We start from the raw sequence: 113,160 nt of genomic DNA, 5'->3' as shown, positions 1-113,160 counted from the left end.
GCGCGCCCAGTACCAGTTGACGGGCTTCGTCCCAGGCATTGTCGGTGCCATGGCCGAAAAACAGATCCTCCCCATGGAAGCGGCTGACGGCCCAACGGATATGGTCACGCAGGGTGCGAAGGCGGGAAGTGATCACGACGGCAAACTCCAGAAAAATCGACGGGCGATTCTACCAGTCAAACGGCCCCACGACGACGCAGGAAAACGACCGACTCAAATGTAGGAGTTATCCGTTTTTTCGCCAGTCTATTGAACAAAACGTGACTATTGACAAGGCTAGAGGCCAGCAACCACGGCACCTACGATCGTAGCGATTCACAGAACCGCTCAGCCAGAGGACAATGGCGCAAAAGCCCCACTCCAAGGAGCCCCAGAATGTCCGTTCCAAAAACGATGTTTCAACTCAGCGGTCGCGGTTATCCGGCAGCCAAACTGAGTCATGCGACCCTTATCATCATCGATGCCCAGAAAGAGTATCTGAGCGGGCCGCTGGCCCTCAGCGGCATGGATGAGGCCGTCGCGAACATCAAGCAGTTACTCGCCGCGGCCCGTGCCGCCGGCCGGCCGATCGTGCATGTGCGCCACCTCGGCACGCTCGGTGGAATGTTCAACCCGCAAGGCGTCGGTGGTGAATTCATTCCGGGTCTTGAGCCACAGAGCGACGAAACCATCATCGGCAAATTGCTGCCGAGCGCGTTCCACGGGACCGAACTGGCCAAACGCCTGGAGGACCTCGGCGCCCTCGACCTGATCGTCTGCGGCTTCATGAGTCACTCGAGCGTCAGCACCACGGTGCGCGCCGCGAAGAACCTGGGCTTCCGCTGCACGCTTATCGAAGACGCCTGCGCCACACGCGACCTGCCCTACAAGGGCGGTGTCCTGAGCGCCATGCACGTTCATCAGACCGAAATGGCGATCATGGGCGACAACTTCGCCACCCTCGCGCTGACCTGTGAACTGATCTGATCGACGCTCAATGAGCGGCCTGGAACGCCGCTCATCCGCAAAAACCTCTCATTTGCCGTAATTGTCTTAGCCTCAGGAACATCCCGGTCAACTCCCGGTCGAAGGGCCGATACCCATTGAGGAAGGTCGGAATGAAGTTATCCGATGGTTTTGACGCTCGCCGCTTGCGGCCCAAAGGCCAACGCAACTGGCGTTTTCGAATCGGCGCGACGTTCGCGGCACTGCTGGCGATGTGCGGCGTGTTGCTGGCCATGGCCGGTGCCGCCGGCCTGCTCGGCCACGCACCCGCCCTGGGTGAATTGAACACCAGCCGCACCGGCGCTGCCGTGATCCTGGCCATCGGCCTGTTCGTGCTGTACCTCGGTGTCTGGCTGTGGCGCCGTTGCCGCCGTCGCTCCCGGCAGTCGCGGGAACTGGCCATGTCCCCGCACCTGATGAAAAAACACGACTGAGCCAAGCGCCGCGCGCGTTTTTGTCGCGCCCGATTCGCTTCGAGTTGGGTAAACTGGCCGCCCTTCGCGGAGGCTGACATGCAAGACGACGATTTTTCCCTGTTCAAAAGCGCGATCCAAGGCGTCAAGCCGATCAAGCACGATCGCGCCGAAACCGGCAAACCCAAGGCTGACCGTGCGCAGATTGCCAAACTGCGTCAAGCGGCCACCGTGCGTACCGAATCCACCACCGTTGACGGTCTGTCCGATCAGTTCGTCATCGACGTCGGCCCTGAAGACGAGCTGATGTGGGCGCGTGACGGCGTGCAGGAAAGCCAGATGCGCAAGCTCAAGATCGGTCAGATTCCGTTCGAAGGCAGCCTCGACCTGCACGGCATGAGCGTGGAAAAGGCCCGGGAAACCCTCTGGGCGTTCCTCGCCGAAGCAACCAGATTCGAAATCCGCTGCGTGCGCGTCACCCATGGCAAGGCAGTACGCCTGGACGGCAAGCGGCCGATGATCAAAAGCCACGTCAACACCTGGCTGCGCCAGCATCCACAAGTGCTCGGCTTCACCTCGTGCCAGGCGAAACACGGCGGTGCCGGGGCGGTCTATGTGATGCTCAAACGCACCATGATGGAAGGCCGCGACGAGTAAAGCTGATGCGCCACGCTTGCAGCGTCGTGTCCGTCACCGTACCCTTGCCCTTTGCGTAAAATCCCACAGGTAGTTTCATGTCCCTGGAACAGAATTACACGGCGATCCTCGGCCAGCTCGGCGAGGACGTTTCCCGCGAAGGCCTGCTCGACACGCCAAAACGTGCCGCCAAAGCCATGCAGTACCTCTGCCGCGGCTATGAACAGACACTGGAAGAGGTCACCAACGGTGCCCTGTTCAGCTCCGACAACAGCGAAATGGTGCTGGTCAAGGACATCGAGTTGTACTCGTTGTGCGAACACCACCTGCTGCCGTTCATCGGCAAGGCGCACGTTGCCTACATCCCGAGCGGCAAGGTCCTGGGCCTGTCGAAGGTGGCGCGGATCGTCGACATGTACGCCCGCCGCCTGCAGATCCAGGAAAACCTCAGCCGCCAGATCGCCGATGCGGTCCAGCAAGTCACCGGCGCCCTGGGCGTTGCGGTGGTGATCGAGGCCAAGCACATGTGCATGATGATGCGCGGTGTGGAGAAGCAGAATTCGACGATGATCACCTCGGTGATGCTCGGTGAGTTCCGTGAGAACGCCGCCACCCGCAGCGAATTCCTCAGCCTCATCAAGTAATTCGCGGCACGAAGAAAACCGGCATTCATCGCCGGTTTTTTTTCGTCCGCAAAAAATCAGGTAAGCTGCGCGCCCTTCTTCATTTGCACCGTGAGGCTTTCAACGTGTTCGTAAAAGCGCTTCGTGTCGGCCTTGGCCAACTGATCATCTTCATCGACTTCCTGACTCGCCCAAGCAAAAAGCAGCGCCCTGCCGCCGCCCAGGCCCAGGTTGAATCCGCCGCCAAGGGGCTGACCCTGTATCAATTCCACGCCTGCCCGTTCTGCGTGAAGACTCGCCGCACCCTGCGCCGCCTGAACGTGCCGGTGGCCCTTCGCGATGCGAAGAACAACGAACAGGATCGCCAGGCCTTGCTCGAGCAAGGCGGCAAGATCAAGGTGCCGTGCCTGCGTATCGAAGAGAATGGCCAGACCACCTGGATGTATGAGTCCAAAGTGATCATTGATTATCTGGACAAGCGTTTCGCGGCAGCCTGATTTGCTTGTAGTGTTCTGACTGACGCCTTCGCGAGCAGGCTCGCTCCCACAGTTGACCGCATTTCCCTGTGGGAGCGAGCCTGCTCGCGAAGAGGCCGGCACAGGCACCGCAAACTTCAGACAAAAATAAACCGGCCCTTGCGCCGGTTTATTTGTTTTCAGGCCGCTTGCGCCGCCTGCGCCTGTCGCACCACCGTCGCCAGCCGCTTGAGCCCCTCCTCCAGCCGCGCCGGGTCAATGTGGCTGAAGTTCAACCGCAAATACCCGTGATGCTTGTCCGGTTCGGGGAAGAACGGCTCGCCCGGCATGAACGCCACATCGTTGGCCAACGCCGCATTGAGCAAGGTTCGAGTGTCCAGCGGCTGCTTGAGTTTCAACCAGAAAAACAGCCCGCCCTGTGGTTCATTCCAGTCCGCCAGATCAGAGAAGTGAGTTTGCAGCGCCAGCTGGAACGCATCCCGGCGCACCCGGTAAAAATCCCGTAGTTCACTGCGATGCTGCTGATACTTCTCGGTTCCGATCCATTGCAGTGCCTGCCACTGGCCGACCCGATTGGTGTGCAGGTCCGCCGACTGCTTGAGTTTCAACAGATGGGGAAACAGGTCCGGACTGGCGATCAGATAGCCCACGCGCAAACCTGGCAACAGGGTTTTCGACACGGTCCCGGTATAGATCCAGCTGGCCTTCTTCAAGCGACCGGCAATCGGCGTGGCGCTGCCGCCATCGAAGGTCAGTTCGCGATAAGGCTCGTCTTCGATCAGGGTGACGCCGAACTCGTCGAGCAGCGCTGCCACCGCGTCGCGCTTGGCTTCGCTGTAACGCACCGCCGAAGGATTCTGGAAGGTCGGAATCAGGTAGATGAAGGCCGGGCGGTGTTGCTCCAGGCGAGCGCGCAGCTCTGCCAGGTTCGGCCCGTCAGCCTCCAGCGGCACGGTCAGGCAATCGGCGCCGAACAGCTGGAAAATCTGCAATGCCGCCAGATAAGTCGGCGCTTCGAGCAGGATTTCGGTGCCCTTGTCGATGTAGAGCTTGGCGGCCAGATCCAGAGTTTGCTGTGAACCACTGACCACCAGTACCTGACTTGCCTCACATGCCACGCCCAACGCTCGCGCCTCGGCGGCCAGCGCCTCACGCAGCGCCGGTTCGCCCTCGCTCATGCCATATTGGCCCATGGAAAGCGGCATCTCGGCCCAGTCGACCTTCGGCAGCATGGCTTCCGCCGGCAGACCTCCGGCAAACGACATCACCTGCGGGCGCTGGGCCGCAGCAAGGATTTCACGGATCAAAGAACTTTTAAGGCGTGAGACACGTTCGGAAAAAGCCATGGGGATCACCGGTAGCGAGGCATGAGGAAAATGAGTCAAACTTGTTGACCGAAATTACGCTTCTTCGAATGGATACGTCAACATGCTTGACCTTAAAAACCCGCTTTCCCAGCAGCAAGCCATGGAAGCGTTTTTCTTCGGCTACCAGGCTTTCACCGCCAAGGCCGATGAAATGCTCGAACGCCGCGGCCTGAGCCGGGTGCATCAACGCATCGTGTTTTTCATCGCCCGCTATCCGAACCTGAGCGTCAAGGAACTGCTGGCCTTGCTCGGCGTGAGCAAGCAGGCGCTGAACATGCCGTTGCGGCAATTGTTGGAGATGCATCTGGTCGAGAGCGTCGCGTCCGAGACGGACAAGCGTAAACGTCTGCTGGAGTTGACAGCGGAAGGCGCGCGGTTTGAGCAGGCATTGAGGCGTGAGCAGGTGAAATTGCTGGAGCGGGTGTTTGCCGAGGCTGGGGAGACGGCGGTGAATGGGTGGTTGGCGGTGAATCTGGCGCTGGGGCAAACCCGGTTGTCGGCAGACTGAGTATTCAATCTGCTGGATTTGTAGTGGCTGATCCGGCCTCTTCGCGAGCAAGCCCGCTCCCACAGTGATGGATGGTGTCCACAAATCTTGTGCCTGACCGGGTTTCCTGTGGGAGCGGGCTTGCCCGCGAAGGGGCCGGAACAGGCGATATATCCCTAAAGCCAAACTTTTCGTCGACAAAACCAAAAACATTATTTGCATTATTTGTATACAAAAGCATAATCCACTTCGTGCGAGTTCCTGACCAAGCGGTCAACAAATTCGCAAGTGCCTCAAAGGGCCGCTGCCACCCTCATGGGTCCGGCCCTGGAAATAACAATAAAACTCTTGAGGAGTACTCGCTGTGGAAAGCCGCAAATCCGAAGCATCGACGCTGGATCTCTCGCCGCCATTACGCAATGGGCTGCTGGAACGTCTGTTCAAACTCAGCTTGCACGGCACCACGGTGAAGACCGAGCTGATTGCCGGTCTGACAACCTTCATCACGATGGCTTACATCATTTTCGTCAACCCCAACATCATGGCCGACGCCGGGATCGATCACGGTGCGGCATTCGTCGCCACCTGTATCGCTGCAGCACTCGGCTGCCTGTTGATGGGCCTGTACGCCAACTGGCCGGTCGGCCTGGCGCCAGGCATGGGGCTCAACGCCTTCTTCACCTACACCGTGGTCGGCACCATGGGCTACAACTGGGAAACCGCCCTCGGCGCGGTGTTTGTGTCCGGTGTGTTGTTCATGATCCTGACCTTCTCGCGGATCCGCGAATGGCTGCTCAACAGCATCCCGGTCAGCCTGCGCTTCGCCATGGGCGCCGGCGTGGGTCTGTTCCTGGGGCTGATCGGCCTGAAAACCGCGGGTATCGTCGTCGACAGCCCGGCCACGCTGATCAAGCTCGGCTCCCTGCGCGAACCCGGCCCGCTGCTCGCCGCCGTATGCTTCCTGATGATCGCCATCCTCAGCTATCACAAGGTGTTCGGCGCGATCCTCATCAGCATCATCACCGTGACCCTCGCTGGCTGGGGTCTGGGCCTGGTGCACTACGAGGGCATCATGTCGGCCCCGCCAAGCCTGGCTCCGACCTGGATGGCCATGAACGTCGCTGGCGTGTTCAACGTCAGCATGATCAGCGTGGTCCTGGCGTTCCTCTTCGTACACATGTTCGACACCGCCGGTACCTTGATGGGGGTTGCCCAGCGCGCCAACCTGGTGGGCGCTGACGGTCGCATCGAAAACCTTTCCCGCGCCATGAAAGCCGACAGTGCTTCCAGCGTATTCGGTGCGGTAGTCGGCGTTCCGCCAGTGACCAGCTACGTGGAAAGTGCTGCCGGTGTCGCTGCGGGTGGTCGGACTGGTCTTACCGCAGTCACCGTGGGTGTGCTATTTATAGCGGCAATGTTTTTCGCACCACTGGCCGGCATGATTCCCGCCTATGCCACCGCTGGCGCACTGATTTATGTAGCAATGCTGATGATGGGCGGCATGGCCCACATCGAATGGGATGAAGCGACCGACAGCATCCCGGCGATCGTCACCGCAATCATGATGCCACTGACCTTCTCGGTCGCTGATGGCATCGCGCTGGGCTTCATCACCTACGTGGCGCTGAAGGCCGGTACCGGCAAGTACAAGGAAATCTCCGTCAGTCTGTGGGTGCTCTGCGCGATCTTCATCGCCAAGTTCATCTTCCTGTAAACCTTACGCGGGACCCGCTTCAAAACAGCCTCACCCCCTCGGGTGAGGCTTTTGTGCAAATGGAGGAAAGTGATGAGTCTGGAAACCTGGCTGCTGTTCAGCGGCGCTGCGCTGATAGTGATCCTGATCCCGGGACCCCTGTCGTTGCTGATGATCAGCAACAGTTTGAATTACGGCCTGCGCCGCTCTTACCCGGCCTTTCTCGGCGGCGTGTCCGCATCGATCTGCCTGCTGAGTGCTTCGGCGCTGGGCCTGGGTGCGTTGTTGCTGGCATCGGAACAGCTGTTCAGCGCCCTGAAGATTCTGGGTGCCCTTTACCTGTTCTACCTCGCCTGGCAGAGCTGGCAGCAATCGCGCCTGCCTTCCCATGGCGCCGAAGTGCCACAGGCCGCGCCGGTGCCACGCTTTCGCGCACTGTTCGGGCGTGCGTTCATGCTGGGCGCCAGCAATCCGAAAGACATCCTGTTCTTCGCCGCTTTCCTGCCGCAGTTCTTGAGTGCCGAACAGCCGTTCCTGCCGCAGCTGCTGGTGATGATTGCGACCTGGACCCTGCTCGACCTGCTGTGCAAATTAGCCTACGGCCTCGGCGCCCATGGTGCGGCGCGCTATCTGCGCAGCGGCAAGGGCCAGAGCTGGTTCAACCGGATCAGTGCGGGGTTGTTTGGTGGTGCGGGGGCTGCGTCTCTGCTGAGCCGCTAAACAGCAAGAGCAAAAGCTCGCAGCCTTCGGCAGCTCCTACATATCCCGCGTAGGAGCTGCCGAAGGCTGCGATCTTTTGATTTTTTCACAGACGAAAAAAAGCCCGCAGTGTGAGCGGGCGAAAGACCAAAGAAGCTATATGCGCAGTCGCTTCCAGGGTGCAGCAGCTGCTTGGGGGATCAGCTGCCGCGATAGGTGGAGTAGCTGTAAGGCGAAATCAACAACGGCACGTGGTAGTGATCCTGCTCGGCAGAGATGCCGAAACGCAGCACCACCACATCCAGGAAGGCCGGCTCCGGCAGCTTGACGCCGCGGGCGCGGTAGTAATCGCCGGCATGAAACTGAACCTGATAGACCCCGGTGCGGTAGTCATCGCCTTGCAGCAACGGTGCATCGACACGGCCATCGCTGTTGGTTATCGCGCTGGCGACCAATTCCAGGTGCGATCCTTCAACGCGGTACAACTCGACCTTGATCGAGCTGCCCGGGCAACCGTGTGCTGCGTCCAAAACGTGTGTAGTCAAACGTCCCATTGATTCTGCGCGCCTGCCTGCATGGAGCAGTCAGACTTCGCGCCTCCCGAAGTCAGTTGAAAAGGAGACCGCACCGATTCGGAGCACGAAAAGTTGCGGCGAGCGACTGATTAAGACACTTTTCAAAAAAATTGTACACAATAAAAACGACATTTTTCGCGCCATACCCGGCACCTGCACATTTGCCGCCGATTTCCCGCCGAACAGCACACTCCATGAACCCTTCATCAAATTACTGACCAGTCAGGCAGATTTCTTGCAGGCTCACGCCAATAGCAGTAAAAGATGACAGTCGGTTAAAAATGCGAAAATTCAGGCTTACAAAGTGAATATAAAGTTGTATACAATCAGCCCATCGCTGTGACGCCAGCCTGCCAACCAATCTTCAGCTGCGTCACACCAACCGTCATCATCGAACAAGAAGGAAGCCTGCAGTGAGCGCTGACTACCCACGCGACCTGGTCGGTTACGGCAGTAACCCTCCTCATCCACACTGGCCGGGCAATGCCCGCATAGCCCTGTCGTTCGTACTCAATTACGAAGAAGGCGGCGAGCGCAACATCCTGCACGGCGACAAAGAGTCCGAAGCCTTCCTCTCGGAAATGGTGTCTGCCCAGCCGCTGCAAGGCGCGCGCAACATGAGCATGGAATCCCTTTACGAGTATGGCAGCCGTGCCGGCGTGTGGCGGATCCTGAAACTGTTCAAGGAATTCGACATTCCGCTGACCATCTTCGCCGTGGCCATGGCCGCCCAGCGTCACCCGGACGTGATCCGCGCCATGGTCGATGCCGGCCACGAGATCTGCAGCCACGGCTACCGCTGGATCGACTACCAGTACATGGATGAAAACCAGGAACGCGAGCACATGCTCGAAGCGATCCGCATCCTCACCGAAATCACCGGTGAACGCCCACTGGGCTGGTACACCGGCCGCACCGGTCCGAACACCCGTCGCCTGGTGATGGAGGAAGGCGGTTTCCTCTACGACTGCGACACCTACGACGACGACCTGCCCTACTGGGAACCGAACAACCCGACCGGCAAGCCGCACCTGGTGATCCCGTACACCCTGGACACCAACGACATGCGCTTCACCCAGGTCCAGGGTTTCAACAAGGGCGACGACTTCTTCGAATACCTCAAGGATGCGTTCGACGTGCTCTACGCCGAAGGCGCCGAAGCACCGAAGATGCTGTCGATCGGCCTGCACTGCCGCCTGATCGGCCGTCCGGCGCGTCTGGCTTCGCTCAAGCGCTTTATCGAATACGCTAAAAGTCATGAACAGGTGTGGTTCAGCCGTCGCGTCGACATTGCACGCCACTGGCAGGAAACCCACCCGTACCAAGGGGCCGCGAAATGAGCGCCTTTCAAACATTGAAACCCTCGACATTGAGCCGCGACGCCTTCGTCAAAGCCTTCGCCGACATCTACGAACATTCGCCATGGGTGGCCGAAAAGGCCTTCGACCTGGGCCAGGATGCCTCGATCGACGAGATCGAAACCCTGCACCAGCGCATGAGCGACATCCTGTTGAGCGCCGATCACGCCAGCCAGTTGGCTCTGATCAACGCTCACCCGGACCTGGCCGGCAAAGCCGCCGTCCAGGGCCAGTTGACCGAAGCCAGCACCCATGAACAGGCTGGCGCCGGTATTCACCAATGCACGGCCGAAGAGTTCCAGCGCTTCACCGAGCTGAACGACGCCTATAAAGCCAAGTTCAAGTTTCCCTTCATCATGGCGGTAAAAGGCAGCAACCGGCATCAGATCCTCGCAGCGTTCGAAACGCGCATCCACAACCCGGTCGACACCGAGTTCAAGTGCGCGCTGGCGGAGATCAACAAGATCGCCCTGTTCCGATTACTGACCCTATAGCAAGCCTGGCCCAGCGATTTCATGAACGCCGAAACCGCCCAGGGCCTTGCAAGCATCCCAAGCCAACTTATTAAAGGCAGACAAGAAGAATGAAAGCTTACGCCGTACCTTTCGAGAAGTTCGTCAACCTGGCCGACGCCCGCCTGGGCACCAAAATCATCTCGGTCACCGATGACTGGTTCGCAGACGCCAACCGTCTGTTCCAACCGACCCCGGCCGTATGGAAGGAGGGCGTGTTCGATGACAACGGCAAGTGGATGGACGGCTGGGAATCGCGCCGCAAGCGCTTCGAAGGCTTCGACAGCGCCGTGATCCGCCTGGGCGTACCGGGTTCGATCAAGGGCGTCGACATCGACACTTCATTCTTCACCGGCAACTTCCCGCCATCGGCGTCCCTGGAAGCCTGCTTCCTGGCGTCCGGCGAGCCTGATGAAAACACCCAGTGGACCGAAGTGCTGTCCGCCGTCGAGCTTCAAGGCAACAGCCACCACTACCACGAAATCAGCAACGACCAGGCCTTCAGCCACCTGCGCTTCAACATCTACCCGGATGGCGGCGTGGCCCGTCTGCGTGTGTACGGCGTGCCGTTCCGCGACTGGTCGGCCATCGGCGACAACGAGCAAGTCGACCTGGCCGCCGCCCTCAACGGTGGCCGCGCCCTCGCCTGCTCCGATGAACACTTCGGCCGCATGAGCAACATCCTCAACCCGGGCCGTGGCATCAACATGGGCGACGGCTGGGAAACCGCGCGTCGCCGTACCCCGGGCAATGACTGGGTCATCGTCGCGCTGGGTCATGCCGGTGAAGTCGAGAAAGTCATCGTCGACACCCTGCACTTCAAGGGCAACTACCCGGACAGCTGCTCGATCCAGGGCGCCTTCGTGAAGGGCGGCACCGACAGCCAGATCGAAACCCAATCGCTGTTCTGGCGTGAACTGCTGCCAAGCCAGAAGCTGGAAATGCACGCCGAACACACCTTCGCCGAGCAGATCAAGGCACTGGGCCCGATCACCCACATCCGCCTGAACGTGTTCCCGGATGGTGGTGTGAGCCGCCTGCGCGTATTGGGCAAGGTCGCTAAATAAGCGGTGAGGCCAATCGCGAGCAAGCTCGCTCCCACAGGTTTTGTGAACGCCACAATCCAATGTGGGAGCGAGCTTGCTCGCGATGGCGATAGAACTAACAACACAGAATTCAAGGTAAGAAGACCAGCATGCGCACACTGACGATTGAACCGCTGACCAAAGAAGCCTTCGCCCCTTTCGGTGACGTGATCGAAACCGACGGCAGCGATCACTTCATGATCAACAACGGTTCGACCATGCGCTTCCATAAACTGGCGACGGTCGAAACCGCTACGCCAGAGGACAACGCGATCATCAGCATCTTCCGCGCCGACGCGCAGGACATGCCGTTGACCGTCAGCATGCTGGAGCGCCATCCGCTGGGCAGCCAGGCTTTCATTCCGCTGCTCGGCAACCCCTTTCTGATCGTGGTCGCGCCACTTGGCGATGAACCTGTATCAGGCTTGGTCCGCGCCTTCGTCACCAACGGCAGGCAGGGCATTAATTACCATCGCGGCGTCTGGCACCACCCGGTGCTGACGATCGAAAAGCGGGATGACTTCCTGGTGGTTGATCGCAGTGGCACAGGCAATAACTGCGATGAGCATTTTTTCAAAGAGGATGAGCGTTTGATCCTCGCCCCCCACCAATAAGAGAAGGTCCGATCACTCGACAACAAGAGTGACGGGCGAGAGGTAAAGACTGTGGAAGCACATCTGTTGGAATGGCTGAACCTGAGCGTGCGCTGGGTTCACATGATTACTGGCGTGGCCTGGATCGGTGCGTCGTTCTATTTCGTCTGGCTGGAAAACAACCTCAACCGGGTCAACCCGAGAACCGGCCTGGCCGGCGATTTGTGGGCGATCCACGGCGGCGGTATCTACCACCTGGAAAAATACAAGCTGGCCCCACCGACCATGCCGGACAACCTGCACTGGTTCAAATGGGAAGCCTACTTCACCTGGATGTCGGGGATCGCGCTGCTGTGCGTGGTGTTCTACTCCAACCCGACACTCTACCTGCTGGCTCCGGGCAGCACCCTGAGCGGTCCTGAAGGCGTGGCCATCGGTATCGGCTCGCTGTTCATCGGCTGGTTCGTCTACTCCTTCCTGTGCGACTCGGCCCTGGGCAAACGCCCTGCCCTGCTCGGCTTCATCCTGTTCGTGCTGATCATCGGCGCGGCCTACGGCTTCAGCAAAGTGTTCAGCGGTCGCGGTGCGTACCTGCACGTCGGCGCGATCATCGGCACCATCATGGTCGGCAACGTGTTCCGCATCATCATGCCGGCACAGCGTGCACTGGTGGCGGCGATCGCCGAGAACCGCACGCCGGATCCGGCCCTGCCGGCCAAAGGCCTGCTGCGTTCGCGTCACAACAACTACTTCACCTTGCCGGTGCTGTTCATCATGATCAGCAACCACTTCCCGAGCACCTACGGCAGCCAGTACAACTGGTTGATCCTGGCCGGGATCGCGGTACTGGCGGTGTTGGTGCGTCACTACTTCAACACCCGTCATGACAGCCACAAGTTTGCCTGGACGCTTCCAGTCGCAGCCGTCGGCATGATCAGTCTGGCTTACGTCACCGGCCCTGCGCCGCTGAACAGCCCGGAAGTGGCCAAGGCACCGGCGAAGATCGAATACCAGCCGCTGCCGGAAACCGCAGTGGGCGGTGGTTTGAAACCCGCTGAAGCCAAACCTGCAGAAACGCCAGCCGCCGCTCCAGCGCAAGCGTCCAACGCCGGCCCTGGCTTTGACAAAGTGCACAGCGTGATTCAGGAACGTTGCGCGGTTTGCCACTCGGCCAAGCCCACCAGCCCGCTGTTCAGTGCGGCCCCTGCCGGCGTGATGCTCGACACCCCCGAGCAGATCCGCCAGAACGCACCGCGGATCCAGGCGCAAGCCGTCACCAGCCAGATCATGCCACTGGGCAACATCACGCAGATGACCCAGCAGGAACGTGACCTGATCGGTGCCTGGATTGTGCAGGGAGCCCAGACCAATTAATCGTTAAAAGCATCGCGAGCAAGCTCGCTCCCACACAGGCAACACAGAACCTGTGGGAGCGGGCTTGCCCGCGAATGGCCGCAAAGCGGCCTACCTGATTCGAATACAGCTGCCGGCAACATTGCGGCTGTAAATCACAAGAATAAAAAAGATCCGAGGTGTTGCATGTCCGAGCTATCCGCAGCGCGCATCCCCGACGCACCCGCCATTCAGCGTTTGCCCCTCTTGCAACTGATCCTGGTCGGTTTGCAACATGTTCTGCTGATGTACGGTGGCGCCATCGCGGTGCCGCTGATCATCGGACAGGCCGCTGGCCTGAGTCGTGAAGAAATCGCCTTTTTGATCAACGCCGACCTGCTGGTGGCGGGTATTGCCACCATCGTCCAGTCCCTCGGCATCGGCCCCATGGGCATTCGCATGCCGGTGATGATGGGCGCCAGCTTCGCTGCCGTCGGCAGCATGGTCGCCATGGCCGGCATGCCCGGTATCGGCCTGCAGGGGATCTTCGGCGCGACCATCGCCGCCGGTTTCTTCGGCATGCTCATCGCGCCGTTCATGTCCAAGGTCGTGCGCTTCTTCCCCCCTCTGGTGACCGGCACGGTCATCACCTCGATCGGTTTGTCGCTGTTCCCCGTGGCCGTGAACTGGGCCGGCGGCGGTGCCAGCGCCGCTCAATTCGGCTCGCCGATCTACCTGGCCATCGCCGCTCTGGTGCTGGGCACCATCCTGTTGGTCCACCGTTTCATGCGCGGCTTCTGGGTCAATATTTCCGTGTTGATCGGCATGTGCCTGGGCTACGTGCTCTGCGGCCTGCTCGGCATGGTCGACCTCAGCGGCATGGCTCAGGCGCCATGGCTGCAATTCGTTACGCCGCTGCACTTCGGCATGCCGAAATTCGAACTCGCACCGATCCTGTCGATGTGCCTGGTGGTGGTGATCATTTTCGTCGAGTCCACCGGGATGTTTCTTGCGCTGGGCAAGATCACCGGCCAGGAAGTCTGCCCACGGATGCTGCGTCGCGGATTGCTGTGCGATGCCGGCGCCTCGTTCTTCGCCGGGTTCTTCAACACCTTCACCCACTCCTCCTTTGCCCAGAACATCGGCCTGGTGCAGATGACCGGTGTGCGCTGCCGCTCCGTGACCATCGTCGCCGGCGGTTTGCTGATCGTCCTGAGCCTGCTGCCCAAGGCCGCATTCCTGGTGGCCTCGATCCCGCCGGCAGTCTTGGGCGGCGCAGCGATTGCGATGTTCGGCATGGTCGCCGCCACCGGGATCAAGATTCTCCAGGAAGCCGACATCGGTGACCGTCGCAACCAGTTGCTGGTGGCGGTGAGCATCGGCATGGGCCTGATCCCGGTGGTGCGCCCGGAGTTTTTCGCCCACCTGCCCGTGTGGATGAGCCCGATCACCCACAGCGGCATCGCCATGGCCACCCTCAGCGCGCTGACGCTGAACCTGCTGTTCAACATCCTTGGCGGCGCCGAACGCGCGGCCATCAACGACTGCCACGCCCACTAAGACAGAAACGCACACCCCCTGTAGGAGCGAGCCTGCTCGCGATGAACCCGAGAACACCGCGTTTATCCAGATAACACGCGTAATCGTTGACGACCATCGCGAGCAAGCTCGCTCCTACAAGGGCAGGGGTTTCCTGTGCCTCAAAAATAAAAACAAGAGGGAGCAACAGATGATTCGGACACAAACCAACCTGCTGTTGGGTGCTGGCCTGCTGGCCGCGAGTCAGGCCATGGCCGGCGATTTACTGCTGTGGCAGACCAACAGCCTGAGCTATCTGTACGGCAAGGACTTCGCGGTCAACCCATCAATCCAGCAGACGATAACCTTCGAGCACGCCGACCGCTGGAAGTACGGCGACAACTTCATGTTCATCGACAGCACCTACTACAACGGCGAGAAAGACCGGAACAAAGGCGTCCACGCCTACTACGGCGAGTTCAGCCCGCGCCTCTCCCTGGGCAAGATCCTCGACCGTCGCTTCGAGTTCGGCCCGATCAAGGACGTGCTGCTGGCCATGACCTACGAGAACGGCGAAGACGACACCGAGGCCTACCTGATCGGCCCCGGATTCGACCTCGCGGTACCGGGCTTCAATTTTTTCACCTTGAATTTCTATTACCGCCAGACCGAAGGCTCGCGTCCCGGCGACGACGTCTGGCAGATCACGCCGGCCTGGTCCTTCACCCTGCCATTGGGCAACTCGAACCTGTTGATCGACGGCTACATGGACTGGGTCGTGGATAACGACCAGAACGCCCATGGCACCTATCACGCCAACCTGCACTTCAACCCGCAGATCAAGTACGACCTGGGCAAGGCCCTGGGCTGGCGGGAGAAACAGGTGTACGTCGGCGCCGAATACAGCTACTGGAAAGACAAGTACGGCATCGAAAACAGCGGCAAATTCGACACCAATGAAAACACCACCAGCCTGCTGGTGAAGGTGCATTTCTGATGCTGCCCCGCAACCGTGCGCCAAACCTGTCGTCGGTGCGCCGTTGCGGAGCACTTGAGACCTGGCCGAGGAGTCAGTATTCTCCGCGGCCGCCCGAATCCGGTTTAAAAAAAAGCCCGGATGTAAAACCTGACCAGAAAGCCAACTTATCCCGGCGCTGGCAGACACCAAGGCACTCCAAAACCCCTCTCAATCGACCGCTTTTGAGCCGTCGAGCGGGAGTTTTTTTGCTTTTTGAAAGCCTTGGCTCAGCTCTTGCTATCAGCACCAAAGCTGACCAACTGGATCATTTTTTACCGCTACGGAAACAGGCGCCACACCAGAGCGCCGACCTTAAAAAAATAACGTGGAACCACCTACTTTTTGGGAGCAACCGAATGAAACGTACGTGCACTAGCCTGATGCTGGCGGGATCGATGCTGGTCGGGGGCCAGGCCATGGCCGGCGATTTGCTGCAGTGGCAGACCAACAGCCTGACCTACCTGTATGGCAAGGACTTCCAGGTCAACCCGCGCATCCAGCAGACGGTGACCTTCGAACACGCCGATGGCTGGAAGTACGGCGACAACTTCTTCTTCATCGACAAGATCTTCTACAACGGCAAGGAAGACCACTTCGCGGGTGAAAACACCCACTATGGCGAGCTCAGCCCGCGCCTGTCGTTCAACAAGATCTTCGACCAGAAGTTCGAGTTAGGCCCGATCAAGGACGTCCTGCTGGCCATGACCTATGAGTTCGGCGAAGACGACACCGAGTCGTACCTGATCGGCCCTGGCTTCGACCTGGCCATCCCGGGCTTCGACTACTTCCAGTTGAACTTCTACAACCGTCACACCGAAGGCGACCGCCCGGGCGACAACATCTGGCAGGTCTCGCCGGTCTGGTCCTACACCATCCCGGTGGGTGACTCGGACGTGCTGATCGACGGTTTCATGGACTGGGTCGTCGACAACGATGTCAACAGCAAAGGCGAATACCACGCCAACCTGCACTTCAACCCACAGGTCAAATACGACCTGGGCAAAGCGCTGAACCTTGGCGAAAAGCAGCTGTACGTGGGTGTCGAGTATGACTACTGGAAAAACAAGTACGGGATTGAAGACAGCCAGGGCTTCAAGACGGATCAGAGCGTGACCAGCTTCCTGGTCAAGGTTCACTTCTGATCATTTAATTCTGTAGGCGTCTACATGGGCGCCTTCGCGAGCAAGCCCGCTCCCACATTTGATCTGCGCCGTACGCAATTATTGTGTTCGCTGAAAATCGAGTGTGGGAGCGGGCTTGCTCGCGAATGGCTGCACCGCCTATCTCAAGCCGAGACTGCAGGCTCCGCCAAGCCGAGAAACCGGCTCAACTCCCCACGCTTGGCCAACGCATCGCTCCGCCCCAGCTCAATCAACTCGCTGCAATACCCCGCCTCGAACAGCAGGTAACTCAACACCCCCGCCCCGCTGGTCTTGGTCGCACCCGGCCCGCGCAGGAACAGGCGCAATGCCGGCGGCAACTCCTGACGATGTCGCGCGGCAATCTCATCGATCGGCTGGCTCGGAGAAATCACCAGCACGTCCACCGGTGCCACGCCCAATGCGCGGGTCGGTGTGCCGTCAGGCATCAGGTGACTGAACTGGTTCAGGCGCTGCAACAGCTCGATGTCACTTTCCAGGCTGTCAATGAACGTACTGTTGAGCATGTGCCCGCCGATCTGCGCCAGGGTCGGCTGCTGCCCGGTGTAGCTGCGCTGCAAGGGTTGTTGCGGGTCGATACCGCGGGGGTTGCCGCTGACGCCCACCACCAGCACCCGACTGGCGCCCAGATGCAGCGCCGGGCTGATCGGCGCCGACTGACGCACCGCGCCATCACCGAAATACTCTTCGCCGATTTTCACCGGGGCGAACAGCAGCGGAATCGCCGAACTGGCGAGCAAGTGTTCAACCGACAGTCGGGTGGGAACACCGATGCGTCGGTGGCGCAACCAGGCATCGATCTTGCCGCCGCCCTGATAAAAGGTGACGGCCTGGCCAGACTCATAGCCGAACGCCGTGACCGCCACCGCCTGCAATTGCTTCTGTGCGATCGCTTCGGCGATACCGCCCATATGCAGCTTGTCGTTGAGCAGATCCCTCAGCGGCGAACTGTTGAGCAGCGCCACCGGAACCTGGGAACCGATGCCGAGCAAACTGTGGCTGACAAAGCGACTGGCCTGGCGAATGACCCCGGGCCAGTCGCTGCGCAATACCAGAGGGCTGCGAAAGCCCTGCCAGAAGGCCGTCAGGCGCTGGATGGCATGACGAAAGTCCATTGCCCCGCTGGCGAGGCTGACGGCGTTGATCGCACCCGCCGAGGTGCCGACGATCACCGGAAACGGATTGCTCGCCCCCGGCGGCAGCAATTCGGCAATCGCCGCCAGCACCCCGACCTGATAAGCCGCCCGAGCCCCGCCTCCGGAAAGAATCAGCCCTGTAACCGGTTCAGCTGGACTCATGCACAACTCTCCATGGTGCTTGATGGGATGACGTTGCCTTGTAGGAGCGAGCCTGCTCGCGATGGACGTCAACGATAACGCGGGTAACCTGACGCCCCGTGGCGCTCTCCAGTCCATCGCGAGCAGGCTCGCTCCTACAGGGGGTCGGGGTTCAACGGCGTTTGGCGTACAGCTTCGGCTCGCCCGGTGGGCGGCTCTTGAAGCGGCGGTGGGCCCACAGGTATTGCTCGGGATATTGGCGCAGGACGCCTTCGATCCATTGGTTGATGCGAATGCAGTCTTCTTCCTCGGTTTCTCCGGGGAAGCCTTCGAGCGGCGCATGGATCACCAGGCGATAACCGCTGCCGTCCGCCAGACGCTCCTGGGTGAACGGCACCACCAGTGCCTTGCCCAGCCGCGCAAACTTGCTCGTGGCGGTGACGGTCGCCGCCTGAATGCCGAACAGCGGCACGAAGATGCTTTGCTTGGCGCCGTAGTCCTGATCCGGCGCGTACCAGATCGCGCGGCCCGAGCGCAGCAATTTGAGCATGCCGCGCACGTCTTCACGCTCTATCGCCAGCGAATCGAGGTTGTGCCGCTCGCGGCCCTGGCGCTGGATGTAGTCGAACAGCGGATTCTTGTGCTCGCGGTACATGCCGTCGATGGTGTGCTGCTGACCGAGCAATGCCGCGCCGATTTCCAGCGTGGTGAAGTGCAGCGCCATCAGGATCACGCCCTTGCCTTCGCGCTGGGCCTGCTGCAGATACTCCAGCCCCTCAACGTGAGCGAGACTCGCCAGGCGCTTGCGCGACCACCACCAGCTCATCGCCATTTCAAAAAATGCGATACCGGTGGAGGCGAAGTTTTCCTTGAGCAGGCGTTTGCGTTCGGCGGCGGTTTTTTCCGGAAAACACAGTTCCAGATTGCGCTTGGCAATGCGCCGTCTGTCGCCGGCCACGCGATACATCAATGCGCCCAGTGCACGGCCGATCCACAGCAGTGCCGGATACGGCAACTGGACGATCAGCCACAACAGCCCCAGGCCACACCACAGCGGCCAGAAACGTGGAGATAGAAATGCTTTTCGAAAACGCGGGCGGTCCATTAATGCTTCCGGAATGACAATGGCCGCGCATTCTACATCGTTCGACCCGGCTTGCGGCCTGCGGGCGTTCTCGTTATAAGTCTCGGCACTTTTAGTGACAAGTCGTTGTATGCCGACCATGAGCCAAACCGAACCGCTAGACCAAGATCCCGTGTTCCAGTTGAAGGGCAGCATGCTGGCCATTACGGTGCTGGAACTGGCCCGTAACGACCTGGAAAGCCTTGATCGGCAACTGGCCGCCAAGGTCGCCCAGGCGCCCAACTTCTTCAGCAACGCGCCGCTGGTACTGGCCCTGGACAAACTCCCGGCCAACGAAGGCGCCGTCGATCTGCCCGGCCTGATGCGCGTGTGCCGCCAGCATGGCCTGCGTACCCTGGCGATCCGCGCCAGCCGCATCGAAGACATTGCCGCCGCCATTGCGGTCGACCTGCCGGTGCTGCCACCGTCCGGTGCCCGGGAGCGTCCATTGGACCTGACCGAAGGCGAACCGAAGAAAAAACCGGAAAAACCGCCTGAACCGACCATCAAGCCGACAAAAATCATCACCTCGCCGGTACGCGGTGGCCAGCAGATTTATGCCCAGGGCTGCGATCTGGTGGTGATCTCCTCGGTCAGCCCGGGGGCGGAACTTCTCGCCGATGGCAACATCCATGTATACGGCCCTATGCGTGGTCGCGTGTTGGCCGGCGTCAAGGGCGACACCAAGGCGCGGATTTTCTGTCAGCAAATGAGTGCTGAACTGATCTCCATCGCCGGGCATTACAAGGTTTCCGAAGATCTGCGCCGCGATCCTCTGTGGGGTTCGGGTGTGCAGGTCAGCCTGTCCGGCGACGTGTTGAACATCATTCGGCTTTAACGGATACTGCCGCATTTTCCAAGCATCTCTAAAACGTAGCGAAAACGGCTCAAACGAAGTAGGAAAAAGGCCGAAAGCAGTGTTTACCGGGGGTAAGCGCCGCTCAAACCGGATTCCAGCCAAGGCTGTCCGACTGCAGTAGTTTTTCAGGAGATGTTTTTCAGGGGCTGAAAAGTCCTTTTTCCTTAGGGGTGAAACACCTTGGCCAAGATTCTCGTGGTTACATCCGGCAAGGGTGGTGTGGGTAAGACCACCACCAGCGCCGCTATCGGTACCGGCCTCGCTCTGCGCGGCCACAAAACAGTGATCGTCGACTTCGACGTGGGCTTGCGTAACCTCGACCTGATCATGGGTTGCGAGCGCCGCGTGGTGTATGACTTCGTCAACGTGGTCAACGGCGAAGCCAACCTGCAACAGGCCCTGATCAAAGACAAGCGCCTGGAAAACCTCTACGTGCTGGCCGCCAGCCAGACCCGCGACAAAGACGCGCTGACCGTCGAAGGCGTGGAAAAAGTCCTGATGCAACTCAAGGAAGACTTTGAGTTCGTGGTCTGCGATTCCCCGGCGGGCATCGAGAAAGGCGCCCACCTGGCCATGTACTTCGCCGATGAAGCGATCGTCGTGACCAACCCGGAAGTTTCCTCGGTACGTGACTCCGACCGCATGCTCGGCCTGCTGGCCAGCAAGTCCCGTCGCGCCGAACGCGGCGAAGACCCGATCAAGGAACACCTGCTGATTACCCGTTATCACCCGGAGCGTGTGAGCAAAGGCGAAATGCTCGGCGTAGAAGACGTCAAGGAAATCCTTTCGGTGACCCTGCTCGGCGTGATCCCTGAATCCCAGGCGGTGCTCAAGGCATCCAACCAGGGCGTTCCGGTGATTCTCGACGACCAGAGCGATGCCGGCCAGGCCTACAGCGATACCGTTGACCGCCTGCTGGGCAAGACCGTGGATCATCGATTCCTTGATGTACAGAAGAAGGGATTCTTCGAGCGCCTGTTTGGAGGCAACTAAGCAATGAACCTTTTTGACTTCTTTCGTGCCAACAAAAAGCAAAGCACCGCGTCGGTAGCGAAAGAGCGTCTACAGATCATCGTGGCGCACGAACGCGGCCAACGCAGCACCCCGGACTACCTGCCGGCCTTGCAGAAGGAACTGGTCGAGGTGATCCGCAAGTACGTCAATATCGGGTCCGATGACGTGCATGTCGCACTGGAAAGCCAGGGCAGCTGCTCGATTCTGGAACTCAACATCACCCTGCCTGATCGCTGAGTCGATCCGCCAGGAGCCACGGCGGCTCAGGCCCCTCAGGCCTTTGTAGGAGCTGCCGCAGGCTGCGATCTTTTGATTTTGCTTTTCAAAAACAAGATCAAAAGATCGCAGCCTGCGGCAGCTCCTACAAGGAACGAGAGGCCTGAGCCGCCGTTGGCGTTTGTTACGAGGCTGTTTTAATGCCGTTGTCCAACATCCACATCATCCATCAGGACGCTGCCGTACTGGTGGTGAACAAACCGACCCTGTTGCTCTCCGTCCCTGGCCGGGCCGATGACAACAAGGACTGCCTGATTACCCGCCTGCAGGAAAACGGCTACCCGGAAGCGCGAATCGTCCATCGACTGGACTGGGAAACGTCCGGCATCATCCTGCTGGCCCGCGACCCGGATACCCATCGCGAGCTGTCCCGGCAATTTCACGACCGCGAAACCGAAAAGGCCTACACCGCCCTGTGCTGGGGTCAGCCGGAACTGGACAGCGGCAGCATCGACCTGCCCTTGCGCTACGACCCGCCAACCAAGCCACGGCATGTGGTCGATCATGAATTCGGCAAACATGCGCTGACCTTCTGGCGCGTGCTGGAGCGTTGCGGTGACTGGTGCCGCGTTGAGCTGACACCGATCACCGGCCGCTCCCACCAGTTGCGCGTACACATGCTTTCGATCGGTCATCCGCTGCTGGGTGACGGGCTCTATGCCCACGAGCAGGCGCTGGCAGCCTGGCCGCGCCTGTGCCTGCACGCGAGCATGCTGACCTTCACCCATCCCCAGACCGGCGAGCGCCTGCGCTTCGAGTGCCCGGCACCGTTCTGAACGCAACGCATTCCCCCTGTAGGAGCGAGCTTGCTCGCGATGATCCCAAGAACGCCGCGGGGCGCCAGGCTTCCCGCGTTATCGTTGACGACCATCGCGAGCAAGCTCGCTCCTACAGGGGGGGGGGGGGGCGCCACTCCACCCGCACACCACCGCCAATTCCCTGACCAATACGTTAAACTGGCGCCACTGCTGTCTGGAGCTACTTTATGCGCGAAGAGTTGAACCAAGGCCTGATCGATTTCCTCAAGGCCTCCCCTACCCCGTTCCATGCCACCGCCAGCCTTGTTCAGCGCCTGGAAGCGGCGGGCTATCAACGCCTCGACGAGCGCGAGCCGTGGAATACCGAAGCCAACGGTCGCTACTACGTCACCCGCAATGACTCTTCGATCGTCGCGATCAAAATGGGCCGCCATTCGCCGCTGCACGGCGGCATTCGCCTGGTCGGCGCCCACACCGACAGCCCGTGCCTGCGCGTCAAGCCGCAACCGGAGCTGCAGCGCCAGGGTTTCTGGCAGTTGGGTGTCGAAGTCTATGGCGGTGCACTGCTGGCACCGTGGTTCGACCGCGACCTGTCCCTGGCCGGCCGCGTGACCTTCCGGCGTGACGGCAAGGTCGAGAGCCAGTTGATCGACTTCAAGGCCCCGGTCGCGATCATTCCGAACCTGGCGATTCACCTCAACCGCGAAGCCAACATGGGCTGGGCCATCAACGCCCAGACCGAACTGCCGCCGATCCTCGCGCAATTTGCCGGTGACGAACGCGTGGACTTCCGCGCCGTGCTCACCGACCAGCTCGCCCGCGAACACGGCCTGAACGCTGATGTGGTGCTCGATTACGAGCTGAGTTTCTACGACACCCAAAGCGCTGCGGTCATTGGCCTGCATGGCGACTTCATCGCCGGTGCGCGCCTGGACAACCTGCTGTCGTGCTACGCCGGCTTGCAAGCGCTGCTGACGGCCGACACCGACGAAACCTGCGTGCTGGTCTGCAACGACCACGAAGAAGTCGGTTCCTGCTCGGCCTGCGGTGCCGACGGCCCGATGCTCGAGCAAACCCTGCGTCGCCTGCTGCCTGAAGGTGATGAATTCGTACGCACCATTCAGAAATCCCTGCTGGTTTCGGCTGATAACGCCCACGGCGTGCATCCGAACTACGCCGACAAGCACGATGCCAACCACGGCCCGAAACTCAACGCCGGCCCGGTGATCAAGGTCAACAGCAACCAGCGCTACGCCACCAACAGCGAAACTGCCGGGTTCTTCCGTCACCTGTGCATGGCCGAAGAAGTGCCGGTGCAAAGCTTCGTGGTGCGCAGCGACATGGGCTGTGGCTCGACCATCGGCCCGATCACCGCCAGTCACCTGGGCGTGCGCACCGTGGACATCGGTCTGCCGACGTTCGCCATGCACTCGATCCGCGAACTGTGCGGCAGCCACGACCTGGCGCACCTGGTCAAGGTACTGAGCGCGTTCTACGCCTGCCGCGAGTTGCCGTAACCCCTGTAGGAGCTGCCGCAGGCTGCGATCTTTTGATTTTGCTTTTTTAAAAACAAGATCAAAAGATCGCAGCCTGCGGCAGCTCCTACGCACACACATCATTCGGCTGCTTCAAAAGCCGCCTAGACTTCAAGTATCCCTTCGACAAGGCTGTCTCCATGATTTCGATGTCCACCTTTCACGCCATGCTGATCCCGATTCTTGCCGGGATGCTCCTGCTGGCCGTTGGCTTCAACTTTCGCGACAAAAATGCCGGTGTGTTCGCCATGTGGATCGGCATGCTGACCATCCTCGCGACCGTGGTGATCAAGATCCTCGCCAAACTCAACGAATAATTCATCGCCCTTGGCTCGCATTGATTTAGACGGGCTCGTACACTCGGTCGATCCGCTCCTTGCGAGGTTGACCGCCTAGTGTTCGCTCGTCTTTTTGCCCTTCCGTATTTTTTCCTTGTCTGCCTGTTGCTGCTGCCCGTTGCACCTGCCCAGGCGGCCGGCCTGCCAAGCCTGCTCGGCGGCCAGGCGAAAGCGCAGCCCGAAGCACAGGAACCGCTGGGGCAGTCCCTGGACGAAGTGATCAAGTCACTGGAAAACGATCAGCAGCGCACCAAGCTGCTGGCCGATCTGAAAAGGCTACGTGACACCACCAAACAGGCCCAGCCGACTACCGAAGAAGGCGTGCTGGGCCTGATTGGCGGAACCCTGGCCACGATCGAAAAGAAATTTTCCGGCGACGACAGTCCGCTCACGCGCTGGTCCAGCGAGTTCGACCAGGCCCAGGAAGAGTTGATGGCGCTGGCGCTGCCGGCCAATGAATGGCTGCCGATGCTCTTTGCGTTCGCCATGATCCTGATGGTCTGGAGCCTGCTGGCCGCCGCGCTGATCTGGATCAGCCACCGCGTGCGCATGCGTTTCGGCCTGACTGAAGAACTGCCGCAGCACCCCCGTGCCCTGGACATGTTGCGCTTTGCCTTGCGCAAGCTCGGGCCATGGCTGATCGCCCTGGTGATCACGATCTACATGAGCTACGCCCTGCCCTCGTCCCTGGGCAAAAGCCTGGCCATGGTGCTGGCCTATGCGTTGGTCGTCGGCACCTGCTTCTCGGCCATCTGCGTTATTGCCTTTTCCCTGCTCGACGGCCCACACCGCCACCGCGCCTTGTACATTCTGCGGCACCAGGCGTTTCGACCGCTGTGGCTGATCGGCAGCTTCGCCGCGTTTGGCGAAGCGCTGAGCGATCCAAAACTGGTCGACAGTCTCGGCAGCCATCTGGCCCATACGGCTGCCACGATTGCCAACGTCCTGGCAGCCTTGTCCACGGCCCGGTTCATCTTGCGTTTCCGCCGCCCGATCGCCCACCTGATCCGCAACCAGCCGCTGTCCCGACGCCTGACCCGCCGCGCCCTCAACGACACCCTGTCGATTCTCGGCACCTTCTGGTACGTGCCGGCGCTGGTGCTGGTGGCCATTTCCCTGTTCGCCACCTTCATTTCCGCCGGCGACACCAGCACGGCCCTGCGCCAGTCGCTGATCTGCACTGTGTTGCTGGTGTTGTGCATGGTCATCAACGGCCTGGTACGCCGCCACGCCCTCAAGCCCCAGCGTGGCATCCGGCGTTACGCCGTGTATTCGGAACGGCTGAAGAATTTCTTCTACACAATCCTCCACCTGTTGGTGTGGCTGGCCTTTATCGAGCTCGGCCTGCGGGTCTGGGGCATGTCCTTGATCCGCTTTACCGAAGGCGACGGCCACGAAGTCAGCGTCAAGCTGTTCAGCCTTGCCGGCACGCTGCTGTTCGCCTGGTTGATCTGGATTCTCAGCGACACCGCCGTGCACCACGCACTGACCCGCTCGCGCAAAGGCCTGGCCAATGCCCGCGCACAAACGATGATGCCGCTGATTCGCAACGTGCTGTTCGTGGCCATTTTCATTGTCGCGCTGATCGTTGCCCTGGCGAACATGGGCATGAACGTCACGCCCCTGCTGGCCGGTGCCGGTGTGATCGGTCTGGCGATCGGCTTTGGTGCGCAATCGCTGGTAGCCGACCTGATTACCGGGCTGTTCATCATCATCGAAGACTCACTGGCCATCGACGACTACGTGGATGTCGGCGGCCACCTCGGCACGGTCGAAGGCCTGACCATCCGCACCGTGCGCCTGCGGGACATCGACGGCATCGTCCACACCATTCCGTTCAGTGAAATCAAAAGCATCAAGAACTACTCCCGGGAGTTCGGCTACGCGATCTTCCGGGTCGCGGTGCCGGCCAACATGGACATCGACAACGCCATCAAACTGATGCGCGAAGTCGGCCAGAAAATGCGCACCGATCCGTTGCAGCGGCGCAATATCTGGTCGCCGCTGGAGTTCCAGGGGGTGGAAAGTTTCGAGTCGGGCAACGCGATCCTGCGCGCCCGCTTCAAGACCGCGCCGATCAAGCAGTGGGAAGTGTCGCGAGCGTTCAACCTGTCACTCAAGCGGCACATGGATGAAGCCGGACTGGACCTGGCGACACCGCGGATGAGCATTCAGGTCACCGCCGCCACCGGCTCCCCGGAACAACCCCTGTAGGAGCTGCCGCAGGCTGCGATCTTTTAAAGATCAAAAGATCGCAGCCTGCGGCAGCGCCTACAAAGTCAAACCACGTCTACGCCGACATGAATCGCATCATGCCGCCAGAACTCCAGGTCGCAGTCGATCAGGCGTTCATGCTGGTCATAGTTGACGCGGGCAATCCGTAAGCCCGGGCTACCCGCCGACACCTTCAATGCCGCCGCCGCATCCACCGACAACGCCGTGGGCACAATCTCGAAGCGCACCCGTCCATAGTGCAAATCGTAATGCCGTGCATACAACTCGGTGATCGACTGATTCAAGTCGAAATCGAGGATTCCCGGAAAGTATTGCGGGTTCAGATAGTGCTCCACATACAGCACCAGCCGCCCGTCGATCCGCCGTGAGCGGCAGATCTGGATCACGCTCGACAGCGCCGGCAATTGCAGCCAGGCACAAACAGCCGCCGACGCCGGTTGCAATCGCGCCGAAATCACCTCGGTGGACGGCACCCGCCCTTGGGCACTGACCATCGCGTGAAAGTGGCTGCGCTGCATCAGGTTGTACGCCAGGCGTGGCGGCGAGACGAACCAGCCGCGACGCTCCTCGCGATAAATCTGCCCCTGCGACTCCAACTGCAACAACGCCTCACGCAAAGTGATCCGCGTGGTGCCGAACAACTCACTGAGTTTGCGCTCGGCCGGCAATTTGCTGCCCGGAGCCAACAGGCCGTGGTCGATCTGCTCCTGAAGCACCTGGCCGATGGCTGTTACCGCTTTTGTTGCCTCGTCACGCATCAATGTTTCCTATCTGGACTAGACCAGCACCAATTCAGGGCAGAACCGCTGCGCAAACCGGCTCATTCAATAGTCTGCAAGCGTAGGCAGCGTAGATGACCGAGGTGTGACAAAGCTGCCCAACGGTCGCCGTTCTGCGAACTCGAAAACCTGCAATTCATCGGCCAAGTCCCTTGCCAGCCGAGGCCTTGACCATGGTCTACGCTTATCAGGCCAGTCGCGATACCGCTGAACAAAAAGTCCTCCAGGGCGACGAGCGACATCAAAGTGTCATCCAGCCCCCTTAAATTGGCTCAGGTATTGCTGACCTAGACCAACACAAACCGCAATCGCAGCGTTGAACACGACCCAAGGAGCTTCGGAATGAAAAAGCTTTTCCTGGCATCACTGTTAGGCTCGACCATCGCAATGTGCACCGCCGCCATGGCGGCCGATGATTTGAAAACCCTGGAAGCCGCTGCGAAAGCGGAAGGCGCCGTCAACAGCGTCGGCATGCCCGATGACTGGGCCAACTGGGCCGGCACCTGGAAAGACCTGAGCGACAAGTACGGCCTCAAGCACATCGACACCGACATGAGCTCGGCCCAGGAGATCGCCAAGTTCGCCGCGGAGAAAGACAACGCCAGCGCTGACATCGGCGACGTCGGTGCAGCCTTCGGCCCGATCGCGGTCAAGCAGGGCGTGGTCCAGCCCTACAAGCCTTCCACCTGGGATCAGGTACCAGCCTGGGCCAAGGACAAGGACGGCAACTGGGCCCTGGCCTACACCGGCACCATCGCTTTCATCGTCAACAAGAAGTTGCTGCACGGCTCCGAAGCCCCAACCAAATGGGCTGACCTCAAGAGCGGCAAATACAAGGTGTCCATCGGTGACGTGAGCACCGCAGCCCAGGCAGCCAACGGCGTACTGGCCGCGGCACTGGCCAACGGTGGCGACGAGAAAAACCTGCAGCCTGCCCTGCTGCTGTTCGCCGACATCGCCAAGCAAGGTCGCCTGTCGATGTCCAACCCGACGATCGCCACCATGGAAAAAGGCGAAATCGAAGTCGGCGTGGTCTGGGATTTCAACGGCCTGAGCTACAAGGCCAAGATGGCCAACCCGGATGACTACGTGGTGCTGATCCCGTCCGACGGCTCGGTGATTTCCGGCTACACCACCATCATCAACAAGTACGCGAAAAACCCGAACGCCGCCAAGCTGACCCGCGAGTACATCTTCAGCGACGCCGGCCAGATCAACCTGGCCAAGGGCAACGCCCGTCCGATCCGTGCCGAGCACATCACACTGCCGGCCGACGTGAAGGCCAAGCTGCTGCCTAACGAGCAGTACAAGAAAGTGACGCCGATCAAAGACGCGGATGCGTGGGAAAAGACCTCCAAGGCCCTTCCTCAGAAGTGGCAGGAAGAAGTCATCATCAATATGCAATAACCGGGAGGATCCCCATTTCGGGATCTGATGGCGATCCAAATGTGGGAGCGGGCTTGCTCGCGAAAGCGGACCGACATCCAGTATCGATGTCGACTGACACACCGCTTTCGCGAGCAAGCCCGCTCCCACAGTGGATCGAGTGAGCTTCGAATATCTGTAACACGGAGTTTTTGCCCCTATGAAGCACAACGTCATCCTTGTGGTGCTCGACGGCCTCAACTACGAGGTCGCCCGTCACGCCATGGGGCACCTGCAGGCGTACGTCGGAGCAGGACGTGCGGCACTCTACAAACTGGAGTGCGAGTTGCCGGCCCTGTCCCGCCCGCTGTACGAATGCATCCTGACCGGCGTTGCGCCCATCGACAGCGGTATCGTCCACAACAACGTTTCGCGCCTGTCCAACCAGCGCAGCATCTATCACTATGCCACCGACGCAGGCCTTGTCACCGCCGCGGCGGCCTATCACTGGGTCAGCGAACTGTACAACCGTTCGCCCTTCGTGGCGGCACGGGACCGCCACACCGATGACCCGCAACTGCCGATCCAGCATGGGCATTTCTACTGGAACGATCACTACCCCGATTCGCACCTGTTCGCCGACGCCGAAAACCTGCGCCAGCGCCATGCGCCGCACTTTTTACTGATCCACCCGATGAACATCGACGACGCCGGGCACAAGCACGGCCTCGACACCCCGCAGTACCGTAACAGCGCCCGCTCGGTCGACATCATCCTGGCCGACTACCTGCAAGGCTGGCTCGATGCCGGCTATCAGGTGCTGGTCACCGCCGACCACGGCATGAACAACGACCGCTCCCACAACGGCCTGCTGCCGGAAGAACGTGAGGTGCCGTTGTTCGTTCTCGGCGATGCATTCAGCTTCGACGCCGGCGCAGCGCCGAAACAGACCGAGATCTGCGGCACCGTCTGCGAGTTGCTGGGCGCGCCCCACGACAAACCGGTCTGCCGGGAGCTGCTCAAGTGAATGCCATGACCCGCAGTAAATGGCTGGCCGCCTTATGCCTGGTCCCGTTCGCACTGTTCTTCATCGTGTTCGAGATCGCACCGCTGACCTGGGTGATGATCAACAGCCTGCAATCGGAAGAATTCGGCTGGGGCCTGGCCAACTTCAGCAAGATCTTCAGTTCGAAGTTTTACCTGCAGGCGATCCAGTACAGCCTTGAGATCAGCTTCTGGTCCAGCGTGTTCGGGATCATCATCGCGATACTGGGCGCCTACTCCCTGCGCCGGGTCGATTCGAAACTGCGCAACTTCGTCAACGCCTTCGCCAACATGACCAGCAACTTCGCCGGCGTGCCCCTGGCCTTCGCGTTCATCATTTTGCTCGGCTTCAATGGCAGCTTCACCATCATGCTCAAGCAGGCCGGCATCATTCAGGATTTCAACCTGTACTCGAAAACCGGGCTGATCATTCTCTACACCTACTTCCAGATTCCCCTCGGCGTGCTGCTGTTGTACCCGGCCTTCGATGCGCTGCGCGAAGACTGGCGTGAGTCCGCTGCGCTACTGGGCGCCGACGGTTGGCAGTACTGGCGGCACATCGGATTGCCGGTGTTGACGCCGGCACTGCTGGGGACCTTCGTGATCCTGCTGGCCAACGCCCTCGGTGCCTACGCCACGGTGTACGCCCTGACCACCGGCAACTTCAACGTGCTGCCGATCCGCATCGCGGCGATGGTGTCCGGTGACATTTCCCTGGACCCGAACCTGGCCAGCGCCCTGGCCGTGGTGCTGGTGGCCTTGATGACCCTGGTGACCATCGTGCATCAGTTGCTGTTGAAGAGGAGCTACCATGTCTCGCGCTGAACTGGGGCCCGCCGGTGTCTACCACCGCGTCGTGGTTTACCTGTTGTTTGCCATCCTGCTGTTGCCGCTGGCCGGCACGCTGGTCTACTCGATCGCCAGCAGTTGGTCGGCAACCATTCTGCCCAGCGGCTTCACCCTCAAGTGGTACATCCAGCTGTGGAGCGATCCGCGCTTCCTGCATGCGTTCGGGCAATCGCTGCTGGTCTGCGTCGGTTCACTGGTTCTTTCCGTGGTGCTGATCCTGCCGTTGCTGTTCGTGGTGCATTACCACTTCCCGAAACTCGATGCGCTGATGAACATCCTGATCCTGTTGCCCTTCGCCGTGCCACCGGTGGTGTCGTCGGTAGGGCTGCTGCAGCTCTATGGTTCCGGGCCGTTCGCCATGGTCGGTACACCCTGGATCCTGATCGGTTGCTACTTCACCGTGGCGCTGCCGTTCATGTACCGGGCGATCACCAACAACCTGCAAGCGATCAACCTGCGCGACCTGATGGACGCCGCCCAGTTACTCGGCGCCAGCACCTGGCAAGCCGCCCTCCTGGTGGTGCTGCCGAACCTGCGCAAGGGCCTGATGGTGGCGCTGCTGCTGTCGTTCTCGTTCCTGTTCGGTGAGTTCGTGTTCGCCAACATCCTCGTCGGCACCCGCTACGAAACCCTGCAGGTCTACCTCAACAACATGCGCAACAGCAGCGGTCATTTCACCAGTGCGCTGGTGATTTCCTACTTCTTCTTTGTGCTGGTTCTGACCTGGATTGCCAATATCTTGAACAGGGACAAAAGCGAATGAGCTATGTCAGCGTCCAACATCTTCAGAAAAGCTTCGCCGGCACCACGGTGTTCAGCGACATCAATTGTGAAATCCAGAAAGGTGAGTTCGTCACCCTGCTCGGCCCGTCCGGCTGCGGCAAATCCACCCTGCTGCGCTGCATCGCCGGCCTGACTTCGGTGGATGGCGGCAAAATCCTGCTCGATGGTGCCGATATCGTGCCGGTGAGCCCGCAGAAACGCGGGATCGGCATGGTGTTCCAGAGCTATGCGCTGTTCCCCAACATGACCGTGGAGCAAAACGTCGCCTTTGGTCTGCGCATGCAAAAGGTCAATGCCGATGACAGCCAGAAACGCGTCGCCGAAGTACTGAAACTGGTGGAGCTGCAGGACTTCGCCGCACGCTATCCCCATCAGCTGTCCGGGGGCCAATGCCAGCGCGTCGCCCTCGCCCGCTCGCTGGTGACCCGGCCACGCCTGTTGCTGCTGGACGAACCGCTGTCGGCGCTGGATGCGCGCATTCGCAAGCACCTGCGCGAACAGATCCGTCAGATCCAGCGCGAACTGGGCCTGACCACGATTTTCGTCACACACGATCAGGAAGAAGCCCTGACCATGTCTGACCGGATTTTCCTGATGAATCAGGGAAAAATCGTACAAAGCGGCGACGCCGAAACCCTCTACACTGCGCCGGTGGATGTGTTCGCTGCCGGTTTCATCGGCAACTACAACCTGCTGGACGCCGACAGCGCCTCGAAGCTGCTGCAGCGGCCAATCAACAAGCGCATCGCCATTCGCCCGGAAGCCATCGAACTGAGCCTCAACGGTGAACTGGACGCGCAGGTGCGCAGCCACAGCCTGTTGGGCAACGTAATCCGCTACCGGGTCGAAGCCCGGGGCGTGGAACTGGTGGTGGATGTGCTGAACCGCTCGGCGGCCGACCTGCATCCCGATGGTCAGCGCCTGGCGCTTTCCATCGATCCGACGGCCCTGTGTGAGGTAGCTTGAAGGCAGCGGCAAGTTTCAAGCTGCAAGCTTCAAGTTGTAGACTGCTGACCACCTAACCCAATTCTTGCAGCTTGCAGCTTGAAGCTTGCAGCTGTTCTCAGAGAGAACCCGATGGCCCTGGCAATTTTTGATCTGGACGAAACCCTGATCCACGGCGACTGCGCCACCCTTTGGAGCGAGCAGATGGGTCGCCTGGGCTGGGTCGACCCCGAGTCGTTCATGCGACAGAACAACGAGCTGATGGATGCCTACAGCCACGGCAAATTGCGCATGGAAGACTACATGACCTTCAGCCTGGAGCCGATGATCGGCCGCACGCCACAAGAGGTCGAGCATCTGGTTGGCCCCTGGGTGGAAGACTACATCGAGCCGATCATTTTCAGTGACGCCACCAAGGCCATCGCGGCACACCGCAAGGCCGGCGACCGGATTCTGGTGATCTCGGCCTCGGGCACCCACCTGGTCGGCCCCATCGCCGAGCGCCTGGGCATCGACGAGATTCTGGGCATCGAACTGGAAGTGGCTCAGGGCGTTTACACCGGCCATACCGTGGGCACCCTGACCTACCGCGAAGGCAAGATCACCCGCTTGCTGGAGTGGCTGGATGCGGAAGAGGAAAACCTCGAAGGCGCGAGTTTCTATTCCGACTCGCGCAATGACCTGCCGCTGTTGCTGAAGGTGGATTTCCCCCACGTGGTCAACCCGGACCCGGTGTTACGTGAGCAGGCCGAACAGGCCGGGTGGCCGATCCACGACTGGAAATAACCCGCCCCCCCCTGTGGGAGCGAGCTTGCTCGCGATTAGCGGAGTGTCAGTTGATATTAATGCAACTGACTCGCCGCCATCGCGAGCAAGCTCGCTCCCACAGGTTTCTCGTTGTCAGTTCAGACTCTCGTCAATCACCAACACCACCTTCCCCGCCACGTTATTGCTCGCCAACTCGGCAAACGCTGCCTCGGCATCCTTGATCGGGAATGTCCTGGCCAGTTGTGCACTCAAGCGCCCCTCGGCGAACAACGGCCACACGTGCAGGCCCAGATCGCTGAACAGATCTGCCTTGAACTGATCATCCCGACTGCGCAGGGTCGAGCCCAGCAATTGCACGCGCTTGGCCAGCACCTGGGCCAGATCCAACTTGGCCTCGCGCCCGCCCATCAGACCGATCAACACCCAGCGACCATCCTGAGCCAGCAACTTCAGGTTCAAGGCCGCGTAACTGCCACCCACCGGGTCGAGAATCACGTCGAACGGCCCCAGATCCCGCAAGCCCTCCAGATCACCGTTACGCACCACGCCGCCCTGGGCACCGAGCGCTTCGCAGTACGCCAGTCGCTCGGCAGAGCCGACGCTGACCCAGCACGGGTTACCGAAGGCCTTGCACAGCTGAATGGCCGCTGAACCAATTCCACTTGCTCCGGCGTGCAGCAAAACTTTCTGTCCCGGTTTGAGCGCAGCCAGTTGAAACAAATTCAGCCAGACTGTTGCATAAACTTCAGGCAATGCCGCCGCTTCGACCAGTGACATTCCGTCGGGAACCGGCAGTACATGCCGCCCGTCGACAACCACCTCTTCGGCCATCCCGCCCCCGGCCAGCAAGGCGCAAACCCGATCGCCCACCTGCCAGGAGGAGCCGGCGCCCACCTCGCTGATGACCCCCGAGCACTCTAGACCGAGCACCTGGCTGGCCCCTGGCGGTGGCGGATAAAGACCGGCTTTCTGCAACAAATCGGCGCGATTGAGGCCCGCTGCCGCCACTCGAATACGAACTTGCCCTACATCACATGCAGGACCGGGTTCATCAACCCATACCACTTGACCGTCAACGCCTTGCAATGCTTTCACAGTGCCTCCATAGTGAGTCTGGACTGAGCCCGAAGCTGTATCGCCGGGCTTTTTGCATTATGCGACCGGCTCCCAAAGAGCCGGCGACTTCAAAGACGGCCTAATATGCGTTATCAATTGTCCCCGCGTCGAATCAGCATGAAGCATCTGTTCCCCAGCACTGCCCTCGCCTTATTCATCGGTATCGGCTTGCTGCCGATGTCGAGCAATACATTCGCAGCCAATAGCTGGGACAAGCTTCAGCCCGATCGTGACGAAGTGATCGCCAGTCTGAACGTCGTGGAATTGCTCAAACGCCACCACTACAGCAAGCCGCCACTCGATGACGCGCGCTCGGTGATCATCTACGACAGCTACCTCAAGCTGCTGGATCCATCGCGCAGCTATTTCATGGCCAGCGACATTGCCGAATTCGACAAGTGGAAGACGCAGTTCGACGACTTCCTCAAGAGCGGCGACCTGAACGCCGGGTTCACCATCTACAAGCGCTACCTGGACCGCGTAAAGGCGCGCCTGGACTTTGCCCTTGCCGAGCTGAACAAGGGCGTCGACAAGATCGACTTCAACACCAAGGAAACCTTGCTGATCGACCGCAAGGACGCCCCTTGGCTCAAATCCACCGCGGAACTCGACGACCTGTGGCGCAAACGCGTCAAGGACGAAGTCCTGCGCCAGAAGATCGCCGGCAAGGATTCCAAGCAGATCCAGGAAACCCTGACCAAGCGCTACAAGAACCAGCTGGCGCGCCTGGACCAGACCCGCGCGGAAGACATCTTCCAGGCGTACATCAATACCTTCGCCATGTCCTACGACCCGCATACCAACTATCTGTCGCCGGATAACGCGGAGAACTTCGACATCAACATGAGCCTGTCCCTCGAGGGCATCGGCGCCGTGTTGCAGAGCGATAACGACCAGGTGAAAGTCGTGCGCCTGGTGCCGGCAGGTCCGGCAGACAAGACCAAGCAGGTTGCACCGGCCGACAAGATCATCGGCGTTGCCCAGGGCAACAAGGAAATGGTCGACGTGGTGGGCTGGCGCCTGGACGAAGTGGTCAAGCTGATCCGTGGTCCGAAAGGCACCGTGGTGCGCCTGGAAGTGATCCCGGCCAGCAATGCGCCGAATGACCAGACCACCAAGATCGTGCCGATCACCCGTGAAGCGGTGAAGCTCGAAGACCAGGCCGTGAAGAAATCGGTCTTGAACCTCAAGCAGGACGGCAAGGACTACAAGCTCGGCGTCATCGAGATCCCGGCGTTCTATCTGGACTTCAAGGCCTTCCGTGCCGGCGACCCGGATTACAAGAGCACCACCCGCGACGTCAAGAAACTGCTGACTGAACTGCAGAAAGAGAAAGTCGACGGCGTGGTCATCGACCTGCGCAACAACGGCGGCGGCTCCTTGCAGGAAGCCACCGAGCTGACCAGCCTGTTCATCGACAAAGGCCCGACCGTGCTCGTGCGTAATGCCGATGGCCGTGTAGACGTGCTGGAAGATGAAAACCCGGGCGCGTTCTACAAAGGCCCGATGGCGTTGCTGGTCAACCGCCTGTCCGCCTCGGCTTCGGAGATTTTCGCCGGCGCCATGCAGGACTACCACCGCGCACTGATCATCGGCGGCCAGACCTTCGGCAAAGGTACCGTGCAGACCATCCAGCCACTCAACCATGGCGAGCTGAAACTGACCCTGGCCAAGTTCTACCGGGTTTCCGGACAGAGCACCCAGCATCAGGGCGTCTTGCCGGACATCGATTACCCGTCGATCATCGACACCAAGGAAATCGGCGAAAGCGCCCTGCCCGAAGCCATGCCGTGGGACACCATCAAGGCGGCGATCAAGCCGGCGGTCGACCCGTTCAAGCCGTACATTACGCAACTCCAGTCCGAGCATGACGTGCGTACAGCCAAGGATGCGGAGTTCGTATTCATCCGCGACAAGCTGGCCCTGGCGCAGAAACTGATGGCCGAGAAAACCGTCAGCCTCAATGAAGTCGAGCGTCGTGCCCAGCACGCCGACATCGAAGCCAAACAGCTGGCCATGGAAAACATCCGTCGCAAGGCCAAGGGCGAAGAACCGCTCAAAGAGCTGAAGAAAGAAGACGAGGACGCCCTGGCGGCCGAGGACGACAAGACTAAACCGGAAGACGATGCCTACCTGAGCGAAACCGGGCGGATTCTGCTGGACTACCTGAAACTCAACACAGCAGTGGCGAAGCACTGAGTGCTTACAAGCAGCTGATGGCAATTTAATGCTAACGCCCTCCGGGGCGTCATCAAACAGTCATCATTCTGTCGTGAAATACGGGACTGGCGTGCTCCTTGTAGAAAGGGACCACGCCAGTCCTTTTTTTATCGCCAGAGATCGCCATGACCACAACCGAACAGCTGAGTGCATTGAGCTCGATCCTGACTCAAGGCGGTTTGCACAGTTTGTTCCAACCGATCATCAGCCTCTCTGAGCGGCGCATTCTCGGCTACGAAGCCCTCAGTCGCGGGCCGTCCAACAGCCCTCTGCACTCCCCTGTCGCCCTGTTCGCCGTCGCCCGTCAGGCCGGTCGTTTGAGCGAGCTGGAAATTGCCTGCCGCGAAAGCGCTTGCCGACGCTTCAATGAACAACAACTGCCTGGTCTGCTGTTCCTCAACGTGTCCCCGGAATCCCTGCTCGAAGCAGCCCATCAACCGGGACGCACCCTGCAATTGCTGCAGGACTTCGGCATTCCGCCGAGTCAGGTGGTCATCGAGCTCACGGAACAGACGCCGACGGATGACTTCCAGCTGCTGCAAACCGCCCTGCATCACTATCGGGCGATGGGATTTTCGATTGCGCTGGATGATCTGGGGGCGGGTTATTCGAGTTTGCGCTTGTGGTCTGAGTTGCGGCCGGATTACGTGAAAATCGACCGGCATTTCATTGATGGCATTCATCAGGATGCGCTCAAGCGCGAGTTCGTCGGCTCGATCCTACAAATCGCCAAGGCCTCGCGGGCGCAAGTCATTGCCGAAGGTATCGAGTTACCGGAAGAACTCACGGTACTGACCGAGATGGGCGTCGATCTGGTCCAGGGCTATCTGCTCTGCCGCCCCCAGGAACACGCGCCACGGGATGCCCGGGCATTGATGCCCCGCCAGGACAGCACCAGCGTTGTACTGAGCGAAGACGGCAGCGACCTCAGCGCACTGCTCAACGAGCAACCCGCCGTGAACCGGGACACCCCGACCGCCACGGTGCTCGAAGCCTTTCGCCGCCAGGCCAACCTGAACTCGCTGGCGGTCCTGGATGAACAGGGTCAGCCTTGCGGTATCGTCCATCGGCATTCGCTCTCCGATGCCCTGCTCAAGCCCTTTGCCACCGATCTGTTCGCCCGCAAACCCATCAGCCGCCTGATGAACGATGACTTCCTCGCCGTCGAGCTGAGTCAGTCGCTGCAACAAGTCAGCCGCCTGATCACAGGCCGTGCCCGCCAGCGCATCGAAGAAGACTTCATCATCACCCTCAATGGCGGCTATCTCGGGCTCGGCCGCGTGATAGACGTACTCAAACTGATTACCGAACTGAAGATCCAGCAAGCTCGCTACGCCAACCCGCTGACCCTGCTCCCGGGCAACGTGCCGATCCAGCAATGCCTGACGCGTCTGCTGCAACAGCAACGGGAATCGGTGATCTGCTACGTGGACATCGACAGCTTCAAACCTTTCAACGACATCTACGGCTACGGCCGCGGCGACGAAGTCCTGCTGTGCCTGGCGCAATGCCTGAACGACCGCGTCGACCCGTCCCGCGACTTCGTCGGCCACATCGGCGGTGATGATTTCCTGCTGGTGCTCGGCCCGGAAGACTGGCGCAAGCGTCTGAACCAGTTGCTCGACGACTTCCAGAGCCAATGCCGGCGCTTCTACCGCAGCGAGCACCTGGAAGCCGGCTGCTTCATCGCACCGAATCGCCAGGGCGTGCGGCAGGAGTTTGCGCTGTTGTCGCTGTCGATCGGCGTGGTGCATCTTCATCCACAGGCCTGTGGACAACTCGATGCGAGCCAGTTGGCGGAAATGGCTTCACAAGCCAAGCACCATGCGAAGAATGTGCAGGGGTATAGCGTGCACGTGATGGATAGCCGGGTGGTGCAGGAACGTGAAAGTGCTTGCCTGATGGGGCAGCGGTGATTGACAGGACGCTTTCGCGAGCAGGCTCGCTCCCACAGAAGGGCAAAAGCAGATCTGCGTACACAAACGCTCCCCACCACTCAACAGGCCGAGCGTTAGCTCGCCTGCAGCTCTTGATCTACCCGCCCCCTCGGCAGGCTGAGCGCAGGTGTTCATCCGGGGATGGGCGCGCAGCGCCGTTCGACGCAGTCGAACTCATTGCATGTAGGTCGAAGCGAAGCCGACCGGAGGGCAATGCCCCCGGAGGAATGCCGGAGCGAAGGAACCCCGAGCCTCAGCGAGGGGCCGTACGTAAGGGGCGAGCGTTTTTTGCTTCCTTTTTTAGGCGCTTGTAAAAAAGGGAGTCGCCGTAAGGGCGAAACCATAAGCCGCTGTTACCGAAGAAACGGATATGTACACAGTCAACAAAAGACAGGCGCAGGACAACTCCCCAAATAGCCATCCCCCGGCCAGCCCAGGGTTATAGCTCAGCCTCGCGAGATGCCAACTCTTGCAACTTGATCGACGCCAACGGATGCCCGGCCTTCGCCGCAATCTCCCAGAATCGCGCCGCTTCAACCAGATCCGGAGCCTTGCTCGCCGTCCCGGCCAAACAGATCACGCCCACTTGATACGCCGCCTTGCCATCGCCCGCCAACGCCGCCAGGCGCAACAAACGCACGCCCTCCTCACGAGCGCCGAGGCCGACACCGCGAAACGTCAGGATGTGCCCATAGAAGCTCTGGGCGCCGACGTCGCCCAGGTTGGCCATGCGTGCAAACTGGCCTTCGAGCCAGCGCCAGCCCTGCGGCTGACGAACAAACCACGACCAGTGAAACAACCGGCGCGCGAGCCAGTACCCGGCTCGCGCCTTGAGTTGCAAAAACATTCAGGCCTCGGCCGATTCCGGGTATTCGTACTCGAACACCCGCACCACTTCCGAAGCATGCCAGGACGCGGCGGCAACGCCGTCCGACGGCCCGGAAAACCGCCCGAGGCGCTCGACACACTCAAAGAATCCGGTGCGCGGCAAACGGCTGGCACCCTGGCTGATCACCAGTGAACTGCGCAATGGCTGCTCCGCCTTGGCGTCCAGAGCCGCCAGATGCTCAAGGGCCGCCGTCAGGGTCTGCATGGCCGGGGTCGGCAGCTGCAAACGTTCCAGCAATGCCCGATACGTCAACAGATGGCGCTGGCGCCGCGCCTGATCCAGTTCGCCCAGCAATCCGTCCCAGTGTTGACGGCTGATGCGTACACTCACGATTCATCCCTCCATCCTGGCACCGTCAATTCCCAAGCCAGGCTGCGGCGAATCGCGGCGTCGGGCAGACGCTCGCCACTTTCGATCATGGCCAGGTAAGACGGGCTGATGCCTACCGTGCGGGCCAGCGCCTCGATGGCGATGCCCTTCCCCTCGCGCAAACTGCGTAGTTGATCCAGACCCGGAAGAATCGCGTCTGGTGTCGCCGCCTGAGGCTTCGTGGCTTGAGGCGACGCTTGCTCCTTGATACCCGCTGCTTTCAATAACGCCTGATATTGAGCCCATGGCAGAACCGCATACTCGGGCTCGCCTTCGCGTGTAATTATCTGAATATCCATCACTACCCCGTAGGACAACAACACTTAGCGAGTCGGCACTTTTCCCTAGAAGTGTAATCCTAACAGCGGCCAAGGTCGCGGGGGGCATCAATCTATGAAGTCGTGAAAATCGACTCAGCGTTTTTTCGGGCCTTGCAGTTGAAGTTGCTCGGGGGTATCGGGCAGGCGCTCAACCACCGCGAGCTTCTCCGGGACCTGCCGTTTGCGCCAGGCGCGGAAGGCATTGAGCTCGTCGTCGAGCACTTTCATCAACCACGCCAGGACTGCGATGTCGTCGAACATGCCGAACAGCGGAATGAAATCCGGGATCGCATCCACCGGGCTGAGGAAATACATCAGGCCCGCGACAACCGAAAGCAGCGCCTTGGGGCTGATGGCGCGATACTCGCCACGCCAGTAGGCCAGGCAGAGTGCCTGCAACAGCTTCAGGTCGTCCTTGATCTTGCCCAGTCGATTGCCCTGGCTTGCGCCTTTGCTGGCGACCGCGAACAACAGGGTCGGCAATCGACCGCGTGCCAGCAGACGTCCGGCCAGTGGCAGGAAACGAGCGAAATTCCAGGGTGCTTTCATCATTCCTCCCGTTGAAATGTTATCCACACAAATTGTGGATAACCTTGTGAACAGAGCTGCTTTTCATCGCTGCAAGCCCCGTCTTACAAGGCCTGCGTTCAGATCGGGCGTTTTTTACTCATCAAAAAAAACCCATAATTTCATTGACTTGGCGGCCTTGTGCGTCTACCGCCGACACTACTATGCCTAAGACTCCGGCCTAGAGCGTCTGTTCGTTTTGTTTACCCCTGCCGAACGCCAGATGCAACAACGCCCCGCATGAGCGAGGCGTTGTTATCGAAGCAGGCGCTGGTTACTTGGCAGCGGCGTCTTCTTTTGCCGGGTCCTTGATGGCCAGCAGTTCCAGGTCGAATACCAGCACCGAGTTGGCCGGAATCGCCGGGCTCGGGCTTTGGGCGCCGTAAGCCAGGTCAGCAGGGATGTACAGCTTGTACTTCTCGCCAACGTGCATCAGTTGCAGGCCTTCGACCCAACCCGGGATCACACCGCTGACCGGCAGATCGATCGGGCTGCCGCGCTCGACGGAGCTGTCGAATACGGTGCCGTTGGTCAGCTTGCCGGTGTAGTGAACGGTCACTACATCAGTCGGTTTTGGCTGAGGGCCATCGGCTTTCTGCACGACTTCGTACTGCAAGCCCGAAGCGGTGGTCGTCACGCCGGCTTTCTTGCCGTTTTCCTCGAGGAATTTCTTGCCGGCAGCGGCCGACTCTTCGCTCATCTTGGCCATGCGTTCTTCGGCACGTTTTTGCAGTGCGGCGAACGCCTCGACCAGTTCTTCGTCCTTGAGCTTCTGCTCTTTCTTGCCAACGGCGTCTTCGATGCCCTGGGCTACAGCTTTGGAATCCAGGTCATCCATGCCTTCCTGAGCCAGGCTCTTGCCCATGTTCAGGCCAATGCCGTAGGAAGCTTTTTGCGCCGGAGTTTTCAGCTCTACGCTGGTCTGCGAATCACAACCCGCGAGTACCAGGCCAACCAGGGCCACCGCCGCCGCCAACCGATGCTGTTTCATGCTATTTCCTTGTTCATGCGCCTAAAGGGCAATCGAGTAAAGCCGCGAGCTTATCAGGCCGCCACGACCAATGGCTACCGGCATGAGAGCCGGAATCAATTGATAAGTTCAGGTGTTTAAACGCTTTTCACAATTGGAGTGATGAAGCTTCTTTCATCTTGTTCCGACAGAGGCTGATTCCTGAACCTGCAATCTGGCGTAATGGCCTCTTGCCGCACCTTGGGCACTCGGGCATAACAGCATGATAATTCGACAAGGATGTTTATCTTGCGCCTCTTCCTACGCTTGCTGGTTCTCATCGCAGTCCTGCTCGGGCTGGCCCTGGCCGTGGTTCTTTATTACGTCGCCAACCCGAAACTGCCGGTCTGGTCGCCTGCTCAACAGGTGCATTACCTGGAGCAATGGAGCGCCGCCGACCGAGAGACTTATTACTTCACCCCCCAGGGCACCCAGGTCAAAGGCTTGCGCTATGACTGGTTCACCGCCCTCGAACTGCCCTTCTCGCAACAACGCTTCGCCGCCCCCGAGTACCTCGCGCGCTTCGGCTTTCTGGTGGACCCCGGCCAGAAACCGACACCGAACAACCCCGGCAACCTCCCCGCAGGCTTTACCCGACATCAGAATGCGGGCAGCCCGGAGGTGTTTCTGGATATCACCTGTGCGGCCTGCCACACCGGTGAACTGCGCTTCAAGGGGCAAGCCGTGCGTATCGACGGCGGTTCGGCGCAGCATGTCCTGCCGTCCAGCGTTCCTACGCTCAAAGGGGGCAGTTTCGGACAGGCGCTGGTCGCCAGCCTGGTCTCGACCTATTACAACCCGTGGAAATTCGAACGTTTCGCACGCAACGTACTGGGCCAGGACTACGAGACGCGCCACAAACAACTGCGCAAAGAATTCAAGACGTCACTCGATACATTCCTCAAAGTGGCCTGGAACGATACCCATCGCGGGCTCTATCCAACCGAGGAAGGCCCGGGGCGTACCGATGCCTTCGGGCGCATTGCCAACGCCAGCTTCGGTGACGCGATTTCCCCCGACAACTACCGCGTGGCCAATGCTCCGGTCGATTATCCGCAGTTGTGGGACATGTGGACGTTCGAATGGGTGCAGTGGAACGGCTCGGCGAAACAACCGATGGCCCGCAACATCGGCGAGGCGTTGGGCGTCGGCGCCACGCTGAACTTCTTCGACCAGAACGGCCAGCCGCTGATGGGCGATGCCCGCTATCCCTCCAGCGTCCGTGTGCGCGACCTGCACCTGATCGAAGAAACCCTGCAACGACTCTCGCCGCCGGCCTGGCCGGAAGACCTGCTGGGCGCGATCGACAAGCCGCTGGCCGCCCAAGGGCGCACCCTGTTCGCGGAAAACTGCGCGGGCTGTCATGTACCGCGAACCACCCAGGGCGAGGGACGATACGTTCAGCACCTGAAAATGCTCCCGGTGGATGTCATCGGTACAGACCCGGGCGCGGCCAACAACATCGCCGACCATCGCTTCGACCTGACGGCGCTGCAATGGAAGCAGGCGGAACTGGAAAAACTTGATGTAGAGCCAAAACCCACCGAACCACTGGACCTGAGCAAGATGTCCGTGGCCACGGGGCTGGCCTATGTCACTGCATTTGTCCGCGACCGCGCTTATCAGGACGCCAATGTCACCCCCGCCGAGCGCCCGGAAATGGACGGATTCGGCCTGCCAATCGGTGTGCGCGAACTACGTTCGTACAAGGCCCGGCCGTTGGCGGGTGTATGGGCGACAGCGCCCTTTCTGCACAACGGCTCGGTACCGAGCATTTATCAATTGCTCTCGCCTCAGGATGAGCGTGCAACCACGTTCTACAAAGGCACTTTCGAATATGACCCGGGACACCTGGGTTACCGCACCGAAGCCTTTACCAATGGTTTTCTGTTCGACACGCGAATCACCGGCAACCACAACAGTGGTCATGAATTCCGTGCCGGCAAACTCGGCAATGGCGTGATTGGCCGCTGGTTGCAGCCGCAGGAGCGTTGGGCACTGCTGGAATATCTGAAAGTGCTGGGCGGCCCGCTGGAAGCGCAATTGCCATGACCACGGACTCAGCCAAAAGGACGCTCTCATGCTGATTACACTCTGGCTGCGCCTGGGCGCCTTCCTCGGCAAGCTGTTGCTGTGGCTGCTGGTTCTCGGCGTGCTTGGCTGGGCATTGGCCACCGCCTGGTTTTCCTGGCAGCAGCGCGGACCGGTCTCTGCGCAGGAGTCGATTGCGGACGATGAAGCCGCGATGACCCGGGACATCATCCAGACCGCCGTGCGCATCGTCGATCAGCACCGCGAAAGCACCCGCTACCTGCGCGATGCCCACGCCAAGGCCCACGGCTGCGTCAAAGCCGAAGTCCAGGTGTTGCCGGAACTGGCCAGCGAGTTGCGCCAGGGGGTGTTCAGCGAGCCGGGCAAAACCTGGCAAGCGACAATGCGCCTGTCCAATGGCAACGCCTACCCGCAGTTCGACAGCATCCGCGACGCCCGGGGCATGGCGATCAAGCTGTTCGATGTTGCGGGCAAACAACTATTGAGCGATCAGCCAGGGCGAAGCGAACAGGACTTTGTGATGTTCAGCCATCCGAACTTCTTTGTAAGTAACGTGGCCGAATACCGTCAGAACGTCGCTGCCCAGGCCGAGGGTAAAAAGATGATGGCGTTCTTTCCGGGGTGGGATCCGCGTTCGTGGCAGGTTCGCCACCTGTTTATTGCCATGGCGACGTTGTCCCCTGCGCCATCGAGCCCAACCCGGACGACGTACTTTTCGGTTTCACCCTACAAATTCGGTGAAGCCAATGCGAAGTTCCGGGTCATGCCCGATCCGGACAGTTGCCCGGCCTACAACCTGCCGGAACAAAACCGCAAGTTGCCGAACTTCCTGCGCAATGCGCTGAATCAACAGTTGTCGACCGACCGGGTACCCGCGTGCTTCGTCTTGCAAATCCAGCGACAGGACGCCAACAAGTACATGCCGATTGAAGACACCAGCATTGAATGGCGCGAAAGCGATGCGCCTTTCGAGACGGTGGCGCAGATCAAGGTGCCGGCGCAGGACTTCGATACACCGGCACTGAACCTGCAATGCGACAACCAGTCATTCAATCCCTGGTTCGGTATCGAGGCACACCGCCCCATCGGCGGCATCAATCGCCTGCGCAAAGCCGTTTATGAAGCTGTCAGCGACTACCGGCACAGCCGCAACGCCGAGCAATAACCGGGCACACACAAAAAAAGCGATCCCGGGATCGCTTTGAGGTCTGGCCAAATGCCAGACAGCAAAAAGCCCGCACAAGGCGGGCTTTCTGTGGTGACCTGGCGTTCAGTGTTCCAGATTACCGAATATGGCGCAGCGGACGGGACTCGAACCCGCGACCCCCGGCGTGACAGGCCGGTATTCTAACCGACTGAACTACCGCTGCGCGAAACGCTTGAAACGAATGGTGGGTGATGACGGGATCGAACCGCCGACATTCTGCTTGTAAGGCAGACGCTCTCCCAGCTGAGCTAATCACCCTTCGCTTCGTTACGGGACGCATTATGCCACAAGTTTTCGTAAAGTGTTGATTTAATTGAAATTTTTTTCAAATAAATCCGAAAACCAGTAAAACGACACATCCCGCGGGTACAACGTACAAACTTGAGGCAGAAAAAAACCCGCTATAGCGGGTTTTTCCGTGGTGACCTGGCGTTCAGTGTTCCAGGTTACCGAATATGGCGCAGCGGACGGGACTCGAACCCGCGACCCCCGGCGTGACAGGCCGGTATTCTAACCGACTGAACTACCGCTGCGCTAAACACATGAAACGAATGGTGGGTGATGACGGGATCGAACCGCCGACATTCTGCTTGTAAGGCAGACGCTCTCCCAGCTGAGCTAATCACCCTTCGCTTCGGTGTGGCGCGCATTCTACGGAGCGACCCAACCTCTGGCAAGCACTTTTTTAAATAATTTTCTCAGGCCTTCCAAAGGCTTAGAGAAAGGTTGGCCTATGGCACGGCGAAGACAATAATGCCCCCCTTTGTATAAAGGAGAGACTCACCCCATGTGGTTCAAAAACCTGCTTATCTATCGCCTGACCCAAGATCTGCCTGTTGATGCCGAGGCGTTGGAAACTGCACTGGCCACCAAACTGGCGCGCCCATGTGCAAGCCAGGAGTTGACCACCTACGGTTTCGTCGCGCCGTTCGGCAAAGGCGAAGATGCGCCACTGGTGCACGTCAGCGGTGACTTCCTGCTGGTGTCCGCGCGCAAGGAAGAACGTATTTTGCCGGGCAGCGTCGTGCGTGACGCGGTCAAGGAAAAGGTCGAAGAGATCGAAGCCGAGCAAATGCGCAAGGTCTATAAGAAGGAACGCGATCAGATCAAGGATGAAATCATCCAGGCATTCCTGCCCCGCGCCTTTATCCGCCGCTCGTCGACCTTCGCCGCCATCGCGCCGAAGCAGGGCCTGATCCTGGTCAACTCGGCCAGCCCGAAACGCGCCGAAGATTTGCTGTCGACCCTGCGTGAAGTGATCGGCACCCTGCCGGTGCGTCCGCTGACCGTGAAAATGTCGCCGACCGCGACCATGACCGAGTGGGTCACCACGCAGAAAGCCGCGGACGATTTCTTTGTGCTGGACGAGTGCGAACTGCGCGACACCCACGAAGACGGCGGCATTGTGCGTTGCAAGCGCCAGGACCTGACCAGCGAAGAAATCCAGCTGCACTTGAGCACCGGCAAAGTGGTCACTCAACTGTCCCTGGCCTGGCAGGACAAACTGTCGTTCGTCCTCGACGACAAGATGGTGGTCAAGCGCCTGAAGTTCGAAGACCTGCTGCAAGACCAGGCGGAACAGGACGGTGGCGACGAAGCCCTGGGCCAACTGGACGCCAGCTTCACCCTGATGATGCTGACCTTCGGCGACTTCCTGCCGGCGCTGGTTGAAGCATTGGGCGGCGAAGAGACTCCGCAAGGCATCTGATCGCCTGAATCAAAAGATCGCAGCCTGCGGCAGCTCCTACATTGGAATGTATTCCTCCTGTAGGAGCTGCCGCAGGCTGCGATCTTTTTTTGCCAGCAGCGTATGCTTAGCTCCCTAACGCTTTCACCTAACAAGGATCAAGCCATGCGCGCACTGGCTGCATTGAGTCGTTTTGTCGGCAACACCTTCGCTTACTGGGTATTGATTTTCGCTGTCGTGGCGTTTCTGCAGCCGGCATGGTTCCTCGGCCTCAAAGGCGCCATCGTGCCGTTGCTGGGGCTGGTGATGTTCGGCATGGGCCTGACCCTCAAGCTCGAAGACTTCGCTGAAGTCGCTCGCCATCCCTGGCGCGTGGCCCTGGGCGTGGTTGCACATTTTGTGATCATGCCGGGCGTGGCGTGGTTGCTCTGCCAGGCGTTCCACTTGCCGCCGGAAATCGCCGTCGGCGTGATTCTGGTCGGCTGCTGCCCAAGCGGCACCTCGTCGAACGTGATGACCTGGCTGGCCCGTGGCGACCTGGCGCTGTCAGTGGCCATCGCCGCCGTCACCACCCTCCTCGCCCCCCTGCTGACGCCGGCGCTGATCTGGCTGCTGGCCTCGGCCTGGTTGCCGGTGTCGTTCATGGAGTTGTTCTGGTCGATCCTGCAAGTGGTGCTGCTGCCAATCGTGCTGGGCGTGGTTGCCCAACGGGTGCTCGGCGACAGGGTTCGCCACGCCGTGAACGTGTTGCCGCTGGTGTCGGTGGTCAGCATCGTGATCATTGTCACGGCTGTGGTGGCCGCCAGCCAGGCGAAGATTGCCGAGTCCGGCCTGCTGATCATGGCCGTGGTCATGCTGCACAACAGCTTTGGCTACCTGCTGGGTTACTTCACCGGGCGCCTGTTCAAGTTGCCTCTGGCCCAGCGCAAGTCCCTGGCCCTGGAAGTCGGCATGCAGAACTCCGGGTTGGGCGCCGCGTTGGCCAGCGCGCACTTCTCGCCGCTGGCGGCTGTGCCCAGCGCATTGTTCAGTGTCTGGCACAACATTTCCGGGGCATTGCTATCCACATATTTCCGCCGCATGAGCGAGAAACAGGATCGGGAAATGCCGGCGCAACAGGTCAGCGACTGACTGGAAAACTTGATCCCCGGGTTAATGCTGGGCACTATATTGCCCATCGCGAGGACGACCTCGCGGCTCGATCGAGTCATTAATCAGGGGACGACCCCGTCAGACGATGGAGGTCTTCATGTCCTGGATCATTCTGTTTTTCGCCGGCCTGTTCGAAGTGGGCTGGGCCGTCGGCCTCAAGTACACCGACGGTTTCACCCGCCCGCTCCCCACGGTATTGACCGTTGTGGCCATGGCTATCAGCCTTGGCCTGCTCGGCCTTGCAATGAAGGAATTGCCACTGGGCACAGCCTATGCGATCTGGACCGGTGTCGGCGCCGTCGGCACCGTGATCGCCGGGATCATTCTGTTTGGCGAGTCGATGGCGCTGGTGCGGCTGGCGAGTGTGGCGTTGATCATTAGCGGGTTGGTTGGGCTCAAGGTCAGCGCTTAGGCCACTACCGCTTTCGCGAGCAAGCCCGCTCCCACAGGTTTCGTGTACTCCCACACATATAGAGCACACCATCAATCCTTGTGGGAGCGGGCTTGCTCGCGAAGAGGCCCGAACTGTCACCGACTATCTGACTGTCCCGCGCAACTCACCCACCATCGCCTGCAACTTCGCCGGCTGCGCCACTTCAACCGCCACCGCCGGCCCTGCTACTAATGTCACCCGCGACCACAGGCGATGAAACAGTCCCTTGCCCGGATCGCGGCTGAAGAAACTCCCCCACAACCCCTGCAAGGCCAACGGAATCACCGGCACCGGCGTCTCTTCGAGAATCCGCGTCAACCCGCCCTTGAACTCGTTGATCTCGCCATCGGCGGTCAATTTGCCCTCGGGGAAGATGCACACCAGCTCACCGTCCTTCAGATACCGGGCAATCCGCGTGAAGGCTTGTTCATAGATCTGGATGTCCTCCTGGCGCCCGGCAATCGGAATCGTCCCTGCGGTACGGAAGATGAAGTTCAGTACCGGCAGGTTGTAGATCTTGTAATACATCACAAAGCGAATCGGCCGACGCACCGCGCCGCCAATCAGCAAGGCGTCGACGAACGACACGTGGTTGCACACCAGCAGCGCCGCGCCTTCGTCGGGGATCAGGTCCAGGTTGCGGTGCTCCACGCGATACATGGAATGGCTGAGCAGCCAGATCATGAAACGCATGGTGAACTCCGGGACAATCCTGAAGATGTAGGCGTTGACACCGATGTTCAGCAATGACACGACCAGGAACAACTGCGGGATCGACAGCTTGACCACGCTCAGCAAGACGATCGAGACAATCGCCGACACCACCATGAACAGCGCGTTGAGGATGTTGTTGGCGGCAATCACCCGCGCCCGCTCGTTCTCCGCTGTGCGCGACTGGATCAGCGCGTACAGCGGCACAATGTAGAAACCGCCGAAGACGCCCAGGCCGAGGATGTCGAGCAACACCAGCCAGGTGTGGCCGAAACCGAGGATGTCGATCCAGCCATGGCCGGCGGCGCTGTCCGGAATTCCACCGGAATGCCACCACAGCAGCAGACCGAAGACGGTCAGGCCGAACGATCCGAACGGCACCAGGCCAATCTCGACTTTGCGCCCGGAGAGCTTCTCGCACAGCATCGACCCCAATGCGATGCCGACCGAGAACACCGTCAGAATCAGCGTCACCACGGTTTCGTCGCCGTGCATCCATTCCTTGGCATAGGCCGGGATCTGCGTCAGATAGATCGCCCCGACAAACCAGAACCATGAGTTGCCGACAATCGAGCGTGACACCGCCGGCGTTTGCCCCAGGCCCAGTTTCAATGTGGCCCAGGACTGGCTGAAAATGTTCCAGTTCAGGCGCATTTGCGGCGTGGCGGCCGCCGCCCGGGGAATGCTGCGGCTGGCCAGGTAGCCGAGCACGGCAATGCCGATGATCGCCGTGGACACCACCGGCGCGTAATGCGTCGAAGACATCATGACCCCGGCGCCAATGGTGCCGGCGAGGATCGCCAGGAAGGTGCCCATTTCCACCAGGCCGTTGCCGCCGACCAGTTCTTCCTCACGCAGGGCCTGCGGCAGGATCGAGTACTTCACCGGCCCGAACAGCGCCGAATGGGTGCCCATGGCGAACAGCGCCAGCAGCATCAGCGACAGGTGATCGAACATAAAGCCGACCGCGCCGACCGCCATGATGGCGATTTCCCCAAGCTTGATCAGGCGGATCAACGCGTCCTTGGCGAACTTTTCCCCGAATTGCCCGGCCAGGGCCGAGAACAGGAAAAACGGCAGGATAAACAGCAGCGCACACAGGTTGACCCAGACAGAGCGGTCACCCTCGATGGTCAGCTTGTACAAAATCGCCAGGATCAACGACTGCTTGAACACATTGTCGTTGAATGCCCCAAGGGACTGGGTAATGAAGAACGGCAGGAAGCGCCGGGTACGCAACAAGGTGAACTGTGAGGGGTGACTCATCTTCCATGTGTCCCTGATTATGTAGAGAGTGGCCTGGATACTGTAATTGGAGTATCGAAACTCGATCCAGGCCACACCTTACCTAATCTTTGCCGGTTATTTCTTCAAACCGGCAATACATGGCGAGACAAACAGTTCACCACGCCAGGCGCCCAGCACCGTGCGCTTGCCGACGATCAGCCACATCACCGCCAGCAACGCCACCAGCACACAGCCAGACACACTGAAAAACGTCAGGTTCAAGGTGCTGGCCAGCTTCAACGTCGCCAGAGAATAGACGCCCAACGGGAAGGTAAAGCCCCACCAGCCCAGATTGAAGGGGATGCCGGCACGCAGGTAGCGCACAGTGATCAGCAACGCCATCAGCATCCACCACAGGCCGAAGCCCCACAGGGTGATGCCGGCCACCAGGCCCAATCCCGAAGCGATCTCACCGACGCCCGGCAAACCGTTGGCCGCGAAAATCAGCGGTGCATCACCGCCCAGCACCAGCATGCCCAACGCGCCGGTACCGATCGGGCCAAGGGCCAGCCAGCTCGAGGCGGCCATGTTTTCGTGGGGCAGTTTATGCAGGGCCATGCGCAGCAACAGAATGGTCAGGATGCTGAAGGCCACCGGCAGGGAGAAGGCCCAGAGCACGTAGCTGGTCACCAGCACCACCAGTTGCGAGTGAGCGTCGGCCAAATGCGGCGCCAACAGGCCACCGCTGGCGGCCGCCACTTCTGCCGCGACCACCGGCAACAACCAGACGGCGGTCATCTGGTCGATGCTGTGCTCCTGACGCGTGAACATCATGTAGGGAATCAGCACGCCGCAGGCCAGCGACATCGCCACATCCAGCCACCACAGCACTTCGGCGAGGTGAATCACACCGTCGCCCCAGAGTGGCAGGCCGAACACCAGGAAGCCGTTGATGATGGTCGCCAGGCCCATCGGAATGGTGCCGAAAAACATCGAGACCGTGGAGTGGCCGAAGATCCGTCGTGCTTCGTCGAAAAACAGCAGCCAGCGCGCGGCGTACAGCGCCGTAAACAGCAGGAACAACGCGATGTTGAACAGCCACAGGGCTTCGGCAAAGGCGTGCAAGGCGGGCATGGCGAGCGGCAATTGCGCCAGTGCCAACGCCAGCACACCGGTGCCCATGGTGGCCGCGAACCAGTTGGGGGTGAACTGGCGGATCACTTCGCGTGGGTGCTGCAGGTGACTGAACGGTTTGATTCCGGGCTTGATGCTATTGGCGCATGTCATGGCGAACTCCTGTCCTCTCGTGAGGTAGAGCCCATCTTAGATCCGGATCGAATATCTATATAACGGGTAATATCTCTATATCTTATCTATTACATAGATATTCAATTGACCTCGCATGCCCTACCTGAACGCGGGCGCATCAAACCTGCCAAAGCGCCAAGGGCCAGGAGTATCAACACCGCACCATAACCGTCGACGGTCGCCACCAAACCGAGGGTTCGGCTCAGGTTCCCGGCCAGCAGCGATGGCAGGCAGAAGGCGAGATAGCTCAGTGCGTAGTACGTCGACACCAGCCCGGCACGTTCATGGGGCAAGGCCAGCGGCACCAGACTACGCAAGGTGCCAAGAAAACCGGAGCCGAAACCACAGCCTGCGACCAGGGTGCCGAGGAAGAACAGCGGCAGGCTGGCACTGTGCACACCCAGCAAAATCAACACGACACCCGCTGGCATCAGGCTGGCGCCCAATAACAATGACTTGCCGGCGGGTCGGTTGCGCATGCTGTAAATCATCAGCGCACCGGTCAAGGTCAAGGCGGCAACGGTCGCCCCGCCGATCATGTTCGAGGTCGAGCCTGTGGCCGTGCGCACCAACGAAGGCGCCAGGGAAGCGTAGAAACCGCCGAGGGCCCACAGGGCAGTATTGAGCGGCAGCACCCGCCACAAAGTCGAACGCGCCTGCAGCGGTACGTGCAGAGTCGGTCGCAATGAGGCCCAAACCCCGGCCTGCCGCGAGACGCTTTCCGGCAAGCGCCAGACATACAACGCCTGCATCACAAACAACGCCAGCAGCAGCCAGTACGTCAGGTGCAACGGCGCCGGGGCGAACTCGGCCAACACACCGCAGCCCAACCCGCCAATGGCCATACCGGTCAACGGCGCAACGCTATTGACCAGCGGCCCCCGTTCTCGGTCGATATCCAGTAGCGTTGCGCCCAGCACCGCGGTAGCCATGCCGGTGGCAAAACCTTGCAGGACTCGGGCACTGATCAGCCAGGTGACGCTGTCGGCGTGAATAAACAGCAGCATCGCCAGGATATTCAGCACCACCGCCGTGAAAATCACCGGTTTGCGCCCCAGGTAATCCGACAGCGAGCCGACGGTCAGCAACGCCACCAACAGACTGAGGGCGTACACGCCAAAAATCAGGGTCAGGGTCGCGGCCGAAAACCGCATCTGCTCCTGATACAGGTGATACAGCGGCGTCGGCGCCGTGGAGGCCGCCAGGAAACTGAGCAAGGTAACGGCAAGAAACCACAGGCTGGCACGGTTTGAATGAGAACTGGACATGGGCGCACTCCACAAAAGCTAAATTTTTGCTTTTGCGGAGTGTGCTACCGGATCCCTCTTAAAGCAAATTCTTTGTGTTAAGGTCCGAGGCATGGCTTTTACAGGAACCCCAGGATGACAGCTCCCACCTTACGCCCGGGCGGACGCAGCGCGCGGGTACAAGAGTCGATTCATTCGGCCGTGCGTCAACTCCTCGAGGAGCAGGACCGCGCCAGCCTGACCGTGCCGCAAATTGCTGCGCGCGCAGGCGTTACACCCTCGACCATCTACCGTCGCTGGGGTGATTTGTCGGCGCTGCTGGCCGACGTCGCCCTCGCCCGCATGCAGCCCGACAACGACCCCACCCACACCGGCAGCCTGCGCGGCGATGTTCGAGCCTGGGCGGAACAGTACCTGGACGAAATGAGCTCCGAACCTGGGCGCAACATGCTGCGCGACGTGCAGGCGGCGCTCAAGCCAAGTTACTGCGCGACGATCATTGGCGGGCAGTTGCAGACGATCCTCGACCGTTTCCCCAACGAGCCCGTGCCGGGTGTCGATCGGCTGATCAATCTGATCGCCGCCCCCATCGTTTTCCGCATTCTGTTTTCCGAGGCAGCGCTGGAGGTTGAGGAGCTGCATCGGTTGATCGAGATTGCATTCAGTCAGTGAGGCCCCCATCGCGAGCAAGCTCGCGATGAGGCCACTCCAGACACTGCAAATCCCCCTGCGACACCCCGCCACGCCACGACCTTGGTCGACACTGACTAACGCTGGCGGTCGTGCGAGACTGTCTGTCCGGGCGGGAGGTCCGGGTGTCTTTTGTCTGGAGTCCCCATGTCGCTGTCCACCGGGCTGATTGCCGTCGTCGCCCTGGCCTATATGGCCATCATGTTCGCCATCGCCTTCTATGGCGATCGTCGCAGCGCGCCCTTGCCGCCGCGTGTGCGCGCCTGGGTGTACAGCCTGTCGCTGGCGGTCTATTGCACCAGCTGGACGTTCTTCGGCGCCGTGGGCCAGGCCGCCGAACAGCTCTGGTCATTCCTGCCGATCTACCTCGGGCCGATCCTGTTGCTGGTCGGGGCGCCGTGGGTCCTGCAGAAAATGGTGATGATCAGCAAACAGGAGAACATCACCTCGATCGCCGACTTCATCGCCGCGCGCTATGGCAAATCCCAGTCGCTGGCGGTGGTGGTGGCGCTGATTTGCCTGGTCGGCGTGCTCCCCTATATCGCGTTGCAACTCAAAGGCATTGTGCTCGGCGTGAACCTGCTGATCGGCGCCGGCGCCGACGCCATGGGCACCCGGGCCCAGGACACGGCGCTGATCGTGTCGCTGGTGCTGGCGCTGTTCACCATCGTTTTCGGTACCCGCAACCTCGACGCCACGGAGCACCACCGCGGCATGGTGCTGGCCATTGCCTTCGAGTCACTGGTCAAGCTGTTCGCGTTTCTCGCGGTCGGCGCGTTCGTGACCTACGGCCTGTACGACGGTTTCGACGACCTGTTCGACCAGGCCATGCTGGCGCCGCGTCTCGAACAGTACTGGAAGGAAACCATCAACTGGCCGTCGATGGTGGTGCAGACCGGTGTGGCAATGATGGCGATCATTTGCTTGCCGCGACAGTTCCACGTGACCGTTGTCGAGAACATCGACCCCCAGGATCTGCGCCTGGCCAAGTGGGTATTTCCGGCCTACCTCGCCCTTGCTGCATTGTTTGTCGTGCCGATCGCCCTGGCCGGCCAGATGCTGCTGCCCAGTTCGGTGTTGCCGGACTCGTTCGTCATCAGCCTGCCCCTGGCGCAGGCGCATCCGGCGCTGGCCCTGCTGGCGTTTATCGGTGGCGCCTCGGCGGCCACCGGCATGGTGATCGTGGCCAGCGTGGCGCTGTCGACCATGGTGTCCAATGACATGCTGCTGCCCTGGCTGCTGCGTCGCAACAACGCCGAGCGCCCCTTCGAAGTGTTCCGCCAGTGGATGTTGTCGGTGCGCCGCGTCAGCATCGTGGTCATTCTGCTGCTGGCCTACGTCAGTTACCGCCTGCTGGGCTCGACCGCCAGCCTGGCGACCATTGGCCAGATCGCCTTCGCCGCCGTGACCCAACTGGCCCCCGCCATGCTCGGTGCGCTGTACTGGAAACAGGCCAACCGCCGCGGTGTTTTCGCCGGCCTCGCCGCAGGCACCTTCCTGTGGTTCTACACCCTGATCCTGCCGATTGCCGCCCTCAGCCTCGGCCTTTCCTTAAGCACATTCCCTGGGCTGGCCTGGTTGCACAGCAATCCACTGAACCTGCCGATCACCCCGCTGACCCAGGGCGTGGTGCTGTCGCTGGCTGGCAACTTCACGCTGTTCGCCTGGGTCTCGGTGCTGTCGCGCACCCGGGTTTCCGAGCACTGGCAGGCGGGCCGCTTCATCGGCCAGGAAATCAGTGCCCGCCCCAGCGCACGCTCGATGCTGGCGGTGCAGATCGACGACCTGCTGCAGCTGGCGGCGCGCTTCGTCGGCGAAGAGCGCGCCCGTCAGAGCTTCATCCGTTTTGCCTATCGCCAGGGCAAAGGCTTCAACCCGAGCCAGAACGCTGACGGGGAATGGATCGCCCATACCGAACGCCTGCTGGCCGGTGTGCTGGGTGCCTCTTCGACCCGCGCGGTGGTAAAAGCCGCCATTGAAGGCCGGGAGATGCAACTGGAAGACGTCGTGCGCATCGCCGACGAAGCCTCGGAGGTGCTGCAATTCAACCGCGCCTTGCTGCAAGGCGCCATCGAGAACATCACCCAGGGCATCAGCGTGGTCGACCAGTCGCTGAAACTGGTGGCCTGGAACCGTCGCTACCTGGAGTTGTTCAACTACCCGGACGGCTTGATCAGTGTCGGTCGGCCGATCGCCGACATCATTCGCCACAATGCCGAGCGCGGCCTGTGCGGCCCCGGCGAAGCCGAAGTTCACGTCGCGCGTCGCCTGCACTGGATGCGCCAGGGCCGCGCGCATACCTCCGAGCGCCTGTTCCCCAACGGCCGGGTCATCGAGTTGATCGGCAACCCAATGCCAGGCGGCGGCTTCGTCATGAGTTTCACCGACATCACCGCGTTCCGCGAAGCCGAGCAGGCGCTGACCGAAGCCAACGAAGGCCTGGAGCAACGGGTCACCGAACGGACCCACGAATTGTCGCAGCTCAACGTCGCCCTGACCGAAGCCAAGGGCACCGCCGAGGCGGCCAACCAGTCCAAGACCCGTTTCCTTGCGGCCGTCAGCCATGACTTGATGCAACCGTTGAATGCGGCGCGCCTGTTCTCCGCCGCCCTCTCCCATCAGCACGATGGACTCTCCGGTGAAGTGCAGAAACTGGTCGGGCATCTGGACAGCTCGCTGCGCTCGGCCGAGGACCTGATCAGCGACCTGCTGGACATCTCCCGCCTGGAGAACGGCAAGATCAACCCGAATCGCCAGCCGTTCGCGCTCAACGAACTGTTCGACACCCTCGGTACAGAGTTCAAGGTGCTGGCGCAGGAACAAGGCCTGGAGTTCCGCGTTCGCGGCAGCACGCTGCGGGTCGACAGCGACATCAAACTGCTGCGGCGAATTTTGCAGAACTTCCTGACCAATGCGTTTCGCTACGGCAAAGGGCCGGTACTACTGGGCGTTCGCCGGCACAAGGAAGCATTGAGCCTGGAAGTCTGGGATCGCGGGCCGGGTATTCCGGAAGATAAACAACAAGTGATTTTCGAAGAGTTCAAGCGCCTCGACAGCCACCAGACACGGGCCGAAAAAGGCCTCGGCCTGGGGTTGGCGATTGCCGACGGGCTATGTCGCGTGCTCGGTCATACCTTGCGCGTGCGCTCCTGGCCGGGGCGGGGCAGCGTGTTCAGCGTCAGCGTACCGCTGGCCAGGGCGCAAACCGCAGCGCCGGTCAAAGTCGCCGAGCTCAATGGCAAATTGCTCAATGGCGCACAGGTGCTATGCATCGATAACGAGGACAGCATCCTGATCGGCATGAACAGCTTGCTCAGCCGCTGGGGTTGCCAGGTCTGGACCGCACGCAATCGCGAGGAGTGCGCAACGCTGCTGGGCGAAGGCATGCGCCCGCAACTGGCGCTGGTGGATTACCATCTCGATCATGGCGAAACCGGAACCGATCTGATGGCCTGGCTGCGCACGCAAATGGGCGAGCCGGTTCCTGGTGTGGTGATCAGCGCCGATGGCCGGCCGGAGACGGTCGACAAGGTGCATGCAGCAGGGCTGGATTACCTGGCCAAACCGGTGAAACCGGCGGCGTTGCGGGCGTTGTTGAGTCGGTATTTGCCGTTGTAGCGCTCAAGAATTGACCTTTGCGGTGGCGCGACTGCCGTCATCGCGAGCAAGCTCGCTCCCACAGGGGTACGCGGTCAACTGTGGGAGCGAGCTTGCTCCGGGCGGCGTTCCGACGATGCTTTTCAGCTACTCCGGCAACTCGACCAACCCATCGACATCGGTCATTGCCCGCTCCAGCAAATCCGCCGGCAGGCTCTTGCTCGCCCGTGCCCCCAGCAGCTTGAGTTGTTCACTGCGGCTGACCAGGTTGCCACGCCCCTCTGTCAGCTTGTTGCGTGCCGAACTGTAGGCCTTGTCCAGTTGCTGCAGGCGATTGCCGACCTCGTCCAGGTCCTGAATGAACAGCACGAACTTGTCGTACAGCCACCCGGCCCGCTCGGCGATTTCCCGGGCGTTCTGGCTCTGGCGCTCCTGTTTCCACAGGCTGTCGATGACACGCAGGGTCGCCAGCAACGTGGTGGGGCTGACGATCACGATGTTGCGGTCGAATGCCTCCTGAAACAGCGTCGGCTCAGCTTGCAACGCGGCAGAAAACGCCGCCTCGATCGGCACGAAGAGCAACACGAAATCCAGGCTGTGCAAGCCATCGAGGCGCTTGTAATCCTTGCCGGCCAGGCCTTTGACGTGATTGCGCAATGAAAGCACGTGCTGCTTGATGGCGATCTGGCCGATGGCCTCGTCCTCAGCCGCGACGTATTGCTGATAGGCCGTCAGGCTGACCTTGGAGTCGACCACAACCTGCTTGTCCCCCGGCAGATAGATGATCACGTCCGGCTGGAAGCGCTCGCCGTCCGGTCCCTTGAGATTGACCTGAGTCTGGTACTCGCGGCCCTTCTCCAGCCCCGCATGCTCAAGCACGCGCTCAAGGATCAGTTCGCCCCAATTGCCCTGGGTCTTCTGCCCTTTCAATGCGCGGGTCAGGTTGGTGGCTTCGTCGCTCAAGCGCAAATTCAGCTGTTGCAGGCGCTCCAGCTCCTTGGCCAGAGAAAAACGCTCACGAGCCTCGTTCTGATAGCTTTCCTCGACACGCTTTTCGAAGGACTGGATGCGCTCCTTGAGCGGATCGAGCAACTGTCCCAGGCGCTGCTGGCTGGTTTCGGCAAAACGCTGCTCGCGCTCATCGAAAATCTTCCCCGCCAGTTCGGCAAACTGCGCGCGCAATTCGTCCCGCGAACCTTGCAGGTCGTCAAGGCGCTGCTGATGGCTGTCTTGTTGCTCGCGCAATTCGGCGTTGAGCGACGCGGCCTGGGCATCCAGACGGCGCAGTTCGGCGTCTTTGCCGGCGCGTTCGATATTCCACGCATGGGCGGCATCCCGGGCGTCATCGCGCTCGATCTGCAACAGTTCGACTTCACGACGCAGTGCAGCCAGATCAGCCTGTTTGGCGGAATTGGCCTGGGTCAGATCAGCGATTTCATCGCGGCTGGACTCCAGTTGTGCATTCAAGCCGTCCTGCGCCAGTTGCGCCATGGCCAGGCGTTCCTGCAGCAGTGCAACGTCTGATTGCGTGGTGCTGGCCCGACGCTGAAGTTGCCAGGCCAATACCAGCAACGGCAACCCTGCCGCTGCCAGACCCAGCAATACGCTGGTCAAGTCCATTGCCATAGCCACTCCTGCCATTCGGATAAAGCCTGAAGGTTAACCAAGGCGTCCGGTCTTGGACAGCTCAGTCTTCGATCAGCCCCAGTTCCTGTTGAGCGCGGCGATCGCCAGCCCGAGCGGCCTGACGCAGCAGGTCCTGACCGATACGGCGGTCCCGGGCATTCCCGCATTCGCGGCACATCAGCTGGCCAAGGCGACTTTGCGCAGCCACGACGCCCTCACGGGCCGGTTGCTTGAGCAGACGTCCGGCAATGTGTTTGACGTTAGGGTTTTCGCCCAGGTGCGGACTGTCCAACAGCCACTCTGCCACGCGCATGGAAAAGCGCTTGGTAGGGGCAACAGAGGGTGGTGTGGAGGTAGAGGAAACAGGGGCTGAGCGAAACTTCATAAAGCACTGTGGGGCAGATCGGAAGGCGCGCAACTTTACTCTCTTTTTCTTACAGGTAAAGCTGAAAATGTCCCGGCACGCCCGTCCTAGAGCAAGCGCTCGGGACAATCCACAGAAGCTGTGGATAACTCAGTGGACAACCGTCCTTGAACCCGCTCAAAGCCCTGTGGAATGGGGTTCGCAGTCAAACTGACGATTTTTTCACCAGTAAAAAAAAGCGATGTTTTTCATTGACTTAAATTTTGGTTACAGGCAGCCATTGCGCTTGAACGTGAGATGACAGCGGGGTGACAGACTCTGCAACTAATGTGCACAAGTGCCTTTGCGACGGTTATATCAATGCACTTTTTCGGCGCGTTTTTTGGTCATGGCTGGGGATAAGCCCTGGCAAACCTGGTGTTTAGACGGCAGCGTTGCTACCAACGTCGATGACCGATGGTCGGATTTTGTTCTGCTACAGGGCGTATCCATCGGAGGCAGCGCCGCTTCATACGCTTATCTACAAGGCAAAACAGCCTGATCGAGCACCTGCCGGGAAGTTTTTTTGCTAACACACTTCCCTTGTCCAGTTCAATCCGTTAGTATCCGCAGCGTTAGTACCAAGCTGAAAGTCAATTCTGGTCGAACAAATCCCCCCGGTCAGCCTTCCCGACGGAAGCCTCCACCGAACAAGCGGGATCGACCACCTCGATGGTTTCCAGGTAAATCTTGCGCCAACACGACCTTTGAATCGAAAGCAAAGGGTGTTGTTCCGCCTGCCTACTCTGCTCGAACCAACCTGCAAATTGATCAGGATCTTCACCCCGGGCCCAGAACCTTTGCCCTCGATGTGTTGCCTGCCCTCCTAAGTACCTACCTGCCAGCCCAAGCGCGCCAACTTATCAGCGCTTCAAACTGGCTGCTTTGTTCCAGTCGGGTTCTTCGTTCGATCAATGGTGATCAACGTTACTGGAACGTTTTAACGTTGCACGGTTCTTATCCGTGTCATTTGTAGGAACACCCAATAATGTCTACTCAAATCCACACTCAGGATGCCATTCGCACCCTAACCAACGCTTTTGCACCAATGAACTGCCTGATCATGGCCGCTCGCAAAGGCTGCTTCAGCTTCACCCTGGTCAACGAACACGGCATCGCTCGTCACAGCGAACGCCTGTACCCCGATCAATACTCCAGCGCCGAGCCGCTGCAGGCCGTGATCGAGCGTACCCGTCAGGCCCTGGTTGCCTGAAACGCCAGAAAGGCTGAAAAACCCGAAAGCCCTGCCCGAAAAGCAGGGCTTTTTATTGCCCGATGTTTCCCTGTACTCGAACCACGACTAAGCACGATCCGATATAAGGGTTATAACTGGTCGCTGGAAATATTTTAAAAACAGTCCTTTACAGCGCGAATATGACACTACACTTCAACTCAAGCGGCTTGACCCGCTTGCGGCGAACCTGAACCGATTCACAGCTGCCAAGCCCCCTTCAGGTATCGCCGTCCAATTCAGGTTTCGAGGGTTTTATGGGTATCGCTGCCAGCGAACTGTGCCGCTATGTGATTCGTCCGACGTTGATCTACCTCGGACGCCATAGCGCTACTGCCGAATCCCTGCTGCTGGGCATTGCCGCCAGCCAGTCAGCCCTTGGTTCCGCCCTGCATGACCGCCGTGGGCACGGCCTGTACCGCATCGCCGAGCCCCGCCACCAGGCACTTTGGGACCATTACCTGGCCCTTGATCCGGAGCGTGCAAGTCTGGTCCGCGGCCTGGCCAGCCAACATGCGTTTCTGAGCGGCCCGCACCTCGAATTGACCGTCAACCTGCGTTACGCCACAGCCATCGCCTGGCTGCTGGTGGAAGAACAGAATACCCCCCTCCCTTCCCCTGATGATCTGTTGGGCATGGCCAGGATCTGGCGCCAGACATTTCAGCCCCAGGGACGTCTGCGTGATTTCACCAGCGCCTGGCAAACCTGTGTTTCACCCCTGAATCAGGTAGCCTGCTGACACTTCTGGATCCAAACATCGCGCAACAAGTCGCGATTTTGGTCTGATTGTCCTACAAAACCGCTCTAAATCAAGGCATACAGCCTATGGCGCCGGGACGAAAATGTTGGTAATTTTCGCCCCGGTGATCACCAGGAGTTCTAATAATGAAAAAAGTAATGCTCAAAACCACCCTTAGCCTCGCCGTTACCCTGGCATCCACCCAGCTCTTTGCAAGTGGCTTTGCCCTCAACGAACAAAGCATCAGCGGGATGGGGACAGGTTTTGCCGGGCGATCTTCCTCTGCCGACGACGCATCCACCATTGCTGGCAACCCTGCCGGCATGTCCCGCATCAAGCGCGAACAAGTGACCGGCGGTGTTGCATTCATCGACGCGCACACTGACATCAGTGACGCCAGCTCCAGTCCGAACAGCGGCACCAACAAAGGTGACATGGTCCCTTTCATGGGCGTGCCGATGGGTTACTACGTCAAACCAATCGACGACCACTGGGCATTCGGTATCGGCGTGTACGCACCATTCGGCCTGGTCACCGACTACGAGAACAACTTTGCCGGCCGTTACTTCGGCAGCAAGAGCGAAGTTAAAATCGTCACCCTGCAACCGACTGTCAGCTACGCCTTCAACGACAAGGTTTCCATCGGTTTCGGCCCGACCATCAACCGCATCGACGGCACGCTGGAATCGAACCTGTCGATCACCCAGTCCCAGCCAGATGGCAAGGTCAAGATCGAAGGTGACGACACCGCGCTGGGCTATAACATCGGCGTGCTGGTTCAAGCCACCGACAGCACGCGCGTTGGCCTGACCTACCACTCGAAAGTGAAGTACAAGCTCGAAGGCAACACCAAGGTCAACTACGGCGTGCTGGGCCTGATCGGCCAGAACCCGAATCAGAAATACGACGCTTCGCTGGACCTGACCACACCTGAATCGGTGGACTTCTCGGTCACTCACCAGCTCGACGACAAGTGGACTCTGTACGCAGGCAGCACCTGGACCCGCTGGAGCCGCCTGAAAGAAATCACCGTCGAAAACAAAGGTGTTCCGGCCGTTCTGAACGGTCAGTTCGGCACCATCACCGAAGAACAGAACTGGCACGACACCTGGGCTCACGCCATCGGCGCGTCCTACCAGTTGAACAAGCAATGGGTATTGCGTACCGGCCTGTCCGTTGACCAGGCACCGACCAACAACGTCGATCGATCTCCGCGCATCCCGACGGGCGATCGCAAGATTTTCAGCGTGGGCGCCGGCTGGAGCCCGACCGACGACCTGACCATCGACCTGGCGTATTCGTACCTGCGCGAAGAGTCGGTCAAGGTCAACAACAGCAACGACCGTGGCCAGACCTACAACGCCAAGTATGAAAACTACGCGAACGGTTTCGGTCTCGGTGCAACCTACCGCTTCTGATGATTCCCGGCGAGCCTGAACCGCTCGCCATCGGAATCAAAAAAGCCCCGCTCTCTTCACAGAGGCGGGGCTTTTTTTTTGGTTCTTCACGGAATCCCGCGGAACACGGATTTCGAAAAATCTGTAGGAGCTGCCGAAGGCTGCGATCTTTTGATCTTCAGCAACGCAAAAGCAAGATCAAAAGATCGCAGCCTTCGGCAGCTCCTACAAGGGAACGCGTGCACCACCAAACAACGAGGCCGAACGTCAGGGGGCAGAAGCAAGCGGTGGCGAAGCCAGGGCTTTTTCTACCGCGGCGATGAACTCGGGATCATCCGGCTTGGTCAGGCTGGAGAAACTGGCGATCACCTTGCCTTGGCGATCCACCACATACTTGTAGAAGTTCCACTTCGGCGCACTGGTTTGACGGGCGAGGACTTTGAACAAGTGCGTCGCATCGGCGCCACGAACCCTTTGTGGCTCAGTCATGGTGAAGGTCACGCCGTAGTTGGCATAGCAGACTTTCGCAGTCTCGGCGCTGTCCTTGGACTCCTGCTTGAAGTCGTTTGACGGCACGCCGAGTATTTCCAGCCCTTGCTCCTTGTAGCGCTGATTGAGTGCCTCAAGGCCCTCGAACTGCGGTGCGAAGCCGCAGAAACTGGCGGTATTGACCACCACCAGCGGTTTGTCGGCGTAACGCTGGCACAGGTCGATGGACTCCTTGGCCCGCAACTTCGGCAGCGAGCCCTGCAGCACCTCCGGACAGTCAGCGGCCCAAGCCAGTCCGGACAACGTCATCAGCAACGCGGGAACAGCACACCAGCGCTTGAGCATCTCGAGCATCCTTGATAATTCGTCAAAAGCGACGTTACTCGCCCTCGCCGCTCACTAGCAAGCACCCATGCCCAACTGCATCAGCGCCAGCCCGCCCTGATGCCAGCCCCACCACGACAACGCCAGCAACAAGGCGCAGACGGCGGCTACAGCGATCCGTGGCCAAAGGCTGTTCATGTCGCACTCATTTGTGTTTGCAGGCGCGCCACCGGCCGTTCACGCACCGGCCAGTTGAGGGCGGCGGCCAATAGGCTCAAGAGAATTGCCACTTGCCAGATCAAGTCATAACTCCCGGTTCGGTCATACACCACCCCGCCCAGCCAGCCGCCCAGGAACGAACCAAGCTGGTGAAACAGGAAAACAATCCCACCGAGCATGGACAGGTTTCGTACGCCGAACAAGGTCGCCACCGTACCGTTGGTCAATGGCACCGTCGACAGCCACAGGAAGCCCATGGCCATGCCGAACAGGTAGGCCGTGGTGGTGGTCACCGGCGCCCACAGGAACAACGCAATGACCACCGCCCGCAGCAAATACAAACCGGTGAGCAAACGCGGTTTGGACATGCGCCCGCCGAGCCACCCGGCGGTATAGGTGCCGAAAATGTTGAACAGGCCGATCAGCGCCAGCACCGTGGTGCCGACCGTGGCCGGTAGATGCTGGTCCACCAGGTAGGCCGGCAAGTGCACACCGATGAACACCACCTGGAATCCGCAGACAAAAAAGCCGAACGCCAGCAGCCAGAATCCGGAATGCGAGCAGGCTTCGCGCAGTGCTTCGCCAAGGGTTTGTTCGTGGCCCAGGACGGGCAACGGCTTGTCCTTGAGCATGCTCACCAGCGGTACGATCAGCGCCACCAGCAAACCCAGCGCGAGCAACGCCGCGGACCAGCCAAGCCATCCGATCAACCCGAGCGTGCCGGGCAACATTGCGAACTGGCCGAACGAGCCGGCAGCACTGGCGATCCCCATGCCCATGCTGCGCTTTTCCGGCGGTACGGCGCGGCCGACCACACCCAGAATCACCGAGAACGACGTGCCGGACAGCCCGAGGCCGATCAGCAGGCCGGCGCTCAGGGACAGGGTCACTGCAGAATCGGAGAGCCCCATGCAAATCAGCCCCGCTGCGTACAGGATGCCACCGATCAGCACCACTTTCGCTGCACCGAAGCGGTCGGCCAGCGCGCCGGTGAATGGCTGGGCGAGGCCCCAGATCAGGTTCTGCAAGGCGATGGCGAAGGCAAAGACTTCACGGCCCCAGCCGAACTCGGCACTCATCGGCGCCAGAAACAGGCCGAAGCCATGTCGAACCCCCAGAGACAACGCAAGGATCAGCGCACTCCCCAACAGAACCCAACCGCACGTACGCCACATCGATGTCATTGTTGTTCTCCGGTAGCGGGTATATACCCGCTTATGATCGGAAAAACCGGCGTCACGCCAGTTCGTCCAGCAGCTTCAATAAGGTTTCGCGCTTCTCGGCCCCCAGGCGATCGATCAAGCGCTGCTGTGCGGCCTCCCAGGCCGGCAAGGCCGCCTTGAGACGCTCTGCCCCGGCCTCGGTCAGCAGGACGATGCGGTTGCGCATGTCTTCGCCCTCGACCAGCGTCACCAGGCCGTCACCCTCCAGCACCCGTAAATTGCGCCCCAAGGTGCTGCGATCCAGGCCCATGGCCTCGGCCAGGGTTGAAATGCTCGGCTGATCCAGACGCTGCAGATTGCACAGCAAAGAATACTGCGCAACGTTGATCCCGAAGCCGTCGAGAGCGCCGTCGTAATGCCTGCTGACGCCACGGGCGGCGCGACGCAGGTTGATGCATAAACATTGGGAATCGAGCATGGTGCGTGTATATACCCGCGAGTCGGTTAAATCAAGTGGCATGGGGTTTGTTCAGTGGTCAGGCGGTGTCCCGAAAATCGCTTTCGCGAGCAGGCTCGCTCCCACAGTTGATCGCATTCCAATGTGGGAGCGAGCCTGCTCGCGAAGAGGCCGGAACGCTCAACACAACCCAATCAGACCAGCGCCAAGCCTACCAGCACTGCAACTTCCAGCAACTCCAGCATCGCCCCTGCCGTATCGCCCGTCGTTCCACCGAGCCGCCGCAGCATCACCCGCCGCAACCAGGCAAACCCGAGAACCGCCAACACCACCGCCACCACACCACTCAAACCGGCAATCAACACACAAGCCAGAGCACTGACCGCCAACACCCACCTGCCCGCCACACGCGGAAGATGATCGGCCAAGGCCTGCCCCAGACCACCGGCACGCACATAGGGTGTGGTCAGGAACAAGCCAAGCAACGCGCTGCGACCGATCAACGGCACGATGACCAATGCCAGCGAATTCGGCTGTTCGATCAGCGCCAGTAGCGCAGTGAACTTGAGCAGCAATACCAGCACCAGCGTCACCACGGCGATCGGTCCGCTGCGCGGGTCTTTCATGATGGTCAGCGTACGCTCACGGTCGCCAAAACCGCCGAGCCAGGCATCGGCGCTGTCCGCCAGGCCATCGAGATGCAACCCGCCGCTGAGCAGTACCCAAACGCTCAGCAATAACGCCGCGTGCAACAACGCCGGCGCCCCCTGCAACAGCCAGTTCACTGCCCACAGAATCACGCCAAAGAGCAAGCCCACCAGCGGATAAAACAGCAGTGACCGTCCCAGCTCCCGAGGCTCAGGCATGCCGGGCAGGCGAATCGGCAGGCTGCTGAGAAATTGCAGGGCGATCCAGAATGGCAACATGGTCAGAGCACTTCCTTCAACAAACCAGTGGACTCCATCGTCAGCGAAAACAGCGCGCCATGCCCGACCTCAACGTTGAGCAATTGCTCTCGCGGCAGCCCGCGAGCTTGTGCCAGCAACAGGCGCATCACCCCGCCGTGGCTGATCAGCAGAATGCGCTCACCGGCACAGGTCGCGTGCAAACGCTGCAGCGCTGCCAGCACCCGTGTCGAAAAGTCCGCAACCGGCTCGCCCTGAGGCGGCGTGAACGAGTAAGGATCGGCCCAGAACAAGCCCAGCGCTTGCGCGTCGGTTTCCATCAACGCCGCCGCGCTTTGCCCTTCCCAAGCGCCGAAATGCAACTCTTGCAGGTCTTTATCCAATTGCACCGGCACCCCCAGTTGTGCACCGAGTTCCTCGGCAAACCGCGCACAACGCTGCAATGGCGAACTGACCAACCGGTCCCATGGCCCCTGCCCGACCACGGCGGCGCGCATCTGCGCCCAGCCCGTGTCGGTCAAGGCATCATCGATGCTGCCGCGCAAGCCACCGCCGAATTCGGTTTCACCGTGTCGCAACAGATCCACGCGCAGGGTCATGCCGGACGATCTGCCACGGCGGCTTCGGCGAAGGTCGCCATCTGCCCGTGCAGGTCGCACGCCAGGCGCAACAGCGGCACAGCCAATGCCGCGCCACTGCCTTCACCGAGCCGCAGGCCCAGATCGAGCAAGGGTTGCGCATCCAGGGTTTCCAGCACATGACGATGCCCCGGCTCGGCACCGCGATGACCGAACATCAGCCACTGACGGCATTCAGGATTCAAGCGCACCGCAAGCAGCGCAGCGACACTGCAGATGAAGCCGTCCACCAGTACCGCGACGCCTTCCTGAGCACAGGCGAGATAGGCACCGACCAGCGCGGCAATCTCGAAGCCACCGAGGTTGAACAGGGTCTGCAAGGCATCGCCACGCTGTGCGCCATGCAATGCCAGGGCACGCTCGATCACCTGGGCTTTGTGGCTCACACCTTTGGCGTTGAGCCCGGTGCCAGGCCCGGTCAAATGGCCCACCGGGCAATCGAGCAAGGCACAGGCCAGGGCGCTGGCGGCGGTGGTGTTGCCAATGCCCATTTCGCCACCGATGAACAGCTGCGCACCGCTGGCCATCGCCCGCTGCACGCTGTCACGGCCGGCCTGCAAAGCGAGTTGTCCCTGGGCTTCGGTCATGGCCGGCCCCTGTACGAAATTCGCCGTGCCCGGGCCGACGTTCAGGTGACGCACACCCGGCAGGTTCAGCGACGGCGTCACCGTGCCAAGGTCAACCACCTCGAGGGAAGCGCCCAGTTGCCGCGCCAATACGCTGATCGCGGCACCACCGCTGACGAAGTTGAGCAGCATCTGCCCGGTCACTTCCTGGGGATACGCCGACACGCCCTCGGCGACCACGCCGTGGTCGCCGGCAAATATCGCGATCCACACCTGTTCCAGACTCGGCTTGACCCGCCCCTGCAATCCCGCCAGTTGCACCGCCAGCGATTCCAGCTGACCGAGGGAACCGGCCGGCTTGGTCAGTTGCTGTTGCCGCGCCCGGGCCTGTTCGAGCGCTTGGGTATCCACTGGCCTGCACGGGTTCAGCCACCAGGATTGAGTCATAACGCAGTTCCTTTCAGAGTCAGGGGCAGGCCGGCGACGGTCAGGACGACACGCTGACACCGCTCAGCCAGAGCTTGATGCAGCCAACCGGCTTCATCGACATAGCGGCGAGTCAATTCGCCCAGCGGCACGACACCCATTCCGGTCTCGTTGCTGACAAAAATGATTTCACCCGGCAGCGACGCCAGGCAGTCCAGCAAGGCATCACGCTCGGCTTGCAAGCGCTCGGCATCGTCGAGCATCAGCAGGTTGGTCAGCCACAGGGTCAGGCAATCCACCAGCAGGCAGTGGTCGGCACGGGCGCTTTCACGCAGTATCCGGGCCAGTTCGAGCGGTTCCTCAATCAGTGCCCATTCGGCAGGACGACGGGCACGGTGATGGGCGACCCGCTCGCTCATTTCGCCATCCAGTGGTTGGCTGGTGGCGATGTAGGTCACGGTCAGGGCGCTGTCGATGGCGAGTTTTTCAGCGAGGCGACTCTTGCCGGAGCGGGCGCCGCCGAGGATCAGTTGGAGCATTGCTTATTCCTTAAAATTTTCGGGGAGGCGACGGCCCTCATCGCGAGCAAGCTCGCTCCCACAATTGATCCAGGCTGAACATAAATTTTGAGTACACCTCGTAACCTGTGGGAGCGAGCTTGCTCGCGATGGGGCCGCAACAGCCACCTCAGAACCCACAGAGCCGACGCAGCAGAGAAGTATCCAGATGGTTCTCCACCAGATCCGCCAGCCGCTCGATATCGCGCTCGCGCAAGCCGTGGTAATCCACGTCCTGCACCTCCTGCAAACCCGCCCAGCGCAACAGCGCACTGCACGCCGCCGGCGATTCGAACAGCCCGTGCAGATAGGTGCCGAAAATCTGCCCGTCCGCACTTTGCGCACCATCGCAGCGGCCGTCATCCAGTTGCACGGCGGCGTTTTCCAGGGCCGGGCCGGTGGTCACGCCAGCATGAATTTCATAGCCTGATACCGGCGCATCTTCCAGCGCCAGGCGACCGCACACATTGCGCAGCTGTTTCTCTTGTTCGAGCCGGGTCTGGAACGCCAGCAGCCCCAAACCGGCGCTGGAACCCGGCGCGCCCTCGAGGCCCAGCGGGTCATGCACTTGCTCACCAAGCATCTGCAGGCCGCCACAGATCCCCAGCAGTTTTCCGCCGTAACGCAGATGCCGGGCGATCGCGGTTTCCCAGCCGTTGGCCCGCAGGTACGCGAGGTCGCTGCGGACACTTTTCGAACCAGGAAGAATGATCAGGTCGGCAGGCGGAACCGCCTGGCCGGGCCCGATGAATTGCAGGTCCACTTGCGGATGCAGGCGCAGTGGATCGAAATCGGTGTGATTGCTGATGCGCGGCAGCACCGGCACCACCACCTTCAGCACCCGCTCGGCCTTATCGGTCTGGCGTTGATCGATGCCGTCTTCGGCCTCCAGGTGCAGATCCATCACGTACGGCAGCACGCCGATCACCGGTTTGCCGGTACGTTCTTCAAGCCAGTCGAGACCGGGTTGCAGCAACGCGATGTCACCGCGAAAACGATTGATGATGAAGCCTTTGACCCGCGCCTGTTCGCTCGGCGACAGCAGTTCGAGGGTACCCACCAGATGGGCGAAAACCCCGCCGCGATTGATATCGGCAATCAGCAACACCGGACAATCCACCGCTTCGGCGAAGCCCATGTTGGCGATGTCGCCGGCACGCAAATTGATTTCTGCCGGCGAACCTGCACCTTCAACCATCACCAGCGGATAGGCCGCGCTCAAGCGCTCGTGGGAGGCCAGCACCGCTTGCATGGCGATGCTTTTGTAGTCGTGATAGGCGACGGCGTTCATGGTCGTTACGGCGCGGCCATGGATGATCACCTGGGCACCGGTGTCACTGTTGGGCTTGAGCAATACCGGATTCATGTCGGTGTGCGGTTCGAGGTGCGCGGCCTGGGCCTGAACCGCCTGGGCACGGCCAATCTCGCCGCCGTCGGCAGTCACCGCACTGTTGAGTGCCATGTTCTGCGGCTTGAACGGCACCACCCTGACGCCCTGACGCGTGGCCCAACGGCACAATGCAGTCACCAGCGTGCTTTTACCGGCATCCGACGTGGTGCCCTGCACCATCAGCGTGGTCATTGGTTTTCCTTGGCGAAATCTTCGAATGCCTGCGCCAGTCGCACCCAGGCAGCTTGGTCACCGGGCAGGCCGAATCGCAGGCTGCTGTTGTGCGTGAACAACCGCAGGAGAATGCCGCGCCGGGCCATGAACTCATTCAGTGTTTCGGCGCGCTCGGTGATCAGCCACTGGAACAGCGCACAGCCGCCCTGGGGCTCGAAGCCGTGTTGCTGCAGCAACGACGCCAGGCGCTCGCTGGCCTCTTCGGTGCGCAGCCGTTGCCGCGTTTGCCCCTCGGTATCGCGCAGGCAGGCCTGCCCCACTACCCGGGTTGCCCCGCTCACGGCCCAGGGCCCCACTTGTTCTGCCAGCAACTTGAGCAACTTGCGCTCGGCCAGCACAAAACCCAGGCGCACACCGGCCAGGCCGAAGAACTTGCCGAAGGAGCGCAAGACGATCAGCCCGACCTGATGGGCAAACGGCGCCAGGCTCAGTTGCGGCGTGTTATCCATGAACGCTTCGTCCACCACCAGCCAGCCACCGCGCTGGGCCAGTCGCGTGTGCCAGTCGAGCAGGCGACTGGGGGTGAGGCTCAGGCCCGTGGGGTTATTCGGATTGACCACCACCAGCACGTCGAAACTGTCGAGAAAGAAGTCGACTTCCTGCTCCAGCACTTCCCGCACGATATAGCCGTTGCGACGCCACGCTTCGGCGTGCTCGGCGTAGCAGGGCGACAACACACCCACCTTGCCCGCCCGCCGTAATCGCGGCAGCAGCTGGATCGCCATTTGCGAACCGGCCACCGGCAATGCCTGCAAGGTGCCGTAGTAATCACAGGCGGCCTGTTCCAGACCATCGTCCGCCTCCGGCAAACGGGCCCAGGCCCGCAGCGGAATATCCGGTACCGGGAACGGCCAGGGCGCAAGGCCCGTCGACAGGTCCAGCCAGTCGGCTTCATCTATGCCATATTCGAGCGCCGCCCTGCGCAATCGGCCACCGTGCTCAAGCATAAAATTCAGCCCCCAGGCAGAGAATCAGCAGCCATAACCATACCCCGCGCTGGACCAGTTGCCAGCCCCGGTCAATGGAGTCGGCGTCCGCCGGCACACCTTCGCCCAGTTGCGGACGCTGGTGCAGTTCGCCGTGATAAATCGCCGCGCCGCCCAATTCGACGCCAAGGGCCCCCGCCCCAGCCGCCATCACCGGGCCGGCGTTCGGGCTGTCCCAGGTCGGGCCCTGGGTGCGCCAGCATTTCAACGCCAGCCGGGTTTTGCCCAGCAGCGCATACGTCAGTGCCACCAGACGCGCTGGAATGTAATTGAGCACGTCGTCGATCTTCGCCGCCGCCCAGCCGAATCGTTCGAAGCGCTCATTGCGATAGCCCCACATCGCATCCAGCGTATTGCTCAGGCGATAGAGCACCACGCCCGGCGCACCGGCCACGGCAAACCAGAACAACGCGGCGAACACCGCGTCGCTGCCGTTCTCCAGCACCGACTCGGTGGCGGCACGGGCGACTTCGGTTTTATCCAGGTCACTGGTTTTACGGCTGACCAAATAACTCACACGCTTGCGTGCTTCATCCAGATCATCGCCACGCAAGGCCTTGGCCACCGGCGTGACGTGTTCACCGAGGCTGCGCATGCCGAGGGCGCAATAGAGCGCGAGAATCTCGACGATCCAGCCGACGTAAGGCGCCCAGGAGAATGCCGTGACCAACAGCACCAGCGGCAGCACGGCGATCACCCACGCGGTGACGCCATGGCTGCGCCAGCCGCGACCGCCGCCGTTGAAACGTTGCTCGATGCGATCGGCAAAACGGCCGAACGCCACCAGCGGATGCCAGCGTTTGGGTTCACCCAGCAGCGCATCCAGCGCAACCGCGGCGACACTCAACAACGCCACACTCATTGACTCACTCCCCAATAGTTCTCATACAGCAATTCATGCAGCGGACGCGCCTGCGCCCAGCCTTCGAGCACCAGCATCGGCGCCGGGTAGAACGCCTTCACCGGCCCCAGGCACAGCACCGCCAGCGGTTTGGCTCCCGGCGGCAGCCTCAGCAGGTCCGCCAGTGCCTGGGGTTCGAACAGCGACACCCAGCCCATCCCCAGCCCTTCGGCGCGGGACGCGAGCCACAGGTTCTGGATGGCACAGGACAGCGAGGCCATGTCCATTTCCGGCAAGGTGCGGCGGCCGAAGATATGTTGCTCGCGGTCGTCCATCAGTGCGGCGACCAGGACCTCGGCGCAATCGTTGATGCCTTCCACCTTGAGCTTCATGAACTCGTCGCTGCGCTCGCCGAGGGCTTCGGCGGTGCGGATGCGCTCTTCTTCCACCAGGGCCTGGATTTGCCCGCGCAAGGCGCGATCACTGATGCGGATGAAGCGCCAGGGCTGCATCAGGCCGACACTGGGTGCCTGATGTGCGGCCTCGAGCAGACGTCGCAGCAATTCGGGCTCGACCGTACCGCCGCTGAAGTGACGCATGTCGCGGCGTTCGGCGATGGCGCGGTAGACCGCTGCGCGTTCGGCTTCGGTGAATGCGTTGTCTGTCATGGCCTCTTCGCGAGCAAGCCCGCTCCCACATTTAAAAGTGAGCTGCCTGAAGACATGCAATCCCCTGTGGGAGCGGGCTTGCTCGCGAAGGCGGCCTCAAGGTCCGGCGCAAACAGCGCGGCAATCGCCGATGGATTGGACGGAAAATAAAAGTGCACATAAGAGGCAGTCATCCGCCCCTCACGATAAACCGCCTCCGCACCACGCCCGCCATTCGGGCTCACGCCCCGGGCAATCGGCGCCAGCTCCGTGCTAGTCAGCGAATGGTGATAGGTGTGCCCGCGCAGCAGACCTTCCGGCAGTTCCACCGCTTGCAGCGCCAGCGCCGCCAGACGCTTTTGCATGACCGCATCACCGGCCAGCAAGCCCACCAGTTCGGCGCGAGTGCCCTCGACATCGGTCAGGGAATCGAGCAGATACAGCATGCCGCCACACTCGGCAAGCAAGGGTTTGCCCGCCTGGTGGTGGGCGCGGATCGCCTCGAGCATCGCCGTGTTTTGCGCCAGCGCGACATGGTGCAGCTCCGGGTAACCGCCTGGCAGATACAGGCTGTCCGCCTCCGGCAATTGGCGGTCGCGGATCGGCGAGAAGAATGACAGCTCGGCGCCCATCGCCCGCAGCAAATCCAGGCTCGCACCGTAGGTGAACGCAAAGGCTTCGTCACGGGCCACGGCAATGCGCACACCGGCCAGCAGCGGTTCGGCGACGATGACATCGGGGGCGGCGAACTCGACTGCCGGTGGCAGCGCGACCTCGCAACTGCTGGCCAGGGCATCGGCTGCGGCATCGAGGCGCAGGTCGAGATCGTTCAGCTCACTGGCTTGAACCAGCCCCAGGTGTCGGCTCGGCAGTTCAATCCCGGTTTCCCGGGACAGCGCGCCGTACCAGCGCAATCCTTCAGTCAGGCTGCCCTCGAGCAATTGCGCGTGGCGCAGCGTGCCGACGCGGTTGGCCAGCACGCCGGCGAACGGTAAGTCCGGCTGATAACGCGCCAGCCCCAGGGCCAGTGCGCCGAAGGTCTGGGCCATGGCGGTGCCGTCGATCACACCCAGTACCGGCACACCGAAATGCCGCGCCAGATCGGCGCTCGACGGCGTACCGTCGAACAGCCCCATGACGCCTTCGATCAGGATCAGGTCGGCTTCAGCGGCGGCTTCCCACAGCAACCGGCGACTCTCCTGCTCGCCGACCATCCACATGTCCAGTTGATACACCGGTGCACCGCTGGCACGCTCGAGGATCATCGGATCAAGAAAGTCGGGGCCGCACTTGAACACACGGACCTTGCGCCCCTGATTGCGATGCAACCGGGCCAGCGCCGCGGTGACGGTGGTCTTGCCCTGGCCGGAGGCCGGCGCGGCAATCAGAACCGCCGGGCAATGGCGAGGCTGGTTCACAGCTCGACGCCTTTCTGCGCTTTGATCCCGGCCTGAAAGGCGTGCTTGATCATGCCCATTTCGGTGACCGTGTCGGCCATCTCGATCATTTCCGGCTTGGCGGCACGCCCGGTGACCACCACGTGTTGCATCGGCGGCCGGGCCTGCAAGTCGCTGAGCACCTGATCGAGATCGAGGTAGCCGTGCTTGAGGGCGATGTTCAGCTCATCCAGCACCACCAGGCCGATGGACGGATCGCGCAGCAGTTCCCGGGACACCGCCCACGCTGCCTCGGCGGCAGCGATGTCGCGCTGACGGTCCTGGGTTTCCCAGGTAAACCCTTCGCCCATCACATGAAAACGCACCTGCTCGGGAAAGCGCCGGAAGAACAACTCTTCGCCGGTACTGTTGCGGCCCTTGATGAACTGCACCACGCCGCATTGCATGCCGTGCCCCATGGCGCGGGCGAGCATGCCGAAGGCCGAACTGCTCTTGCCCTTGCCGTTACCGGTCAGCACCAGCAACAGACCACACTCGTTCGGGGAATTGGCGATGCGCTCGTCGATCACGGCTTTTTTGCGCTGCATGCGCGCCAGGTGGCGTTCGTCACGATCGGGGGTATCAGTCATGGGGGAGCTCTCCGTTGAGACAGGAATAACGGCGGGCAGGCACAGCAATAGAAGGCAACAAGCCTGGCATCGCCCACCGTGATGCCGCTGGATGAATCAGGCCGGTCTCCGGGCTCATGAGTGGCGCGTAGCCAGACTGCGCGCCTTCCCGCATCGAATCGACACAGTGGCATCAGACACAGTTTTCACTCATTTACCGTTGCGGGGGCAGCGCCGGAATTGCGGGTCTTCGACCAACAGAAGAACTCGCTCACCGGCTTCCCTGTTTCACTCTGTCGACCCAAGTCACAGAGCACCTGAAACAAGCCGCGAAGGTTAGAGGGTTGGGGGTGGAGCGTCAATTAAAGCCGGGAGGCCATCGGCCGAATAACTGTCGTCACTCAAAAAACTGACGTCAATCTTGTGCCTCGCTCTCAGCAGTGATATCAAAGAGCCACAACCTCACAACACAATAACAAGGGTGAGCCCATGCAAGGCATGATCATCAGCAATCCAAAGCTGGAATTCCTGCGCCCTGTGCTCGAACGCTGGTTCGAATGCATCGACCGCTATAACGCCGTCCGCGGTGATGGCGACACCCCCTACTGGCACGACGAAAAAGCCAATCTCGGACTGCTGTCTGCCGCCGCCTGGATGGCCGAGATGGTCACACTGCAACAGACACCCACCCGCAAGCAGACCGAAGAAGGCGAACGCAACAGCCGCGCCGACCTGTTCCTCGCCTCGCCCGAAACCCGCGCCTACATCCAGACCAGCCAGCGCTGGCCACGGGTCAACAGCCTCAATCTGAGCCAGGCCCTGCTCGACATCGCCAGCGATGCGAAGCGCCTGAGCCACGCCAGCGACCTGAAACTCGGCTGCCTGTTCGTCGCCCCGCAAAAAGCCCAGCAAGGCGCGACACCGGAGGAACTCCAGGACATGGTCGACGACCTGCAAAAGGAACACACCTGCGCGGTCGCCTGGTATTTCCCGTATGCCTACCGCAAGTTGCGCAATGAAGCCGGCAACTATCACCCCGGCATTGCGGTGCTGTTCAAGGAAGCACGTGGCTAGGGGTTGAACCATTGGACGACAACGCGTCTCTATGATTAGAACAAGGCACTCATAGGGAAACCCGTATGCGCACGCCCCCGCTCGTTCTCGTTATCGCGATCTGCGGAGGGCTCGCCGGTTGCAGTGAGACCGCCGGCCTGCAAGTCTCCGACGGCACCGGCCCTTCACCCCAACTGCCGCCCCCCAACAAGACCCTGCTCCCAACTGTGAACATCGCCCCGGCCATCGGCTGGCCACAGGGCGCGAAACCCGTCGCCGCCGCGGGCACTCAAGTAGCCCCTTTTGCCGAAGACCTGGATCACCCCCGCTGGCTTTATGTGCTGCCCAACGGCGACGTGCTGGTGGCGGAAACCAACGCACCACCCAAACCCGAAGACGGCAAAGGCATTCGCGACTGGGTCATGAAGCAAGTCATGGGGCGCGCCGGAGCTCGCGTGCCCAGCGCGAACCGCATCACCTTGCTGCGCGACAAGGACCACGACGGCGTCGCGGAAACCCGCACGGTGTTTCTGCAAAACCTCAACTCGCCCTTCGGCATGACCCTGGTCGGCAAGGACTTGTATGTGGCCGACACTGATCGCCTGCTGCGCTTTCACTATGAAAGTGGCGATACGCAGATCAAGTCACCGCCGGTCAAAGTGGTCGACTTGCCGGGCGGCCCACTGAACCACCACTGGACCAAAAACGTCATCGCCAGCAAGGACGGCCGTAAGCTCTACGTCACCGTGGGCTCCAACAGCAACGTCGCGGAAAACGGCATGGACAAGGAAGAAGGTCGCGCAGCGATCTGGGAAGTGGACCGCGCCACCGGCCAGCAGCGGATCTTCGCCTCCGGCCTGCGCAACCCCAACGGCATGGCCTGGGAGCCGCGCAGTGGCGCGCTGTGGACCGCGGTCAACGAGCGGGATGAAATCGGCAGCGACCTGGTCCCGGACTACATCACCTCGGTCAAGGACGGCGCGTTCTATGGCTGGCCGTACAGTTACTACGGCCAGCATGTCGATATTCGCGTCGAACCGCAAAACCCCGACCTGGTGGCCAAGGCCATCGCTCCGGACTATGCCGTCGGCCCACACACGGCATCACTGGGCCTGACCTTCGCTGAAAACAGCAAGCTGCCGCCGCCCTTCACCCAAGGAGCCTTCATCGGGCAGCACGGCTCCTGGAACCGCAACCCCCACAGTGGCTACAAAGTGATTTTCGTGCCGTTCAGCGCAGGCAAACCTGCGGGACAACCGATTGAAGTGCTCAGCGGCTTTCTCAACGAAAAGGAAGAAGCCATGGGTCGCCCGGTGGGCGTGGTGATCGACCGGCAGGGCGATCTGCTGGTGGCTGATGATGTGGGGAACAAGGTGTGGCGGGTGTCGGCAGGAAAATAAATTCCAACTGCCAACATATTCCCCTGTGGGAGCGGGCTTGCTCGCGAATGCAGGCTGTCAGTCGACTGATGTTTTGACTGATACACCGCCTTCGCGAGCAAGCTCGCTCCCACAGGGTTCAGGGTTCTAGCGCTTGCGACAGAGTGTGAGCCCGTCACCCAACGGCAACAACGACAGATCCACCCGCACGTCATCCTTCAACGCCAGGTTGAGCGCCTGGATCGCCCGGGTGTCCGCGCTCTCGGGGCTGCTCTCAAGCACGCGCCCGCTCCACAGGGTGTTGTCGAACAGCACCAGCCCGCCGACCCGCAGCAAACGCAGGGCATGCTCCAGATAACGCGGGTAGTTGGCCTTGTCGGCATCGATGAACACCAGGTCGAACTGCTCGCCCTGACCTTGCCGCTCAAGCTCGGCGAGGGTTTCCAGTGCGGGGGCCAGGCGCAGGTCGATCCGCCCGGCGAGTCCCGCTTCCTGCCAGTAGCGCCGCGCGATGGCGTTGTAGTCGCCGGGGATATCACAGCAAATCAGCGAACCGTCAGCCGGCAATGCTGCCGCCATGCACAGCGCGCTGTAACCGGTGAAAGTACCGACTTCGAGCAAGCGCCTGGCCCCCGTCAGCTTTACCAGCAGGGCAAGAAACTGCCCCTGCTCCGGCGCCACCTGCCAGCGCGCCATCGGCAGCGCCTGGGTCTCATCGCGCAAGCGCTTGAGCAGTGGCGTTTCGCGCAGGGAAACATCAAGCAGGTATTGATACAGGGCGTCGTCGAGATTCAGCGTGCGAGCAGTCATGAGCAGCAGCTCCGGACGTTACGGGTTGCGCGCCAGATGTTCAGGCCGCAGAACACGCTTGGCGCTCAGGTAAGCCTTTTGCCAATAGGCCTTGGACAAACTGTCGAGCTTTACGGTGCCGCCGGTGGCCGGCGCATGGACGAAACGCCCTTCTCCCACGTAGATCCCGGCATGACTGACCTGGGAACCACCATTGGTAGCGAAGAAAAGCAGGTCGCCGGTTTGCAGGCCTTCCTTGCCGACATTCGCCGCTTGCATGGAGATCATCTCGCGCGTGGTGCGCGGCAAGGCAATACCGGCGACATCGCGGTACACGTACGCGATCAGGCCGCTGCAATCAAATCCGGAATCCGGTGTGTTGCCACCCCAGCGATAGGGCGTACCCACCAGGCCGAGCGCGCGAAACAGCACGTCTTCCGCTTCGGGCGAAAAAGCTTGTGGGGAACCAAATACGATGGGCGCGCGAACCACCGGCGCAGGAGGCGGTGTGCGGCTGGCGCAGGCACTGAGCAGCGCTGCGAAGAACATGATTGCGAGGCGGGCCGACGTCGTCATAAGCAGAACATCCTGATCTGGCTGCGGCTTTTTCTGCGGGGAGCGCAGAAAAGAAAACCGCCTGCGTTGGACGCAGGCGGTTTGCCATCATTTGTAGATCAAGATTCTAGCGGCTACGCGACAAACTTCAAGTAAGACTTTAAGTTCGCCTTACAAAATGTCCGCTTATTTACGTGCAGTGACGATTGGCGACGCGTTAGGTGCCATCGCCAGGGCGCGCTTGGCCTCGATGAAGGTCTTGCTCCAGTAGCTGTCGCCCAGGCTATCGATGCGCACGCCACCGCTGCGGCGGCTGCTGGAGTGGATGAACTGGTTGTCACCCAGGTAGATCCCGGCGTGACTGACGCGACCACGACGACCGTTGGTTGCGAAGAACAGCAGATCGCCCGGCTCAAGCTTGCTGCGCGAGACCAGCGGAGCGTCCACGTTGATCATTTCGCGGGTGGAGCGTGGCAGGTTCATGCCCGCTTCTTCGCGGAACAGGTAACCGATGAAACCACTGCAATCGAAGCCGGCTTCAGAAGTGCCGCCGAAACGGTAACGGGTACCGATCAGGGACATGCCGCGTTCGAGGATGCTGTCGGCCAGGACCGGAAGCTGGTAGGACTTGCCGCCAGCGAAGTCTGCGAGTTCTTTTTCGGTGGCCAGTTCTTCCTGAAAGAGGGCGGAAGACTGGGCAGTGGCCGAGTTTTGAACCTGCTGTTGCGGCGCTTGCTGGGCCACTGGAGTGTGGGCAGCGCAACCGAACAACAGGGTGACGAGTGCGAGGGGCACGAGGGGTGCGAAGCGATTTAGCATGGGCACGACCGTGGCTGAAGTTGTAAAGAAGTCGAGACTATGCCCGCTATCGACCTCATTTGCAAATTCAATCAATCTTTTTGTGACTTATTGGTTTCTCGTTTACATCTAAGCGCTTAAGCCCATTTTAAACACACACGCGGCCTGCAACCTTGCAGGAAAGCGGATTTTCTGGCGCCTGAAATATGCCGAACCGGCTAAAAGCCCCGGTTCCAGCGGGTTTACCAGCCGAGGGTTTCTTTCAGAAACGGGATTGTCAGCTTGCGCTGAGCCTGGAGGGAGGCCTGATCGAGACGCTCAAGCAGCTCGAACAGCGCGCTCATGCTGCGGGTGCCGCGAGTCAGGATGAAATGCCCGACCTCATCGGTCAGGTGCAGTCCGCGACGGGATGCGCGTAATTGCAGGGCACGCAATTTGTCCTCGTCGGACAGTGGGCGCATCTGGAAGATCAAGGCCAGGGTCAGGCGCGACTTGAGGTCCGCCAGCTTCACCGGCAACTCGCGCGGGGATGTCGACGCGGCAATCAGCAGGCGCCGGCCGCTGTCGCGCAGGCGATTGAACAGATGGAACAGCGCCTCTTCCCAGTCCGCCTTGCCGGCAACCGCCTGCAGGTCATCGAGACAGACCAGTTCGTACTGCTCAAGGTTATCGAGAATCTCGATACCGCGATCGAGCAGCTCGGCCAGCGGCAGATAAACCGCAGGCTCTCCCAATTGCTCGAAGCGCAGGCAGGCAGCCTGCAACAGATGCGTACGCCCTACCCCATCCTTGCCCCAAAGGTAGATCAGGCTTTCGGTCCAGCCGGCGTCGGCTTCGCATAGCCGCTCGACATAGCCGAGTGCAGCGGCATTGGCGCCTGGGTAGTAGTTGATAAAGGTGGCGTCGTCACGCAGACGCACACCTAGGGGCAGCTGAATCGGTTTCATGCTGACTGAACAGTTCCAAAGGAACCGTTAGTGGCCTCTGTGTAAAGTTTGCGAAGTTTATACCCGTGAAGCGGGCCGCACAATGCGATAGACCACAAGCAAAATCAAAGGTTTGCGTTAACGCACCGATTTTATGACAGTTTCTTTGGCGGTGCATGTGACAGTCGCGCTGTGTAATCAGGCTGACCCGGCACGAACCCGGACAGCCCGCCATCGCCCATCGACACCTTTTACCCCTGCGGTTCGTCGACGCCCCCGTAGATATCGGAATCCTTATACAAATCTTGCACATGGCGCACCAGCACCATGATCACCGCGGCGACCGGCAATGCCAGCAGCACACCGGTAAAGCCGAACAGCTCACCCCCGGCCAGAATCGAGAAAATCACCGCCACCGGGTGCAGACCAATCCGGTCACCGACCAGCAACGGCGTCAGCACCATCCCCTCCAGCGCCTGGCCGACCATGAACACCGCGACAATGCCGAGCATCGGGTAAAGATCGCCACCGAACTGGAACAGCCCTGCAATCAGCGCCGCACCGATGCCGATGATAAATCCCATGTACGGCACGATCGCTGCCAGACCGGCAATCAGGCCAATCAGCAAGCCCAGCTCCAGCCCGACCAGCATCAGGCCTGCCGCGTAGATCACCCCCAGGGCCACCATGACCAGCAACTGGCCACGAATGAACGCACCGAGTACTTCATGGCATTCACCCGCCAGCGATACCGCGCGCTCCTCACGATCACGGGGCAGCAGGTTGCGGACCTTGGCCATCATCAGGTCCCAATCGCGCAACAGATAGAAGCTCACCACCGGGATCAACACCAGATTCGCCAGCCAGCCAATCAACGCCAGCCCCGAGGCAGTGGCATGACTCAGTACCACGCCGACAACATCGGAGGTCTGGCTCATGTGTTCGCCGATGGCTGCCTTGAGCCGGTCAAACTTCCAGAAGCCCTCCGACAGGCCGAACTTCGATTGCGCCCAGGGCAACGCCGTGTGCTGCAGCCAGTCGAGCATCTGCGGGGCCAGCTCATACAAACGAAACAGCTGCCGGGCGAGCAACGGCACCAGGACCAACAGCAGCGCGGTGAGGATCAATGTAAACAGGGCAAACACCGCCACTACACCCCAGGTGCGAGACAGTCCCGCCTTCTCCAGTCGATCCACCAGCGGGTCGAACAGATAGGCCAACAGCAGGGCCACCAGGAACGGCGTCAGGATCGGATGCAACAACCAGACAAAAACACAAAGCAGGACCACCCCGCCGAGCCAGAACCAACGCCGCGTATCGGCCATGAACCACTCCATTGCTTTTATATAAAGAGAGAAAAACTACCAGCGAAACCGCAGTTGCGGGGTCGGGGCTGGCGCAGGTGCAGGGGCTGGCACCGCACCACCGGCGGCCGGCTGAACCGGCACTGCCGGCGTCGGTGCCTGAGCCGCTGGCGCTTCCTGCAACCGTGCCAGCGACAGTTGTGCACGCAATTGTTCGGCACTGCCATTGACCCGGTAGACGATCCGGTCGCCGTCGACGCTTTGCACGCGCCCGCCAAATGGCTCCAGCAAGCGCCCAAGGGACGCGTAGTGTTCAAGATTCATGCCTTGCACTTCCAGCAATTGCGCGCTCGAAGCACCGGGCTTGGCGACAAACCGCGGCGCCAGGCGCTCATTGACCGCCAGCATCACCGCATCGGCCACGGCGGCCTGATCGGCGCCCTGCACGCTGCCTGCCTCTTTTTTATCCCCCAGCCACAATTGCCACTTGGCTTGCCACTGCCCGCCCTCCTCCCTGGCGTGTACCGCGAGCAGGGCGTCGGCGTTGTAGCGTTCCGATGCCGCAAGCAACGGTGCGGAATCTGCGCCTTCCAGATTCGGCGCGGTCGCGACGATCTGTTCGTTCAGGTCCGCCAATGGCAAGCGCAATGGCAAGCCCCGGTGCTGGGCAGCCCGACGCAGCGGCGCCGCGCTGGCCTGGCCGTCGCCCACCAGGCTTGAACCCTCGGTGGAATCGTTGAGCCACCAGCCGAGGATCGACGGCCGATTGCCCCCCCACATGGCCAGGCCGGCGCGGCGCAAGGCCTGCTCAGTGGTTCCCGGGTCGAAATCGACTTTCAGGACTTCCGGCGGACCGGCTTCAAAACCGTATTGGCTGATGATCTGTTGCGGATCTTTGCGAATGGCCGCCAGCCCCGGATTCTGAGCAGCCTTGGGGTCACCGGTCAGGCGCAACACCAACGTGTCCAACGCACGTTGAGTCGCCTGGTCACGCTCCTCGGGCGACTGGCCATTCACCGGCTCGCGCACCTGATACAGGCCTTTGACGGTTTCGGCATGACTGACCAGGCTGACCACTGACAAACAACTCACAAGCAAGAATTTACAAAAACGCATGGAAGATTCCTGACGACAAGAGCGGCTGGAACAGACCGCATGAAGACGATCGAGCAAGGCTGTGACCATTGCCCGACGCAAAACATTCACACGTTCCGGGTAAGTTTTCGCACTGTCATAACGATAGACGGTTAATCGCGACATCTTATACAGCCAGGCAGGATGCCACCGACACCGTGCATCAACGGTTTTTTTTAACGGATATGGCCCTGCTGTCGGCCTGAGGATGGCCGCTGCGGCTCAAGCCTGATAAAATCGCGCGCCTTCGCAGACCGGCAACAGCCGGGCACTTTCGAAAATCGCGTGAGGCAATCGCCTTCGTCGATTTCGGCGGCCCCGCTGGACTCGGTCGTTACCCCTGAATCCCCCCTAAAGGCCTGGATCATGAGCAAGCAACCCTCCCTGAGCTACAAGGACGCCGGTGTAGACATCGACGCCGGTGAAGCATTGGTCGAACGCATCAAGAGCGTCGCCAAGCGCACTGCGCGCCCGGAAGTCATGGGCGGCCTGGGCGGTTTCGGCGCCCTCTGCGAAATCCCGGCCGGCTACAAGCAGCCTGTGCTGGTTTCCGGTACTGACGGCGTTGGCACCAAGCTGCGCCTGGCACTGAACCTGAACAAGCACGACAGCATCGGCATCGACCTGGTTGCCATGTGCGTCAACGACCTGGTGGTGTGCGGCGCCGAGCCACTGTTCTTCCTCGACTACTACGCCACCGGCAAACTGAACGTCGACACCGCTGCCCAGGTTGTTACCGGCATCGGCGCTGGCTGCGAACTGTCGGGCTGCTCGCTGGTTGGCGGTGAAACCGCTGAAATGCCGGGCATGTACGAAGGCGAAGACTACGACCTGGCCGGCTTCTGCGTCGGCGTCGTGGAAAAATCCGAAATCATCGACGGTTCCAAGGTTGCTGCCGGCGACGCCCTGCTTGCCCTGCCGTCTTCCGGCCCGCACTCCAACGGCTACTCGCTGATCCGCAAGATCATCGAAGTGTCCGGTGCCGACATCGAAAACACCCAGCTCGACGGCAAGCCGCTGACCGACCTGCTGATGGCCCCGACCCGCATCTACGTGAAGCCGCTGCTCAAGCTGATCAAGGAAACCGGCGCTGTCAAAGCCATGGCCCACATCACCGGTGGCGGCCTGCTGGACAACATCCCGCGCGTTCTGCCAAAAGGCGCGCAGGCTGTGGTTGACGTGGCCAGCTGGACCCGTCCGGCCGTGTTCGACTGGCTGCAAGAGAAAGGCAACGTTGACGAGAACGAAATGCACCGCGTGCTGAACTGCGGCGTGGGCATGGTTATCTGCGTGGCTCAGGAGCACGTTGAAACCGCCCTGAACGTTCTGCGCGAAGCGGGCGAGCAGCCTTGGGTCATCGGCCAGATCTCCACCGCTGCCGAAGGCGCGGCTCAGGTAGAACTGAAGAACCTCAAGGCTCATTGATGTCCCAGACCTGTGATGTGGTGGTGCTGTTGTCCGGCACCGGCAGTAACTTGCAGGCCCTGATCGACAGCACGCGGACCGGCGACAGCCCGGTCCGCATCGCTGCGGTGATTTCCAACCGCGCCGACGCCTACGGCCTGCAACGCGCCAGGGACGCGGGTATCGACACCCGCACCCTGGATCACAAGGCTTTCGAAGGTCGCGAGGCCTTCGATGCCGCGCTGATCGAACTGATCGACGCCTTCAACCCCAAACTCGTGGTACTGGCCGGATTCATGCGCATTCTCAGCGCGGGTTTCGTACGCCACTATCAGGGTCGCCTGCTCAATATCCATCCCTCGCTGCTACCCAAATACAAAGGGTTACACACTCATCAGCGCGCGCTGGAGGCTGGCGACGCCGAGCACGGCTGCTCCGTGCACTTCGTCACCGAGGAACTCGATGGCGGACCACTGGTCGTACAAGCTGTAATACCGGTAGAGTTACAGGATTCACCGCAGAGTCTGGCGCAGCGGGTCCATGTTCAGGAACACCTGATCTACCCGATGGCCGTACGCTGGTTTGCCGAAGGTCGTCTGTCCCTCGGCGAGCAAGGTGCTTTACTGGATGGACAGCTACTCGCGGCCAGCGGCCACTTGATTCGAAACTAGGAGATTTTATGCGTCGCGCCCTGCTCTTCGCTTGCGCTCTGCTCGCTTTGCCCTTCGCTCAGGCGGCAGAACTTCAACCCTTCTCCGCCAGCTACACCGCCGACTGGAAACAGCTCCCCATGAGCGGCACTGCCGAGCGCAGCCTCGAAAAAACCAGCGACGGCAAATGGAAACTGAGTTTCAAGGCATCGATGATGATTGCCAGCCTGTCCGAGGAAAGCACCCTGACCCTGGACAAGGACACGCTGCTTCCGGAGTCGTACCACTTTGAACGTGGCGGCCTGGGCAAGGCCAAGAAATCGGATCTGGATTTCGACTGGAACACCAAGATGATCACCGGCACCGATCGCGGTGACGCCGTCAAGTTGCCCCTCAACCGCGGCATGGTCGACAAGTCCACCTACCAGTTGGCACTGCAGCATGATGTTGCTGCCGGCAAAAAGACCATGAGCTATCAAGTGGTCGATGGCGGTGAAGTCGACACCTATGACTTCCGCGTGCTGGGTTCGGAAAAAGTCGACACCAAGGCCGGTCAGATCGATGCGATCAAGGTTGAGCGCGTGCGCGACCCGACGCAGAGCAAACGCATCACCGTGATGTGGTTCGCCAAGGACTGGGATTACCTGCTGGTCCGCCTGCAACAGGTCGAAACCGACGGCAAGGAGTACAACATCATGCTCCTCGACGGTACGGTCAACGGCAAGACTGTCAAAGGCAGCTGATCCGTTGCTAAACAACAAGCCTCGCTAATGCGGGGCTTTTTTCTGACGGTTTGAAGAGTTAGTCAAGGGTGTACCTCCCCCGACGACCATCCCGTAAAGCCAGGCAAGCGTAGAATGAGGCTGGTGTGCAGTCGTTATCCAACGCCCGCCGGGCTGAATCACGCTATCTGCAGGCCCCCCAGCATGGTACATAAGCCCCGACCAGCCAAACGTCTTGTCTAAAGTTCCCTGCGGAGAAAATCGCGCGCACACTTGCTGGTACATAGGGAATCCAGAATGACCAGCAACAAGCAGCTTATGATTTTTCTGCTCGCGAATGGAAACCCATCTGCCAAGCAACTCCCTTGTCAGAACTGGCTTCCCATCATTAAAAGACGGGTCCGGTTTGCCGTTTTCATCCAGGCCGACCAACAACGCACCCGAGCTAGCGGTGCCGCCAATGCAACGAAGGCGCCCATCCTTCAAAACCAACAGATTGTTCAAGGTGGTTACACCTTGCTCCTCAATTAATACAAAACCCTGATTTCCAAAACTTTCATCCACATCGCCATTAGCTTTAACCCCAACAACAACGCCTTGGCGGCCCAAAAAATCGCCTGCAACAAGAATTCTCCCACTGCTCTGGATTTCAACCTGCACCACGTCGAACATGCCATTGGGATGGGAGAGCTCAACTACACCATCTACCCCAAAGGAAGTATCCCTCTTCCCGTCAGCCAACAATCTGATCAACAGGGTCTTGCTCTCACTGCTTGACCGATATCTGCCACTAACAAGTATCTTTCCATCGGATTGCAGGCACCCTCGTATTTGGTCGATCTGCGACTCCGGGAACTCCTCGAGTACCACTCGACCGAAAACCAGATCCGAGCTTCCATTGGAATTAAATCGCGTCAAGGCCGGCTGGCCAGCTCCAAAACTATTAAAGGAAGCGCCGATCAGCACAATTTTCTTATCAACAGGCTGCAGCAACAGCTGCCCCACACGTGAACTTTTTCCATCTTGAAACCGCCATTTCAACCACCCTTGATTTGCAAAGCTGGTGTCCAGCTTGCCGTTTTTGTCTGCCCGACAGAGACAGAACTCCGGACTTGCATTCATCGCCACCGTCAAAGACTCGGTGTCAGTGTCGGCAATCAGTGAAACGGCTTCGCCTGTGGGTGTCGGCACCTCGAATTTGCCGCCAATTGCAAAAGTAGGATCTAACTCACCATCCACCCTGGTAACTTTATGCGTTGCCATTGCTTCTCTCCTAAAACTGGGAAAAGAACACCTTTCGCTCGGCAATGGCTTACACAACACTCGCCATCCTCTGCCCCATACAGAAAGTGCGTTCAGTCGAGGCGATTCAACCACGCATAACGCACTCCGGCTACTGTCATAAATGACAGTTGGACGAAGATTGAATGTTCACCGACAAGAAAGTGGAACGCGAAACAAAAGGAATGCTCTATAACTTCAACGTCTTTTTTGATCGAATGAATTCCCTACTGCCGAGGTTTCCCATGACCGTCACCGTCAACACCGTTTCTGCCGAAGGCTTTCGCCACAGCGTACAAATCGATGACCATGAACTCTTCGCCGACGTGCCCGTCACGACAGGCGGAGAAGGCACTGCCCCGGAACCGCACGATTATTTCGATGCCGCGCTCGGCGCCTGCAAAGCCCTGACCCTCAAGCTCTATGCGAAGAAGAAGGACATCCCGTTGACCGGTGTCGGCGTCGAGGTCAAGCGCGACAACAGCCTGGAACAGAAAGGCCAATACGCGCTACACGTCAAACTGACCCTCAAGGGCGCACTCAGCGACGCCCAGCGCGACGAGCTGCACCGCGTGGCCGATCGCTGCCCGATCCACAAGCTGATGACCACGTCTGAAGTCAGCATCGAAACGCATTTGTCCGAAGGCGCCTTCAGCCAATAGCGGCAAGGGCTGCGCAAGCGGGTTATGCTCGAACGCATCACCCGCCCAGCCTGGAACGCACCATGACCACTCCGCTCGTGATCCGCCCCCGCACCGAAGACGTCGAAGGCCAGCCAATCCTGCGCCCACTGCCATCCGCCAAGTGCCGCAGCGTCGGACCATTCGTGTTTTTCGATCACATGCTGGAAACCCGTTATGCGCCGGGCAAAGGCATGAATATCCGCCAGCATCCGCACATTGGCCTGTCCACCCTGACCTATCTGTTCCAGGGGCAAATCCAGCACAAGGACAGCCTGGGTTCCGATCAGGTTGTTGATACCGGCGATGTCAGCTGGATGACGGCCGGCAGCGCCATTGCCCACGTCGAACGCACGCCCGAGGCACTCAAGGAGAGCGGCTTCACGATGCACGGCTTGCAGATCTGGCTGGCATCCCCAAAGGATAAAGAACAGGGTCCGGGGCATTACAGCCACCATCCGGCGTCCACCTTGCCGGTCAGCGAAAACCTGGGGGTGAAGATCCGCATGATTGCCGGGTCGGGCTTTTGCCTGGAGTCACCGGTGCCGGTGCTTTCTCCTACGTTGTACGCGGAACTGCACCTGCAAACGGCGACGACATTACTGATTCCCACCGAGCATGAAGAACGTGCGCTGTATGTGTTGAACGGCGAGGTGCAACTGGATGGTGAGCCGCTGGAGCCGCATTCGCTGGTCGTATTGCCTGTCGGGGAAGAGATGACTCTGTTTGCTGAAAGCGACAGTCACGCCGTGTTGTTTGGCGGCGCAGCACTGGACGGGCCACGGCGGATCAACTGGAATTTTGTCGCGAGCGATCCGGCGGCGATTGATGAAGCGCGTCGGCGCTGGGCGGCCGGGGACTGGCCGACGGTGCCGGGGGAAGTTGAGCGGATTGAACTGCCTTAAAGCAAAAGATCGCAGCCTTCGGCAGCTCCTACAGGGAAATGCGTTCTCCTGTAGGAGCTGCCGAAGGCTGCGATCTTTTGATCCTGGGCCAATCAGCCCCTGAACACTTCATCCAGCAGATTGTGCATCGAAGTGAACGCCCGGGCAGCCACCTTGGCGTCATACATCATCATGCCCGGCACATTCGCATGCGGGTCGGTGAACGAGTGAAATGCACCGCCGTAGCTCAGCAACTGCCAGTCCACACCGGCCGCGTTCATTTCATCTTCGAACGCCGGCAACTGCTCCTTCGGCACCAGTGGATCGGAAGCCCCGTGCAGGACCAGGACCTTACCCTTGATGTTTTTCGCGTCGGCCGGATTCGGTGTATCCAGCGTGCCGTGGAAGGAGACCGCGGCCTTCACCGGCGCACCGGTACGGGCAAACTCCAGGGCACAGCAGCCGCCGAAACAGAAACCGTAGGTCGCCAGCTTCGACGTATCGACGGCCGCCTCGCCCTGGCTCTGCAACTGTTCGAACGCCACCTGCATGCGCTTGCGCAGTAACCCACGGTCATTCTTCAACGGCATCATTGCCGCCCCGGCCTCGTCATTGTTCGACGGACGAACCGATTGCCCGTAAAGGTCGGCGATCAGCACCACGTAGCCCTTGGCAGCCACCGACCTGGCGATCTCCTCGGCACCGGCGCTGACGCCCATCCAGTTCGGCGCCATCAACAAACCCGGACGCGGGCCTTTATGGTCGGCATCGAAGGCCAGACGGCTTTCGTAGGCCTGGCCATCGATCTGATAGGCAATGGAACGTACAGTGATCTGGCTCATTTCTGACTCCTGATTGTTGAACACCAGAATGAAAAAACCCGCCGAAGCGGGTTTTTCTACTACACAGTCAAGCGGATAGCTCAACCAACAGTTTGTTCAGACGGCGCACATAGGCCGCCGGATCTTTCAAACTGTCGCCGGCCGCCAGGGCCGCCTGATCGAAGAGGATGTGCGACAGATCGCCGAAGCGCTCGTCGCTCTGCTCGTTGTCGAGCTTCTCGATCAGCGGGTGAGCCGGGTTGAATTCGAATATCGGCTTCGAATCCGGAACCTTCTGACCGCTGGCCTCCAGAATCTGGCGCATCTGCAAGCCCAGGTCCTGCTCACCGATGGCCAGGATCGCTGGCGAATCGGTCAGGCGATGGGACACCCGGACTTCCGCAACGGATTCGCCCAGCGCGGTTTTCAGACGCTCAACCAGACCTTCTTTGGACTTCGCGACTTCTTCCGCGGCCTTCTTGTCCTCTTCCGAGTCCAGGTTGCCGAGGTCCAGGTCACCGCGCGCCACGTCGACGAAGCTCTTGCCGTCGAAGTCGCTGAGGTAGCTCATCAGCCACTCGTCGATGCGGTCGGTCAACAGCAGCACTTCGATGCCTTTCTTGCGGAAGACTTCCAGGTGCGGGCTGTTCTTGACCTGTGCATAGGTTTCGCCGGTCAGGTAGTAGATCTTGTCCTGACCTTCCTTGGCGCGCGCCAGGTACTCGGCCAGGCCGACAACCTGCTCGCCATCGTCGCCATGGGTCGATGCAAAACGCAGCAGACCGGCGATTTTTTCCTTGTTGGCGAAATCTTCTGCCGGGCCTTCTTTCATGACCTGACCGAAGTTTTTCCAGAAGCCCTTGTATTGCTCAGGCTCGTTCTTCGCCAGTTTTTCCAGCATGTCCAGCACACGCTTGGTCAGCGCCGACTTCATGGAGTCGATGATCGGGTCTTTCTGCAGGATTTCCCGCGACACGTTCAGCGACAGGTCGTTGGAGTCGACCACACCCTTGATGAAGCGCAGGTAAAGCGGCAGGAAGGACTCGGCCTGATCCATGACGAATACGCGCTGCACGTACAGCTTCAGGCCTTTCGGCGCTTCACGCTGGTACAGGTCGAACGGAGCACGGGTCGGTACGTAGAGCAGCGAGCTGTACTCCAGCTTGCCTTCGACCTTGTTGTGGCTCCAGCTCAGCGGGTTTTCGAAATCGTGAGCGATGTGCTTGTAGAACTCCTGGTATTCCTCGTCCTTGATCTCGGTACGCGGACGGGTCCACAGAGCGCTGGCGCGGTTGACGGTTTCCCATTCAACGGCCGGTTTCTCTTCGCCTTCGGTGGCTGCCACTTCTTTCGGCAACTCGATCGGCAAGGCGATGTGGTCGGAGTATTTCTTGATGATGTTGCGCAGGCGCCAGCCATCGGCGAACTCGTCTTCACCGGATTTCAGGTGCAGGACGATGCGAGTGCCGCGCTCGGCCTTGTCGATGGTCGCAACTTCGAAGTCACCTTCGCCCTTGGACGACCAGTGCACGCCTTCGCTGGCAGCGCTGCCGGCACGACGGCTGTACACATCAACTTTGTCGGCGACGATGAAGGCGGAGTAGAAACCGACACCGAACTGGCCGATCAGGTGCGAGTCTTTCTTCTGGTCGCCGGTCAGGTGCTTCATGAAATCGGCGGTGCCGGACTTGGCGATGGTACCCAGGTGGGTGATCGCGTCTTCGCGGCTCATGCCGATACCGTTGTCTTCGAGGGTGACGGTTTTAGCGTCCTTGTCGAAGCTCACGCGGATTTTCAGTTCGGCGCCGCCTTCCAGCAGCTCTGGCTTGGCCAGGGCTTCGAAACGTAATTTGTCGACAGCGTCAGAGGCGTTCGAGATCAATTCGCGAAGGAAAATTTCCTTGTTGGAATACAGCGAATGGATCATGAGATGCAGCAGCTGCTTCACCTCGGTCTGGAAGCCCAGGGTTTCCTTTTGAGTTTCCACACTCATGGTCATCAAACTCCAATCAGATGGCATAAGCCGCGACCTTGAGGGTCGGCGGCGGGTTGTCATCAGAGTTTGGGGCTGAGTTCAGGATTTCAAGGGCTCCTCGAGTTTGAAATGTGCACGGGCCGTGGCAATGGGTTCGGCCTCAGTGCTTTGCCAGGCGGTAATCGCCACGTTGGCAACCCGACGACCCTGGCGGCAAACCTGGCATCGGGCCCAGGTGTCGCGAAACTGCCCGGCTCGCAGGTAATCCAGGGAGAAGTCGATGATCTTCGGCACCCCGGGCGATCCGGTAAACACCAGCAGGTGCAGCGCCGCGGCCAATTCCATGAACCCGGCGATCACCCCGCCATGAATCGCCGGCAGCAAAGGGTTACCGATGTTGTCCTTGTTCGCCGGCAGCTTGAACAGCAGCTCATCGCCCACCCGTGAACATTCGACGCCGATCAGCCGGGCATAGGGAATCAAGCCCAGCAGCGAGGCGTAATCACCCTGCTCATGGGCCTTTTGCAATTGATCCTTCAGCGACTCGCTCATTGCGCACCTCCGGCGACGGCGCTACCAAAGCCTTTGATGCCCTTGCCCATGCGCATGAATGTGCCCATCACATGGGCAATGGGTTGCCCGGGATCATCCTGATAGGCGAAGCCACGGGCAAAAATCACGTCGGTGGTGACCCGGTAGCACTGGGCGAAGCCATAGACATCCTTGTGCGGTTCGGCGGCGTGCATGTAGTCGATGCGCAGGTCGAGGGTCGGACAGACTTCGAACTCCGGGAGCACACAGAGCGTCGCCATGCCACAGGCCGTGTCCATCAGCGAGGTCAGCGCCCCACCATGAATCACGCCGGTTTCGGGATTGCCAACGATCTGCGGGCTGTACGGCAGCACAATCGTCAGCCCTTCGCTGCTGGCGCTGTGAACGCTTAGTCCAAGTACCTGACAATGTCGCAGCGCCGACAAAAAGCGCTTCGCTCGCTCAAAAACGGGGTTTTCAGCCATTTGATAAACACTCTTGTTTACGTTCGTGCAATGCGGTGGCAGTCCGGGTAAAAGTTCCGCATTAGAACAAAACTTATATATCTGAAAGAATTAAGGAACTTAACCCTGATGTGTGAGCTCTTAATGCCAGTACATGCTTTTCATCAGGAGAAACACCCCATGCGTAAGACTTTAGCTATTGCCTTGATGTTGACCGCTTCCCTCGGTCTCGCTGCCTGCGATAAAAAATCCGAGGACAAAGCTCAAGAAGCTAACAAACATGCTGAGCAAGCTCAGCAAGACATGAGCAAAGCTCAGGATAAAGTGAACGACGCCGCGAAAGAAAACGCCGAAGCTGCCAAAGCTCAGGCTGAATCGAACGCGGAAGCGGCAAAAGAGGCGGCTCCGGCTGCTCCGGCCACTCCAGCCGCTCCGGAAGCGCCTAAGAACTAATCCGGTTTTTAGCGTGACAAAAGAAAACCCGCCAAGTGCGGGTTTTCTTTTGCCTTCAAAAAAATGCTTAGAGCAAAATCGTTCGAAAAGTCGGACTAATCATCAGCAACAGCGAGCAGATTAATCCCACCAGCCAGACCAGGCTGCGTTGCCAGGCAAGGTCCTTCCAGTAACACACCAGATAAATAACCCGAGTGATCACAAAGATGATCGCGAGCAAATCGATGAGCCAGCCTGCCGTCTGCGTTGTATGCGCCATCAACACACCCACCGCAAACAATATGAAGGCTTCAAAACTATTCTGATGCGCCGCCAGCGCACGGGCACCAAAACCTGTGAGTTGGCCCTGCTGCTGGCGTGGCAGGTGATTGTTGTAACCGCCCTGCTCTTTCATGGCCTTGGTCACAGGCATACGCGCCACGTAAATCAGCACGGCACTGATAAACACACACCAGAACGGAATACTCATCAAGCAGCCTCTTTGATCACCTCGGGCAATGGCGCCTCTGTAGGGGTATAGACCATCACGTCGAGAACGTCGGAGTGAAACTCGCGACGGTACAACACAAATACCACGCCGGCACTCATCAACATGAACAGCCAGGGGCTGACAAACCAGGCCAGCATGGTCATGCCGAAGTAGTAGGAACGCAGCCCGAAGTTGAACTGGTTGGCGGCCATGGAGATGACGCGGGCCGCACGGGAAGCAAACGCCTTGCGCTCCTGCTCCGACACAAGACGCTCGCCCACCATTGGCGCCGACCCCACCAGTACCGCCGCAAAGTTGTACTGGCGCATGCACCAGCTGAACGTGAAGAACGCATAGACAAACACCAGCGCCAGGCACAGCAACTTGATTTCCGACATGCCCTGGGACGCCTGTTGCACCATCGGGATATCCGCCAGCAACGACACCGCCCTTTCCGAAGCCCCCAGCACCGTAAGAATACCGGCCAGGATAATCAACGTACTGGAGGCGAAGAACGAAGCGTTGCGTTCCAGGTTACCGATCACGCTGGCATCGGCGATGCGGTTGTCGCGCAGCAGCATGCGGCGCATCCAGTCTTCACGATAGAGGTGCAGCACACTGGCCAGGCACGCGGTGTCACGGCCTTTCCAGGTGGCATAACGGGTGTACCCGCCCCAGCAGATGACGAACCAGATGGCGGCAAGGATGTGGATCAGGTTGGCTTGGATGAACGACATGCAGGTCCTTGTTTGATTCTGACTTTGGAGAACGCTGTGACAGCGGTTAATTCATTGGCCGGATCTTTCCACGCAGCCACAGGTACAGCTTCGACGTGAGCAAAAGGAAAAAGGCACGCTGCAACGCCACTATGGCAAAGATGCGCTGGATGCCAACAACATCGATGCAGGGAGACTATAAGAAAAAACCCATCAATAGCTGTCATTTCTAACAGCTATCAATGCCGTCCAACGGTGAGTAATTTGAGCGGTCATCCCGTATGAATGTGTGTGTCGGGATTTACTCCATTTACGCAGCGAGTCTAATCATGTCCCACAACAAAAAAGATTCCTTCGAACAGGGCTTTGACCCCGCTTTCGCCAATCGCGGCATGTTCTACGAATTTGCTCCTGGCAGCTCGCCCATGCAAATCCTGGGAGTTCGCACCGACGGAAAAATCCTGCTCGCGGGGTCCGCAAAAGGGGTTCCCACAGAGCCGATGCGACTGCAATTTCAACTTGCTCAACTACTGGAAAATGGTACCCCAGACCCGGATTTCGGAAACAAAGGCATCGTTACAGGACGCTTCAAGGATAATTTCCACGCAGATACAAGCGGCGCCTGCTTACTCAAGGACGGCAAGACCCTGCTCATCGGTACACACTATGGTCAGCTGGCTCAACTGGCCTTTGCCAGATTTCTTGAAGATGGGTCCCTGGACAATACTTTTGGAACTGGGGGCATTTACATTCCTCCTCTTCCAAGTACCTCAAAGCGTCCCAAGACCCCGGCATCCCCCAAGAGTAAGCGCAATGCCCTTCGTCTCGCCATGGCGATAGGACTCAATGATGAAATCATAACGGCAGCCGGAAACAAGGTCAGGCGATATCTGAGCAATGGACATGAGGCTTCCGAGTTCAGTGTGCAACTCCACAATGCCCACGCAGTAGGGGTTACGGCAAATGGAAAAATTACCGTCGCCGGCATAAACCGAGCAAGAAAGGGAACGATTGCTCGCTTCAATGCCAATGGCACTCCAGACCTTGGTTTTGGAGACAAAGGCTATGTAGTTTTCAGTATTGCCGAAGGCAGCAACGCCGCGACACTCGTTTACAGCTTGCTTCTACGCGATGACGGCAGCTTGTTTGTCACCGGTCTGATGGACGCCGACATTTATGATGCGACCGGATCCAAACAACGAGGAATGCTCGCTGCATTCAATAGCAACGGCACCCCCAACCTTATCTTTAACGGCGGTAAACCGGTCGTCACCCAGCTCCCTTCCGGTCAAGCCTGTCGATGGAGGGCCATCACCGCAGCCTCGGCAGACCGACTTGTTGTCGTAGGTTCAACAGGCTTGCAAGGCAGCGAAAGCAGTCTGATTGCACGCTATAAAACAAACGGGGAGCCTGATACCTCATTTGGCGACGGCGGATTCCGGGTAACCGATATCGGATCCGGTCGCGAAGAATGGCTATCAGTGCGGGTTCAGCCCGACCATAAAATATTGGCGTCCGGCGACGGCACATCCAAAACAGATCCTGCAACGCTGGTCCGCTATCGTGAAACATAAGCGCACTTGCCATAAAAAAATGCCCCGTATCGATTGATACGGGGCATTTCTGTTTTTCACAGGCCTGCTTGTGACGGGCCGGTAAAGCTTAAGCCAGCGCTTCTTCGCGCTTGCCCAGCAGACGGTCGCAGACAACGGCAACCACCAGCGTCATCACCGAAGGCACCAGCCAGGCCAGGCCCTGCTCGCTCAGCGGCAGGTGGGCCATTTGCGTCGGCATCCAGTCCGCCAGGCCTGCACCCTTGAGGGCGTCGATCAGGCCGAAGATGAACGACACCAGCATGACCGGGCCGAGGATACGGCCCTGCTCATGCCAGAAGTCCTTGCAGAAGCTCAACGCCACCAGAACGATGCACGGTGGGTAGATCGCAGTGAGCACCGGGATCGAGAACGCAATCAGCTTGGTCAGGCCCAGGTTGGACACCAGCAGCGAGAACACCGCGAGGATGATCACCAGTGTCTTGTAGGACAGCGGCAGCACTCGGCTGAAGTACTCGGCGCAGGCACAGGTCAGGCCGACCGCGGTCACCAGGCACGCCAGGGAAATCAGCACGGCCAGGAAACCACTGCCCAGCGAACCGAAGGTGTGCTGCACGTAAGCGTGCAATACCGCCGCGCCATTGGTCGCGCCAGCGGCCACTTCATGGCTGCCCGAACCGAGACGGAACAGGCTGACGTAAACCAGCGCCAGGCCGACGCCGGCGATCAGGCCGGCGATGATCGCATAACGGGTGATCAGTGCCGGCGACTCGACGCCGCGCGAGCGGATGGCGTTGACGATGACGATGCCGAACACCAGGGCGCCCAGGGTATCCATGGTCAGGTAACCATTGATGAAGCCTTGGGAAAACGGTGCCGCCACGTATTCAGGCGTGGCCTGGCCAATGTCTCCGGCCGGCAGGGCGAATGCTGCAATGCCCAGCACGGCCAGGGCGATGATCTTCAGCGGAGCGAGGAAGCGCCCTACGGTATCCAGCAAGCGGCCTGGGTACAGCGAGATGAAGAACACCAGCAGGAAGTAGACCGAGCTGTACAGGAACAACGCCAGCGGGCTCTCGCCGGTCAGCGGCGCCAGGCCCACTTCGAAGGATACCGTCGCGGTACGTGGCGTCGCGAACAGCGGGCCAACAGCGAGATAGCAGGCGGCTGCCAACAGGCCACCGGCGACTTTACCGATCGGGCTGCTCAAGGCATCCATTGCCCCACCGACCTTGGCCAGCGCCACAACGGTGATCACCGGCAGACCAACGGCCGTGACCAGGAAACCCAGCGCCGCCATCCAGACATTGGGCCCGGACTGCAAACCGACGATAGGCGGGAAGATGATGTTGCCAGCCCCGACGAACAGGGCAAACGTCATAAAACCAAGTGCCAGTATGTCCTGGCCTTTCAACACTTTCATTAAGGAAATACCACACTACTGAATCGGAATTTAGAGAGGGATTTCCCTATGGGTGAGGGAAATGCTGTCGGTCCGTATAAGACCAACCCTTTTAGCGCGTTGGTGCCTTGTGGGCCGCAGACGCAAAAATGGCGCGTAGCCTAACGAATTTGGCCGATAAACGCACTGTTAGAGGGCGAACATTCCGATCTACGACATTTTTGTGTCGCGTTTATGCATGTAAATGGTTGGTGCCTGTAAGTCCGCCTTCGCGAGCAGGCTCGCTCCCACAGGTGGACGCATTCCAATGTGGGAGCGAGCCTGCTCGCGAAGGCGTCAGTTCGATCAACACATATCCCCGAAACGACAAAGGCCACCCGAAGGTGGCCTTTGTTTGGTGAAGCGTCAGTCTAGCGCGAGGCTTACTTGACAGCCCAACCGGTCAGCTCGGCCAGGGCCTTGCCGATGTCTGCCAGCGAACGCACGGTTTTAACGCCTGCGTCTTGCAGAGCAGCGAATTTCTCGTCTGCAGTGCCTTTGCCGCCAGAGATGATTGCGCCAGCATGGCCCATGCGCTTGCCCGGAGGAGCAGTCACACCAGCGATGTAGGAAACAACCGGCTTGGTCACGTGTGCCTTGATGTAGGCAGCCGCTTCTTCTTCAGCCGAACCGCCGATCTCACCGATCATCACGATCGCTTCGGTCTTCGGGTCTTCCTGGAACAGCTTCAGGATGTCGATGAAGTTCGAACCCGGGATCGGGTCACCACCGATGCCGACGCAAGTCGACTGACCGAAACCGGCGTCAGTAGTCTGCTTCACAGCTTCGTAGGTCAGGGTGCCGGAACGGGAAACGATACCGACCTTGCCTGGCAAGTGAATGTGACCTGGCATGATGCCGATCTTGCATTCGCCTGGAGTGATCACGCCTGGGCAGTTAGGGCCGATCAGGGTAACACCCAGCTCGTCGCACTTAACTTTAGCGTCCAGCATGTCCAGGGTAGGAATGCCTTCGGTGATGCAGACGATCAGCTTGATGCCGCCGAAAGCAGCTTCCAGGATCGAGTCCTTGCAGAAAGGAGCCGGAACGTAGATCACGCTGGCGGTGGCGCCAGTGGCCGCTACGGCGTCTTTCACGGTGTTGAACACTGGCAGGCCCAGGTGCTCGGTGCCGCCTTTGCCTGGAGTTACACCACCAACCATCTTGGTGCCGTACTCGATGGCTTGCTGGGTGTGGAAACTACCTTGCGAACCGGTAATACCCTGGCAGATAACTTTGGTGTCTTTATTGATCAGGACGCTCATTATTTGCCCTCCGCAGCTTTGACAACTTGTTGAGCAGCGTCGGTCAGGCTGGTAGCAGCGATGATGTTCAAACCGCTTTCTGCCAGTACTTTAGCGCCCAGCTCAGCGTTGTTGCCTTCAAGGCGAACAACAACCGGGATTTTCACGCCGACTTCTTTCACCGCGCCGATGATGCCTTCGGCAATCATGTCGCAACGAACGATGCCGCCGAAGATGTTGACCAGTACTGCAGCGACGTTAGTGTCGGACAGGATGATCTTGAACGCTTCGGTAACGCGTTCCTTGGTAGCACCGCCGCCCACGTCGAGGAAGTTGGCTGGCTTGCCGCCATGCAGGTTGACGATGTCCATGGTACCCATGGCCAGGCCGGCACCGTTGACCATGCAACCGATGTTGCCTTCCAGCGCTACGTAGTTCAGTTCGAACTTGGCAGCGTGCGCTTCGCGCGGATCGTCCTGCGACGGATCGTGGAAAGTCTTCAGCTTAGGCTGACGGTACATGGCGTTGGCGTCGATGTTGATCTTGGCGTCCAGGCAGTGCAGATCGCCGTCAGCCTTGATCACCAGCGGGTTCACTTCCAGCAGGGCCAGATCGTGATCCTGGAACAGTTTGGCCAGACCTACGAAGATCTTGGCGAACTGGGCAACTTGCTTGCCTTCCAGACCCAGCTGGAATGCCAGCTCGCGACCCTGGAATGGCTGAGCGCCAACCAGTGGATCGATAGTGGCTTTCAGAATTTTTTCTGGAGTGTCGTGAGCGATTTTCTCGATGTCCACGCCACCTTCGGTGGAAGCCATGAACACGATGCGACGGCTCGAACGGTCAACGACAGCGCCCAGGTACAGCTCTTTAGCGATATCAGTGCACGATTCAACCAGGATCTTGGTGACTGGCTGACCATTGGCGTCAGTCTGGTAAGTCACCAGACGCTTGCCCAGCCACTGCTGTGCGAAGGCTTTGGCGTCTTCTTTGTTGCGAACCAGCTTGACGCCGCCCGCTTTACCGCGACCACCGGCGTGGACCTGGGCTTTGACAACCCACTCGCTGCCGCCGATTTTGTCGCAAGCTTCTGCTGCTGCTTCCGGGGTGTCTACCGCGTAACCGGTGGAAACTGGCAGGCCGTACTCAGCGAACAGCTGCTTACCCTGATACTCGTGAAGATTCATGCTTATTACCGTCTTCGTTAGGTACTGCGCATTCGGTGCTGCACTGTTCAGTGCCGCACCACCTGTGACTGCTGCTTGCGTAGCCTTTCCGGACAACCGGTGCAGCTACGCAAGACTGCGTCCAGCGGATATTCCGCGGTGAGTCTTGCGTGCAAGGCTCACGACGGGCCACGCCGCCGTGGTTTCTTATTATCTCTTTCGGACATGTGAAAACTGCTGCGCTAGGAAATACTGCGTTAAAAACAGGTTCGAAATGCTCATTGACTGACGTCAACTCCGCTTCCTCACCTGTTTTTGCCTTGTCTTTCCGTCGCTCGCTACGTTTTCACAAAGCCCTCAACGCTTCTTGCGGTTGGCGATGTGGATGGCGCCGCCATTCACTGCCAAAGCAGCTTCGTGCAAGGCTTCAGACAGGGTCGGATGGGAGAAAACCATCATGCCCAGGTCTTCAGCGCTGGTGCCGAATTCCATACCGATCGCGCCCTGCTGAACCAGTTCGGCAGCGCTTGGGCCAATCACGTGGACGCCCAGTACGCGGTCCGTCTTGGCATCTGCGATGACCTTGACGAAACCACCGGTGTCGTTGGCAGCCATGGCACGGCCGGAGGCTGCGAACGGGAAGGTGCCGACGTTAACTTCAACGCCTTCGGCTTTCAAGGCCTGCTCGGTTTTACCAACCCACGCGATTTCCGGGTGAGTATAAATAACCGAAGGGATCAAATCATAGTTCATCTGGGCCTTGTGGCCCTTGATGCGCTCGACAACCATGATGCCTTCTTCGGACGCCTTGTGCGCCAGCATCATGCCGCGAACCACGTCTCCGATGGCGTAAACGCCCGGTACGGTGGTAGCGCAGTGATCGTCAACGTGCACGAAACCGCGCTCGTCCAGGGTCACGCCGCAGTCGGCAGCCAACAGATCAGTGGTCACTGGACGGCGACCAACGGCTACGATCAGCTTGTCGAAAGTGATGTTCTGTTCGCCGTTGGCATCGGTGTAGTTCACCACGACTTCGTCGCCGTTCACTTTGGAACCGGTGACGCGAGCGCCCAGCTTGATGTCCAGACCTTGCTTGGTCAGGGTTTTCAGCGCTTCCTTGGAAACAGCGGTGTCAGCTGCCATCAGGAAGGTGTCCAGGGCTTCCAGGACAGTCACTTCTGCACCCAGACGCGACCAGACCGAACCCAGCTCCAGACCGATCACGCCAGCGCCGATCACGCCCAGACGTTTTGGAACGGATTGGAATTCCAGAGCGCCAGTCGAATCGACGATCACATTCTGGTCAACCGGAGCTGGCGGAATGTCGATCGGACGCGAACCTGGTGCCAGGATGACGTTTTCGGCTTCGATGATTTCTACCGAGCCATCAGGCTTGGTGACTTCGACTTTCTTGCCGGCCAGCAGCTTGCCGTGACCCTGGATGGAGGTCACACCGTTGGCTTTGAACAGGGTCGCAACGCCGGAGGTCAGGCCTTTGACGATGTTGGCTTTACGGCCGACCATCGCTGGCACGTCCATGGTCACGCCAGCGTGATTGATACCGTGGATCGCGAAACCGTCCTGGGCTTCGTGGAATTTCCACGAGCTGTCCAGCAGGGCCTTGGAAGGAATGCAGCCGACGTTCAGGCAAGTACCGCCCAGAGCCAGTTTGCCTTCCTTGTCGGTGTACTTCTCGATGCAGGCAGTGGAGAGACCCAACTGCGCGGCCTTGATGGCAGCGACGTAACCGCCAGGGCCCGCACCGATCACTACTACGTCAAATTTCTGCGACATTCAAAAAATCCTCTTTAGCGAAAAGCTTCAAGCCGCGAGCGGCAAGCCAGGCTGCGGGTTTTCCGACAGCACGGGCTTGCAGCTCATGGCTGCTTCTATCAGATATCCAGCAACAGACGAGCCGGATCTTCCAGCAGGTTCTTGATGGTCACCAGAAAGGTCACAGCTTCTTTGCCATCGATCAGGCGGTGATCGTAGGACAGTGCCAGGTACATCATCGGACGGATAACGACCTGACCGTTGATGGCCATAGGACGCTGGATGATGTTGTGCATGCCCAGGATGGCGGCTTGTGGCGGGTTGACGATCGGGGTCGACATCATCGAACCGAAAGTACCGCCGTTGGTGATGGTGAAAGTGCCACCGGTCATTTCGTCCATCGACAGTTTGCCGTCGCGGGCTTTCTTGCCGAAGGTGGCGATGCCGCCTTCGATTTCAGCCAGGCTCATCAGTTCGGCGTTACGCAGAACCGGTACTACCAGCCCGCGATCGCTGGAAACTGCAACGCCGACGTCAGCGTAACCGTGGTAAACGATGTCGCCGCCGTCGATCGAGGCGTTGACAGCCGGGAAGCGCTTCAGTGCTTCGGTGGCCGCTTTCACGAAGAAGGACATGAAGCCCAGGCGCACGCCGTTGTGGGACTTCTCGAAGAGATCCTTGTACTTCGAACGCAGCGCCATGACTTCGGTCATGTCGACTTCGTTGAAAGTGGTCAGCATCGCCATGTTCGACTGGGCTTCAACCAGACGCTTGGCCACGGTGGCACGAACGCGGGTCATAGGTACGCGCTTCTCGATGCGGTCGCCAGCAGCGAACACAGGAGCAGCGGCAGCCGGAGCAGCAGCCTTGGCAGGTGCGGCAGCAGGAGCAGCTTTCTTGGCTTCGACAGCGGCAACCACGTCTTCCTTGGTGACACGACCATCTTTGCCGGTGCCTTTGACGGAAGCCAGGTTGATGCCGTTTTCTTCGGCCAGCTTGCGAGCAGCTGGAGCGGCGATAGCGTCTTCGTCAGCGCCGGCAGCCGGAGCTGCGGCAGCAGCGGCCGGAGCAGCAGCGGCAGCTGGAGCTGCGGCAGCAGCGCCGCCTTCAACGATGGAGCCCAGGACTTCGTCGGACAGAACGGTGTCGCCTTCGTTCTTGACGATAGCGCCCAGCACGCCGTCAGCGGTAGCCAGCACTTCCAGCACGACTTTGTCGGTTTCGATGTCGACGATCAGTTCGTCGCGCTTGACCGCATCGCCCGGTTGTTTGTGCCAGGTGGCAACGGTGCCATCGGCAACCGATTCCGGGAAAGTGGGGGCTTTGATCTCGATAGCCATTGTCTGTGGTTCCTTAAATTCGGTTTCAGGTGCGCGAAGGCGTTAAACAGTAAAGGCGTCTTGCAGCAGTTTTTCCTGCTGCTCGGCGTGCATCGATGCGTAACCGCATGCAGGTGCAGCAGAAGCCTCACGGCCCGCGTACTCGAGTACGAGAGACTTGTTGAGGTTGCTGATGCTGCGACGCATGTGGTGTTGGCTGCAGTACCAGGCACCCTGGTTCATCGGCTCTTCCTGACACCAGACGGCATGTTTGGCGTTGGTATAAGGAGCCAGGACTTCTTTCAAGTCGTCCTCAGGGAATGGGTACAGCTGCTCGATACGCACGATGGCGATGTCGTCACGACCTTCGGCACGGCGTTTTTCCAGCAGGTCGTAGTAGACCTTGCCGCTACACAGAACAACGCGCTCGACCTTTTTCGGGTCTTGGGCATCGATTTCCGGGATGACGGTCTGGAACGAACCTTCGGCCAGATCTTCCAGCGTCGAGATGGCCAGCTTGTGGCGCAGCAGCGACTTCGGAGTCAGGACTACCAGTGGTTTGCGCAGCGGGCGAATCACCTGACGGCGCAGCAAGTGGTAGATCTGAGCCGGCGTCGTCGGCATGCACACCTGAATGTTGTGCTCGGCGCACAGCTGCAGGTAACGCTCCAGACGAGCCGAGGAGTGCTCCGGACCCTGACCTTCATAACCGTGCGGCAGCAGCATGGTCAGACCGCACAGACGGCCCCACTTGTGCTCGCCACTGGTGATGAACTGGTCGATTACAACCTGGGCGCCGTTGGCGAAGTCGCCGAACTGGGCTTCCCAGATAACCAGGGCATTCGGCGTGGTGGTCGAGTAACCGTACTCGAACGCCAATACCGCTTCTTCGGACAGGAACGAGTCGTACAGGTCAAAACGCGGCTGACCGTCGTACAGGTTCTGCAGCGGGATGTAGGTGCCCGCGTCTTTCTGGTTGTGCAGGACAGCGTGACGGTGCGAGAACGTACCGCGGCCGATGTCCTGGCCAGTCATGCGAATTGGATGACCTTCGAACGCCAGGGTCGCGTACGCCATGGTTTCGGCGTAGCCCCAGTTGATCGGCAGGCCACCGGCTTGCATCTTCTGGCGGTCTTCGTAGATCTTGGCAACCTGGCGCTGAACCACGAAGCCTTCCGGGATTTCCAGCAGCTTGGCGGACAGTTCCTGCAAGGTCTTCAGATCGAAGCGAGTGTCGTGACGCGCGGTCCAGGTGTGACCCAGGTACGGACGCCAGTCCACGAACAGTTCCTTGTTCGGCTCTTTGACCAGGCTTTTCACAACGTGCAGACCGTTGTCCAGCGCGTTGCGGTATTCGTCGACTTTCGCCTGAACACGCTCTGCATCCAGCACACCGCCTTGAGTCAGACGATCGGCATACAGCTCACGGGTGGTGCGCTGCTTGGTGATCTGCTGATACATCAGAGGCTGGGTGCCGCTTGGCTCGTCGGCCTCGTTGTGGCCGCGACGACGGTAGCAGACCAGGTCGATCACCACGTCACGCTTGAACTGCATGCGGTAGTCGATGGCCAACTGGGTCACGAACAATACGGCTTCCGGATCATCACCATTCACATGGAGGATCGGCGCCTGGATCATTTTCGCAACGTCGGTCGCGTACTCGGTGGAACGCGAGTCCAGCGGGTTGCTGATGGTGAAACCGACCTGATTGTTGATCACGATGTGCACGGTACCGCCGGTCTTGAAACCGCGGGTCTGCGACATCTGGAAGGTTTCCATGACCACGCCCTGACCTGCGAAAGCAGCGTCACCGTGGATGGAGATCGGCAGAACCTTCTCGCCGGTCGGGTCGTTGCGACGATCCTGACGGGCGCGAACCGAACCTTCGACCACCGGGGAAACGATTTCCAGGTGGGACGGGTTGAACGCCATCGCCAGGTGAACTTCACCGCCGGTGGTCATCACGTTGGACGAGAAGCCCTGGTGGTATTTCACGTCACCGGAACCGAGCTCGACCTTCTTCTTGCCTTCGAACTCGTCGAACAGCTCGCGCGGGTTCTTGCCGAAGGTGTTGACCAGCACGTTCAGACGGCCACGGTGGGCCATGCCGATGACGATTTCCTTGGTGCCGTAGGAACCGGAACGCTGGATCAGCTCGTCGAGCATCGGAATCAGGCTTTCGCCGCCTTCCAGACCGAAACGCTTGGTACCCGGGTATTTGGTGCCCAGGTATTTTTCCAGGCCTTCACCGGCGGTCACGCGCTCGAGCAGGTGGCTCTTGATGTCGGCGGAGTACGTCGGACGGCCGCGCACGCTTTCCAGACGCTGCTGGAACCACTGGCGCTGCTCGGAATCGGTGATATGCGTGAATTCAGCGCCGATGGTGCGGCAATATGTCTGCTGCAACGCTTCGTGAATTTCGCGTAGGCTCGCTTCCTCTTTGCCGATGAACAGGTCGCCGGCACGGAAGGTCGTATCAAGATCGGCATTGGTCAAGCCGTAATGATTGATCGACAGGTCTGCAGGTGCAGGACGCTGCCACAGCCCCAGCGGGTCAAGCTGGGCTGCCTGGTGGCCACGCATACGGTAGGCCTGGATCAATCGCAGCACTTCAACTTGCTTCTTCTCGTGCTCACTGCTCACGCTGCCGGCGGAAACCGGTTGGGCGCGGCGCTGGTTCTTTGCCAGCAAGACGAAATGATCGCGAATTGTGGAGTGCGAAACATCGGTGGCAGAGTTGCCGTCAGCAGGCAACTTCTGGAAGTAGGTGCGCCACTCTTCTGGCACAGCGTTAGGGTCGTGCAGGTAGAGCTCATAAAGCTCTTCCACATAGGCAGCGTTACTACCGGATAGGTAGGCACTGTTCCACATGCGCTGCATCACGCTTTCTTGCATGCTTGGTCACCCTCGGTTAGGGGAACACCACCGGTGTCGACACCGAGCAAACTTGCAGAAGTCCGAATGCAGCGACCAAAACAAGCCACTAGGATCACACTGATAGTCCGGGTACCAGCCCGGATGCCCCTGCTTGTCTCATTTCTTCAAAATAAGAGCCGCAGCCTTTTAAGCTGCTGCTCAGGTTAAAACTACGGCGCCGGTTGAAGCCTGCGCCGCAGCATCTACGGGTACAGCGGGTACAGCAGCTGAATCACACGCCGCTCGAGAGCAACATGTTACGGATGTGACCGATGGCCTTAGTCGGGTTCAGGCCTTTCGGACATACGTTGACGCAGTTCATGATCCCGCGGCAGCGGAATACGCTGAACGGGTCATCCAGCGAAGCCAGACGCTCGGACGTCTTGGTGTCACGGCTGTCTGCCAGGAAGCGGTACGCTTGCAGCAGGGCGGCCGGGCCCAAGAACTTGTCCGGGTTCCACCAGAAGGACGGGCAGGAAGTCGAGCAGCAAGCGCACAGGATGCACTCGTACAGACCGTCCAGCTTTTCACGCTCTTCAGGGGACTGCAGACGCTCGATGGCCGGAGCCGGCGTGTCGTTCTGCAGGTATGGCTTAACCTTCTCGTATTGCTTGTAGAAGATGCTCATATCGACGACCAGGTCACGGATAACCGGCAAACCTGGCAGAGGACGAACGATCAACTTGTTACCTTTTACGACAGCAGACAGCGGCGTGATGCACGCCAGGCCGTTTTTGCCGTTGATGTTCATGCCGTCGGAACCGCAAACACCTTCACGGCAAGAGCGACGATAGGAGAAACCTTCGTCCTGCTCTTTGATCAGGGCCAGCACGTCCAGCACCATCAGGTCTTTACCACCGGTATCGACCTGGAATTCCTGCATGAACGGCGCAGCGTCCTGATCAGGGTTGTAACGATAAACACTGACTTGCAACATGGCGGTCACCCTTAATAAGTCCGGACTTTAGGTTCGAAAGTCGGAACAGTCTTCGGCGAGAAGTTCACGGCACGCTTGGTAACGCGCTTGTCACCCGGGAAGTACAGGGTGTGGCACAGCCAGTTTTCGTCGTCACGGTCTTCGAAGTCTTCACGGGCGTGAGCGCCGCGGGACTCTTTACGTACTTCGGCAGCGATGGCGGTAGCTTCGGCCACTTCCAGCAGGTTTTGCAGTTCCAGCGCTTCGATACGGGCAGTGTTGAACGCCTGCGACTTATCGTTGATCTTGACGTTGGCGATGCGCTTGCGCAGGTCAGCCAGCTGGGCAATACCCTTCTGCATGTATTCGCCGGTACGGAATACACCGAAGTAGTTCTGCATGCAGCTTTGCAGCTCGCGACGCAGGGTAGCCACGTCTTCGCCTTCGGTACGCTCGTTCAGGGCGGACAGACGGGCCAGGGCGGCATTGATGTCGGCGTCGGTGGCGTCGTCGTATTCGATACCGTCGGTCAGCGCTTTTTCCAGGTGCAGGCCGGCAGCGCGGCCGAATACCACCAGGTCGAGCAGCGAGTTGCCGCCCAGACGGTTGGCACCGTGAACCGATACGCAAGCCACTTCGCCCACAGCGAACAGACCAGGAATGATCTGATCCTCGCCTTCGGCGTTCTGGGTGATCGCCTGACCATGGATGTTGGTGGCAACGCCGCCCATCATGTAGTGGCAGGTCGGAACAACCGGAACCGGAGCAACCACCGGGTCAACGTGTGCGAAAGTCTTCGACAGTTCGCAGATGCCTGGCAGACGGCTGTGCAGCACTTCCTCGCCCAGGTGGTCGAGCTTGAGCATCACGTGGTCGCCATTCGGACCGCAACCGTTGCCGGCGATGATCTCTTTAACCATCGAACGGGCAACAACGTCACGACCGGCAAGGTCCTTGGCGTTCGGAGCATAACGCTCCATGAAACGCTCGCCGTGCTTGTTGATCAGGTATCCACCTTCACCACGGCAGCCTTCTGTAACCAGTACACCGGCGCCGGCGATACCGGTCGGGTGGAACTGCCACATTTCAATGTCTTGTACCGGTACGCCGGCACGCAGTGCCATGCCAACGCCGTCACCGGTGTTGATCAGGGCGTTGGTGGTCGATGCGTAGATACGGCCTGCACCGCCGGTCGCCAGCACGGTGGCTTTGGCGCGGATGTAGGTGGTTTCACCGGTTTCGATGCAGATGGCGATCACGCCGACGAACTCGCCTTCGCCGTTCTTCACCAGGTCGACAGCGTAGTACTCGTTCAGGAACACGGTACCGGCTTTCAGGTTGCCCTGATAAAGGGTGTGCAGCAGCGCGTGACCGGTACGGTCGGACGCGGCGCAAGTACGGGCAGCCTGCCCGCCTTTACCGTAATCCTTCGACTGGCCGCCGAATGGACGCTGGTAGATACGACCTTGCTCGGTACGCGAGAACGGCATGCCCATGTGGTCCAGCTCGTAAACGGCAGCCGGGCCTTCCTGACACATGTATTCGATAGCGTCCTGGTCACCGATGTAGTCGGAACCCTTGACGGTATCGTACATGTGCCAGCGCCAGTCATCGTTCGGATCCGCAGACGCGATCGCGCAGGTGATGCCACCCTGGGCGGATACAGTGTGCGAACGGGTCGGGAACACCTTGGTGATCACGGCAGTCTTGTGACCACCTTGTGCCAGTTGCAGCGCTGCGCGCATGCCGGCACCGCCACCACCAATGATGATGGCGTCGAAAGAAATCGTTGGAATGTTAGCCATGAATCAGATACCCCAGAGAATCTGCACACCCCAGACGAAGTAAGCGAACATCGCAACGCCGCATACTGCCTGGAAAAGGAAACGTACTGCAGTCGCGGACTTGCCCAGCGCCATTGGCGTCAGGTAGTCGGTCGCGATGGTCCACATGCCGACCCAGGCGTGAGCGCCCAGGGCAACGAGGGCCAGCAGACTGAAGATACGCATCCCGTTGTGGGCGAACAGGCCGTGCCATTGGTCGTAGCCAATGCCCGGGTTCGCTGCGAGGTATCCGATCAGGAAGATGAAATAAGCCGCGAGAACGACCGCAGACACACGTTGCGCCATCCAGTCATAAAGACCGGAACGCGAAAGGTTCGTAACGCTGGTTACCATATCCAAACTCCTGCCAGAACGATCAACACCACGGAAACGGCGATGATAATTTTCGAGCCCAGGCGGCCGCCTTCCAGCGTCTCACCGATGCCCATATCCATGATCAAGTGGCGCACACCGGCTACCAGGTGATACAGAAGAGCGGACAGGAGGCCCCATGCTACGAACTTGGCCAGCGGGCTGGTCAAGCATGCCTTCACCTCGGCAAAACCTTCCTCGGAACCCAGGGATTTGCCCAATGCATAAAGCATGAAGCCAAGGCCCAGGAAGAGGATGATGCCGGAAACACGGTGAAGAAACGACGTAACGCCGGTGATGGGGAGTTTGATGGTCCTTAGGTCTAGGTTTACAGGTCGTTGGCTTTTCACGGCTTTTTTTTCACACTGAAGAGCCCCTAACAATCAGGGCAAAGTTGTTGGGGAGTGCACTGGTCAGGTAACCACCACCCAGGGATGCGACCCCCAATAAAGCAGGCCCAAAAGCCCCTGGCGGTCGGTGGCCGAGTATAGACAGTTAGGCTACTAATGACAACGCAAAGACCTAACCCAAACAGCGGATTGCGCAACTGACATAAAAGGCGTAAATGGCAGCCAATTTCGAGAAAAAAGTCCGGTTAAAGCCTTCTGGAGCAAGACTTTAGGCAAATTGACATTCGAATTTATCTCACTATAGTGGTGCGGGCCCTGCGTGGGGGGTCTGTCTGATGATTTCAAGCATAAATAGGAGGCCACATGGCTGACAAAAAAGCGCAGTTGATCATCGAGGGCGCAGCCCCCGTCGAGCTGCCCATTTTAACCGGCACCGTTGGTCCCGATGTTATCGATGTTCGGGGCCTGACGGCCACGGGCCGTTTCACCTTTGACCCAGGCTTCATGTCGACCGCTTCGTGCGAGTCGAAGATCACCTATATCGACGGCGACAACGGCATCCTGCTGCACCGCGGCTACCCGATCGAACAGCTGGCTGAAAAGTCGGACTACCTGGAAACCTGCTATCTGCTGCTCAACGGCGAACTGCCGACCGCAGAACAGAAGGCCCAGTTCGTCAGCACCGTGAAGAACCACACCATGGTTCACGAGCAGTTGAAGACCTTCTTCAACGGCTTCCGTCGCGACGCCCACCCGATGGCCGTCATGTGCGGCGTAGTCGGCGCCCTCTCGGCCTTCTACCACGACTCCCTGGACATCAATAACCCGCAGCATCGCGAAATCTCCGCGATCCGCCTGGTTGCCAAGATGCCGACCCTGGCAGCGATGGTTTACAAGTACTCCATGGGCCAACCCATGATGTACCCGCGCAACGACCTGTCGTACGCGGAAAACTTCCTGCACATGATGTTCAACACCCCGTGCGAGATCAAACCGATCAGCCCGGTACTCGCCAAGGCCATGGACCGGATCTTCATCCTCCATGCCGACCACGAGCAGAACGCCTCGACGTCCACCGTGCGCCTGGCGGGCTCCTCGGGCGCCAACCCGTTCGCCTGTATCGCCGCCGGTATCGCTGCACTGTGGGGCCCTGCCCACGGCGGTGCAAACGAAGCCGTACTGACCATGCTCGATGAAATCGGCGATGTTTCGAACATCGACAAGTTCATTGCCAAGGCCAAGGACAAGAACGATCCGTTCAAACTGATGGGCTTCGGTCACCGCGTTTACAAAAACCGCGACCCGCGCGCCACAGTAATGAAGCAGACCTGCGACGAAGTATTGAAGGAACTGGGCATCCAGAACGATCCGCAACTCGAACTGGCCATGCGCCTGGAAGAGATCGCCCTGACCGACCCGTACTTCATCGAGCGCTCGCTGTACCCGAACGTCGACTTCTACTCGGGGATCATCCTCAAGGCGATCGGCATTCCAACCAGCATGTTCACCGTGATCTTCGCCCTGGCGCGGACCGTCGGCTGGATCTCCCACTGGAAAGAAATGCTCTCCAGCCCGTACAAGATCGGCCGTCCGCGCCAGCTGTACACCGGCTACGAGTCGCGTGACATCACCAAGCTGGAAGACCGCAAGTAAGATCTGTCTTGCTGTAGCGAGTTGAGTTGTACCGGGAACGGCCTCTGCTTTTTATATAAAGAGCAGGAGGCCGTTTTTGTTTGTGCGCTTTGTCGGGTACATATCCGTTATTCAGGTAACGACGGCTTATGGTTCCGCTCTTACAGCGGGTTACTTTCGAAAAGCCTGTAGGAGCGAGCTTGCTCGCGATGGAGGTCAACGATGATGCGGGAAGCCTGGCACCCCGCGGTGCTCTCAGGTTTTTCGCGAGCAAGCTCGCTCCTACAGAGCCCGCCGCCATCGGCCATCCATGGCCGGGGGCGGCTAACCCGGCATCCATGCCGGGTTGCCCACTGCGCAGAACCTGCGCTCGGCCTCACGAGGGGGCGTACACCGCCAAAGCAAAGCGAGGCGGCCTACCGGCCGGCCTGATTCTGATCCGTGCGCGTCTCCCTGTAGGAGCTGCCGCAGGCTGCGATCTTTTGATTTTTGACAATGTCGAAGAGGCGAAAGATCAAGATCAAAAGATCGCAGCCTGCGGCAGCTCCTACAGGCCGAGCGTTAGCTCGCCTGCCGCTCTTGATCTTGATCCACCCGCCCCCTCCGAAGGTACCCCGAGCCTCAGCGAGGGGCCGTACGTTCGGGGCGAGTGAAGGGCGAAACCATAAGCTGCCGTTACCGCAGGAATGGATATGTACACGATCAGCGAAAGACAGGTCGGCTGACAGACCGCCTTCGCGAGCAAGCCCGCTCCCACAGTAAATCGGTACATCCGCAAAATTCAGGTCGATTAACGCACAATAAAAAAGTGCCCCGATCTCTCGACCGGAGCACTTCATAAAACATCGCCAGCTATATCAAAGCATCAAGACTTAGTGCGACACCGCCCCACTCGCCCCAAGACCAGTCTGCGAACGAACAAACTGCGGGAAGAACAGCGCCCGCTCATTGTCAGCCGCAGTCGACTTGTCAGTGACCGAGAAGAACCAGATCCCGACAAAGGCAATCATCATCGAGAACAACGCCGGGTACTCATACGGGAAGATAGCCTTCTCGTGATGCAGGATCTGCACCCAGATGGTCGGGCCAAGGATCATCAGGCCTACGGCACTGATCAGGCCCATCCAGCCGCCGATCATCGCACCGCGAGTGGTCAGCTTTTTCCAGTACATGGAAAGCAACAGTACCGGGAAGTTGCAGCTCGCCGCGATGGAGAACGCCAGGCCCACCATGAACGCGATGTTCTGGCTTTCGAACAGAATGCCCAGAACGATGGCCAGCACAGCCAAGGCAATGGTGGTGATCTTCGAAATACGAATCTCATCCTTCTCGTTGGCCTTGCCCTTCTTGATCACACTGGCATACAGGTCGTGGGACACCGCCGAAGCACCCGCCAGGGTCAGGCCGGCCACCACCGCCAGAATGGTCGCGAACGCCACGGCCGAGATGAAGCCCAGGAAGATGCTGCCACCGACCGCATTGGCCAGGTGCACCGCCGCCATGTTGTTACCGCCGAGCAACGCGCCTGCCGCGTCTTTGAAGGCCGGGTTGGTGCTAACCAGCAGGATCGCGCCGAAACCGATGATGAAGGTCAGGATGTAGAAGTAGCCAATGAAGCCGGTTGCGTACAGCACACTCTTGCGAGCTTCCTTTGCATCACTCACGGTGAAGAAACGCATCAGGATGTGCGGCAGACCCGCGGTACCGAACATCAGTGCCAGCCCGAGGGAGAACGCCGAGACCGGATCCTTCACCAGACCGCCCGGGCTCATGATCGCTTCACCTTTAGGGTGAACCTTGATCGCCTCGGAAAACAGCATGTTGAAGTCGAAGTTGACGTGCTTCATCACCATCAGCGCCATGAAGGAAGCGCCGGACAGCAGCAGGACAGCCTTGATGATTTGCACCCAGGTGGTCGCCAGCATGCCGCCGAACAGCACATAAAGGCACATCAGCACGCCCACCAGGATCACCGCGACGTGGTAGTCGAGGCCGAACAACAGCTGGATCAGCTTGCCCGCACCGACCATCTGGGCGATCAGGTAGAACGCCACCACCACCAGCGAACCGCAGGCGGACAGCGAACGGATCTGGGTTTGCCCGAGGCGGTAGGACGCCACGTCGGCAAAGGTGTACTTGCCCAGGTTACGCAGGCGCTCGGCGATCAGGAACAGAATGATCGGCCAGCCCACCAGGAAACCGATCGAATAGATCAGCCCGTCGTAGCCTGAAGCGAACACCAGCGCGGAAATACCCAGGAAGGAAGCGGCCGACATGTAGTCACCGGCAATCGCCAGGCCGTTCTGGAACCCGGTGATCTTGCCGCCAGCGGCGTAGTAGTCGGCTGCCGAATTATTACGCTTGGAAGCCCAGTAGGTGATGCACAGGGTGGCACCGACGAAAGCGACAAACATCACGATTGCCGACACGTTAAGCGGTTGCTTCTGCACGGCACCGGTCAGGGCGTCAGCCGCCCAGGCGCCCGGTGCAAAAGCTGCGATGCTCAATAGAGCCAGTAGACGCCGGATCATTGCTGAGCCTCCTTGAGAATCGCATTGTTCAGGTCGTCAAACTCGCCATTGGCGCGCCGTACGTAGATACCGGTCAGGATGAAGGCCGAGACGATCAGCCCGACGCCAATCGGTATGCCCCAGGTAATCGAGGACTCAGGGTTGATTTTCGCCCCCAGCACCTGCGGCCCATAAGCAATCAGAAGAATGAATCCGGAGTAAAGCCCTAGCATGATCGCCGAAAGAATCCAGGCGAATCGCTCCCTCTTGCTGACCAGCTCCTTGAAACGCGGGCTGTTTTGAATCGAGAGGTAAATGCTGTCGTTCATTGTTTTTATCCTCGCAGCACAGATTGAATTGGAACGGTATCCACTCTATGCGGCTGCGGGGCAGGTTCCAGACGACCTTAGTCTTAGAACCACATGACAGATTCGCCAATTTCCAGCATGCACCAAACAACTGTGGGAGCGAGCCTGCTCGCGAAGGCGTCTGATCAGCCGACAACTCAGTCAACTGACAGAACGCTTCGCGAGCAGGCTCGCTCCCACAGGGTCAAGCGTGCTCTTTGTTATTACTTGGTCCAGTCAGCCACGCGCTCAGGGTGTTTGGCGACCCAGTCCTTCGCCGCGGCTTCAGGTTTGGCGCCGTCCTGAATCGCCAGCATCACCTGGCCGATTTCATCCTTCGATTCCCACTGGAAGTTCTTCAGGAACTTGGCCACTTCCGGTGCCTTGGCCTCAAGCCCTTTGCTGCCGATGTTGTTCACGGTTTCTGCCGCGCCATACACGCCTTTCGGGTCTTCGAGGAAGCGCAGTTTCCACTTGGCGAACATCCAGTGCGGTACCCAGCCGGTGACGGCGATGGATTCGTTTTTCTTCTCGGCACGGGTCAGCTCGGCAATCATGCCGGCGCCGGAACTGGCCTTGAGTTGATAACCGGTCAGGTCGTAGTCCTTGATTGCCTGGTCGGTCTTGAGCATCACGCCTGAACCGGCGTCGATGCCGACGATGCGATTCTTGAAGGTGTCGTCGGTTTTCAGGTCCTCGATCGACTTGGCCTTGACGTACTCCGGCACGATCAATCCGATTTTTGCGTCCTTGAAGTTCGGGCCGTAATCCACGACCTGATCCTTGTTCTTCGTCCAGTATTCGCCGTGGGTCACCGGCAGCCAGGCCGACAGCATGGCGTCGAGTTTACCGGTCGCCACGCCCTGCCACATGATCCCGGTGGCAACGGCTTGCAGCTTCACGTCATAACCGAGTTTCTGCCTGATCACTTCGGCGGCCACGTTGGTCGTGGCAACACTGTCCGACCAGCCGTCTACGTAACCGAGCGTCACTTCCTTTCCAGCGGCACTGGCCACGGTAGAGCTGATCGCCAGCACCAAAGCGGCACCTGCGCCCAAGAGTCGTCGCATCTTCATCGTTACTTCCCCGAAAGTGCTGCGCTCGACGGATGCCGAGTCGCTTAAACGTATTGTTATGGTGCACAGCGCCCCCATCACGCCTCACAGCAAACTCGTCCCGACATCAGCGGAGTACTGACGCCTTCGATGATCAACCTGACGCTCATCGCGACCTGCTCTGCCAGCGACCTCAAGGCATCGAGAAACGACATCAGAAAGCCATTAATCCTGACCACGGCAAACGCGCCTGCCAAACCGCCCGAACTTTGCATGTCAAAATCATGCAGGCCACC

General features: G+C 59.9%; 109 protein-coding genes, 4 tRNA genes and 1 riboswitch (2 of these 114 running past the window's edge). Of the genes, 51 read left to right on the top strand and 62 right to left on the bottom strand.

What is annotated here, in order from left to right; all coding sequences use genetic code 11:
- Positions 1-136, bottom strand: partial view of a 50S ribosomal protein L3 N(5)-glutamine methyltransferase gene (gene prmB, locus KW838_RS17920; protein ID WP_218502053.1) — the start only. Its footprint begins 773 nt before the window's first position; only the first 136 of its 909 coding nucleotides appear in the window; its start codon is at positions 134-136; the stop codon falls past the left edge of the window.
- A 239-nt stretch (positions 137-375) separates the two neighbouring features.
- Between prmB and KW838_RS17915 the strand changes: the two genes are divergently transcribed.
- The 5 genes from KW838_RS17915 to KW838_RS17895 all read left to right on the top strand — a co-directional run bounded on the left by KW838_RS17915 (position 376) and on the right by KW838_RS17895 (position 3,153).
- Positions 376-966, top strand: coding sequence for a cysteine hydrolase family protein (locus KW838_RS17915; protein ID WP_102700131.1), 591 nt, complete (start codon positions 376-378; stop codon positions 964-966).
- Between the two features lie 131 nt (positions 967-1,097).
- Positions 1,098-1,418 (top strand): hypothetical protein, encoded by a 321-nt coding sequence (locus KW838_RS17910; protein WP_007974911.1) that lies wholly within the window; start codon positions 1,098-1,100, stop codon positions 1,416-1,418.
- A 78-nt stretch (positions 1,419-1,496) separates the two neighbouring features.
- Positions 1,497-2,054, top strand: a complete 558-nt coding sequence (locus KW838_RS17905; RefSeq protein ID WP_007974913.1) for a Smr/MutS family protein — start codon at positions 1,497-1,499, stop codon at positions 2,052-2,054.
- 77 nt (positions 2,055-2,131) lie between these two features.
- On the top strand, positions 2,132-2,677 hold the full coding sequence (gene folE, locus KW838_RS17900; RefSeq protein ID WP_007988130.1) for a GTP cyclohydrolase I FolE: 546 nt from the start codon (positions 2,132-2,134) through the stop codon (positions 2,675-2,677).
- 104 nt (positions 2,678-2,781) lie between these two features.
- A complete protein-coding gene (locus KW838_RS17895) occupies positions 2,782-3,153 on the top strand; it encodes a glutathione S-transferase N-terminal domain-containing protein (RefSeq protein WP_007974915.1) in 372 nt (123 codons plus the stop codon).
- A 158-nt stretch (positions 3,154-3,311) separates the two neighbouring features.
- Here the strand turns inward: KW838_RS17895 and KW838_RS17890 are convergent, their stop codons facing one another.
- Positions 3,312-4,478 carry a PLP-dependent aminotransferase family protein gene (locus tag KW838_RS17890; protein WP_102700130.1) on the bottom strand — a complete coding sequence of 389 codons (1,167 nt, stop codon included), beginning with the start codon at positions 4,476-4,478 and terminating at the stop codon, positions 3,312-3,314.
- 82 nt (positions 4,479-4,560) lie between these two features.
- Between KW838_RS17890 and KW838_RS17885 the strand changes: the two genes are divergently transcribed.
- The 3 genes from KW838_RS17885 (at position 4,561) to KW838_RS17875 (ending at position 7,399) form a co-directional block, all read left to right on the top strand.
- On the top strand, positions 4,561-5,007 hold the full coding sequence (locus KW838_RS17885; RefSeq protein ID WP_218502050.1) for a MarR family winged helix-turn-helix transcriptional regulator: 447 nt from the start codon (positions 4,561-4,563) through the stop codon (positions 5,005-5,007).
- A gap of 343 nt (positions 5,008-5,350) precedes the next feature.
- Positions 5,351-6,700, top strand: a complete 1,350-nt coding sequence (locus tag KW838_RS17880) for an NCS2 family permease (protein ID WP_007993083.1) — start codon at positions 5,351-5,353, stop codon at positions 6,698-6,700.
- Positions 6,701-6,772: 72 nt separating this feature from the next.
- A complete protein-coding gene (locus KW838_RS17875; protein WP_218502039.1) occupies positions 6,773-7,399 on the top strand; it encodes a LysE family translocator in 627 nt (208 codons plus the stop codon).
- 179 nt (positions 7,400-7,578) lie between these two features.
- Here the strand turns inward: KW838_RS17875 and uraH are convergent, their stop codons facing one another.
- On the bottom strand, positions 7,579-7,932 hold the full coding sequence (uraH, locus tag KW838_RS17870; protein ID WP_007974925.1) for a hydroxyisourate hydrolase: 354 nt from the start codon (positions 7,930-7,932) through the stop codon (positions 7,579-7,581).
- Positions 7,933-8,366: 434 nt separating this feature from the next.
- Here uraH and puuE point away from each other — a divergent pair, with 434 nt between their 5' ends.
- The 8 genes from puuE to KW838_RS17830 all read left to right on the top strand — a co-directional run bounded on the left by puuE (position 8,367) and on the right by KW838_RS17830 (position 16,511).
- Positions 8,367-9,293 (top strand): allantoinase PuuE, encoded by a 927-nt coding sequence (gene puuE, locus KW838_RS17865; protein ID WP_102673301.1) that lies wholly within the window; start codon positions 8,367-8,369, stop codon positions 9,291-9,293.
- On the top strand, positions 9,290-9,805 hold the full coding sequence (gene uraD, locus KW838_RS17860) for a 2-oxo-4-hydroxy-4-carboxy-5-ureidoimidazoline decarboxylase (RefSeq protein ID WP_007988147.1): 516 nt from the start codon (positions 9,290-9,292) through the stop codon (positions 9,803-9,805). Before puuE ends, uraD begins: the two co-directional genes overlap by 4 nt.
- An 89-nt stretch (positions 9,806-9,894) precedes the next feature.
- The gene (alc, locus tag KW838_RS17855; RefSeq protein WP_007974931.1) at positions 9,895-10,890 is read left to right on the top strand and encodes an allantoicase; all 996 of its coding nucleotides are present in this window, start codon (positions 9,895-9,897) and stop codon (positions 10,888-10,890) included.
- 128 nt (positions 10,891-11,018) lie between these two features.
- On the top strand, positions 11,019-11,522 hold the full coding sequence (locus tag KW838_RS17850) for an ureidoglycolate lyase (RefSeq protein ID WP_007960046.1): 504 nt from the start codon (positions 11,019-11,021) through the stop codon (positions 11,520-11,522).
- A 51-nt stretch (positions 11,523-11,573) separates the two neighbouring features.
- A complete protein-coding gene (locus KW838_RS17845; protein ID WP_102699323.1) occupies positions 11,574-12,875 on the top strand; it encodes a urate hydroxylase PuuD in 1,302 nt (433 codons plus the stop codon).
- A gap of 165 nt (positions 12,876-13,040) precedes the next feature.
- Positions 13,041-14,393, top strand: a complete 1,353-nt coding sequence (locus tag KW838_RS17840) for a nucleobase:cation symporter-2 family protein (protein ID WP_126046603.1) — start codon at positions 13,041-13,043, stop codon at positions 14,391-14,393.
- Positions 14,394-14,562: 169 nt separating this feature from the next.
- Positions 14,563-15,348: an outer membrane protein OmpK gene (locus KW838_RS17835; RefSeq protein ID WP_126046605.1), complete on the top strand. Its 786-nt coding sequence runs from the start codon at positions 14,563-14,565 to the stop codon at positions 15,346-15,348.
- Positions 15,349-15,725: 377 nt separating this feature from the next.
- Positions 15,726-16,511 (top strand): outer membrane protein OmpK, encoded by a 786-nt coding sequence (locus tag KW838_RS17830; protein ID WP_102699326.1) that lies wholly within the window; start codon positions 15,726-15,728, stop codon positions 16,509-16,511.
- Between the two features lie 143 nt (positions 16,512-16,654).
- Here the strand turns inward: KW838_RS17830 and KW838_RS17825 are convergent, their stop codons facing one another.
- Both KW838_RS17825 and KW838_RS17820 read right to left on the bottom strand, forming a co-directional pair.
- The gene (locus KW838_RS17825) at positions 16,655-17,827 is read right to left on the bottom strand and encodes a patatin-like phospholipase family protein (protein ID WP_218502036.1); all 1,173 of its coding nucleotides are present in this window, start codon (positions 17,825-17,827) and stop codon (positions 16,655-16,657) included.
- A gap of 151 nt (positions 17,828-17,978) precedes the next feature.
- Positions 17,979-18,911: a lipid A biosynthesis lauroyl acyltransferase gene (locus tag KW838_RS17820; RefSeq protein WP_015096126.1), complete on the bottom strand. Its 933-nt coding sequence runs from the start codon at positions 18,909-18,911 to the stop codon at positions 17,979-17,981.
- Positions 18,912-19,029: 118 nt separating this feature from the next.
- On the opposite strand from KW838_RS17820, the gene minC reads away from it, so the two are divergent.
- The 7 genes from minC (at position 19,030) to KW838_RS17785 (ending at position 25,923) form a co-directional block, all read left to right on the top strand.
- Positions 19,030-19,767, top strand: a complete 738-nt coding sequence (minC, locus tag KW838_RS17815; protein WP_046037759.1) for a septum site-determining protein MinC — start codon at positions 19,030-19,032, stop codon at positions 19,765-19,767.
- Positions 19,768-19,968: 201 nt separating this feature from the next.
- The gene (minD, locus tag KW838_RS17810) at positions 19,969-20,781 is read left to right on the top strand and encodes a septum site-determining protein MinD (RefSeq protein ID WP_007974946.1); all 813 of its coding nucleotides are present in this window, start codon (positions 19,969-19,971) and stop codon (positions 20,779-20,781) included.
- Between the two features lie 3 nt (positions 20,782-20,784).
- Positions 20,785-21,039 (top strand): cell division topological specificity factor MinE, encoded by a 255-nt coding sequence (gene minE / locus KW838_RS17805; RefSeq protein ID WP_007974947.1) that lies wholly within the window; start codon positions 20,785-20,787, stop codon positions 21,037-21,039.
- A gap of 179 nt (positions 21,040-21,218) precedes the next feature.
- The gene (locus KW838_RS17800) at positions 21,219-21,854 is read left to right on the top strand and encodes an RluA family pseudouridine synthase (protein WP_007974948.1); all 636 of its coding nucleotides are present in this window, start codon (positions 21,219-21,221) and stop codon (positions 21,852-21,854) included.
- A gap of 209 nt (positions 21,855-22,063) precedes the next feature.
- Positions 22,064-23,353, top strand: coding sequence for a M18 family aminopeptidase (locus KW838_RS17795; RefSeq protein WP_007974949.1), 1,290 nt, complete (start codon positions 22,064-22,066; stop codon positions 23,351-23,353).
- A gap of 158 nt (positions 23,354-23,511) precedes the next feature.
- Positions 23,512-23,688, top strand: coding sequence for a hypothetical protein (locus tag KW838_RS17790; RefSeq protein WP_008048365.1), 177 nt, complete (start codon positions 23,512-23,514; stop codon positions 23,686-23,688).
- Positions 23,689-23,766: 78 nt separating this feature from the next.
- Complete coding sequence (locus KW838_RS17785; protein ID WP_218502026.1) at positions 23,767-25,923, top strand: mechanosensitive ion channel family protein; 2,157 nt, start codon at positions 23,767-23,769, stop codon at positions 25,921-25,923.
- 65 nt (positions 25,924-25,988) lie between these two features.
- Here the strand turns inward: KW838_RS17785 and phnR are convergent, their stop codons facing one another.
- The gene (phnR, locus tag KW838_RS17780) at positions 25,989-26,702 is read right to left on the bottom strand and encodes a phosphonate utilization transcriptional regulator PhnR (protein ID WP_102699330.1); all 714 of its coding nucleotides are present in this window, start codon (positions 26,700-26,702) and stop codon (positions 25,989-25,991) included.
- Between the two features lie 363 nt (positions 26,703-27,065).
- Here phnR and KW838_RS17775 point away from each other — a divergent pair, with 363 nt between their 5' ends.
- The 6 genes from KW838_RS17775 (at position 27,066) to KW838_RS17750 (ending at position 32,495) form a co-directional block, all read left to right on the top strand.
- Positions 27,066-28,130 (top strand): ABC transporter substrate-binding protein, encoded by a 1,065-nt coding sequence (locus tag KW838_RS17775; protein ID WP_007974957.1) that lies wholly within the window; start codon positions 27,066-27,068, stop codon positions 28,128-28,130.
- A gap of 178 nt (positions 28,131-28,308) precedes the next feature.
- Positions 28,309-29,115 carry an alkaline phosphatase family protein gene (locus KW838_RS17770; protein ID WP_218502016.1) on the top strand — a complete coding sequence of 269 codons (807 nt, stop codon included), beginning with the start codon at positions 28,309-28,311 and terminating at the stop codon, positions 29,113-29,115.
- Between the two features lie 5 nt (positions 29,116-29,120).
- Entirely contained in the window at positions 29,121-29,957 is an 837-nt protein-coding gene (locus KW838_RS17765) for an ABC transporter permease subunit (protein ID WP_165824810.1), read from the top strand.
- Positions 29,944-30,744 carry an ABC transporter permease gene (locus KW838_RS17760; protein ID WP_007974964.1) on the top strand — a complete coding sequence of 267 codons (801 nt, stop codon included), beginning with the start codon at positions 29,944-29,946 and terminating at the stop codon, positions 30,742-30,744. Before KW838_RS17765 ends, KW838_RS17760 begins: the two co-directional genes overlap by 14 nt.
- Positions 30,741-31,730 carry an ABC transporter ATP-binding protein gene (locus KW838_RS17755; RefSeq protein ID WP_095964001.1) on the top strand — a complete coding sequence of 330 codons (990 nt, stop codon included), beginning with the start codon at positions 30,741-30,743 and terminating at the stop codon, positions 31,728-31,730. Before KW838_RS17760 ends, KW838_RS17755 begins: the two co-directional genes overlap by 4 nt.
- Positions 31,731-31,841: 111 nt before the next feature.
- Positions 31,842-32,495: an HAD family phosphatase gene (locus KW838_RS17750; RefSeq protein ID WP_218502007.1), complete on the top strand. Its 654-nt coding sequence runs from the start codon at positions 31,842-31,844 to the stop codon at positions 32,493-32,495.
- 114 nt (positions 32,496-32,609) lie between these two features.
- Here KW838_RS17750 and KW838_RS17745 read toward each other — a convergent pair whose 3' ends face one another.
- Complete coding sequence (locus KW838_RS17745) at positions 32,610-33,572, bottom strand: zinc-binding dehydrogenase (protein ID WP_218502006.1); 963 nt, start codon at positions 33,570-33,572, stop codon at positions 32,610-32,612.
- 138 nt (positions 33,573-33,710) lie between these two features.
- Between KW838_RS17745 and KW838_RS17740 the strand changes: the two genes are divergently transcribed.
- Together KW838_RS17740 and KW838_RS17735 are read left to right on the top strand one after the other, a co-directional pair.
- The gene (locus KW838_RS17740; protein WP_173900799.1) at positions 33,711-35,792 is read left to right on the top strand and encodes a carboxy terminal-processing peptidase; all 2,082 of its coding nucleotides are present in this window, start codon (positions 33,711-33,713) and stop codon (positions 35,790-35,792) included.
- 146 nt (positions 35,793-35,938) lie between these two features.
- Positions 35,939-37,729 (top strand): bifunctional diguanylate cyclase/phosphodiesterase, encoded by a 1,791-nt coding sequence (locus tag KW838_RS17735; RefSeq protein ID WP_218502005.1) that lies wholly within the window; start codon positions 35,939-35,941, stop codon positions 37,727-37,729.
- A 460-nt stretch (positions 37,730-38,189) separates the two neighbouring features.
- Here KW838_RS17735 and KW838_RS17730 read toward each other — a convergent pair whose 3' ends face one another.
- The 5 genes from KW838_RS17730 to KW838_RS17710 form a co-directional block, all read right to left on the bottom strand.
- The gene (locus KW838_RS17730; RefSeq protein ID WP_218502004.1) at positions 38,190-38,597 is read right to left on the bottom strand and encodes a sel1 repeat family protein; all 408 of its coding nucleotides are present in this window, start codon (positions 38,595-38,597) and stop codon (positions 38,190-38,192) included.
- Positions 38,598-38,969 (bottom strand): hypothetical protein, encoded by a 372-nt coding sequence (locus tag KW838_RS17725; protein WP_003223109.1) that lies wholly within the window; start codon positions 38,967-38,969, stop codon positions 38,598-38,600.
- Entirely contained in the window at positions 38,966-39,307 is a 342-nt protein-coding gene (locus KW838_RS17720; protein WP_007974980.1) for a helix-turn-helix transcriptional regulator, read from the bottom strand. The genes KW838_RS17725 and KW838_RS17720 overlap by 4 nt, the downstream gene beginning before the upstream one ends.
- A 114-nt stretch (positions 39,308-39,421) precedes the next feature.
- Entirely contained in the window at positions 39,422-39,877 is a 456-nt protein-coding gene (locus tag KW838_RS17715) for a YkvA family protein (protein ID WP_102699339.1), read from the bottom strand.
- Between the two features lie 292 nt (positions 39,878-40,169).
- Complete coding sequence (locus KW838_RS17710; protein ID WP_102699340.1) at positions 40,170-40,886, bottom strand: FKBP-type peptidyl-prolyl cis-trans isomerase; 717 nt, start codon at positions 40,884-40,886, stop codon at positions 40,170-40,172.
- Positions 40,887-41,153: 267 nt separating this feature from the next.
- Here KW838_RS17710 and KW838_RS17705 point away from each other — a divergent pair, with 267 nt between their 5' ends.
- Positions 41,154-42,956, top strand: a complete 1,803-nt coding sequence (locus tag KW838_RS17705) for a di-heme-cytochrome C peroxidase (protein ID WP_218502003.1) — start codon at positions 41,154-41,156, stop codon at positions 42,954-42,956.
- 28 nt (positions 42,957-42,984) lie between these two features.
- Positions 42,985-44,121, top strand: coding sequence for a catalase family protein (locus KW838_RS17700; RefSeq protein ID WP_218502002.1), 1,137 nt, complete (start codon positions 42,985-42,987; stop codon positions 44,119-44,121).
- Between the two features lie 128 nt (positions 44,122-44,249).
- Here the strand turns inward: KW838_RS17700 and KW838_RS17695 are convergent.
- The 4 genes from KW838_RS17695 to KW838_RS17680 form a co-directional block, all read right to left on the bottom strand.
- Positions 44,250-44,326 (bottom strand) — tRNA-Asp (locus KW838_RS17695).
- Between the two features lie 19 nt (positions 44,327-44,345).
- Positions 44,346-44,421: transfer RNA gene (locus KW838_RS17690), tRNA-Val, on the bottom strand.
- 198 nt (positions 44,422-44,619) lie between these two features.
- Positions 44,620-44,696, bottom strand: a tRNA-Asp gene (locus tag KW838_RS17685).
- A gap of 19 nt (positions 44,697-44,715) precedes the next feature.
- A tRNA-Val gene (locus KW838_RS17680) sits at positions 44,716-44,791 on the bottom strand.
- A 159-nt stretch (positions 44,792-44,950) separates the two neighbouring features.
- On the opposite strand from KW838_RS17680, the gene rdgC reads away from it, so the two are divergent.
- The 3 genes from rdgC (at position 44,951) to sugE (ending at position 47,414) form a co-directional block, all read left to right on the top strand.
- Positions 44,951-45,871, top strand: coding sequence for a recombination-associated protein RdgC (rdgC, locus tag KW838_RS17675; protein ID WP_007969735.1), 921 nt, complete (start codon positions 44,951-44,953; stop codon positions 45,869-45,871).
- 144 nt (positions 45,872-46,015) lie between these two features.
- Positions 46,016-46,981: a bile acid:sodium symporter family protein gene (locus KW838_RS17670; protein ID WP_218502001.1), complete on the top strand. Its 966-nt coding sequence runs from the start codon at positions 46,016-46,018 to the stop codon at positions 46,979-46,981.
- 118 nt (positions 46,982-47,099) lie between these two features.
- Complete coding sequence (gene sugE / locus KW838_RS17665) at positions 47,100-47,414, top strand: quaternary ammonium compound efflux SMR transporter SugE (protein ID WP_102702819.1); 315 nt, start codon at positions 47,100-47,102, stop codon at positions 47,412-47,414.
- 123 nt (positions 47,415-47,537) lie between these two features.
- Here the strand turns inward: sugE and KW838_RS17660 are convergent, their stop codons facing one another.
- From KW838_RS17660 to KW838_RS17650, 3 genes are all read right to left on the bottom strand, one after another.
- The gene (locus KW838_RS17660; RefSeq protein ID WP_218501999.1) at positions 47,538-49,412 is read right to left on the bottom strand and encodes an MFS transporter; all 1,875 of its coding nucleotides are present in this window, start codon (positions 49,410-49,412) and stop codon (positions 47,538-47,540) included.
- A gap of 96 nt (positions 49,413-49,508) precedes the next feature.
- Complete coding sequence (locus tag KW838_RS17655; RefSeq protein ID WP_218501998.1) at positions 49,509-50,660, bottom strand: TDT family transporter; 1,152 nt, start codon at positions 50,658-50,660, stop codon at positions 49,509-49,511.
- 101 nt (positions 50,661-50,761) lie between these two features.
- Positions 50,762-51,949 carry an MFS transporter gene (locus KW838_RS17650; RefSeq protein WP_218501996.1) on the bottom strand — a complete coding sequence of 396 codons (1,188 nt, stop codon included), beginning with the start codon at positions 51,947-51,949 and terminating at the stop codon, positions 50,762-50,764.
- A 114-nt stretch (positions 51,950-52,063) separates the two neighbouring features.
- Between KW838_RS17650 and KW838_RS17645 the strand changes: the two genes are divergently transcribed.
- Positions 52,064-52,600: a TetR/AcrR family transcriptional regulator gene (locus tag KW838_RS17645; protein ID WP_218501995.1), complete on the top strand. Its 537-nt coding sequence runs from the start codon at positions 52,064-52,066 to the stop codon at positions 52,598-52,600.
- A gap of 165 nt (positions 52,601-52,765) precedes the next feature.
- Positions 52,766-56,236 (top strand): PAS domain-containing hybrid sensor histidine kinase/response regulator, encoded by a 3,471-nt coding sequence (locus tag KW838_RS17640; protein ID WP_102701772.1) that lies wholly within the window; start codon positions 52,766-52,768, stop codon positions 56,234-56,236.
- 126 nt (positions 56,237-56,362) lie between these two features.
- Here KW838_RS17640 and rmuC read toward each other — a convergent pair whose 3' ends face one another.
- Both rmuC and KW838_RS17630 read right to left on the bottom strand, forming a co-directional pair.
- Positions 56,363-57,727: a DNA recombination protein RmuC gene (gene rmuC, locus KW838_RS17635; RefSeq protein WP_167399541.1), complete on the bottom strand. Its 1,365-nt coding sequence runs from the start codon at positions 57,725-57,727 to the stop codon at positions 56,363-56,365.
- Positions 57,728-57,902: 175 nt separating this feature from the next.
- Positions 57,903-58,226: a sel1 repeat family protein gene (locus KW838_RS17630; RefSeq protein WP_015096151.1), complete on the bottom strand. Its 324-nt coding sequence runs from the start codon at positions 58,224-58,226 to the stop codon at positions 57,903-57,905.
- A gap of 1,006 nt (positions 58,227-59,232) precedes the next feature.
- On the opposite strand from KW838_RS17630, the gene KW838_RS17625 reads away from it, so the two are divergent.
- The 3 genes from KW838_RS17625 (at position 59,233) to KW838_RS17615 (ending at position 61,633) form a co-directional block, all read left to right on the top strand.
- On the top strand, positions 59,233-59,457 hold the full coding sequence (locus tag KW838_RS17625; RefSeq protein WP_007898912.1) for a hypothetical protein: 225 nt from the start codon (positions 59,233-59,235) through the stop codon (positions 59,455-59,457).
- Between the two features lie 275 nt (positions 59,458-59,732).
- Positions 59,733-60,215: a hypothetical protein gene (locus tag KW838_RS17620; RefSeq protein ID WP_102701775.1), complete on the top strand. Its 483-nt coding sequence runs from the start codon at positions 59,733-59,735 to the stop codon at positions 60,213-60,215.
- A 146-nt stretch (positions 60,216-60,361) separates the two neighbouring features.
- Positions 60,362-61,633, top strand: coding sequence for an OmpP1/FadL family transporter (locus KW838_RS17615; RefSeq protein ID WP_218501994.1), 1,272 nt, complete (start codon positions 60,362-60,364; stop codon positions 61,631-61,633).
- 246 nt (positions 61,634-61,879) lie between these two features.
- Here the strand turns inward: KW838_RS17615 and KW838_RS17610 are convergent, their stop codons facing one another.
- From KW838_RS17610 to cobO, 14 genes are all read right to left on the bottom strand, one after another.
- The gene (locus KW838_RS17610) at positions 61,880-62,446 is read right to left on the bottom strand and encodes a glutathione peroxidase (RefSeq protein ID WP_218501991.1); all 567 of its coding nucleotides are present in this window, start codon (positions 62,444-62,446) and stop codon (positions 61,880-61,882) included.
- Between the two features lie 54 nt (positions 62,447-62,500).
- Positions 62,501-62,623 carry a hypothetical protein gene (locus tag KW838_RS29550; RefSeq protein ID WP_007977581.1) on the bottom strand — a complete coding sequence of 41 codons (123 nt, stop codon included), beginning with the start codon at positions 62,621-62,623 and terminating at the stop codon, positions 62,501-62,503.
- Positions 62,620-63,828 (bottom strand): MFS transporter, encoded by a 1,209-nt coding sequence (locus KW838_RS17605; RefSeq protein WP_102701778.1) that lies wholly within the window; start codon positions 63,826-63,828, stop codon positions 62,620-62,622. Before KW838_RS17605 ends, KW838_RS29550 begins: the two co-directional genes overlap by 4 nt.
- Positions 63,829-63,880: 52 nt before the next feature.
- A complete protein-coding gene (locus KW838_RS17600; RefSeq protein WP_046037619.1) occupies positions 63,881-64,285 on the bottom strand; it encodes a MarR family winged helix-turn-helix transcriptional regulator in 405 nt (134 codons plus the stop codon).
- 173 nt (positions 64,286-64,458) lie between these two features.
- A complete protein-coding gene (locus KW838_RS17595) occupies positions 64,459-65,190 on the bottom strand; it encodes an adenosylcobinamide-GDP ribazoletransferase (protein ID WP_218501988.1) in 732 nt (243 codons plus the stop codon).
- A 2-nt stretch (positions 65,191-65,192) separates the two neighbouring features.
- Positions 65,193-65,768 (bottom strand): alpha-ribazole phosphatase family protein, encoded by a 576-nt coding sequence (gene cobC / locus KW838_RS17590; protein WP_218501986.1) that lies wholly within the window; start codon positions 65,766-65,768, stop codon positions 65,193-65,195.
- Positions 65,765-66,820: a nicotinate-nucleotide--dimethylbenzimidazole phosphoribosyltransferase gene (gene cobT / locus KW838_RS17585; protein WP_218501984.1), complete on the bottom strand. Its 1,056-nt coding sequence runs from the start codon at positions 66,818-66,820 to the stop codon at positions 65,765-65,767. Before cobT ends, cobC begins: the two co-directional genes overlap by 4 nt.
- Positions 66,817-67,338 (bottom strand): bifunctional adenosylcobinamide kinase/adenosylcobinamide-phosphate guanylyltransferase, encoded by a 522-nt coding sequence (gene cobU, locus KW838_RS17580; protein ID WP_102701782.1) that lies wholly within the window; start codon positions 67,336-67,338, stop codon positions 66,817-66,819. The genes cobT and cobU overlap by 4 nt, the downstream gene beginning before the upstream one ends.
- Before the next feature lie 148 nt (positions 67,339-67,486).
- Positions 67,487-68,938 (bottom strand): cobyric acid synthase, encoded by a 1,452-nt coding sequence (locus KW838_RS17575; RefSeq protein ID WP_218501982.1) that lies wholly within the window; start codon positions 68,936-68,938, stop codon positions 67,487-67,489.
- Positions 68,935-69,927: a threonine-phosphate decarboxylase CobD gene (gene cobD, locus KW838_RS17570; protein ID WP_218501979.1), complete on the bottom strand. Its 993-nt coding sequence runs from the start codon at positions 69,925-69,927 to the stop codon at positions 68,935-68,937. Before cobD ends, KW838_RS17575 begins: the two co-directional genes overlap by 4 nt.
- A complete protein-coding gene (cbiB, locus tag KW838_RS17565) occupies positions 69,920-70,828 on the bottom strand; it encodes an adenosylcobinamide-phosphate synthase CbiB (protein WP_102701785.1) in 909 nt (302 codons plus the stop codon). The genes cobD and cbiB overlap by 8 nt, the downstream gene beginning before the upstream one ends.
- Entirely contained in the window at positions 70,825-71,475 is a 651-nt protein-coding gene (gene bluB, locus KW838_RS17560) for a 5,6-dimethylbenzimidazole synthase (protein ID WP_218501975.1), read from the bottom strand. Before bluB ends, cbiB begins: the two co-directional genes overlap by 4 nt.
- Entirely contained in the window at positions 71,472-72,872 is a 1,401-nt protein-coding gene (locus KW838_RS17555; RefSeq protein ID WP_218501972.1) for a cobyrinate a,c-diamide synthase, read from the bottom strand. Before KW838_RS17555 ends, bluB begins: the two co-directional genes overlap by 4 nt.
- Positions 72,869-73,480 carry a cob(I)yrinic acid a,c-diamide adenosyltransferase gene (cobO, locus tag KW838_RS17550; protein WP_007984541.1) on the bottom strand — a complete coding sequence of 204 codons (612 nt, stop codon included), beginning with the start codon at positions 73,478-73,480 and terminating at the stop codon, positions 72,869-72,871. The genes KW838_RS17555 and cobO overlap by 4 nt, the downstream gene beginning before the upstream one ends.
- Positions 73,481-73,561: 81 nt before the next feature.
- A riboswitch (cobalamin riboswitch) is annotated at positions 73,562-73,795 on the bottom strand.
- 153 nt (positions 73,796-73,948) lie between these two features.
- Between cobO and KW838_RS17545 the strand changes: the two genes are divergently transcribed.
- Positions 73,949-74,533 (top strand): hypothetical protein, encoded by a 585-nt coding sequence (locus KW838_RS17545; protein WP_015096166.1) that lies wholly within the window; start codon positions 73,949-73,951, stop codon positions 74,531-74,533.
- 65 nt (positions 74,534-74,598) lie between these two features.
- Entirely contained in the window at positions 74,599-75,912 is a 1,314-nt protein-coding gene (locus KW838_RS17540) for a sorbosone dehydrogenase family protein (RefSeq protein ID WP_218501971.1), read from the top strand.
- Positions 75,913-76,038: 126 nt separating this feature from the next.
- Here KW838_RS17540 and KW838_RS17535 read toward each other — a convergent pair whose 3' ends face one another.
- The 6 genes from KW838_RS17535 to KW838_RS17510 all read right to left on the bottom strand — a co-directional run bounded on the left by KW838_RS17535 (position 76,039) and on the right by KW838_RS17510 (position 81,379).
- Positions 76,039-76,701 (bottom strand): O-methyltransferase, encoded by a 663-nt coding sequence (locus tag KW838_RS17535; protein ID WP_218501970.1) that lies wholly within the window; start codon positions 76,699-76,701, stop codon positions 76,039-76,041.
- 18 nt (positions 76,702-76,719) lie between these two features.
- Positions 76,720-77,256, bottom strand: coding sequence for a C40 family peptidase (locus tag KW838_RS17530; protein ID WP_218501969.1), 537 nt, complete (start codon positions 77,254-77,256; stop codon positions 76,720-76,722).
- A gap of 165 nt (positions 77,257-77,421) precedes the next feature.
- Positions 77,422-78,054, bottom strand: coding sequence for a C40 family peptidase (locus KW838_RS17525; protein ID WP_057715813.1), 633 nt, complete (start codon positions 78,052-78,054; stop codon positions 77,422-77,424).
- Positions 78,055-78,275: 221 nt separating this feature from the next.
- Positions 78,276-78,980, bottom strand: a complete 705-nt coding sequence (gene hda, locus KW838_RS17520) for a DnaA regulatory inactivator Hda (protein ID WP_007898944.1) — start codon at positions 78,978-78,980, stop codon at positions 78,276-78,278.
- Between the two features lie 230 nt (positions 78,981-79,210).
- A complete protein-coding gene (locus KW838_RS17515; RefSeq protein ID WP_102701791.1) occupies positions 79,211-80,284 on the bottom strand; it encodes an AI-2E family transporter in 1,074 nt (357 codons plus the stop codon).
- 36 nt (positions 80,285-80,320) lie between these two features.
- Positions 80,321-81,379 (bottom strand): DUF2066 domain-containing protein, encoded by a 1,059-nt coding sequence (locus tag KW838_RS17510; RefSeq protein WP_218501968.1) that lies wholly within the window; start codon positions 81,377-81,379, stop codon positions 80,321-80,323.
- A gap of 384 nt (positions 81,380-81,763) precedes the next feature.
- Between KW838_RS17510 and purM the strand changes: the two genes are divergently transcribed.
- From purM to KW838_RS17495, 3 genes are read left to right on the top strand one after another with little or no spacing between them, the layout of a single operon-like run.
- Positions 81,764-82,822: a phosphoribosylformylglycinamidine cyclo-ligase gene (gene purM / locus KW838_RS17505; protein WP_034146362.1), complete on the top strand. Its 1,059-nt coding sequence runs from the start codon at positions 81,764-81,766 to the stop codon at positions 82,820-82,822.
- Entirely contained in the window at positions 82,822-83,472 is a 651-nt protein-coding gene (gene purN, locus KW838_RS17500; RefSeq protein ID WP_218501964.1) for a phosphoribosylglycinamide formyltransferase, read from the top strand. Before purM ends, purN begins: the two co-directional genes overlap by 1 nt.
- Before the next feature lie 8 nt (positions 83,473-83,480).
- A complete protein-coding gene (locus tag KW838_RS17495) occupies positions 83,481-84,194 on the top strand; it encodes a DUF3108 domain-containing protein (RefSeq protein WP_218501961.1) in 714 nt (237 codons plus the stop codon).
- 24 nt (positions 84,195-84,218) lie between these two features.
- Here the strand turns inward: KW838_RS17495 and KW838_RS17490 are convergent, their stop codons facing one another.
- On the bottom strand, positions 84,219-85,436 hold the full coding sequence (locus KW838_RS17490) for a delta-60 repeat domain-containing protein (RefSeq protein WP_218501960.1): 1,218 nt from the start codon (positions 85,434-85,436) through the stop codon (positions 84,219-84,221).
- Between the two features lie 263 nt (positions 85,437-85,699).
- On the opposite strand from KW838_RS17490, the gene KW838_RS17485 reads away from it, so the two are divergent.
- Both KW838_RS17485 and KW838_RS17480 read left to right on the top strand, forming a co-directional pair.
- Positions 85,700-86,116, top strand: coding sequence for an OsmC family protein (locus KW838_RS17485; RefSeq protein WP_102701802.1), 417 nt, complete (start codon positions 85,700-85,702; stop codon positions 86,114-86,116).
- Between the two features lie 62 nt (positions 86,117-86,178).
- Positions 86,179-87,039 carry a pirin family protein gene (locus KW838_RS17480; RefSeq protein WP_218501959.1) on the top strand — a complete coding sequence of 287 codons (861 nt, stop codon included), beginning with the start codon at positions 86,179-86,181 and terminating at the stop codon, positions 87,037-87,039.
- A gap of 92 nt (positions 87,040-87,131) precedes the next feature.
- Here the strand turns inward: KW838_RS17480 and KW838_RS17475 are convergent, their stop codons facing one another.
- The 4 genes from KW838_RS17475 to KW838_RS17460 all read right to left on the bottom strand — a co-directional run bounded on the left by KW838_RS17475 (position 87,132) and on the right by KW838_RS17460 (position 90,830).
- Complete coding sequence (locus tag KW838_RS17475; protein ID WP_102701797.1) at positions 87,132-87,860, bottom strand: dienelactone hydrolase family protein; 729 nt, start codon at positions 87,858-87,860, stop codon at positions 87,132-87,134.
- Between the two features lie 67 nt (positions 87,861-87,927).
- Complete coding sequence (gene htpG, locus KW838_RS17470; protein WP_102701803.1) at positions 87,928-89,832, bottom strand: molecular chaperone HtpG; 1,905 nt, start codon at positions 89,830-89,832, stop codon at positions 87,928-87,930.
- Between the two features lie 81 nt (positions 89,833-89,913).
- The gene (locus KW838_RS17465) at positions 89,914-90,366 is read right to left on the bottom strand and encodes a PaaI family thioesterase (protein ID WP_102701798.1); all 453 of its coding nucleotides are present in this window, start codon (positions 90,364-90,366) and stop codon (positions 89,914-89,916) included.
- On the bottom strand, positions 90,363-90,830 hold the full coding sequence (locus KW838_RS17460; protein ID WP_218501958.1) for a PaaI family thioesterase: 468 nt from the start codon (positions 90,828-90,830) through the stop codon (positions 90,363-90,365). Before KW838_RS17460 ends, KW838_RS17465 begins: the two co-directional genes overlap by 4 nt.
- Before the next feature lie 159 nt (positions 90,831-90,989).
- Between KW838_RS17460 and KW838_RS17455 the strand changes: the two genes are divergently transcribed.
- Positions 90,990-91,262, top strand: a complete 273-nt coding sequence (locus KW838_RS17455; protein WP_007977522.1) for a hypothetical protein — start codon at positions 90,990-90,992, stop codon at positions 91,260-91,262.
- A gap of 67 nt (positions 91,263-91,329) precedes the next feature.
- On the opposite strand, the gene KW838_RS17450 is transcribed toward KW838_RS17455, so the two are convergent.
- Positions 91,330-91,731, bottom strand: a complete 402-nt coding sequence (locus tag KW838_RS17450; protein WP_095963895.1) for an MAPEG family protein — start codon at positions 91,729-91,731, stop codon at positions 91,330-91,332.
- Positions 91,731-92,468 (bottom strand): DUF599 domain-containing protein, encoded by a 738-nt coding sequence (locus KW838_RS17445; RefSeq protein ID WP_007977519.1) that lies wholly within the window; start codon positions 92,466-92,468, stop codon positions 91,731-91,733. The genes KW838_RS17450 and KW838_RS17445 overlap by 1 nt, the downstream gene beginning before the upstream one ends.
- A gap of 308 nt (positions 92,469-92,776) precedes the next feature.
- Between KW838_RS17445 and KW838_RS17440 the strand changes: the two genes are divergently transcribed.
- Positions 92,777-94,021, top strand: a complete 1,245-nt coding sequence (locus tag KW838_RS17440) for a hypothetical protein (protein ID WP_158248460.1) — start codon at positions 92,777-92,779, stop codon at positions 94,019-94,021.
- An 88-nt stretch (positions 94,022-94,109) separates the two neighbouring features.
- Here the strand turns inward: KW838_RS17440 and brnQ are convergent, their stop codons facing one another.
- From brnQ to sdhC, 10 genes are all read right to left on the bottom strand, one after another.
- Complete coding sequence (gene brnQ, locus KW838_RS17435) at positions 94,110-95,423, bottom strand: branched-chain amino acid transport system II carrier protein (protein ID WP_102701801.1); 1,314 nt, start codon at positions 95,421-95,423, stop codon at positions 94,110-94,112.
- A 401-nt stretch (positions 95,424-95,824) separates the two neighbouring features.
- A complete protein-coding gene (gene sucD / locus KW838_RS17430) occupies positions 95,825-96,706 on the bottom strand; it encodes a succinate--CoA ligase subunit alpha (RefSeq protein WP_003223019.1) in 882 nt (293 codons plus the stop codon).
- Entirely contained in the window at positions 96,706-97,872 is a 1,167-nt protein-coding gene (gene sucC, locus KW838_RS17425) for an ADP-forming succinate--CoA ligase subunit beta (RefSeq protein ID WP_003223015.1), read from the bottom strand. The genes sucD and sucC overlap by 1 nt, the downstream gene beginning before the upstream one ends.
- 336 nt (positions 97,873-98,208) lie before the next feature.
- Positions 98,209-99,645, bottom strand: a complete 1,437-nt coding sequence (gene lpdA, locus KW838_RS17420; RefSeq protein ID WP_007977515.1) for a dihydrolipoyl dehydrogenase — start codon at positions 99,643-99,645, stop codon at positions 98,209-98,211.
- Between the two features lie 98 nt (positions 99,646-99,743).
- Complete coding sequence (gene odhB / locus KW838_RS17415) at positions 99,744-100,964, bottom strand: 2-oxoglutarate dehydrogenase complex dihydrolipoyllysine-residue succinyltransferase (protein WP_007977514.1); 1,221 nt, start codon at positions 100,962-100,964, stop codon at positions 99,744-99,746.
- Positions 100,965-101,006: 42 nt separating this feature from the next.
- Entirely contained in the window at positions 101,007-103,838 is a 2,832-nt protein-coding gene (locus KW838_RS17410) for a 2-oxoglutarate dehydrogenase E1 component (RefSeq protein ID WP_218501957.1), read from the bottom strand.
- Between the two features lie 253 nt (positions 103,839-104,091).
- On the bottom strand, positions 104,092-104,796 hold the full coding sequence (locus tag KW838_RS17405; protein WP_003223007.1) for a succinate dehydrogenase iron-sulfur subunit: 705 nt from the start codon (positions 104,794-104,796) through the stop codon (positions 104,092-104,094).
- Positions 104,797-104,807: 11 nt separating this feature from the next.
- Positions 104,808-106,580 carry a succinate dehydrogenase flavoprotein subunit gene (gene sdhA, locus KW838_RS17400; protein WP_102701986.1) on the bottom strand — a complete coding sequence of 591 codons (1,773 nt, stop codon included), beginning with the start codon at positions 106,578-106,580 and terminating at the stop codon, positions 104,808-104,810.
- A 3-nt stretch (positions 106,581-106,583) separates the two neighbouring features.
- On the bottom strand, positions 106,584-106,952 hold the full coding sequence (sdhD, locus tag KW838_RS17395) for a succinate dehydrogenase, hydrophobic membrane anchor protein (RefSeq protein WP_007977503.1): 369 nt from the start codon (positions 106,950-106,952) through the stop codon (positions 106,584-106,586).
- A complete protein-coding gene (gene sdhC / locus KW838_RS17390) occupies positions 106,946-107,320 on the bottom strand; it encodes a succinate dehydrogenase, cytochrome b556 subunit (RefSeq protein ID WP_015096190.1) in 375 nt (124 codons plus the stop codon). The genes sdhD and sdhC overlap by 7 nt, the downstream gene beginning before the upstream one ends.
- A gap of 363 nt (positions 107,321-107,683) precedes the next feature.
- On the opposite strand from sdhC, the gene gltA reads away from it, so the two are divergent.
- Positions 107,684-108,973, top strand: a complete 1,290-nt coding sequence (gene gltA / locus KW838_RS17385; protein ID WP_007977501.1) for a citrate synthase — start codon at positions 107,684-107,686, stop codon at positions 108,971-108,973.
- 851 nt (positions 108,974-109,824) lie between these two features.
- Here the strand turns inward: gltA and KW838_RS17380 are convergent.
- The 4 genes from KW838_RS17380 to KW838_RS17365 all read right to left on the bottom strand — a co-directional run.
- A complete protein-coding gene (locus tag KW838_RS17380; protein ID WP_102701989.1) occupies positions 109,825-111,483 on the bottom strand; it encodes a cation acetate symporter in 1,659 nt (552 codons plus the stop codon).
- Entirely contained in the window at positions 111,480-111,791 is a 312-nt protein-coding gene (locus KW838_RS17375) for a DUF485 domain-containing protein (protein WP_102701990.1), read from the bottom strand. The genes KW838_RS17380 and KW838_RS17375 overlap by 4 nt, the downstream gene beginning before the upstream one ends.
- 242 nt (positions 111,792-112,033) lie before the next feature.
- The gene (locus tag KW838_RS17370; protein ID WP_102701991.1) at positions 112,034-112,885 is read right to left on the bottom strand and encodes a glycine betaine ABC transporter substrate-binding protein; all 852 of its coding nucleotides are present in this window, start codon (positions 112,883-112,885) and stop codon (positions 112,034-112,036) included.
- A gap of 77 nt (positions 112,886-112,962) precedes the next feature.
- Positions 112,963-113,160, bottom strand: partial view of a hypothetical protein gene (locus KW838_RS17365; RefSeq protein WP_256358887.1) — the 3' portion only. Its footprint extends 6 nt past the window's final position; 198 of the gene's 204 nt are visible here — the last part of the coding sequence; its start codon lies beyond the right edge, outside the window — the gene reads right to left on this strand; its stop codon occupies positions 112,963-112,965.

This window comes from Pseudomonas sp. PDM27 (genome assembly GCF_019219205.1).
GTDB lineage: Bacteria > Pseudomonadota > Gammaproteobacteria > Pseudomonadales > Pseudomonadaceae > Aquipseudomonas > Aquipseudomonas laurylsulfatiphila.
This window is presented reverse-complemented; position numbering and strand designations above follow the sequence as displayed.

What these genes read in the sequence shown, in the direction of transcription:
- KW838_RS17775 (WP_007974957.1), top strand. Translation starts at nt 27,066, where the DNA reads ATGAAAAAGCTTTTCCTGGCATCACTGTTAGGCTCGACCATCGCAATG.
- KW838_RS17410 (WP_218501957.1), bottom strand. Translation starts at nt 103,838, where the DNA reads ATGCAAGAAAGCGTGATGCAGCGCATGTGGAACAGTGCCTACCTATCC.
- KW838_RS17660 (WP_218501999.1), bottom strand. Translation starts at nt 49,412, where the DNA reads ATGAGTCACCCCTCACAGTTCACCTTGTTGCGTACCCGGCGCTTCCTG.
- KW838_RS17445 (WP_007977519.1), bottom strand. Translation starts at nt 92,468, where the DNA reads ATGTCGTTCATCCAAGCCAACCTGATCCACATCCTTGCCGCCATCTGG.
- KW838_RS17915 (WP_102700131.1), top strand. Translation starts at nt 376, where the DNA reads ATGTCCGTTCCAAAAACGATGTTTCAACTCAGCGGTCGCGGTTATCCG.
- KW838_RS17485 (WP_102701802.1), top strand. Translation starts at nt 85,700, where the DNA reads ATGACCGTCACCGTCAACACCGTTTCTGCCGAAGGCTTTCGCCACAGC.
- KW838_RS17850 (WP_007960046.1), top strand. Translation starts at nt 11,019, where the DNA reads ATGCGCACACTGACGATTGAACCGCTGACCAAAGAAGCCTTCGCCCCT.
- lpdA (WP_007977515.1), bottom strand. Translation starts at nt 99,645, where the DNA reads ATGTCGCAGAAATTTGACGTAGTAGTGATCGGTGCGGGCCCTGGCGGT.
- gltA (WP_007977501.1), top strand. Translation starts at nt 107,684, where the DNA reads ATGGCTGACAAAAAAGCGCAGTTGATCATCGAGGGCGCAGCCCCCGTC.
- KW838_RS17375 (WP_102701990.1), bottom strand. Translation starts at nt 111,791, where the DNA reads ATGAACGACAGCATTTACCTCTCGATTCAAAACAGCCCGCGTTTCAAG.
- folE (WP_007988130.1), top strand. Translation starts at nt 2,132, where the DNA reads ATGTCCCTGGAACAGAATTACACGGCGATCCTCGGCCAGCTCGGCGAG.
- KW838_RS17885 (WP_218502050.1), top strand. Translation starts at nt 4,561, where the DNA reads ATGCTTGACCTTAAAAACCCGCTTTCCCAGCAGCAAGCCATGGAAGCG.
- KW838_RS17765 (WP_165824810.1), top strand. Translation starts at nt 29,121, where the DNA reads ATGACCCGCAGTAAATGGCTGGCCGCCTTATGCCTGGTCCCGTTCGCA.
- hda (WP_007898944.1), bottom strand. Translation starts at nt 78,980, where the DNA reads ATGAAACCGATTCAGCTGCCCCTAGGTGTGCGTCTGCGTGACGACGCC.
- KW838_RS17710 (WP_102699340.1), bottom strand. Translation starts at nt 40,886, where the DNA reads ATGAAACAGCATCGGTTGGCGGCGGCGGTGGCCCTGGTTGGCCTGGTA.
- KW838_RS17460 (WP_218501958.1), bottom strand. Translation starts at nt 90,830, where the DNA reads ATGGCTGAAAACCCCGTTTTTGAGCGAGCGAAGCGCTTTTTGTCGGCG.
- cobU (WP_102701782.1), bottom strand. Translation starts at nt 67,338, where the DNA reads ATGCTCCAACTGATCCTCGGCGGCGCCCGCTCCGGCAAGAGTCGCCTC.
- KW838_RS17700 (WP_218502002.1), top strand. Translation starts at nt 42,985, where the DNA reads ATGCTGATTACACTCTGGCTGCGCCTGGGCGCCTTCCTCGGCAAGCTG.
- KW838_RS17620 (WP_102701775.1), top strand. Translation starts at nt 59,733, where the DNA reads ATGGGTATCGCTGCCAGCGAACTGTGCCGCTATGTGATTCGTCCGACG.
- KW838_RS17890 (WP_102700130.1), bottom strand. Translation starts at nt 4,478, where the DNA reads ATGGCTTTTTCCGAACGTGTCTCACGCCTTAAAAGTTCTTTGATCCGT.
- KW838_RS17440 (WP_158248460.1), top strand. Translation starts at nt 92,777, where the DNA reads ATGTCCCACAACAAAAAAGATTCCTTCGAACAGGGCTTTGACCCCGCT.
- KW838_RS17455 (WP_007977522.1), top strand. Translation starts at nt 90,990, where the DNA reads ATGCGTAAGACTTTAGCTATTGCCTTGATGTTGACCGCTTCCCTCGGT.
- KW838_RS17495 (WP_218501961.1), top strand. Translation starts at nt 83,481, where the DNA reads ATGCGTCGCGCCCTGCTCTTCGCTTGCGCTCTGCTCGCTTTGCCCTTC.
- brnQ (WP_102701801.1), bottom strand. Translation starts at nt 95,423, where the DNA reads ATGAAAGTGTTGAAAGGCCAGGACATACTGGCACTTGGTTTTATGACG.
- KW838_RS17715 (WP_102699339.1), bottom strand. Translation starts at nt 39,877, where the DNA reads ATGAAAGCACCCTGGAATTTCGCTCGTTTCCTGCCACTGGCCGGACGT.
- sdhD (WP_007977503.1), bottom strand. Translation starts at nt 106,952, where the DNA reads ATGGTAACCAGCGTTACGAACCTTTCGCGTTCCGGTCTTTATGACTGG.
- KW838_RS17610 (WP_218501991.1), bottom strand. Translation starts at nt 62,446, where the DNA reads ATGCTCAAGCGCTGGTGTGCTGTTCCCGCGTTGCTGATGACGTTGTCC.
- uraH (WP_007974925.1), bottom strand. Translation starts at nt 7,932, where the DNA reads ATGGGACGTTTGACTACACACGTTTTGGACGCAGCACACGGTTGCCCG.
- sucD (WP_003223019.1), bottom strand. Translation starts at nt 96,706, where the DNA reads ATGAGCGTCCTGATCAATAAAGACACCAAAGTTATCTGCCAGGGTATT.
- sugE (WP_102702819.1), top strand. Translation starts at nt 47,100, where the DNA reads ATGTCCTGGATCATTCTGTTTTTCGCCGGCCTGTTCGAAGTGGGCTGG.
- KW838_RS17615 (WP_218501994.1), top strand. Translation starts at nt 60,362, where the DNA reads ATGAAAAAAGTAATGCTCAAAACCACCCTTAGCCTCGCCGTTACCCTG.
- alc (WP_007974931.1), top strand. Translation starts at nt 9,895, where the DNA reads ATGAAAGCTTACGCCGTACCTTTCGAGAAGTTCGTCAACCTGGCCGAC.
- KW838_RS17475 (WP_102701797.1), bottom strand. Translation starts at nt 87,860, where the DNA reads ATGAGCCAGATCACTGTACGTTCCATTGCCTATCAGATCGATGGCCAG.
- KW838_RS17625 (WP_007898912.1), top strand. Translation starts at nt 59,233, where the DNA reads ATGTCTACTCAAATCCACACTCAGGATGCCATTCGCACCCTAACCAAC.
- KW838_RS17910 (WP_007974911.1), top strand. Translation starts at nt 1,098, where the DNA reads ATGAAGTTATCCGATGGTTTTGACGCTCGCCGCTTGCGGCCCAAAGGC.
- KW838_RS17525 (WP_057715813.1), bottom strand. Translation starts at nt 78,054, where the DNA reads ATGCTAAATCGCTTCGCACCCCTCGTGCCCCTCGCACTCGTCACCCTG.
- KW838_RS17840 (WP_126046603.1), top strand. Translation starts at nt 13,041, where the DNA reads ATGTCCGAGCTATCCGCAGCGCGCATCCCCGACGCACCCGCCATTCAG.
- KW838_RS17540 (WP_218501971.1), top strand. Translation starts at nt 74,599, where the DNA reads ATGCGCACGCCCCCGCTCGTTCTCGTTATCGCGATCTGCGGAGGGCTC.
- uraD (WP_007988147.1), top strand. Translation starts at nt 9,290, where the DNA reads ATGAGCGCCTTTCAAACATTGAAACCCTCGACATTGAGCCGCGACGCC.
- KW838_RS17875 (WP_218502039.1), top strand. Translation starts at nt 6,773, where the DNA reads ATGAGTCTGGAAACCTGGCTGCTGTTCAGCGGCGCTGCGCTGATAGTG.
- KW838_RS17755 (WP_095964001.1), top strand. Translation starts at nt 30,741, where the DNA reads ATGAGCTATGTCAGCGTCCAACATCTTCAGAAAAGCTTCGCCGGCACC.
- KW838_RS17795 (WP_007974949.1), top strand. Translation starts at nt 22,064, where the DNA reads ATGCGCGAAGAGTTGAACCAAGGCCTGATCGATTTCCTCAAGGCCTCC.
- KW838_RS17645 (WP_218501995.1), top strand. Translation starts at nt 52,064, where the DNA reads ATGACAGCTCCCACCTTACGCCCGGGCGGACGCAGCGCGCGGGTACAA.
- KW838_RS17730 (WP_218502004.1), bottom strand. Translation starts at nt 38,597, where the DNA reads ATGTTTTTGCAACTCAAGGCGCGAGCCGGGTACTGGCTCGCGCGCCGG.
- KW838_RS17480 (WP_218501959.1), top strand. Translation starts at nt 86,179, where the DNA reads ATGACCACTCCGCTCGTGATCCGCCCCCGCACCGAAGACGTCGAAGGC.
- odhB (WP_007977514.1), bottom strand. Translation starts at nt 100,964, where the DNA reads ATGGCTATCGAGATCAAAGCCCCCACTTTCCCGGAATCGGTTGCCGAT.
- KW838_RS17770 (WP_218502016.1), top strand. Translation starts at nt 28,309, where the DNA reads ATGAAGCACAACGTCATCCTTGTGGTGCTCGACGGCCTCAACTACGAG.
- KW838_RS17465 (WP_102701798.1), bottom strand. Translation starts at nt 90,366, where the DNA reads ATGAGCGAGTCGCTGAAGGATCAATTGCAAAAGGCCCATGAGCAGGGT.
- KW838_RS17655 (WP_218501998.1), bottom strand. Translation starts at nt 50,660, where the DNA reads ATGACATGCGCCAATAGCATCAAGCCCGGAATCAAACCGTTCAGTCAC.
- KW838_RS17370 (WP_102701991.1), bottom strand. Translation starts at nt 112,885, where the DNA reads ATGAAGATGCGACGACTCTTGGGCGCAGGTGCCGCTTTGGTGCTGGCG.
- KW838_RS17650 (WP_218501996.1), bottom strand. Translation starts at nt 51,949, where the DNA reads ATGTCCAGTTCTCATTCAAACCGTGCCAGCCTGTGGTTTCTTGCCGTT.
- htpG (WP_102701803.1), bottom strand. Translation starts at nt 89,832, where the DNA reads ATGAGTGTGGAAACTCAAAAGGAAACCCTGGGCTTCCAGACCGAGGTG.
- minE (WP_007974947.1), top strand. Translation starts at nt 20,785, where the DNA reads ATGAACCTTTTTGACTTCTTTCGTGCCAACAAAAAGCAAAGCACCGCG.
- KW838_RS17605 (WP_102701778.1), bottom strand. Translation starts at nt 63,828, where the DNA reads ATGACATCGATGTGGCGTACGTGCGGTTGGGTTCTGTTGGGGAGTGCG.
- KW838_RS17825 (WP_218502036.1), bottom strand. Translation starts at nt 17,827, where the DNA reads ATGAGTCCAGCTGAACCGGTTACAGGGCTGATTCTTTCCGGAGGCGGG.
- KW838_RS17720 (WP_007974980.1), bottom strand. Translation starts at nt 39,307, where the DNA reads ATGGATATTCAGATAATTACACGCGAAGGCGAGCCCGAGTATGCGGTT.
- cobC (WP_218501986.1), bottom strand. Translation starts at nt 65,768, where the DNA reads ATGACCCTGCGCGTGGATCTGTTGCGACACGGTGAAACCGAATTCGGC.
- KW838_RS17790 (WP_008048365.1), top strand. Translation starts at nt 23,512, where the DNA reads ATGATTTCGATGTCCACCTTTCACGCCATGCTGATCCCGATTCTTGCC.
- KW838_RS17545 (WP_015096166.1), top strand. Translation starts at nt 73,949, where the DNA reads ATGCAAGGCATGATCATCAGCAATCCAAAGCTGGAATTCCTGCGCCCT.
- KW838_RS17510 (WP_218501968.1), bottom strand. Translation starts at nt 81,379, where the DNA reads ATGCGTTTTTGTAAATTCTTGCTTGTGAGTTGTTTGTCAGTGGTCAGC.
- KW838_RS17740 (WP_173900799.1), top strand. Translation starts at nt 33,711, where the DNA reads ATGAAGCATCTGTTCCCCAGCACTGCCCTCGCCTTATTCATCGGTATC.
- KW838_RS17450 (WP_095963895.1), bottom strand. Translation starts at nt 91,731, where the DNA reads ATGAGTATTCCGTTCTGGTGTGTGTTTATCAGTGCCGTGCTGATTTAC.
- bluB (WP_218501975.1), bottom strand. Translation starts at nt 71,475, where the DNA reads ATGACAGACAACGCATTCACCGAAGCCGAACGCGCAGCGGTCTACCGC.
- cbiB (WP_102701785.1), bottom strand. Translation starts at nt 70,828, where the DNA reads ATGAGTGTGGCGTTGTTGAGTGTCGCCGCGGTTGCGCTGGATGCGCTG.
- KW838_RS29550 (WP_007977581.1), bottom strand. Translation starts at nt 62,623, where the DNA reads ATGAACAGCCTTTGGCCACGGATCGCTGTAGCCGCCGTCTGCGCCTTG.
- KW838_RS17405 (WP_003223007.1), bottom strand. Translation starts at nt 104,796, where the DNA reads ATGTTGCAAGTCAGTGTTTATCGTTACAACCCTGATCAGGACGCTGCG.
- KW838_RS17760 (WP_007974964.1), top strand. Translation starts at nt 29,944, where the DNA reads ATGTCTCGCGCTGAACTGGGGCCCGCCGGTGTCTACCACCGCGTCGTG.
- KW838_RS17630 (WP_015096151.1), bottom strand. Translation starts at nt 58,226, where the DNA reads ATGAAGTTTCGCTCAGCCCCTGTTTCCTCTACCTCCACACCACCCTCT.
- phnR (WP_102699330.1), bottom strand. Translation starts at nt 26,702, where the DNA reads ATGCGTGACGAGGCAACAAAAGCGGTAACAGCCATCGGCCAGGTGCTT.
- sdhA (WP_102701986.1), bottom strand. Translation starts at nt 106,580, where the DNA reads ATGGCTAACATTCCAACGATTTCTTTCGACGCCATCATCATTGGTGGT.
- cobT (WP_218501984.1), bottom strand. Translation starts at nt 66,820, where the DNA reads ATGACTCAATCCTGGTGGCTGAACCCGTGCAGGCCAGTGGATACCCAA.
- KW838_RS17600 (WP_046037619.1), bottom strand. Translation starts at nt 64,285, where the DNA reads ATGCTCGATTCCCAATGTTTATGCATCAACCTGCGTCGCGCCGCCCGT.
- KW838_RS17535 (WP_218501970.1), bottom strand. Translation starts at nt 76,701, where the DNA reads ATGACTGCTCGCACGCTGAATCTCGACGACGCCCTGTATCAATACCTG.
- KW838_RS17575 (WP_218501982.1), bottom strand. Translation starts at nt 68,938, where the DNA reads ATGACCACGCTGATGGTGCAGGGCACCACGTCGGATGCCGGTAAAAGC.
- KW838_RS17670 (WP_218502001.1), top strand. Translation starts at nt 46,016, where the DNA reads ATGCGCGCACTGGCTGCATTGAGTCGTTTTGTCGGCAACACCTTCGCT.
- KW838_RS17515 (WP_102701791.1), bottom strand. Translation starts at nt 80,284, where the DNA reads ATGGCCGATACGCGGCGTTGGTTCTGGCTCGGCGGGGTGGTCCTGCTT.
- KW838_RS17735 (WP_218502005.1), top strand. Translation starts at nt 35,939, where the DNA reads ATGACCACAACCGAACAGCTGAGTGCATTGAGCTCGATCCTGACTCAA.
- KW838_RS17640 (WP_102701772.1), top strand. Translation starts at nt 52,766, where the DNA reads ATGTCGCTGTCCACCGGGCTGATTGCCGTCGTCGCCCTGGCCTATATG.
- KW838_RS17800 (WP_007974948.1), top strand. Translation starts at nt 21,219, where the DNA reads ATGCCGTTGTCCAACATCCACATCATCCATCAGGACGCTGCCGTACTG.
- minC (WP_046037759.1), top strand. Translation starts at nt 19,030, where the DNA reads ATGAGCCAAACCGAACCGCTAGACCAAGATCCCGTGTTCCAGTTGAAG.
- KW838_RS17820 (WP_015096126.1), bottom strand. Translation starts at nt 18,911, where the DNA reads ATGGACCGCCCGCGTTTTCGAAAAGCATTTCTATCTCCACGTTTCTGG.
- purM (WP_034146362.1), top strand. Translation starts at nt 81,764, where the DNA reads ATGAGCAAGCAACCCTCCCTGAGCTACAAGGACGCCGGTGTAGACATC.
- KW838_RS17830 (WP_102699326.1), top strand. Translation starts at nt 15,726, where the DNA reads ATGAAACGTACGTGCACTAGCCTGATGCTGGCGGGATCGATGCTGGTC.
- rdgC (WP_007969735.1), top strand. Translation starts at nt 44,951, where the DNA reads ATGTGGTTCAAAAACCTGCTTATCTATCGCCTGACCCAAGATCTGCCT.
- cobD (WP_218501979.1), bottom strand. Translation starts at nt 69,927, where the DNA reads ATGCTTGAGCACGGTGGCCGATTGCGCAGGGCGGCGCTCGAATATGGC.
- KW838_RS17490 (WP_218501960.1), bottom strand. Translation starts at nt 85,436, where the DNA reads ATGGCAACGCATAAAGTTACCAGGGTGGATGGTGAGTTAGATCCTACT.
- purN (WP_218501964.1), top strand. Translation starts at nt 82,822, where the DNA reads ATGTCCCAGACCTGTGATGTGGTGGTGCTGTTGTCCGGCACCGGCAGT.
- KW838_RS17530 (WP_218501969.1), bottom strand. Translation starts at nt 77,256, where the DNA reads ATGACGACGTCGGCCCGCCTCGCAATCATGTTCTTCGCAGCGCTGCTC.
- KW838_RS17595 (WP_218501988.1), bottom strand. Translation starts at nt 65,190, where the DNA reads ATGTTGCCATTCTGGATCGCCCTGCAATTTCTCAGCAGCCTGCCGATT.
- KW838_RS17905 (WP_007974913.1), top strand. Translation starts at nt 1,497, where the DNA reads ATGCAAGACGACGATTTTTCCCTGTTCAAAAGCGCGATCCAAGGCGTC.
- sucC (WP_003223015.1), bottom strand. Translation starts at nt 97,872, where the DNA reads ATGAATCTTCACGAGTATCAGGGTAAGCAGCTGTTCGCTGAGTACGGC.
- KW838_RS17380 (WP_102701989.1), bottom strand. Translation starts at nt 111,483, where the DNA reads ATGATCCGGCGTCTACTGGCTCTATTGAGCATCGCAGCTTTTGCACCG.
- KW838_RS17835 (WP_126046605.1), top strand. Translation starts at nt 14,563, where the DNA reads ATGATTCGGACACAAACCAACCTGCTGTTGGGTGCTGGCCTGCTGGCC.
- cobO (WP_007984541.1), bottom strand. Translation starts at nt 73,480, where the DNA reads ATGACTGATACCCCCGATCGTGACGAACGCCACCTGGCGCGCATGCAG.
- KW838_RS17750 (WP_218502007.1), top strand. Translation starts at nt 31,842, where the DNA reads ATGGCCCTGGCAATTTTTGATCTGGACGAAACCCTGATCCACGGCGAC.